Source organism: Bacillus sp. JK106 (genome assembly GCF_053663355.1).
In genome coordinates, this window is record NZ_JBSJQC010000001.1 from 115,344 (window position 1) to 230,686 (window position 115,343).

At 46.2% G+C, this 115,343-nt stretch carries 112 protein-coding genes, 1 pseudogene and 3 riboswitches (1 of these 116 only partly in view); of the genes and pseudogenes, 76 read left to right on the top strand and 37 right to left on the bottom strand.

The genetic code is table 11. The features are described 5' to 3' along the window. Positions 1–432 precede the first annotated feature (432 nt). Positions 433–1,962 carry an alkyl hydroperoxide reductase subunit F gene (ahpF, locus tag ACWJJS_RS00600; RefSeq protein WP_326374927.1) on the bottom strand — a complete coding sequence of 510 codons (1,530 nt, stop codon included), beginning with the start codon at positions 1,960–1,962 and terminating at the stop codon, positions 433–435. Positions 1,963–1,975: 13 nt separating this feature from the next. Further along, positions 1,976–2,539 (bottom strand): alkyl hydroperoxide reductase subunit C, encoded by a 564-nt coding sequence (ahpC, locus tag ACWJJS_RS00605; protein WP_004393188.1) that lies wholly within the window; start codon positions 2,537–2,539, stop codon positions 1,976–1,978. A 298-nt stretch (positions 2,540–2,837) separates the two neighbouring features. Between ahpC and ACWJJS_RS00610 the strand changes: the two genes are divergently transcribed. Next, the gene (locus ACWJJS_RS00610) at positions 2,838–3,524 is read left to right on the top strand and encodes a VOC family protein (RefSeq protein ID WP_454023225.1); all 687 of its coding nucleotides are present in this window, start codon (positions 2,838–2,840) and stop codon (positions 3,522–3,524) included. Positions 3,525–3,559: 35 nt separating this feature from the next. Here the strand turns inward: ACWJJS_RS00610 and ACWJJS_RS00615 are convergent, their stop codons facing one another. The 3 genes from ACWJJS_RS00615 to ACWJJS_RS00625 form a co-directional block, all read right to left on the bottom strand. After that, on the bottom strand, positions 3,560–4,015 hold the full coding sequence (locus tag ACWJJS_RS00615) for an RDD family protein (RefSeq protein ID WP_032858716.1): 456 nt from the start codon (positions 4,013–4,015) through the stop codon (positions 3,560–3,562). Between the two features lie 69 nt (positions 4,016–4,084). After that, positions 4,085–5,251 carry an MFS transporter gene (locus ACWJJS_RS00620; RefSeq protein ID WP_077723077.1) on the bottom strand — a complete coding sequence of 389 codons (1,167 nt, stop codon included), beginning with the start codon at positions 5,249–5,251 and terminating at the stop codon, positions 4,085–4,087. Positions 5,252–5,329: 78 nt separating this feature from the next. Next, the gene (locus ACWJJS_RS00625) at positions 5,330–5,641 is read right to left on the bottom strand and encodes an ArsR/SmtB family transcription factor (RefSeq protein ID WP_015240918.1); all 312 of its coding nucleotides are present in this window, start codon (positions 5,639–5,641) and stop codon (positions 5,330–5,332) included. A 142-nt stretch (positions 5,642–5,783) separates the two neighbouring features. On the opposite strand from ACWJJS_RS00625, the gene ACWJJS_RS00630 reads away from it, so the two are divergent. Then, a complete protein-coding gene (locus ACWJJS_RS00630; RefSeq protein ID WP_454023226.1) occupies positions 5,784–6,203 on the top strand; it encodes a DUF5391 family protein in 420 nt (139 codons plus the stop codon). A gap of 130 nt (positions 6,204–6,333) precedes the next feature. Next, positions 6,334–7,554: an outer membrane protein assembly factor BamB family protein gene (locus ACWJJS_RS00635; RefSeq protein WP_088005523.1), complete on the top strand. Its 1,221-nt coding sequence runs from the start codon at positions 6,334–6,336 to the stop codon at positions 7,552–7,554. Between the two features lie 31 nt (positions 7,555–7,585). Here the strand turns inward: ACWJJS_RS00635 and ACWJJS_RS00640 are convergent, their stop codons facing one another. After that, the gene (locus ACWJJS_RS00640) at positions 7,586–8,923 is read right to left on the bottom strand and encodes an aldehyde dehydrogenase family protein (RefSeq protein ID WP_070082630.1); all 1,338 of its coding nucleotides are present in this window, start codon (positions 8,921–8,923) and stop codon (positions 7,586–7,588) included. Between the two features lie 141 nt (positions 8,924–9,064). Here ACWJJS_RS00640 and ACWJJS_RS00645 point away from each other — a divergent pair, with 141 nt between their 5' ends. Next, positions 9,065–10,222 carry a TetR/AcrR family transcriptional regulator gene (locus ACWJJS_RS00645; RefSeq protein WP_070082629.1) on the top strand — a complete coding sequence of 386 codons (1,158 nt, stop codon included), beginning with the start codon at positions 9,065–9,067 and terminating at the stop codon, positions 10,220–10,222. 346 nt (positions 10,223–10,568) lie between these two features. Here the strand turns inward: ACWJJS_RS00645 and ACWJJS_RS00650 are convergent, their stop codons facing one another. From ACWJJS_RS00650 to ACWJJS_RS00660, 3 genes are read right to left on the bottom strand one after another with little or no spacing between them, the layout of a single operon-like run. Then, complete coding sequence (locus tag ACWJJS_RS00650; protein WP_070082628.1) at positions 10,569–11,321, bottom strand: ABC transporter permease; 753 nt, start codon at positions 11,319–11,321, stop codon at positions 10,569–10,571. Further along, positions 11,318–12,259: an ABC transporter ATP-binding protein gene (locus ACWJJS_RS00655; protein WP_070082627.1), complete on the bottom strand. Its 942-nt coding sequence runs from the start codon at positions 12,257–12,259 to the stop codon at positions 11,318–11,320. Before ACWJJS_RS00655 ends, ACWJJS_RS00650 begins: the two co-directional genes overlap by 4 nt. A 20-nt stretch (positions 12,260–12,279) precedes the next feature. Then, the gene (locus ACWJJS_RS00660) at positions 12,280–12,537 is read right to left on the bottom strand and encodes a winged helix-turn-helix domain-containing protein (RefSeq protein ID WP_236823035.1); all 258 of its coding nucleotides are present in this window, start codon (positions 12,535–12,537) and stop codon (positions 12,280–12,282) included. A 275-nt stretch (positions 12,538–12,812) separates the two neighbouring features. Between ACWJJS_RS00660 and ACWJJS_RS00665 the strand changes: the two genes are divergently transcribed. The 13 genes from ACWJJS_RS00665 (at position 12,813) to ACWJJS_RS00725 (ending at position 23,179) form a co-directional block, all read left to right on the top strand. Continuing rightward, positions 12,813–14,123, top strand: coding sequence for a YcaO-like family protein (locus tag ACWJJS_RS00665; RefSeq protein WP_070082626.1), 1,311 nt, complete (start codon positions 12,813–12,815; stop codon positions 14,121–14,123). Positions 14,124–14,147: 24 nt separating this feature from the next. Further along, the gene (locus tag ACWJJS_RS00670; RefSeq protein WP_079898235.1) at positions 14,148–14,804 is read left to right on the top strand and encodes a TOMM precursor leader peptide-binding protein; all 657 of its coding nucleotides are present in this window, start codon (positions 14,148–14,150) and stop codon (positions 14,802–14,804) included. A 1-nt stretch (position 14,805) separates the two neighbouring features. Beyond that, positions 14,806–16,518 carry a nitroreductase family protein gene (locus ACWJJS_RS00675; protein ID WP_109955216.1) on the top strand — a complete coding sequence of 571 codons (1,713 nt, stop codon included), beginning with the start codon at positions 14,806–14,808 and terminating at the stop codon, positions 16,516–16,518. After that, positions 16,512–17,240, top strand: coding sequence for a nitroreductase family protein (locus tag ACWJJS_RS00680; protein WP_236823012.1), 729 nt, complete (start codon positions 16,512–16,514; stop codon positions 17,238–17,240). The genes ACWJJS_RS00675 and ACWJJS_RS00680 overlap by 7 nt, the downstream gene beginning before the upstream one ends. Positions 17,241–17,283: 43 nt before the next feature. Continuing rightward, positions 17,284–17,454, top strand: a complete 171-nt coding sequence (locus ACWJJS_RS00685) for a thiocillin family RiPP (protein ID WP_109955215.1) — start codon at positions 17,284–17,286, stop codon at positions 17,452–17,454. A 42-nt stretch (positions 17,455–17,496) separates the two neighbouring features. Further along, positions 17,497–17,655 (top strand): thiocillin family RiPP, encoded by a 159-nt coding sequence (locus ACWJJS_RS00690; protein WP_109955214.1) that lies wholly within the window; start codon positions 17,497–17,499, stop codon positions 17,653–17,655. Positions 17,656–17,783: 128 nt separating this feature from the next. Beyond that, a complete protein-coding gene (locus ACWJJS_RS00695) occupies positions 17,784–17,942 on the top strand; it encodes a thiocillin family RiPP (RefSeq protein WP_454023227.1) in 159 nt (52 codons plus the stop codon). A gap of 19 nt (positions 17,943–17,961) precedes the next feature. Continuing rightward, entirely contained in the window at positions 17,962–18,120 is a 159-nt protein-coding gene (locus ACWJJS_RS00700) for a thiocillin family RiPP (RefSeq protein WP_109955212.1), read from the top strand. Positions 18,121–18,139: 19 nt separating this feature from the next. Continuing rightward, positions 18,140–18,307: a thiocillin family RiPP gene (locus tag ACWJJS_RS00705; protein WP_109955211.1), complete on the top strand. Its 168-nt coding sequence runs from the start codon at positions 18,140–18,142 to the stop codon at positions 18,305–18,307. 55 nt (positions 18,308–18,362) lie between these two features. Continuing rightward, on the top strand, positions 18,363–18,536 hold the full coding sequence (locus ACWJJS_RS00710) for a thiocillin family RiPP (protein WP_109955210.1): 174 nt from the start codon (positions 18,363–18,365) through the stop codon (positions 18,534–18,536). A 97-nt stretch (positions 18,537–18,633) separates the two neighbouring features. After that, positions 18,634–19,758, top strand: a complete 1,125-nt coding sequence (locus ACWJJS_RS00715) for a M50 family metallopeptidase (RefSeq protein ID WP_070082625.1) — start codon at positions 18,634–18,636, stop codon at positions 19,756–19,758. 2 nt (positions 19,759–19,760) lie between these two features. Further along, positions 19,761–22,301, top strand: a complete 2,541-nt coding sequence (locus tag ACWJJS_RS00720) for a lantibiotic dehydratase (RefSeq protein WP_070082624.1) — start codon at positions 19,761–19,763, stop codon at positions 22,299–22,301. Beyond that, positions 22,298–23,179 carry a thiopeptide-type bacteriocin biosynthesis protein gene (locus tag ACWJJS_RS00725; protein WP_070082623.1) on the top strand — a complete coding sequence of 294 codons (882 nt, stop codon included), beginning with the start codon at positions 22,298–22,300 and terminating at the stop codon, positions 23,177–23,179. Before ACWJJS_RS00720 ends, ACWJJS_RS00725 begins: the two co-directional genes overlap by 4 nt. 37 nt (positions 23,180–23,216) lie before the next feature. On the opposite strand, the gene ACWJJS_RS00730 is transcribed toward ACWJJS_RS00725, so the two are convergent. The 3 genes from ACWJJS_RS00730 to ACWJJS_RS00740 are packed head-to-tail and all read right to left on the bottom strand — an operon-like array spanning position 23,217 to position 24,682. Further along, on the bottom strand, positions 23,217–23,843 hold the full coding sequence (locus ACWJJS_RS00730; RefSeq protein WP_070082622.1) for a hypothetical protein: 627 nt from the start codon (positions 23,841–23,843) through the stop codon (positions 23,217–23,219). Between the two features lie 6 nt (positions 23,844–23,849). Next, a complete protein-coding gene (locus tag ACWJJS_RS00735) occupies positions 23,850–24,140 on the bottom strand; it encodes a hypothetical protein (RefSeq protein WP_070082621.1) in 291 nt (96 codons plus the stop codon). Beyond that, positions 24,137–24,682, bottom strand: coding sequence for an RNA polymerase sigma factor (locus ACWJJS_RS00740; protein WP_070082620.1), 546 nt, complete (start codon positions 24,680–24,682; stop codon positions 24,137–24,139). Before ACWJJS_RS00740 ends, ACWJJS_RS00735 begins: the two co-directional genes overlap by 4 nt. A gap of 917 nt (positions 24,683–25,599) precedes the next feature. On the opposite strand from ACWJJS_RS00740, the gene ACWJJS_RS00745 reads away from it, so the two are divergent. The 3 genes from ACWJJS_RS00745 (at position 25,600) to ACWJJS_RS00755 (ending at position 28,500) form a co-directional block, all read left to right on the top strand. Next, positions 25,600–26,649 carry a fatty acid desaturase gene (locus tag ACWJJS_RS00745; RefSeq protein WP_015418577.1) on the top strand — a complete coding sequence of 350 codons (1,050 nt, stop codon included), beginning with the start codon at positions 25,600–25,602 and terminating at the stop codon, positions 26,647–26,649. A gap of 118 nt (positions 26,650–26,767) precedes the next feature. Continuing rightward, positions 26,768–27,904 (top strand): sensor histidine kinase, encoded by a 1,137-nt coding sequence (locus ACWJJS_RS00750; protein ID WP_014306135.1) that lies wholly within the window; start codon positions 26,768–26,770, stop codon positions 27,902–27,904. Continuing rightward, positions 27,901–28,500 carry a response regulator transcription factor gene (locus ACWJJS_RS00755; protein ID WP_007407848.1) on the top strand — a complete coding sequence of 200 codons (600 nt, stop codon included), beginning with the start codon at positions 27,901–27,903 and terminating at the stop codon, positions 28,498–28,500. The genes ACWJJS_RS00750 and ACWJJS_RS00755 overlap by 4 nt, the downstream gene beginning before the upstream one ends. A 59-nt stretch (positions 28,501–28,559) precedes the next feature. Here the strand turns inward: ACWJJS_RS00755 and ACWJJS_RS00760 are convergent, their stop codons facing one another. Next, positions 28,560–29,381 (bottom strand): SDR family oxidoreductase, encoded by an 822-nt coding sequence (locus ACWJJS_RS00760; RefSeq protein ID WP_166705945.1) that lies wholly within the window; start codon positions 29,379–29,381, stop codon positions 28,560–28,562. A 128-nt stretch (positions 29,382–29,509) separates the two neighbouring features. Between ACWJJS_RS00760 and ACWJJS_RS00765 the strand changes: the two genes are divergently transcribed. Then, positions 29,510–29,758 carry a hypothetical protein gene (locus ACWJJS_RS00765; RefSeq protein WP_046560159.1) on the top strand — a complete coding sequence of 83 codons (249 nt, stop codon included), beginning with the start codon at positions 29,510–29,512 and terminating at the stop codon, positions 29,756–29,758. Positions 29,759–29,929: 171 nt separating this feature from the next. Next, a complete protein-coding gene (gene htpG, locus ACWJJS_RS00770) occupies positions 29,930–31,810 on the top strand; it encodes a molecular chaperone HtpG (RefSeq protein ID WP_007614881.1) in 1,881 nt (626 codons plus the stop codon). Between the two features lie 42 nt (positions 31,811–31,852). On the opposite strand, the gene ACWJJS_RS00775 is transcribed toward htpG, so the two are convergent. The 3 genes from ACWJJS_RS00775 to ACWJJS_RS00785 form a co-directional block, all read right to left on the bottom strand. Beyond that, positions 31,853–33,241 carry a sugar porter family MFS transporter gene (locus ACWJJS_RS00775; protein ID WP_004393218.1) on the bottom strand — a complete coding sequence of 463 codons (1,389 nt, stop codon included), beginning with the start codon at positions 33,239–33,241 and terminating at the stop codon, positions 31,853–31,855. 118 nt (positions 33,242–33,359) lie between these two features. After that, a complete protein-coding gene (locus tag ACWJJS_RS00780; RefSeq protein ID WP_077723075.1) occupies positions 33,360–34,292 on the bottom strand; it encodes an aldo/keto reductase in 933 nt (310 codons plus the stop codon). A gap of 77 nt (positions 34,293–34,369) precedes the next feature. Further along, positions 34,370–35,125 carry a DeoR/GlpR family DNA-binding transcription regulator gene (locus ACWJJS_RS00785; RefSeq protein WP_004393223.1) on the bottom strand — a complete coding sequence of 252 codons (756 nt, stop codon included), beginning with the start codon at positions 35,123–35,125 and terminating at the stop codon, positions 34,370–34,372. A gap of 443 nt (positions 35,126–35,568) precedes the next feature. On the opposite strand from ACWJJS_RS00785, the gene iolA reads away from it, so the two are divergent. The 15 genes from iolA to ACWJJS_RS00860 all read left to right on the top strand — a co-directional run bounded on the left by iolA (position 35,569) and on the right by ACWJJS_RS00860 (position 51,738). After that, positions 35,569–37,032, top strand: coding sequence for a methylmalonate-semialdehyde dehydrogenase (gene iolA / locus ACWJJS_RS00790; RefSeq protein WP_014306132.1), 1,464 nt, complete (start codon positions 35,569–35,571; stop codon positions 37,030–37,032). A 73-nt stretch (positions 37,033–37,105) separates the two neighbouring features. Further along, entirely contained in the window at positions 37,106–37,921 is an 816-nt protein-coding gene (gene iolB / locus ACWJJS_RS00795) for a 5-deoxy-glucuronate isomerase (protein ID WP_015387476.1), read from the top strand. Positions 37,922–37,944: 23 nt separating this feature from the next. Continuing rightward, positions 37,945–38,937 carry a 5-dehydro-2-deoxygluconokinase gene (gene iolC / locus ACWJJS_RS00800; protein WP_070082615.1) on the top strand — a complete coding sequence of 331 codons (993 nt, stop codon included), beginning with the start codon at positions 37,945–37,947 and terminating at the stop codon, positions 38,935–38,937. A gap of 24 nt (positions 38,938–38,961) precedes the next feature. After that, the gene (gene iolD / locus ACWJJS_RS00805) at positions 38,962–40,875 is read left to right on the top strand and encodes a 3D-(3,5/4)-trihydroxycyclohexane-1,2-dione acylhydrolase (decyclizing) (protein ID WP_454023228.1); all 1,914 of its coding nucleotides are present in this window, start codon (positions 38,962–38,964) and stop codon (positions 40,873–40,875) included. A 15-nt stretch (positions 40,876–40,890) separates the two neighbouring features. Then, positions 40,891–41,787, top strand: a complete 897-nt coding sequence (gene iolE / locus ACWJJS_RS00810; RefSeq protein ID WP_017418541.1) for a myo-inosose-2 dehydratase — start codon at positions 40,891–40,893, stop codon at positions 41,785–41,787. Positions 41,788–41,799: 12 nt separating this feature from the next. Continuing rightward, positions 41,800–43,095 carry an MFS transporter gene (locus ACWJJS_RS00815; protein ID WP_094247355.1) on the top strand — a complete coding sequence of 432 codons (1,296 nt, stop codon included), beginning with the start codon at positions 41,800–41,802 and terminating at the stop codon, positions 43,093–43,095. A 22-nt stretch (positions 43,096–43,117) separates the two neighbouring features. Beyond that, entirely contained in the window at positions 43,118–44,152 is a 1,035-nt protein-coding gene (locus ACWJJS_RS00820; RefSeq protein WP_167860556.1) for a Gfo/Idh/MocA family protein, read from the top strand. A gap of 18 nt (positions 44,153–44,170) precedes the next feature. Continuing rightward, on the top strand, positions 44,171–45,040 hold the full coding sequence (locus tag ACWJJS_RS00825; protein WP_015387482.1) for a sugar phosphate isomerase/epimerase family protein: 870 nt from the start codon (positions 44,171–44,173) through the stop codon (positions 45,038–45,040). Between the two features lie 87 nt (positions 45,041–45,127). Beyond that, positions 45,128–45,970, top strand: a complete 843-nt coding sequence (gene iolI, locus ACWJJS_RS00830; protein ID WP_007614866.1) for a 2-keto-myo-inositol isomerase — start codon at positions 45,128–45,130, stop codon at positions 45,968–45,970. Between the two features lie 2 nt (positions 45,971–45,972). After that, entirely contained in the window at positions 45,973–46,845 is an 873-nt protein-coding gene (gene fba, locus ACWJJS_RS00835; RefSeq protein ID WP_454023229.1) for a class II fructose-1,6-bisphosphate aldolase, read from the top strand. A 107-nt stretch (positions 46,846–46,952) separates the two neighbouring features. Further along, complete coding sequence (gene yxdJ, locus ACWJJS_RS00840) at positions 46,953–47,642, top strand: two-component system response regulator YxdJ (protein ID WP_454023230.1); 690 nt, start codon at positions 46,953–46,955, stop codon at positions 47,640–47,642. Further along, the gene (yxdK, locus tag ACWJJS_RS00845; protein ID WP_326243694.1) at positions 47,639–48,616 is read left to right on the top strand and encodes a two-component system sensor histidine kinase YxdK; all 978 of its coding nucleotides are present in this window, start codon (positions 47,639–47,641) and stop codon (positions 48,614–48,616) included. Before yxdJ ends, yxdK begins: the two co-directional genes overlap by 4 nt. Positions 48,617–48,760: 144 nt before the next feature. Next, positions 48,761–49,534, top strand: a complete 774-nt coding sequence (gene yxdL, locus ACWJJS_RS00850; protein WP_326243693.1) for an ABC transporter ATP-binding protein YxdL — start codon at positions 48,761–48,763, stop codon at positions 49,532–49,534. Next, entirely contained in the window at positions 49,509–51,377 is a 1,869-nt protein-coding gene (gene yxdM / locus ACWJJS_RS00855) for an ABC transporter permease YxdM (protein WP_454023231.1), read from the top strand. Before yxdL ends, yxdM begins: the two co-directional genes overlap by 26 nt. 13 nt (positions 51,378–51,390) lie before the next feature. Then, positions 51,391–51,738, top strand: a complete 348-nt coding sequence (locus tag ACWJJS_RS00860) for a YxeA family protein (RefSeq protein WP_004393256.1) — start codon at positions 51,391–51,393, stop codon at positions 51,736–51,738. Positions 51,739–51,778: 40 nt separating this feature from the next. Here the strand turns inward: ACWJJS_RS00860 and ACWJJS_RS00865 are convergent, their stop codons facing one another. Further along, complete coding sequence (locus ACWJJS_RS00865; RefSeq protein ID WP_004393259.1) at positions 51,779–52,741, bottom strand: iron-hydroxamate ABC transporter substrate-binding protein; 963 nt, start codon at positions 52,739–52,741, stop codon at positions 51,779–51,781. 129 nt (positions 52,742–52,870) lie between these two features. Between ACWJJS_RS00865 and ACWJJS_RS00870 the strand changes: the two genes are divergently transcribed. Beyond that, positions 52,871–53,263, top strand: coding sequence for a hypothetical protein (locus tag ACWJJS_RS00870; protein WP_004393261.1), 393 nt, complete (start codon positions 52,871–52,873; stop codon positions 53,261–53,263). A 50-nt stretch (positions 53,264–53,313) separates the two neighbouring features. Here the strand turns inward: ACWJJS_RS00870 and ACWJJS_RS00875 are convergent, their stop codons facing one another. Beyond that, positions 53,314–53,676 (bottom strand): hypothetical protein, encoded by a 363-nt coding sequence (locus ACWJJS_RS00875; protein ID WP_007407823.1) that lies wholly within the window; start codon positions 53,674–53,676, stop codon positions 53,314–53,316. Between the two features lie 160 nt (positions 53,677–53,836). Beyond that, positions 53,837–54,223, bottom strand: coding sequence for a hypothetical protein (locus tag ACWJJS_RS00880; RefSeq protein ID WP_004393267.1), 387 nt, complete (start codon positions 54,221–54,223; stop codon positions 53,837–53,839). Positions 54,224–54,334: 111 nt separating this feature from the next. Here ACWJJS_RS00880 and ACWJJS_RS00885 point away from each other — a divergent pair, with 111 nt between their 5' ends. From ACWJJS_RS00885 to ACWJJS_RS00915, 7 genes are all read left to right on the top strand, one after another. Then, positions 54,335–54,754, top strand: a complete 420-nt coding sequence (locus ACWJJS_RS00885; protein WP_060673806.1) for a lipocalin family protein — start codon at positions 54,335–54,337, stop codon at positions 54,752–54,754. Then, positions 54,744–55,268, top strand: coding sequence for a hypothetical protein (locus tag ACWJJS_RS00890; protein ID WP_014306122.1), 525 nt, complete (start codon positions 54,744–54,746; stop codon positions 55,266–55,268). The genes ACWJJS_RS00885 and ACWJJS_RS00890 overlap by 11 nt, the downstream gene beginning before the upstream one ends. Positions 55,269–55,336: 68 nt before the next feature. Then, the gene (yidA, locus tag ACWJJS_RS00895) at positions 55,337–56,149 is read left to right on the top strand and encodes a sugar-phosphatase (RefSeq protein WP_071392479.1); all 813 of its coding nucleotides are present in this window, start codon (positions 55,337–55,339) and stop codon (positions 56,147–56,149) included. Positions 56,150–56,219: 70 nt separating this feature from the next. Next, positions 56,220–57,161, top strand: a complete 942-nt coding sequence (locus ACWJJS_RS00900; RefSeq protein ID WP_004393275.1) for a sugar-binding transcriptional regulator — start codon at positions 56,220–56,222, stop codon at positions 57,159–57,161. A 90-nt stretch (positions 57,162–57,251) separates the two neighbouring features. Continuing rightward, complete coding sequence (gene deoC, locus ACWJJS_RS00905) at positions 57,252–57,920, top strand: deoxyribose-phosphate aldolase (protein ID WP_004393277.1); 669 nt, start codon at positions 57,252–57,254, stop codon at positions 57,918–57,920. A gap of 92 nt (positions 57,921–58,012) precedes the next feature. Beyond that, positions 58,013–59,194 (top strand): NupC/NupG family nucleoside CNT transporter, encoded by a 1,182-nt coding sequence (locus ACWJJS_RS00910; protein WP_004393280.1) that lies wholly within the window; start codon positions 58,013–58,015, stop codon positions 59,192–59,194. A 27-nt stretch (positions 59,195–59,221) separates the two neighbouring features. Next, positions 59,222–60,523 (top strand): pyrimidine-nucleoside phosphorylase, encoded by a 1,302-nt coding sequence (locus ACWJJS_RS00915; RefSeq protein ID WP_278071444.1) that lies wholly within the window; start codon positions 59,222–59,224, stop codon positions 60,521–60,523. Between the two features lie 41 nt (positions 60,524–60,564). Here ACWJJS_RS00915 and ACWJJS_RS00920 read toward each other — a convergent pair whose 3' ends face one another. The 6 genes from ACWJJS_RS00920 to hutP all read right to left on the bottom strand — a co-directional run bounded on the left by ACWJJS_RS00920 (position 60,565) and on the right by hutP (position 68,022). Further along, complete coding sequence (locus ACWJJS_RS00920) at positions 60,565–61,983, bottom strand: amino acid permease (protein WP_004393284.1); 1,419 nt, start codon at positions 61,981–61,983, stop codon at positions 60,565–60,567. 70 nt (positions 61,984–62,053) lie between these two features. Continuing rightward, entirely contained in the window at positions 62,054–63,004 is a 951-nt protein-coding gene (gene hutG, locus ACWJJS_RS00925; RefSeq protein ID WP_454023232.1) for a formimidoylglutamase, read from the bottom strand. Next, entirely contained in the window at positions 62,997–64,262 is a 1,266-nt protein-coding gene (gene hutI / locus ACWJJS_RS00930; protein ID WP_454023233.1) for an imidazolonepropionase, read from the bottom strand. Before hutI ends, hutG begins: the two co-directional genes overlap by 8 nt. Before the next feature lies 1 nt (position 64,263). Next, on the bottom strand, positions 64,264–65,928 hold the full coding sequence (gene hutU, locus ACWJJS_RS00935) for a urocanate hydratase (RefSeq protein WP_454023234.1): 1,665 nt from the start codon (positions 65,926–65,928) through the stop codon (positions 64,264–64,266). Next, the gene (gene hutH / locus ACWJJS_RS00940; protein WP_454023235.1) at positions 65,925–67,463 is read right to left on the bottom strand and encodes a histidine ammonia-lyase; all 1,539 of its coding nucleotides are present in this window, start codon (positions 67,461–67,463) and stop codon (positions 65,925–65,927) included. The genes hutU and hutH overlap by 4 nt, the downstream gene beginning before the upstream one ends. Before the next feature lie 112 nt (positions 67,464–67,575). Beyond that, positions 67,576–68,022 carry a hut operon transcriptional regulator HutP gene (gene hutP, locus ACWJJS_RS00945; RefSeq protein WP_004393292.1) on the bottom strand — a complete coding sequence of 149 codons (447 nt, stop codon included), beginning with the start codon at positions 68,020–68,022 and terminating at the stop codon, positions 67,576–67,578. Positions 68,023–68,263: 241 nt separating this feature from the next. On the opposite strand from hutP, the gene ACWJJS_RS00950 reads away from it, so the two are divergent. Together ACWJJS_RS00950 and ACWJJS_RS00955 are read left to right on the top strand one after the other, a co-directional pair. After that, on the top strand, positions 68,264–69,670 hold the full coding sequence (locus ACWJJS_RS00950) for a glycoside hydrolase family 43 protein (protein WP_454023236.1): 1,407 nt from the start codon (positions 68,264–68,266) through the stop codon (positions 69,668–69,670). 184 nt (positions 69,671–69,854) lie between these two features. Continuing rightward, complete coding sequence (locus ACWJJS_RS00955; protein ID WP_172615091.1) at positions 69,855–70,244, top strand: (deoxy)nucleoside triphosphate pyrophosphohydrolase; 390 nt, start codon at positions 69,855–69,857, stop codon at positions 70,242–70,244. On the opposite strand, the gene ACWJJS_RS00960 is transcribed toward ACWJJS_RS00955, so the two are convergent. Further along, a complete protein-coding gene (locus ACWJJS_RS00960; protein WP_454023237.1) occupies positions 70,233–73,364 on the bottom strand; it encodes a DUF3427 domain-containing protein in 3,132 nt (1,043 codons plus the stop codon). The two genes, ACWJJS_RS00955 and ACWJJS_RS00960, sit on opposite strands and share 12 nt — an antisense overlap. A 251-nt stretch (positions 73,365–73,615) precedes the next feature. On the opposite strand from ACWJJS_RS00960, the gene ACWJJS_RS00965 reads away from it, so the two are divergent. The 12 genes and pseudogenes from ACWJJS_RS00965 (at position 73,616) to ACWJJS_RS01020 (ending at position 81,977) form a co-directional block, all read left to right on the top strand. Further along, positions 73,616–74,062, top strand: a complete 447-nt coding sequence (locus tag ACWJJS_RS00965) for a universal stress protein (RefSeq protein ID WP_154303003.1) — start codon at positions 73,616–73,618, stop codon at positions 74,060–74,062. Between the two features lie 148 nt (positions 74,063–74,210). Further along, positions 74,211–75,122, top strand: a complete 912-nt coding sequence (locus ACWJJS_RS00970) for a DMT family transporter (protein ID WP_070082594.1) — start codon at positions 74,211–74,213, stop codon at positions 75,120–75,122. 141 nt (positions 75,123–75,263) lie between these two features. Then, entirely contained in the window at positions 75,264–76,328 is a 1,065-nt protein-coding gene (locus tag ACWJJS_RS00975) for a polysaccharide lyase family 1 protein (RefSeq protein ID WP_102422086.1), read from the top strand. Positions 76,329–77,005: 677 nt separating this feature from the next. Further along, positions 77,006–77,367 (top strand): annotated as a pseudogene (locus ACWJJS_RS00980) (hypothetical protein). Beyond that, the gene (locus ACWJJS_RS00985) at positions 77,348–77,755 is read left to right on the top strand and encodes a YxiG family protein (protein ID WP_015387499.1); all 408 of its coding nucleotides are present in this window, start codon (positions 77,348–77,350) and stop codon (positions 77,753–77,755) included. The pseudogene ACWJJS_RS00980 and the gene ACWJJS_RS00985 overlap by 20 nt, the downstream one beginning before the upstream one ends. Positions 77,756–77,879: 124 nt before the next feature. After that, a complete protein-coding gene (locus tag ACWJJS_RS00990) occupies positions 77,880–78,302 on the top strand; it encodes a hypothetical protein (protein ID WP_454023238.1) in 423 nt (140 codons plus the stop codon). Positions 78,303–78,344: 42 nt separating this feature from the next. After that, positions 78,345–79,172 (top strand): hypothetical protein, encoded by an 828-nt coding sequence (locus ACWJJS_RS00995; protein ID WP_454023239.1) that lies wholly within the window; start codon positions 78,345–78,347, stop codon positions 79,170–79,172. A 102-nt stretch (positions 79,173–79,274) separates the two neighbouring features. Then, positions 79,275–79,436: a hypothetical protein gene (locus tag ACWJJS_RS01000; RefSeq protein WP_167860543.1), complete on the top strand. Its 162-nt coding sequence runs from the start codon at positions 79,275–79,277 to the stop codon at positions 79,434–79,436. After that, complete coding sequence (locus ACWJJS_RS01005) at positions 79,430–79,795, top strand: YxiJ family protein (protein ID WP_146275841.1); 366 nt, start codon at positions 79,430–79,432, stop codon at positions 79,793–79,795. Before ACWJJS_RS01000 ends, ACWJJS_RS01005 begins: the two co-directional genes overlap by 7 nt. Positions 79,796–79,811: 16 nt before the next feature. Then, positions 79,812–80,072 carry a DNA-binding protein gene (locus ACWJJS_RS01010; RefSeq protein ID WP_326361887.1) on the top strand — a complete coding sequence of 87 codons (261 nt, stop codon included), beginning with the start codon at positions 79,812–79,814 and terminating at the stop codon, positions 80,070–80,072. 36 nt (positions 80,073–80,108) lie between these two features. Further along, on the top strand, positions 80,109–80,483 hold the full coding sequence (locus ACWJJS_RS01015; RefSeq protein ID WP_025853663.1) for a hypothetical protein: 375 nt from the start codon (positions 80,109–80,111) through the stop codon (positions 80,481–80,483). Between the two features lie 54 nt (positions 80,484–80,537). Continuing rightward, positions 80,538–81,977, top strand: a complete 1,440-nt coding sequence (locus ACWJJS_RS01020; protein ID WP_015418533.1) for a DEAD/DEAH box helicase — start codon at positions 80,538–80,540, stop codon at positions 81,975–81,977. A gap of 31 nt (positions 81,978–82,008) precedes the next feature. Here the strand turns inward: ACWJJS_RS01020 and ACWJJS_RS01025 are convergent, their stop codons facing one another. Beyond that, complete coding sequence (locus ACWJJS_RS01025; protein WP_106080301.1) at positions 82,009–83,259, bottom strand: MFS transporter; 1,251 nt, start codon at positions 83,257–83,259, stop codon at positions 82,009–82,011. Positions 83,260–83,430: 171 nt separating this feature from the next. On the opposite strand from ACWJJS_RS01025, the gene licT reads away from it, so the two are divergent. Both licT and bglS read left to right on the top strand, forming a co-directional pair. Beyond that, complete coding sequence (gene licT / locus ACWJJS_RS01030) at positions 83,431–84,264, top strand: BglG family transcription antiterminator LicT (protein ID WP_070082586.1); 834 nt, start codon at positions 83,431–83,433, stop codon at positions 84,262–84,264. A gap of 249 nt (positions 84,265–84,513) precedes the next feature. Next, complete coding sequence (gene bglS / locus ACWJJS_RS01035; protein WP_003150769.1) at positions 84,514–85,245, top strand: beta-glucanase; 732 nt, start codon at positions 84,514–84,516, stop codon at positions 85,243–85,245. Positions 85,246–85,286: 41 nt separating this feature from the next. On the opposite strand, the gene citH is transcribed toward bglS, so the two are convergent. Continuing rightward, positions 85,287–86,567 (bottom strand): citrate transporter CitH, encoded by a 1,281-nt coding sequence (citH, locus tag ACWJJS_RS01040; protein ID WP_454023240.1) that lies wholly within the window; start codon positions 86,565–86,567, stop codon positions 85,287–85,289. Positions 86,568–86,767: 200 nt separating this feature from the next. Between citH and ACWJJS_RS01045 the strand changes: the two genes are divergently transcribed. The 3 genes from ACWJJS_RS01045 to ACWJJS_RS01055 all read left to right on the top strand — a co-directional run bounded on the left by ACWJJS_RS01045 (position 86,768) and on the right by ACWJJS_RS01055 (position 90,188). Continuing rightward, on the top strand, positions 86,768–88,819 hold the full coding sequence (locus ACWJJS_RS01045) for a catalase (RefSeq protein WP_103526494.1): 2,052 nt from the start codon (positions 86,768–86,770) through the stop codon (positions 88,817–88,819). Between the two features lie 306 nt (positions 88,820–89,125). Beyond that, positions 89,126–89,374 (top strand): KH domain-containing protein, encoded by a 249-nt coding sequence (locus tag ACWJJS_RS01050; RefSeq protein ID WP_103527219.1) that lies wholly within the window; start codon positions 89,126–89,128, stop codon positions 89,372–89,374. 139 nt (positions 89,375–89,513) lie between these two features. After that, positions 89,514–90,188 (top strand): DUF3298 and DUF4163 domain-containing protein, encoded by a 675-nt coding sequence (locus ACWJJS_RS01055; protein ID WP_060562354.1) that lies wholly within the window; start codon positions 89,514–89,516, stop codon positions 90,186–90,188. A gap of 47 nt (positions 90,189–90,235) precedes the next feature. On the opposite strand, the gene ACWJJS_RS01060 is transcribed toward ACWJJS_RS01055, so the two are convergent. Then, entirely contained in the window at positions 90,236–91,429 is a 1,194-nt protein-coding gene (locus ACWJJS_RS01060; RefSeq protein ID WP_003150774.1) for a NupC/NupG family nucleoside CNT transporter, read from the bottom strand. A 139-nt stretch (positions 91,430–91,568) separates the two neighbouring features. Next, positions 91,569–91,669, bottom strand: a riboswitch (purine riboswitch). Between the two features lie 363 nt (positions 91,670–92,032). Between ACWJJS_RS01060 and ACWJJS_RS01065 the strand changes: the two genes are divergently transcribed. Beyond that, on the top strand, positions 92,033–92,914 hold the full coding sequence (locus ACWJJS_RS01065) for a methyltransferase domain-containing protein (protein WP_454023241.1): 882 nt from the start codon (positions 92,033–92,035) through the stop codon (positions 92,912–92,914). Between the two features lie 33 nt (positions 92,915–92,947). On the opposite strand, the gene ACWJJS_RS01070 is transcribed toward ACWJJS_RS01065, so the two are convergent. The 4 genes from ACWJJS_RS01070 to pepT form a co-directional block, all read right to left on the bottom strand. After that, entirely contained in the window at positions 92,948–94,084 is a 1,137-nt protein-coding gene (locus ACWJJS_RS01070; protein ID WP_454023242.1) for a 5-methyltetrahydropteroyltriglutamate--homocysteine S-methyltransferase, read from the bottom strand. A gap of 78 nt (positions 94,085–94,162) precedes the next feature. Next, positions 94,163–94,249, bottom strand: a riboswitch (SAM riboswitch). Between the two features lie 83 nt (positions 94,250–94,332). Then, positions 94,333–94,809, bottom strand: coding sequence for an LURP-one-related/scramblase family protein (locus ACWJJS_RS01075; RefSeq protein ID WP_032875642.1), 477 nt, complete (start codon positions 94,807–94,809; stop codon positions 94,333–94,335). A gap of 102 nt (positions 94,810–94,911) precedes the next feature. Continuing rightward, complete coding sequence (locus ACWJJS_RS01080; RefSeq protein ID WP_003150808.1) at positions 94,912–95,079, bottom strand: hypothetical protein; 168 nt, start codon at positions 95,077–95,079, stop codon at positions 94,912–94,914. Positions 95,080–95,655: 576 nt separating this feature from the next. Continuing rightward, entirely contained in the window at positions 95,656–96,888 is a 1,233-nt protein-coding gene (gene pepT, locus ACWJJS_RS01085; RefSeq protein WP_454023243.1) for a peptidase T, read from the bottom strand. Between the two features lie 210 nt (positions 96,889–97,098). On the opposite strand from pepT, the gene galE reads away from it, so the two are divergent. After that, complete coding sequence (gene galE, locus ACWJJS_RS01090; protein ID WP_454023244.1) at positions 97,099–98,115, top strand: UDP-glucose 4-epimerase GalE; 1,017 nt, start codon at positions 97,099–97,101, stop codon at positions 98,113–98,115. A 46-nt stretch (positions 98,116–98,161) separates the two neighbouring features. Here the strand turns inward: galE and ACWJJS_RS01095 are convergent, their stop codons facing one another. Next, positions 98,162–98,701 (bottom strand): DUF4352 domain-containing protein, encoded by a 540-nt coding sequence (locus ACWJJS_RS01095; protein WP_146277428.1) that lies wholly within the window; start codon positions 98,699–98,701, stop codon positions 98,162–98,164. A 346-nt stretch (positions 98,702–99,047) separates the two neighbouring features. Then, positions 99,048–99,148: riboswitch (guanidine-I (ykkC/yxkD leader) on the top strand. A 65-nt stretch (positions 99,149–99,213) separates the two neighbouring features. On the opposite strand from ACWJJS_RS01095, the gene ACWJJS_RS01100 reads away from it, so the two are divergent. From ACWJJS_RS01100 to ACWJJS_RS01115, 4 genes are all read left to right on the top strand, one after another. Next, positions 99,214–100,050 (top strand): YitT family protein, encoded by an 837-nt coding sequence (locus ACWJJS_RS01100; RefSeq protein ID WP_025650051.1) that lies wholly within the window; start codon positions 99,214–99,216, stop codon positions 100,048–100,050. Between the two features lie 166 nt (positions 100,051–100,216). Next, a complete protein-coding gene (locus tag ACWJJS_RS01105; RefSeq protein ID WP_454023245.1) occupies positions 100,217–101,110 on the top strand; it encodes a PucR family transcriptional regulator in 894 nt (297 codons plus the stop codon). A 117-nt stretch (positions 101,111–101,227) separates the two neighbouring features. Next, positions 101,228–102,328, top strand: coding sequence for an ABC transporter ATP-binding protein (locus tag ACWJJS_RS01110; RefSeq protein WP_014306096.1), 1,101 nt, complete (start codon positions 101,228–101,230; stop codon positions 102,326–102,328). A 99-nt stretch (positions 102,329–102,427) separates the two neighbouring features. Next, positions 102,428–103,270 (top strand): polysaccharide deacetylase family protein, encoded by an 843-nt coding sequence (locus ACWJJS_RS01115; protein WP_102422076.1) that lies wholly within the window; start codon positions 102,428–102,430, stop codon positions 103,268–103,270. Positions 103,271–103,305: 35 nt separating this feature from the next. Here ACWJJS_RS01115 and ACWJJS_RS01120 read toward each other — a convergent pair whose 3' ends face one another. Further along, complete coding sequence (locus tag ACWJJS_RS01120; protein WP_317461560.1) at positions 103,306–104,649, bottom strand: 2-hydroxycarboxylate transporter family protein; 1,344 nt, start codon at positions 104,647–104,649, stop codon at positions 103,306–103,308. Between the two features lie 501 nt (positions 104,650–105,150). On the opposite strand from ACWJJS_RS01120, the gene ACWJJS_RS01125 reads away from it, so the two are divergent. From ACWJJS_RS01125 to ACWJJS_RS01145, 5 genes are all read left to right on the top strand, one after another. Next, a complete protein-coding gene (locus ACWJJS_RS01125) occupies positions 105,151–106,557 on the top strand; it encodes a cytochrome ubiquinol oxidase subunit I (protein ID WP_014306093.1) in 1,407 nt (468 codons plus the stop codon). Beyond that, on the top strand, positions 106,541–107,557 hold the full coding sequence (gene cydB / locus ACWJJS_RS01130; protein ID WP_003150830.1) for a cytochrome d ubiquinol oxidase subunit II: 1,017 nt from the start codon (positions 106,541–106,543) through the stop codon (positions 107,555–107,557). The genes ACWJJS_RS01125 and cydB overlap by 17 nt, the downstream gene beginning before the upstream one ends. Further along, a complete protein-coding gene (cydD, locus tag ACWJJS_RS01135; RefSeq protein ID WP_070082577.1) occupies positions 107,557–109,260 on the top strand; it encodes a thiol reductant ABC exporter subunit CydD in 1,704 nt (567 codons plus the stop codon). Before cydB ends, cydD begins: the two co-directional genes overlap by 1 nt. After that, entirely contained in the window at positions 109,257–110,987 is a 1,731-nt protein-coding gene (gene cydC, locus ACWJJS_RS01140) for a thiol reductant ABC exporter subunit CydC (RefSeq protein WP_070082576.1), read from the top strand. Before cydD ends, cydC begins: the two co-directional genes overlap by 4 nt. A gap of 90 nt (positions 110,988–111,077) precedes the next feature. Beyond that, a complete protein-coding gene (locus ACWJJS_RS01145) occupies positions 111,078–111,908 on the top strand; it encodes an NAD(P)H-hydrate dehydratase (protein ID WP_353575346.1) in 831 nt (276 codons plus the stop codon). Between the two features lie 13 nt (positions 111,909–111,921). Here ACWJJS_RS01145 and ACWJJS_RS01150 read toward each other — a convergent pair whose 3' ends face one another. After that, entirely contained in the window at positions 111,922–113,280 is a 1,359-nt protein-coding gene (locus ACWJJS_RS01150; RefSeq protein WP_014306090.1) for a purine-cytosine permease family protein, read from the bottom strand. Between the two features lie 316 nt (positions 113,281–113,596). Between ACWJJS_RS01150 and ACWJJS_RS01155 the strand changes: the two genes are divergently transcribed. Beyond that, the gene (locus ACWJJS_RS01155) at positions 113,597–114,583 is read left to right on the top strand and encodes a choloylglycine hydrolase family protein (RefSeq protein WP_025853653.1); all 987 of its coding nucleotides are present in this window, start codon (positions 113,597–113,599) and stop codon (positions 114,581–114,583) included. 38 nt (positions 114,584–114,621) lie between these two features. Here the strand turns inward: ACWJJS_RS01155 and katX are convergent, their stop codons facing one another. Next, on the bottom strand, positions 114,622–115,343 hold the 3' end of the coding sequence (katX, locus tag ACWJJS_RS01160; protein ID WP_077723034.1) for a catalase KatX. The gene runs 892 nt beyond the window's last position; 722 of the gene's 1,614 nt are visible here — the last part of the coding sequence; its start codon lies off the right edge, out of view; its stop codon occupies positions 114,622–114,624.

Below are 115,343 nucleotides of genomic sequence, written 5' to 3' on the forward strand. Positions count from 1 at the left end.
TCAGAGAAGGCGATTGACGATCTGACTGAGAAGATGGTCGAATAGTAATCAAATGAGTATGCGCAAGCATTATTCAAAACTCATTGAGTCCATAAAAGTCCAATCATTAAAAAACCGGTGTACTGTCATTCAGTACACCGGTTTTATCTTTACATCTAGTTGATGGTAGAATCATTTTTTAACATATGAATAAGAAACGTCTGGCTCTCAACCGACCATACAGTATATTTGTATTGCGAAAAACAAACCGCAGCGACTGAGGGAATGCATGCTGATAATAAAGGGGATGTTTTTACACCAATCTGGAAGGGAAAGAAATCGGCTGTTGACAGTTTCATCAAATGTTTGTCGTCCATGATGCGAGGTTTTATTTATATGAGCTATTATAAAAAAGCGCTATCCTGCCGTGTAAGCAGGGTAGCGCTTTTTACATTAATTCCGGATCAAATAATCAAATGCGCCTAAAGCGGCAGTTGCACCTGATCCCATGGAGATAATGATTTGGTTGTACGGGCCGTCTGTGCAGTCCCCTGCGGCAAATAGGCCGGGAACGCTTGTCGCGCCGCTCTTATCGACGATGATTTCGCCGATGCGGTTGCGTTCGACGGTTTCGTCTAACCATTCTGTATTAGGCACGAGACCGATTTGGACGAATACACCTTGGAGTTCAACGTGTTTTTCTTCGCCTGTTTCACGGTCAACGAACGTAATGCCGTTTACGTTTTGGTCGCCTGTGATTTCTTTCGTTTGTGCATTTTTGTGCACAGTGACGTTTGGCAGGCTGTAAAGACGTTTTTGCAGGACTTCGTCTGCTTTCAGTTCAGGCGCGAACTCCAGCACAGTCACGTGATTGACGATACCTGCAAGGTCAATCGCCGCTTCGATTCCGGAGTTTCCGCCGCCGATAACGGCTACGTCTTTGCCTTCAAACAATGGTCCGTCACAGTGCGGGCAGTATGCAACACCTTTGTTTTTGAACTCTTGCTCACCAGGTACGTTGACATTGCGCCAGCGGGCACCTGTTGAAAGGATCACTGTTTTACTTTTCAGTACAGCGCCGTTTTCAAGTTCAAGTTCGAAGAGGTCTTTTTTCTCAAGGCGTTTCGCGCGCTGAAGGTTCATGACGTCAATATCATAATCTTTCACGTGCTCTTCAAGGCTTGCAGCGAGCTTCGGTCCTTCAGTCGCTTTGACGCTGATGAAGTTTTCGATGCTCATGGTGTCGAGTACCTGGCCGCCGAAGCGTTCAGCGACGACACCGGTGCGGATGCCTTTACGCGCCGTGTAGATCGCCGCGCTTGCGCCGGCAGGTCCGCCGCCGACAACAAGAACGTCAAACGGATCTTTGTCGGCAAACTCAGACGCATCTGCGCCGCTGCCCATTTTCGCGAGAATCTCTTCGATGGTCATACGGCCGCTGCCGAAAGATTCACCGTTTAAGAAAACAGTCGGAACAGCCATGATGTTTTTGCTTTCTACTTCTTCTTTGAATGCCGCGCCGTCAATCATTGTATGTGTGATATTCGGGTTGAGCACGCTCATCATGTTTAATGCTTGGACGACATCAGGGCAGTTGTGGCACGTCAGGCTGATATAAGATTCAAAGCGGTATTCTCCGCTGATGTTCTTAATCTGGTCAATGACCTTTTGATCAGCCTTAGGCGCTCTGCCGCTGACTTGAAGCAATGCCAGCACTAATGATGTAAATTCGTGGCCGAGAGGAACACCGGCGAATGTAACGCCTGTGTCTTCTCCGGTACGATTAACGCTGAAGCTCGGTGTTCTGTTTAATTCAGTTTTTTCAACTGAAATTTTAGATGACATGGAAGCCAGTTCGTCAACGAGAGCCAGCATGTCCTTAGAAATGTCATCGTCACCGGCGCTTACTTTGAGAACAATGTCGTTCTCAATTAGCTGCATGTATTGATTTAATTGTGCTTTGATATTTGCATCAAGTACCAATGGAATGCACTCCTTAGATTTTACCTACCAAATCAAGGCTAGGTGTAAGTGTTTCGCCGCCTTCTTCCCATTTAGCCGGGCAGACTTCACCTGGGTTTTGACGAACGTATTGAGCTGCTTTTACTTTGTTTACTAGGTTGCTTGCGTCACGGCCGATACCGCCTGCATTGATTTCAACTGTTTGGATAACGCCATCAGGATCGATGATGAATGTTCCGCGGTCAGCAAGACCAGTTTCTTCGTCAAGAACGTCGAAGTTGCGGGAGATCGTTTGAGATGGGTCACCGATCATTGCGTAAGTGATTTTGCCGATTTTTTCAGAGCTGTCATGCCAGCCTTTGTGTACGAAGTGAGTATCTGTAGAAACAGAGTATACTTCAACACCTAATTCTTTCAGTGCAGCGTATTGTCCTTGAAGATCTTCAAGTTCAGTCGGGCAAACGAAAGAGAAATCCGCTGGGTAGAAGCAGAAAACGCTCCATTGACCTTTCAAATCTTCGTTTGTTACATCGATGAATTCACCGTTTTTGAAAGCTTTTGCTTCGAATGGCAGTACTTCTTTTCCGATTAAAGACATAATATCTTCCTCCTGAAATGTGATTTGAAATATATTAAAAAGACAAAGCATTCACTTTATCTTTCAATAATAATTCTAATTATATATAGATTATTAAATAACATTTATTTTTTGTCAAGCTATATGGGGTATTATTTTCTGCTTTTTTTGCTTTAGACATTTAAAAACGCCTGGTATAAGCGGTTTGTCGCTGTTTGTCATGTGTAGCGCCGGGCGAAAGGGGGATTCTCAATTGGTGAATCGAAACAGTAGGAATCACCCCCTCTATATGGCAGTATAAACCAAAGGGGGTATGATCATGCAAATAAATCACATTACTTTGTACAGTTGTGCGTTGGAGGAGACGAAACACTTCTATGAACGGGTGTTAGGTTTTCCTTTAATTGATGAGTCCGGTGATTCGTTTACCATCAAGGCGGGAGAAAGTGAGTTGGAATTCAGGCGCGCCGATTCTCACTCTCATCCGACGTATCATTTCGCGTTTAATATTCCGAATAATCGTTTTGATGAGGCGAAGGCGTGGATAAAGGATAAAGTCGTTTTTCAAACGGAAGATGGGGAGGATGAGGTGTATTTCACTCATATTCAGGCGCGTTCCTTTTATTTCAAAGATCCGTCCAACAACCTGGCGGAATTCATCGCGAGAGACACATCGCCGGAAAGCGCGGAACGTTTTTCGATTGGGTCCGTCCTGAATATCGGCGAGGTGAATCTGACGGCTGCCGAGGTGGTATCGACGGGGAAGGAGCTGCAGCGTTTCGGTATACCGGTGAGAGACGGCGCGCCTCTTAAGGAAAACGGGTTTCATTTTATGGGTGATTACAATGATGGGGCGTTTTTGCTTTTAGGGCCGAGCGGCCGCCGCTGGATTTTTTCTGATCAGCATGCGGAGTTCCATCGGCTGTCTGTCATTGTGAACGGGACGATCCGCATTGAGGCTGACGGAGAAGGCGGCATTGACATCAGGCGGGCACAGCCGTCATAAAAAAGCCCGGGCTCAAAGGCCCGGACTTGGGGACATTATTTATAAACAACCCGGGTGCTGCACATGATGTCGTGCAGCGTTTTTTTCTCTCCGAAGGCACCCATGATGAATCCGATATAAAGAATGAGCTTAGATATGATATATGCGAAAGCGCGTCCGAAGGCCTGGCCGATGGAAATGCGTCCGCCATCTTCATTGACGACCTTAAGGCCGAGCAATGCTTTTCCCAGGGTCCCCTGCATCTTTGAGGCTGTGAGCAGGCTGAAATATAAGATGCTGATCACAATAGAGCTCACAAGAATCGGAATGACGCCGAACACCAGAAAAGAGATGTTAAACTGGTTTTCGGTCATGAAGGGGTCAGCCGCCGCAACGCCTGCCGCAAATAAAAAAGAGACCATAAATTGAATGATAAAAATCGGAATTCCTATGATGATTTGATCAATGACGTAAGCCAGAAACCGAATCCAAAATCCTGCCGGTCTTTCCATGTATCTTTTTCTCTCCCTTGCTTTAATCTGGAATATTATACGTAATCATTCCGGATTTTGCAACGGAGCTTAGGCTTCTGCGAGCAGCCTCTTTCCCCATGCCAAGCGTCCCATGATCAGCCCGAAAGCCAGAAGGGCAAACATGATGCCGCACCACATCAGCTGATGGATTCCCAAATGTGAAATAAACCAGCCGCCCGCCGCCGTTCCGATGGTGATGCCGAGGTTGGAAAAAGAGACAAACAGGCTGTTGCCGAATTCAGGCGCCTCCTTTGCTTCCGCAGTAAGCCATGTCTGGCTGACAATGAGACCGCCGGAATGAACGGCGCCCCATACGAAGACGAGGACAGCCATCGGCGCGAAAGACGTCCCAAACCCGTATATGAGCAAGTAGGCGGCTGTATAAAGAAGCGGAAACAGGATGACGGTCTTTTTCATATTTTTATATAACAAAGCACCGAAGACGAAATTCCCGGCTATCATAATCACCCCGAAACTCATCAGCATGAAGCTGACCCATGTGCCGTTCATATGGGACACCCGCCCGAGGTACTCCGCAAAATAGCTGTAGACAGAAAACATGGCCGCAAAGAGACAGGTGACGGCAGCGATATTGAGCCACAAAGCCGGTTTGCGAAGAATGCCGAGCTGGCTACTGAAAGACATTTTTTCTGTGACCGGCATGGATGGCAAAAAGAGAAGAATGCCCGTGAACGCGATGAGACTGATGATAGCGCCGAATAAGAAGGCGGATTCAAGGGAGAGACGCTCCGCCAGATAGGACGTGAAAGGCACGCCGAACGCAAAGCCGGCGGTGATGCCTGAAAAGACTTTCGTTACGGCTTTTCCGGATTGGCCGGCGGGGACAAGCCGGGCCGCGGCCGCAAGCGCTACAGAAAAGAACACCGGGTGGCATAAAGCCGGAATGATCCGAAACGCCAGCATGACACTGAAATGCGCCGTATACGCGTAGACCGCATTTGAAACGGCAAACATCAGCACCGCTAAAAGCAGAATGTATTTCCGGTTTATACCTGAAGCAAGCAAGGTCAAAAACGGTCCCGACACAGCGACGATGAACGCGAAAATACTGACAAGCCATCCCGCTTTTGAAGCAGAAATATGAAATCTGTCCGCCACTTGCGGAAGAACCCCGATGATGCCCATCTCGGTCGTAATAATCCCGAAAACCCCTAGTGCCAAAAATAGAATGAAGATGGAACTGCTTTTTTTCATTGTTATGTATGCCTCCTTTTATAACTACATATATAGAAAAATAGATATGTTAGAACAAAAAAAGCCCTCCTTTCATGGTTATAGCTGGTGCTGGACATAGTCAGCAAAGGCTTTAATTTGTTTTTCATTTCTTCTGTAATAGGTCCATTTTCCGATTCGTTCGGATTCCAGCAGGCCGGCTTTTTGCATGGTCAGCAGGTAGCTGGAGATGACGGACTGCGCAAGCCCCGACTTTGCCTGAATATCACCGACGCAAATTCCGGTGCGGAAACTGAGTCCCTGCTCAAGATAAGGCCTTTCATCAAAATGGTCTTCCGGGTGTTTAAGCCACGTCATAATATCACTTCGTGTTTTGTTAGATAACGCTTTATGAATCAATATCGGTTCCATAACGTTTATTATATCTATTTTTCTGGATTTGTAAATTCGTTTTTAACAAAACATTCTCAAAATAACTAAATATCGTGCTAAAATATAACATATTATCAGATTACCGGTAAAAAAGCCGGGTTATTGTCAGGAGGATATTCACATGAATCAAAAGAAAAAAGGTGCGGTTGCGGTGACCTTGCTTTCCGCTCTGATGTTTTGTTTATTGCCGGTCCTCGTATCGCTTTCTCCGCTTGCAGAAACGGGGCCGAACGCGAATCGTTTTAATTCCGCGGGCATGTGGGCCGCCATCGGTCAGATCCTTGTTATATATGCGGTCCCGCTCATTATGTATATTCTCGGTGTTCGTGGCATGAAAATCATCATGGCCGTTTTTTGCGGAATCGGGCTTATCATTTGCGCGGCTGTCTTGTTGGTGGCGTTATTGACCGCAATTTCCTTAGGGCAGGAGCTGTCTCTTTATTACGGCCTTTTCGTTTGGTCAGGCGCGGCTTTCATCGTCAATGTGGTGTGGTATATTGCCGCGTTTCGATCCTCCCCGAAGCATCAGCAGGCTATGTGACATTTGTTCTATAAATCTACCGAAAATACAAATATTTCATAGGATGATTATGGTATGATGAAAGCGGTATAGCAGTTTTTAATAGAAACGGGAGGAACTGACATTGAAAAAAAAGACAGCTTCATTGCGAATGAAAACATTGGCGGCCGGCGCTGCGGTTGCTGCGGCTTTATCTGTGGGGGCGGTTTCTGATCTGCCGGGGGCAAAATGGCTGCATCCGGCCGCTGCTCAAGCCGCGGAAACGGTATTTAAACAAAATCATGCGGCATCCGGTTTCTTGGCGGGACGGTATGACGCGCAGGCGATGTCTCCGACGATGTTCAACTGGTCAAGGGAAAGCCGGTTTACAAGCACTGCCGATGGCGCGTTAAAATGGGAAAAGAATGTTCCGGCCACCCCTCAAAACGGCGCGGGAGCCGCGGTTGACGGGGACGGCACCGTATTTATTCAATCAAAGGACGGGAAGCTGACGGCGTATCATCCGGACGGTACTGTGAAATGGGTGACGGAAAACCTCGGGACGACCTATACGCTGACTCCGGTGCTCGGAACAAACGGTGTCATTTATCTTCCTTCTCACGATAAAAAACTGTATTTCATCGACAAAGAAACCGGAAATATTTTAACATCGGTTCCGCTGAGCGGAGCGCCGAGTTCCGATGCGGCTATCGGCTCTGACGGCACGCTGTATGTGTCGACGCTGGATAACTATATCTATGCGATTAAACCGACGTCGCCTTCGACATGGACGCAGAAGTGGAAGTTTAAAACAAACGGCGTGGTCGGCTCCGCTCCCGTGTTAGCATCAAACGGCACTCTGTATACGGCAACGTATAATAATATCTTTTACGCGATCAATTCCGGAACGGGCCAAGTGAAATGGTCAAAAACGACGTCCAACGGGTTTAAAGGTTATCCGGTTATTGATAGAGACGGCACCGTTTACGCCGGAAACCAGGACGGCAACTTATACGCCTATACATCAACGGGTGCTGTAAAGTGGACGTTCCCGTTAAACGGTTTCTCCAGCTCTTCATTAGCGATCGACCATAACGGCAATGTGTATATCGGTTCGGGAAGCGGCGAGCTGTTTTCCATCAGCAAAACCGGTAATATGAACTGGTCTTTCTATACGGACGGGCCTGTGAGAACGGCGCCGCTGATTGATGCGGACGGCAATGTGTACTTCGGTTCTGACGATAAAAACGTCTATGCGGTTGACGCTGACGGTAATGAAAAATGGCGCTATCAAACAGACAGCAATGTCATTTCCTCCCCGGTTCTGGCTGAAGACGGCACGCTTTATGTCGGCACTTATACGAAACTGCTCGCATTCGGGGCAAAAAAATAATAAAAAAGAATCCGCGCACGCGGATTCTTTTTTATTTAGAGGCTTGAATGAATACGCCTTTTTCATGAGAGAATTCTTTAAAGCCGTACACACCGTGATATGAACCGATCCCGCTCGTATTGACACCGCCGAACGGAAGGTTGACGTCAGTGAAATGGACGACGACATCATTGACAGAAGCATTGCCGGACGTCGTATGCTGCAGAACATAATCGATCAGCTCCTGATTATGGCTGAATACATACAAGGCAAGCGGCTTGTCCCGTTCAGTGATGTAATCAATGGCTTCACTGATATCTTCGTAATTCATAATCGGCAGAATCGGTGCGAAGATTTCTTCCTGCATGATCTTCATATCAGGCGTGACGTTTGTCAGCACGGTCGGAGAAATCGTGCGGTCATGCGCATCAAATACACCGCCGAACGCCGTTTTCGCCCCTTTTTCAATGGCATCATCATACAGAGCTTTGACACGGTTAAAGTTGCGGTCGTTGACAATCTGCGTGAATTTGTTGCGGTCAACCGTATGATCATCCTCCATAAAACCTGCATTGACAATGGTCTGGAGAAGATCTGTAAAGGTGTCCTGTACATCTTCCTTCATAAGAAGATAGTCAGGAGCGATACATGTTTGCCCTGCATTGACAAATTTGCCGACGGCGATTTTTTTCGCCGCGTCCATCAAATCATAGCCGCTGTCGATGATCGTCGGGCTCTTTCCGCCAAGCTCAAGCGTGACGGACGACAAATGCTTCGCCGCTGCCGTCATGACGATTTTACCGACATTCGTGCTTCCGGTGAAGAAAATGTGGTCAAACGGCTGGTCGAGCAGTTCTGTCGCGACATCGACCTCACCTTCAAAAATGGCGACTTCTTCTTCGTGAAATGCCTCGCGAATAACTGTCGCGGCGATATGGCTCGTCTCCATCGTAAAATCGGACAGCTTCACAATCGCGCTGTTGCCGGCCGCAATGGCAGCCGCAAGCGGAGCCATCGTCAGCATAAACGGATAATTCCATGGGCCGAGAATTAAGGTAAGGCCTTTTGGCTCGTACATTAATACGCCGTCAGCGCCGGGGCTGACGGATGAGCCGACGCGTTTCGGCGCCATCCAGGTGTCGAGATTGTTCATATTATCTTTAATCGCCTTGATCGTTCCCTGCGTTTCCGCTCTTTTCACCTCATGATAAGGCTTGCGGACGTCCCGTCTGATCGCCTCGATGATTTCTTCTTCATGTGCGGTGACGGCATCTAAAAAGCGCTGAAGCTTTTCTCTGCGCTGCCCGGCTGTTGAAGCACGCAGCGTTTTTTGATTTTTTTTCTGAAGCGCAAAGACGCGTTTGATGTCTGCTTTTATATGCTGATCCATCGGTCTTCCTCCTCTGGTTGCTTTTTTGTTTCTTCAGGGCCTATTATAATGTGATGTGATTTTGCGGCAAAGACAGCGTAAACGCATCTATACGTTACCGTACAAATTGCCGTGATCTGTCTAATGAAAGGAGTGTCTCTTATGCCGGATTCTGTGACAAATGACATCAAACAAGCGCTTTTGGCCATGCTTGGAGAGCGGGATATCCGCCGTGTGACCATGAAGGACATCGCCGGACGGGCGCACGTGAGCCGGGGGACACTGTACCTTTATTACGAAGATAAATATGCGATTTTAGAGGATATAGAGGAAGAAATGAAAGACGGGCTGAGCGAAGCGCTGTATGATTCGCTGAAGAATAAAGATGTGCTTCATTTACAGGGCGGATGGCAAAAAGTGCATCCGACACTGTCTTTTGTTGACCGGCATCGGGTGTTTTTTCAAACGATGATGGACCGTCATAAAATGCCGTATTTTCACTTTCATGCTTTTTTAAAAGATGTGTTCCGGCATGATGTGCTGCTGTCACCGGTCAATGCGGATTTCTCACCGACTGAACAGGATATGTACATTCATTACCGCGCGTTATACACGTATGCCATTGTGTTGTACTGGCTGAATGAGGAGCCCGGGGCATCCCCGGAAGAAATCAGCGGACAGGTGTGGGATTTGATTTCTCAAAAACGGTTTTACTGGCTGTTTGGCCGCCGGGTGCCGGAACAAGAAGAAAAAAAGCCCGCCGACCGCCGGGTGATCCGAACGAGGCAGGCCTTGCAAGAAGCCATGATCGGCTTAATGGCGGAAAAAAAAGAGTACGCGGCGATTACGATTTCCGATATTGCCCGTCAAAGCAACCTCCGCCGTGCCACTTTTTATGACCATTACGCCAACAAAGAAGCATTGCTGAAAACGATCATCCATCAATCATGCCGGGATCTGATCGGATTATTGACGGTAAAAGGAGACCCTGCCGACTGCTCCGTGGAAGAAGCGGAAGCCGCGCTCGTCCGTCTCTTTTCGGCACTGTCGGACGGCCTTCCGCTCGTTCATTTTCTGAGAGAGGGTTCCGAAGTGCCTGACGTCATCCCGGAAATGTTCAGAGCGCTGCAATCGTTTTATCTTCATCAGCCTCTGCACATTCAGGCGGGCAAAAAGCTCTATGCATACTATGTCGCGTCCATGCTCGTCGGCCTGATTCAATATCGTCTTCATGAAGGAAAAGACCACGCGCCGGATATGCTGGCCCGGGAGTTTCTGCAGTTTTTGGATGTGAAGAAGTATCGGGTGATTTTGCTGTGAGGGAGCTTGGAATATAGTCTAATCAATTTTTTGTAAGTGACAATACTGTAAAATTCACTTGCGAGATTGTCATATCATTCGCTTTCTGGTTATTCTTATTGTTAATACAATGGATATACAGAAAGAAATGAAGAGAGTGAAGGTTGATTGAAAGAAAGTGAATAATTTATGTGCGTTAACACCGAAGGACTAAGTGGAAAGTTCAATTTGTCTGTATTCGATAGTTAGCTATGAGCTAATAAGATATGGTAACTATCAAATGAACATTCTTCAATATTACAAAAGACGACTTAGTTTAAAACGAGTCGTCTTTTTGTATAGTTATAGTATTAATAGTACAAGTTATTCAAGCACGAGTATGGTCCCACCTAAACAAACGAACAGCTACAGATGCAAGCAGTAAAGTGGAGCAAACCAGAATGAGATAACTTGTCATCACACCAATAGAAGGGGGATCACCGTTCAAGTAAAATCTAAGCAATTCGCCAAAGTACGTTAGTGGAATAAATTTCGAAATCATTGAAAGCCAAGAAGGTAACATGCTCATCGGTATAATTAATCCACTAACGATAAGTAATGGAGCCAGCATCCCGCCTGACAAACCATTTACTGCTTCAATAGTAAGCGGCAAGCTGCCAATAGTATAGCCAAGTGCAAAAAGCATGAGAAGGCCGATCAGAGAAACTAAGATTATCTGAGGAATATTTTTTGCAAGAAGCATCCCGTTAAAATAAGCGGCACTAAGCAAACAGAGTAATTGAAAAGCGGCTATCAAAAAACGAGCGCTAATTTGAGATAGCACAAATGTTAGCTTTGATGTTTCCGTTAGACCAATCAAACGTAATGTACCTTGATCCCTCATCTGGATAATAGGGGTGGACGTACCGTTGATCGCTAGGGTAAAGAATGCCATTACAATGATACCTGGAACAATAAATTCAAATAGATCAATACCTGTTCCAGTAGCACTGGATATAACCCAAAACATGACCAAAAATAGAAAGGGAAAAGCTAGAACCATAAAGAAAGTAAGAGGGTTTCTCACTAATTCCTTAATATTCATCGATAATAATGCCAAAAAAGCTTTTTTGTTTATCAAATCAAAACCCCCTCTCGTATATTCTTACCCGTTAGTTTCAAAAATACATCTTCGAGCGTTCCTTGTTCAATCCGAATATTTGACCATTCAGCATCAATTTGGGTCATTACAGAAGAAATGACTTTCTTTGTAATGGGTTCTGCTACAATTTCAAGCTCGTAGCCGGAGGGTAATGTTTGAATGTTAGATTTTTTAATATCAGGTATATTTTTAAGCTGGGCTACAACTTTTTCTCCGGCGTATTTTAAAAATAGACGCTGTTGAGGGCAATATGTCTGAATCAATTCTATAGGCGAGCCAATTGCCGCAAACTGACCATTATTTAATATGGCGATACGGTCGCATTGTGTGTAGGCTTCTTCCATAGAATGTGTTGTCAAAAAAACACTTTTTCCTTCATTCTTGAGAGACTGAATAATATCCCAGATTTGTCGTCGTGAATAGGGGTCCAGTGAGGAAGTAGGTTCATCTAAGAATAAGATTTCCGGATCAGAAATGAGAGAAATACTGATCAGCAGCCGTTTCTTTTGCCCTCCGGATAATTTTCGGATTGGCTTACTTATCATGTCATCTAGACCCACAAGCTTTAGGATTTCCTCAGGCGGTCTGGCTTTCTGGTATAAGGAAGAAAATAGTTTCAATGTTTCACCTGTTTTTAAATAAGGAAACAAGCTTGTTTCCTGAGGCTGGACACCTATAATAGAGTTAATTTTCTCTGGATGTTTTAGAGGATTATATCCCATAACTGAAACTTCACCGTGGGTTGGCTTTCTTAAACCAATAATCGACTCTAAAATTGTGGTTTTACCAGCGCCATTTGGGCCAAGGAGCCCAAAAACTTCTCCTTTTTTCAGTTTAAATGAAACACCTTTTATCACACTATGAGTATCATAAGATTTATGCAAATTATCTACGATAATGGGCTCGCTTTGTTTCATGTATCGCCACACTCCTTTGTTTAATGTGGATACAGAATATATCCTTTTTTTCTCAAACATAAAATATGTTTGGGCCTCTTTGTGTCCCGCTCCACTAGTTTCCTAATTTGATTAATATACACATACAAATTGTTTTTTGAGGCGAAATGCTCTTCACCCCAAGCATATTTGATAAGGGTGGCTTTGGAAACAGGTTTGTTGCTATGAAGAGCTAAATAATACAATAATCGAAATTGAATTCTGGAAAGCGGCCTGGTGGATGTCTCGCTTACCAGCATTTCCCGATCAGAGTCTAACCACCAATCACCCACAAGTAGCAATTTTTGCTGCTTAATGATCAAAATCCCTCCTTTTTTGAATTAAATAAGTCCATAACCTTATACGATTCCACATATGGAATAGTTCAAATAAAAGGAATTTTTTATAAAATAGTTAAATATACACAGGAATCTTAATGGATATTAAGTTTTTCGACATAGATCATAGTGGGAATTTTTACTATAATGTACTCACAAACTGTTTTTCTACATTTTTTTGAAATGGAGGTTAGTTTATGGATCAATTAATGGAATCATTAGTACAGCCTTTAGGAGGGTTTATAAGCAGAGTATCAGCTCTCCCGACCTATCATGGCGAACCAGATTTCCCGATTCAAGTGGCTTCAACAGGAGATATTTCTCAGGCACTTCCACATATAAAACGGCTAAACAAAGGAAGGTCAATATCAGGCGATATGGATGGGGCAGGAGGCTCACTTGACGAAAAAGAAAGTCGAATAAAAGCAATCGCTGAAGGCCTGGAGCGATATTCCAGTTGTGTTTATAGTGAAGATCAGTTTATTTGGTCAACTGCTAAAGAGTTGGGGGCAAGCGCTTTAGATCTCAAATCCGTTCCTGTTTGCTCGGAATCTGAACTTTCACATCCGCGTTGCCCGGTACATAAACCACTAGCTGATTCCCCTCTAAGATGGGTAAAAGGATTGTCTCTTCATACTCAAAAAGAAATGTGGATTCCAGCTATTATGACATATCTGCACCTACCGGCCATGAGCCAAGGCGAACGTTTCTGGCTTCCCATCTCAACGGGGTGCGCCGCTCATACCTCATATGAGAAAGCACTGGTCAACGCAATATGTGAAGTTATTGAAAGAGATGCTATTTCTATAACATGGTATCAACAATTACCCTTACCTCATATTGTATTTGATCAATCACCAGATCAGGAGATGGACGAATTTTTAAACCGCACAAACAAAAACGGAAATATTATACAATATATTTTTAATGGTACAACCGACCTTGGTATCCCGACTATTTATTCTTTACAGTTGTCTCCACACAACAAGAAACTTGCGGCTTTAATTATGTGCGCAACTCATTTGAACCCTCACACCGCTATTAAAAAAGTCATGAGAGAGGCTGCTTCTTCAAGAATTGCTATGATGGCAGAACGTCAGCAACCAAGTAAAATCGACGATTTCTTTAGTGTCTTTCATGGCGCAACCTATATGGGGAAACAAGAACGATTGTCTGCATACGACTTTTTAGTTAATTCTCCTAATCAAGTGAATCTTTCGGAAATGCGTAATCTTGAACAAGAACGTGATGAAGATAATTTACTATTTCTTTTAAAACGTCTTGAAGAGAAAGGTTTAGAAGCTTTCGCGGTTGATTTAACAACTGATGAAGCGCTTCGCTCCGGAATGCGAGTTGTTCGAGTTATCATTCCAGGACTTCAGCCGCTGTCTTTTAGCTATCGCTGTCGTTTTTTAGGGCATCCGCGATTATATGAGGGAACAAAGGCAATGGGCTATCATGTAAAGCCTGAGAATGAGATAAATTCATGGCCCCAACCATTTGCCTAATAAAGGAAGGAGTGGCATTCAACATTGAAACCTATTCATTTGATTACTACTGGAAGTTTTGGAGAAGAAATTTCTAAACAATTTATCAAGAGACATCAAGATACAAAGGTAACAGCATTAAATGAAAATTTTCATATTTTGCCTTCGGATCAATTCCCATCAGCGCGTTTACATGTCTTTGCTGCGTGGAGACCTTCTGCGTGCATTTCAAAGCAATTGGACCGACTATTCTTTCAATGGAAAGAACCATGGCTTCCAATTATAATGGAACATCCTTACCTCAGAATTGGCCCGCTTATTATTCCGGGTAAAGGTCCATGTTTTCACTGTTTTCATGCCCGGTTATTACAACACTCACCTGTCCCTGAGTATTTGAAAAAGATAGATGATCATTATGCTAAGCATCCGGAGGCTGGACCTAAAGGTTACTTAAGAAGTTTTGCAGGCTGGTCGGCAGCCTTTGTCTCTATAGTTTTAAAGTCAATGGAGGATGGTGAATCTTTAGCAGGCTCCATGTGGCAGACCAATGTGCTGACAAGAGACTCTTTTCGATCAAATACTATTGGCGTTCATGGATGTCCGCGGTGTGGCTTAAAGCGCTCAGAGAAAAGCAGAAGTGTAGATAAGCTTTTCGAAAGCCTTCAACCTTTGTTAGGTGAACGAAGAGAGGGGCGTTTATAAAATGAATAATCCTTCTATGATGTCGGCACAGCATGTCGGACATGCTGCCTATTCTGATCCGAATTTCAATTTACCGAAGAGGCCTCGTATAATTGGGAGCCTGGAAATTATTCCAAATGAGGATTCTCTTCTTTTTCACGGTGCTGAAAGCTTACAAGTTCTTAAAGGAAGTGCAGTATCTCAATTTTTGCCGGCATTGCTGCCATTTTTAAACGGTTCATATTCTGTTGAAGATATACTGAATGAATTTGATCAATATTCTCCGCGGGATGTTATTAATATCCTTTCGTTACTTCTTATGCGCGGCCTTCTTGATGATGCGGAGGGTGACACGGGTGTTGACCTTAGTTGTTTTGACTCAGAAATACTTCAATTCTTTCAGCGCAGCACAGACTCAACAAGAGTAAACAGAAGCGCAGCTGAAGGATTGAATAGATTGAGAAATGCCGATATTTTGCTGCTTACTGATTCGGAATATGGAAGCATACTGCAAGATGAACTTTTTTTTATGGGCGCAACGCAAGTAAGGTTAGAGCAGCTTTCTTATGATTGGAAAATTGACCAAGCAACAAATGTGATTGTTTTTTGTTCAAAACCACTGGATCATACCTGCCTGCTTGATTTAGATCAAAAATGCAGCGAGCAGCAAATACCATGGATTTTAACACAGGTAAGAAAAAGCTGTGGTGTGTTGGGACCCTATTTCGAAAAAAATGAAACAGCTTCCTATCAAGACTATAAAAAGACGGTACAACATGATCAATCTGCCGGCGTACCGAGCAGAGAACATATTGAAATGTGGGAGTACTACAGTGCTGTTGAAATTGCTTATTTTATTACCAGACTTGCTCCTTCCGCCACAGGAAGTGAGTATGTCACATTTAAGTTTGATGATTGGTCCTGTATTAGTAAGAAAGTTTATTCAAGTTCCGAGAATTGTACAATAAATGATTGCCAAGGCGAACTTCATCCTGCATTGAAATTTGATCAAAGCATAGCCTTTCCATCAAAGCATCTCATTAATCCAAAAAGTCACCAAGTTCACTATAGCCCCAAGAATCTTTTTTTAACCAATGAGTCCAAAAGCTATCCGTCATCAGAGCTAACAGCACTCCCGCAAAAAGATTGTCTTCCAAAGCCTAAAGGAAGTTTTTTGAATAATAATATAGAAAGGATTTGCTTAAAAGAACTAAATATACAAGCAATTACACAATTACTGTTAATGAGTGGGGGATTAAGAGAATCTTCTGAACATCCTGGAAAAGTGCAGAGATGGGCACCATCTGGAGGCAACCTAGGATCATGCCAGATTTATATTTTAGCCTTATCGGTAAAAGGACTCACTCCGAATTGCTACTTCTATCAATACCCAGATAATTCATTGGTGAAAATTGGACCGGACATGACTGAGAAAGATATCAAGCAACAGATAACTCATATAACAGGTCTGCCAGAAGAATTGCTTCCAAAGGCTCTTGTTATTTTTACGGGGGCTTATGAAAGGGTTGCCAGTAAATACAATGGTTTTGCTTATAAAGTCATTCACTTAGATGCCGGCGCTGCTTTGTCACAAATGAAAGCTGTTTCAAATGGGCTTGGGTTAAACATTAAAGTCTTTGATCGATGGGATGAGCAACGGCTCATTGATTATCTAGGTACGGATACAAAAAAAGAACCGGTTACTATGTTAGCCGGAATTGATAATGGATGGTGATTGCAGTGCCTTCTTTTGAACCTTTTCAACTAATAGACCAATTAATAGATGAAACAAATCAATTGCGGTTTGATAGTTACAGCAACCAATCATACCGAGAGATAAGGACCGAAGCAAACACGAAAGACTCTATGTTACCTCTACCTAAACCGAATAAGGAAGAAAAGATAGGTCTTTATAATGTATTACAAAACAGAACGGCAACTCGTGATTATAACGGCGCTGCTATAGCTTTAGAAGATCTCGGTACTATTTTATCTGCATCCAAACAAGAAGATGAGATGAATTGGTTCCGAAATATTAATGAAGGAATTGATATTACTTTATCTGTTATGGCTTGGCGAGTTCAGGGTCTTGATTGTCCGTGTTTTTATGATTACTGTGCTGCTAATCATTCTTTATATCCTACAGGCACTATTCCAGAACAAAATAATGCGGAAAATTGGTTTCTGCAAAGGGAATTTATGTATGCTCCAGTAATAGTAATTGTTAATGGGACGATGAGCCGTTCTTTGGAACAATATGGAAGTCATGGATATCGGCATCTTTTGGTGCGCGGAGGGGCGGCGGCTCATAATGCTTGGCTTGCAGCACTCACTTTGGGACTTTCAGGGACTATTTTTGCTGGTGCACTTCCCCGGCCTTTAAAAGAGAACACTCCCATTGACGGTATCCGGCGTAGCCAACTGTGTGCCTTTTCATTTGGGAAGCCGATAACTTAGGAGGTCAGTAATAACATTTTTTAATTGAAAGGAGGTGATATATATGGAGGAGAAAAAAGCAGAGTTAGAATTATTTGCAGAAGAGCTTGAAAACAAAATGGACTTTTCATTCGGACCGTTATCTACATGGGGTTGCGCGACCACTGTTGGAAGTGCTTCATGTCCTGGAAGTACAGCAGGCACAGCAGGTACAGCATCGTCGCTTTCAGGTTAAAATTCGTAATTTATTATCAATAAATCAGGGAGGGAATGGAGAATGGAGCAACAAAAAGAATTAGAGCTTGAGCTTTATGCAGAGGAATTAACAGAAATTCAATCTTTGGCTGGATTTACAACCACTGCTACATTTGGCACAGCCGGATGTGCCATTTCATCGGTTTCTTCGGGGGGCACCATCTCGTCTTATGGCGGATAAAGAGAGAAGACAAGATCGAACTAGTATCAAATGACAGAACCAATTATTAGCACAGTAGATAGAACTTTATTTTCTAAAATAATTGAAATCACTATTTTTTATGTAGATAAATAAGGAGGAATATGAAAATGGAAATGATTAAAATTGATGAGCTTGAACTTTATGCAGAAGAGTTGCCGGAACAAGTGGATTTAGCAGTTGTCACACCTTCATTCAGCACCCTTGGTACAGCAGCTACGGCTTCTTGCCCTGCATCAGTTGGTACTGTCTCGTCCATCAGCGGATGATGAAAAAGGAGGGAAAATTATGAAGAATGATACAATCAATGAGCTTGAGCTCTTTGCAGAAGAGTTGCCGGAACAAGTGGATTTAGCAGTTGTCACACCTTCATTCAGCACCCTTGGTACAGCAGCTACGGCTTCTTGCCCTGCATCAGTTGGTACTGTCTCGTCCATCAGCGGATGATGAAAAAGGAGGGAAAATTATGAAGAATGATACAATCAATGAGCTTGAGCTCTTTGCAGAAGAGCTGCCGGAGCAAGTAGACTTAGCGGTAGTTGCGGCTTCATTCAGCAGCACTTCTTCAGTCAGTACAGCGTCATGTCCGGGATCATCAGCTGCATCGGCTACATCAGTTAGTACCTACGGATAAATTAATATGTTTCAATATTGAGAGTATTTCTAAAATAAAATGAAAGGGTGTTAACATGACACAAAAAGATACGACAATTCAAACTTTAGACTTGTATGCAGAAGAGCTGCCGGAGCAAGTAGACTTAGTAGTAGCGGCCTCAACATACAGCACGGCTTCTAGCTTTACCACAGCGTCATGTCCGGCAACGTCAGCGTCAACGGCTGCATCAGCAAGCAGTTACGGATGATCAGCCATTAGGGACGGGCGCCTGTTAGGAGCAGGCGCAAGTCCTTACTTATCTTATTCATTATACCGTAAATGTATCCTAATTAAAGGAGTTAAATATGGATAACAGCCAGGTTAAAGTTCAATGCTGTTGTGATGAAGAGCTTTTGGTTAATCCGCTTTACTTAAATGAAGATATTGAATTGATTATAGGAGCAAATGAAGAACCTATGCTTTATGACCGGCAGTATGGAAAGTACATACGGCTATCTAAAGTCAGCTTAGAAATTTTAGACTTAATGGACGGATATAATACGGGACAAGATATTATTAATAAATTAGATGATAAGTATTCAATGTACGCGAATTTTCCAGAGATTGTTTACATGTTTTTTTCCTCCTTAAGAACAGCAAATGTGTTGAATATAAAAGCGCTTCCTGAGCATCTAATAAAGCGGAAAGTACGTCGTATTGCCAATAAACCAATGCTGCGGCTTCCTTTGGCTAAATCTTTGAATAATCAGACGGATACGGCGCTTCAAATCTATAAAACTATTCCGAAAAAAATTCAATCTATCTTGATTTACCTACTCTTATTAAGCGCAATTACCTCTGTTATTTTTCTTCAAATAACAGAGGGTATACAGCTTAATTGGACAACAGTTCAATGGGGATGGGTGGCCATAATTATGATCCTCCATCTCGCTCTGCATGAAATAGCTCATGCCATTGTAACAAAGGCATACGGGATAACGATCAGGGAAGCTGGAATAGCGCTTTTATATTATTTTATCCCTGTTGCATATGTTGATCGGACAGATACATATCGGTTAAAAAGTAAAAAAGGCCGAATCCATATTGCGATAGCCGGTCCTTATTACGATATACTTGCAAGCGGCATGTGGGCAGCCGTTGCTATGTTGGACCCACAAGGTCCAATAAGCGACACAGCCCACTCTATTTCCACCATTCAATTATGCTTAGTTTTTAGCAATTTGAACTTATTGCTGCCTACAGACGGATATCATGCAGTGGAGGCTGGAGTAGGGGAAATATCACTAAGAAAAAGAGCATTTCTGTATTTTCTCCATGTTATAACGTTTAGAAAATTACCTGCTTATTTATACAATATCACTATAAAGCGAAAATTAGTTTACATTATATATTCCTGTGTTTCCCTGTTGTATGTAACATGTTTATTTGGATTTTTATTATTCTTAATAATTAGATATACGGGGGGCTAGTCATGACGAACAATATAGCGCCATTTGTTTTGGTGCGAGCGGCCGGAGGCAGTATTAAAAGCTTACAATGTACGGATACTGAGAGTTCAGCAAAATATATTGAGAATATTATCAGTTTAGATAGAACAATCGAAAATATAAAAGAACCATTAAACGATATTCTCTACAAATTAATATCTCGTATCAAAGATGATGAGACAAATTTCCTTCGGTTTCTTCTAAAGTTAAAACGAGATATTTATAATATGCGTGCTGTTAACATTTCTGCTGAACATCAAGTAATGCTGAAAAATAGACTTTCTTACGCTGATTATAACTTATTGATGCACTGGTATACCTCAACTTGCGATAGAAGTAAAACTATGGAATTGGCGAAACGTGCTTTTGAAGAAGAAATAAAAGAAGCTAGTAAGCAACTGGCAAAAGAGATGGAGGATAAAGAATGGCAAAAAGGAATGGCATTGGCCAATCCAAAATATTTAGCCTCGTATAACAAATATAAAATCAAGCTATGGCGGCCGCATAAACAGTACGCTCGTTCAAGTATGGCTTATTTAGGAAGAATCACCGTTAAAACAAGCCCATTTAGTACTTTCACGAAGCTTGGACTATCATCATTTTCTTCAGAAGAAATGTCTGTACCTAGTAGTCAGAAAACTTCCTTTTGCAGCATTTCTAAATCAATTTGCACTGAGCTTATCTTTGAAATGGCTCTCCATCCAGAGTTGTCCCAATTTTTGACCTATGAAAAAAATATATCTCTCAGAGTAATAGATCAGGAGCACATTCAGTTGATAAAAAGCTCTTATGTCATACTGAATGGATTTGCCTGGAGAAACGATCAATTGATTTGTGAATCTGTAACTACTAAACAAATTAATATAGTTAAATCAATCGAATCGGGAAGTTATAGTAAAATAAAAGAACTTATTAGTAATACTCCTTTCAAATTCAATGATCTAATAGTTGCCCAGTGGATTAAACCTGTTATCCCGTTTTCAAGAAAGTCAGAACAGCCATTATTAGATTTATATGAGATGTTAAAGAGTATTGAGGTGAAAAAAGCAAGGCGATTAGCGCGTATTGTTAAATGGATGCAAAGTTGTCTTGACACATTATCACTAAGTGAGGCCAAAGAAAGACTGCGGTATCACCAAATGATTATCCAGCTCGCTAAAAAAGCATTTCAAGAAATAACTAACAATAAACCTAAAAGTCTTCAAAATGAAAAATTGGTTTACGAAAACGTAAAACTTTCTGAAATCCATCCACCTTTAGGCGAATATGTAAAGTGTGATTTAGAAAAAATTTCTAATAAGCTGAGAAATTATCAATTTCGTACGCACCTGTACGACCTATTATGCGAACATTTCGTTTCATCTTACGGTAAAGGCGGAGTGTGTGATAACATTCAAGAGTTTTTATTTCAGTTTGAACAGAGAAAAGACAGACCTCGATTAATAAAAAACGCATTACGGAAAGATAAGAGAACCGCTGAAAGACTTGAAGAATCAAGGGTGTTTGCCCCGTACAGTGCCAGTTCCGCTCCGCCAATCGCAACTGTGTTTTACCAATTGGCGTCCAATCACGGCAGTGAAGAAGACATTTCAGCAGGGGATTACCGACTCATCATCAATCAAATTAACTCAGGACTTGGCCTATTGCTGAGGTTTCAGTCTATGTTTAAAGAAGAACAGAGTAATTTAGGCGAATTGATGAGAAATTGGACTCATTCATTGAATTCTGAAGCGAAGATAGTCCATTTTCCAATGATAGCAGACTTCAGTAATTTGCAAACGGATCCGGGTATCTTATCAACATCCTTAAGATGGCCAGGTGAAAACCCTATGATTGATAGCAATGATCTGCAGCTGAATGAATTGTGCCTGATCCATGAAGAACCAGGAATACTGACATTTGTAGATAAAGAAGGATGTCCGATCGCACCGATGTATTTCGGTGCCGTCCCCCAACATATGGTGCAGGGACCGATGTCACACTTGTTTACGATTATGATGCCGTGGATTAATGCCTTCAAAGGTAATTGGGTCTCATCACCGTTATTTTCAGCGTCCCCTCCCCCTGAAGAAGTGGAGTTTCATGATCGAATCCAAGAAGGGAGAATTGTTTATCGAAGGGCTAGGTGGAGAATCCCTGCCTTTTTATTCCCTCATAAAGAAAAAAGCGAAAGTGAATATGCCTATTATTTACGATTGAAAACATTTCAAAAAAGATATGGTCTTCCGGATGAAGGCTTCCTGTTAGGAGAAAGAGTGGGTATTTCACTAAACTCAAAACAAAGAAAGCCAATTTACATGAATTTCAATAGTTATCATTCTATAGAAGCGGCCATATCAACAGCTGCCGCCGAGCATGATCTTTTATCTGTAACGTTTACAGAGGCTCTACCTAACAGATACCAGCACTGGTTAAAGAATGAAGAGGGTCAAGTGATTGCGTCAGAATACATGTCGCTATTTAAGTGGCCGAACACAAATAGCAAGGATATTATTTTAGAGAATCAGAAAGGAGTCTTAAAATGAAGAAATGGGTGTTTTACAGTATTTATATCTCTAAGACCGACTACCTAGAGAGTATTATTACAAACATTGTGACTCCAGCCATTCAAAAGCTAAGGAACAATGTTCAAGTTCATAAGTGGTTTTTTATACGTTATGTAGATTTGCAAGGCCCACATATTCGATTGCGCTGTCTTGTGAATGACAAAGATGTAGCAGAAGCAGAAGGTATAATTGAAGGTTTGATCCAAGGCAAACTCTCGAAAATAGCAGATCAACCGCTTCCGAAGATGAAACGTTTGCTTCCTGTTAAGATGGACTCATCTGAATTTGAAACGTGTTTTCAGCAGGAAGATTATGAGCCTGAGTATGAAAAATATGGCGGCCATTTAGGAGTAGAAATTGCAGAGACAATCTTTGAATCTTCAAGTGAACTTGCTATATCGTTTTTCGATCATGCATATTTTTCTGATAATGACCGCTTTGATCTTGCTCTTTTATTAATGAAAATTACAGCCGAGCAAGCAAGCCTTTCAGATACAGAGAAGATGGTGCTCTGGGAAAAAATGCTTCATTATTGGAGCGGTGCAGATTATTCAGAAGACAATTCTTACAAAATAAACTTGAAGACTGCTGCGAAAAAAAGAGTTGATGTGATCTCTCGTGTAGTAACAAAAACTTCATCGGATTCCCTAGTCAAAAATTTAATAGAAGGTTATCGAAGCACGCTTGATCTTGCTTTTAGGAACATAAAAACAACCAAAAAAATAAAACTTTCTTCTTCTCACCTTGCCTTCCACTATATTCACATGATGAATAATCGTTTAGGAGTATGGCCAATTGAGGAAGCTTATCTCGGTGCTTTGCTTGAACAAGCACCTTTGACAGAATTTAAAGCTTAAAAATAAAAGAACTTCAGCCGAACGGGCTGGAGTTCTTTTATTGATGTTTTTTTCTATACAACGTATTAAAAATCACCATAAACACTAGGTAACAAGCCGTCAGGATTAAGAAAAATATTGGGAGTTTGAGAAGTGAAAGGCCCCCCCCAATAAAAATAACGGTTGCTACAGCTACTACAATCCAATACCTGGTTTTTTTTCCCTCAACGTCTTTTTTAGACTGATGGGAAATGTGCATTTTTTCTTCCTGTCGAAGACCATATTGGTAGATGTGCATCAATTGGATAAATCTACCTATCATTAATATAGATGATATTGTAATCCAACTGAGTGCATTTACTAAGAAAGCGAGTTGAAGAATATCTTGAAATGGCATCTCGCTCCTTTCAAATCTCATGACGGCCAAAACGGCTGCTCCGGCAAGAAATAGCATTCCTATACAAAAGACAGACAGATTATAACTGTCATAACGGCTCCATTTTCCCAAAAAACCGCAATGTTTTGCTATAAGGGTATATTTGGTTTTTGGATCTTTTGGAAATGAATCTGCTTTAATGCTATCTAGAATACGTTTGTTAAACGCTGAACCAATGATACCGCCCGTTAAACCCACAACAAGGGCAACACTTCCATTAATCAGTCCGAGAATTGTACCGATTGTCACTTCTCATCACCTTCCTATTAATAAGAAAAAAAGAATTTGTGCTGCCACACTTCCAAGAACAACAGGAAAAGCAACGAATATTTGAGAAAACGAACGTAAAGAAAGTAAGTCAGGCAGCTGCCAGCTTGGATAGGTGAGCCAATGGCTGAGTCGGTCAAACCAGGTGACCGGCGGCTTAGGCGGTTTGACTGCGTTTTCCGGAAGCTCAATTGACTGGCGTAACAATGCATCCAGCTCCGGCATTTGGTGGTGCATGTTGTTTATCATTCTTTGTATTTCATCTTCGTGATCCTTCATTCATCACTCAACTCCTTTTTCAGCTGTTTGTTTAATTTTTTTAGTGAATAATGAAGTTTAGATTTAACCGTTCCTTCTGGGATGTTAAGAATCTCGGATATTTCTCTGCCTGTAAACCCTTGATAATAAGCCAGGATAAGTATAGAACGTTCTTTATCCTGCAGCTGTCCCAAATACTGCTGAAGAAGTAATTTATCCTGTATCCTATTTTCCTCTGATCCGCATGCAGCCTCCCAATATTCATGTGGCATTTTCTGCCACTTTTCCTTAGAGTGCTTCCGGTAATAATCAATGCATAATCGATGTGCGATTTGATGAAGCCATGTCCGGAAGCTTGATTTTGCCCTATTGTAACTGCAGCTTTTTACATGAACTCGGATAAAGGTTTCTTGCAGAATGTCTTCAGCCGCCTGCTTTTGGCGAATATAGAGAAAAATAAACCGATATGTCTTGTGAGCGTGGCGGGTATAAAGCTGATTGTAAGCTTCAATATTCTTTTGCTTCACTTTTTCCATCAATTCTTCATCAGAAAGAATATTCATGCTTCACCTCAAAACTTGGTTTCAGTATTATATACGAAGGCTAATTGTTAAGGGTTCAAATAAATAATGATTTAGTTTTCGATTGAGTATTTGCTCAAAAGCAATGCCTATATGCGGAGGGCTTAGTAGTTATTCTTTTAACTTAGCCAAAAAGGATTCTGAATCAAAAACAGAAGTCAAGTAGGACTGCAGAGAATAATTAACAAAATATTTAAAAAATATGAATAATGCTAATAAGACAGTCCGTTTCGTTGCTCAACAGAAACGCTGGTCTTGTTCTTGAACAAAGGATTATTGTTTAAAGTTTAATAGCTGAAGAAGGATATTCTATATATTATAAAAGAAATTCAGAGTACGTAATTTTAAAAGGAAATTTTTATCTATGTCTATATTATTTATTTTAAAAGCAGATAGGGAAAGTGTTGAAATCAATCAGCAGTGAAAGGTTTAGCCATTAAAAACTATGGTTGTGATAAAAGGCACATTGTCAGTAATGTAATCTTTAACTTTTGGTTAGCCTTTCTGCAATATAAGGAGATGTTTAATTGTCGAAGTACAGGATATAACTAGTAGAAAAATTGTATTTTCTTTAATAAGAGGAACTCGTTATTCTTACAATAAAGTTATTGTTATTTAATTTCTCAAATGAATTAAATGGTATTTTAGATGATTAATACTTATTGATGTTAATTTTGTGCTTGAATAAAAAGAGAGTGAAAAAATCACTGGGACATACGCCTCTTTTCGGTCTTTTTTTCTTACAGTGCAAAAAAGATACCTTCCATATGGCGCCTGATCAGCATTCTGCCCCCAAACATGACAAATGTCATATTCGGGGCATGATGGCTGCTACTACAACCGCGTCGGGCGCCCCGTTATACTTGAGATCATAATGAAAAAGAAGGGACATGACATTCATGATCAATCACGCCGCAACTCAAAAACAAGCGTCTTTAAAAAAGCAGGTTGCCGCATTTTCCGGCGCCGATACAAAGCATAGTATCATTCAGCTTTTCAACACGTTTGTGCCGTTTTTTGCCCTTTGGTTTCTTGCTTACTTCAGCCTCAATATCTCCTATCTTCTGACCCTCGCCTGTACTGTTATAGCAGCGGGATTTTTGACAAGAATCTTTATTATTTTCCACGACTGCTGCCATCAATCCTTTTTCAAACAAAAGAAGCTGAACCGGCTGTTCGGGTTTATTTCAGGTGTTCTGACACTGTTTCCGTTCCTTCAATGGCAGCGAAGCCACTCCATTCATCATGCGACAAGCAGCAACTTAGATAAACGGGGCACCGGCGATATTTGGATGATGACCGTCAAGGAATACAACGAAGCGTCAGCCTGGACAAAAATACGCTACAGACTTTATCGCAATCCGTTTATTATGTTTATTCTCGGTCCGATTTACGTATTTCTGATTAAAAACCGTTTCAATGTAAAAGGCGCCCGCCGCAAGGAGCGCTGGAACACCTATTTCACGAACGCGGCGATTGTCTTATTGGCTGCTGCGACGTGCCTGCTTGTCGGCTGGGAAAACTTTTTGCTTGTTCAGGGTCCGATTTTCCTTATTTCGGGGTCAATCGGCGTCTGGCTCTTTTATGTTCAGCACACGTTTGAGGATTCTTATTTTGAAGCCGATGAGCATTGGGATTATGTGCAGGCCGCGGTAGAAGGAAGCTCCTTTTACAAGCTGCCGAAGCTTTTGCAATGGCTGACGGGCAATATCGGCTACCATCATGTCCACCACTTAAGCCCGAAAGTGCCGAACTACAAGCTGGAAGCGGCTCATGAGGGACACGAGCCTTTAAAAAACGTACCGACCATTACGCTTAAAACAAGTCTTGAATCCATGAAATTCCGTCTGTGGGATGAGGACGAAAAGCAGTTTGTCACCTTTCGGGAGGCGCGGAAAACACCGGCGCCCCATCCGGTGCCGAAAGAACCTTTAAAGAAAAATGCCTGATACGGCGCACGGCTCTTTCTCTTATCAGAAAGAGCCTTCTCTTCATGCGTGAGGGTGCAATGAAGGCGGTGTTTTGATAAAGTGATGGTAGACACAAGCAGCAGAAGGTGGAACAAAGATGAAGAAGTATTTTAAATTTCAAAAACTGAACGGGATTTCTCCTTATATATGGACGATTTTTTTCATCCTGCCTTTTTATTTTATTTTTAAAAGCTCTTCTACCTTTGTCATCGTGGCTGGCATCATTTTCACGCTCGTTTTCTTTGGGGCATACCGCTTTGCATTTGTTGCAAAAGGCTGGCCGCTTTACTTATGGGCGCTTCTTCTGATCGGCATATCGACCGGCTCAGCCATGCTGTTCAGTTATATTTATTTCGCCTTCTTTATCGCCTACTTCATCGGCCATATCCGAGACAAAGTTCCATTTTACATCTTATATTACATTCATATCATCAGTGCGGCGGTTGCCGTCAACTTCAGCCTTGTTCTGAAAAAAGAATGGTTTTTGACACAAATTCCGTTTATCGTCATTACATTGATCAGTGCCATCCTGCTTCCGCTCAGCATTCGAAGCAGAAAGGCACGGGAGCGCCTTGAGGAGAAATTAGAATATGCAAATGAGCGAATTGCCGATCTTGTGAAGCTGGAAGAAAGGCAGCGTATCGCCCGGGACCTTCACGATACACTTGGACAAAAGCTCTCCTTAATCGGACTGAAAAGCGACCTCGCCCGAAAGCTGATATATAAGGACCCTGAACAGGCCCGCACTGAGCTGAAAAGCGTGCAGCAGACGGCCCGCACCTCCTTAAATGAGGTCAGACAAATCGTCTCATCGATGAAAGGCATCCGATTGAAGGATGAGCTCGGCAATGTTCGGCAAATTCTTGAAGCGGCAGGAATTGAATTTGTGTATGAAGAAAAAGAAGCGCCCAAACATATCTCTTTGCTGAACGAAAACATCGTCAGCATGTGCATTAAAGAAGCCGTCACCAATGTCGTGAAACACAGCGGCGCCAAAGTATGCCGCATCACCATTCAGCAGCTTTGGAAAGAGGTTGTCATTACGGTAGAAGATGACGGCAGCTTTCAATGCAGAGAAGACCGCTTTTTTTCAAAGGGGCACGGCCTGCTTGGAATGAGGGAACGTCTTGAATTCGCAAACGGCAGTTTAGCCATCGATACAGCCGCCGGAACAAAGTTGACCATGAGAATCCCGAATGATTCAAAATCAAAAGAAAAGGATGGTAGCAGATGATCAACATCTTCATTGCCGAGGATCAGCAAATGCTGCTCGGCGCACTCGGTTCGCTGTTGAATTTAGAAGAGGATATGACGGTTGTCGGCAAAGGCACAAGCGGCCAGGATGCCATCGATTTCGTGGAAAAACATGCGCCCGACATCTGTCTGATGGATATCGAAATGCCCGGGAAATCAGGTCTTGAAGCGGCAGAAGAACTCAAGGACAGCGGTGTGAAAATCATCATTTTGACGACCTTTGCCCGCTCCGGCTATTTTCAGCGGGCGCTAAAAGCAGGCGTCAGCGGGTACATGCTCAAGGACAGCCCGAGCGATGAGCTCGTCAGCGCCATCCGCAGCGTCATGAAAGGAAGACGCGTCTACGCACCTGAATTAATGGAGGACATCTATAGTGAAGAAAACCCGCTGACCGAACGGGAAAAAGAGGTGCTCGAGCTTGTCGCAGACGGAAAAAACACGAAAGAAATCGCAAACGCCCTCAGCATCAAAAGCGGCACAGTCCGCAATTACGTTTCGATGATTCTGGATAAACTAGAAGTGAAAAATCGAATTGAAGCCATTACCCGATCAAAGGAAAAGGGCTGGTTTAAGTAACCCGCCCTCAGCTTGTTCAGCCAGTGTTTTTTTACACTGGCTTTTTTTATTATCTATCGTCACTCCGTCTCTTCCTTCCACTTCTTATCAATCAGCATTTTTCCCGGCCAAGTGTATGCCATGATGCCGCCGTCTGCGGTGATGTCTTCTCCCGTGACGTAAGAGCTGTCGTCTGAAGCGAGGAAGAGCGCGACAGCCGCCATTTCTTCCGGTTTTCCGAGCCGGCCGAGCGGCGTGATCCATTTGTTGGCTTCACGGAACGCCTCGCCCATTTCGTCTTCTTTCGTGCCTGCCAATTTATCAATGAGCGGCGTTTCAATTGTGCCCGGCGATAAGGAATTGACGCGGATTCCGCTTCTGGCGTAATCAATGGCCATCGCTCTCGTCAGGTTCGTGATTCCGCCTTTTGCGGCGTTGTAGCCGGAGCGGTCAAGGTCTGCGGCCCGGCCGGACATGGAGGAGGTGTTGATGATGGAGCCTCCTTTTTCGAGCATGAGCGGAATCAGGTATTTGCTGCACAAAAATGTGCCGCGCAGATCGACGGCGATGATCCGGTCAAAAAGCTCGACCGGGTATTCATGGACTTTGCCGCCCTCTTGGTCAACACCGGCATTGTTAAACAGAATATCAATTGTTCCGTACCTTTGCTGAATGCCGTCCGCAAAAGACTTTACGTTTTCTTCGTCTGATACATCAAGGTGAAAGGCTTCTGCTTCTCCGCCGTTTTTTCTGATGGCGCTGACGGTTTCATTCAGTTCGCTTTCATTGATGTCACCGCAGATCACGCGGGCGCCTTCATCGGCGAAAACCTGTGCCGTCGCTTGGCCGATGCCTGTCGCGGCCCCTGTGATGATTGCGGTTTTGTCTGTTAATCTTCCCATATTGCGATGCCTCCTTTTTTTATAACTGTTCCCGCTGAATAGGGGGATAAACATATGGAGGTTTGTTTCTAAATACCTAATAAATATGTTAATATTATGTATATACATCATTGGGAGGTTTACATATTTTGAAGATACAGCATAAGAAGGAGATAGCGTTTTATTGTTATGCCATTGTTCCTATGGGATTTGCGATTTACACCGTTATCTCTATTCTGTTTCAGGACATCACGTTTCCTCTCACTGTAAGAAATGTTCTGCATGAGTCTTTGCGAAACTTAGGATCTCTTATCTTATTTAGTTTGTTTTTCTACCCGTCATACATATGGATGAAGAAGGAATTCGGCCGCCGGAAAGAAGCAGAGAGGAGAGGATGATCAACATTCTCTCTTTTTTATTGATAAAATGGGTGAAATGAATCCATTAACATGTTAAATTTACAATATATGCATCTGCTAATCCTAGTTGACAATTGTCACTGTATATGATAAATAGATGCTGAAAAGATTTTACATAACATCAAAGCATAATTAAAGGAGAGATCTGAAGTGCGGAAAAAAAAGTTTAAAGCAGAATCCAAGCGATTGCTGGACATGATGATTAACTCCATTTACACGCAGAAGGAAATTTTTCTCCGCGAGTTAATTTCCAACGCGAGCGATGCGATTGACAAAATCTATTACAAGGCGTTAACCGATGATTCATTAACGTTTGATCAAGACAATTACTATATAAAAGTGACGGCGGACAAAGAAGCGAGAACGCTCACCGTCACAGATACCGGTATCGGGATGACAAAAGACGAGCTTGAACAGCATCTCGGCACGATTGCGAAAAGCGGTTCACTCGCTTTCAAGCAAGAAAATGACTCGAAAGACGGCCATGACATTATCGGCCAGTTCGGCGTCGGATTTTATGCGGCGTTTATGGTGGCTGATAAAGTCACGGTGAAAAGTAAGGCGCTCGGCAGTGACGAGGCGTATGTATGGGAGTCGGAAGGGGCCGCCGGCTACACGATCGCGCCGTGTGACAAGGAAACCGTCGGTACGGAAATCACCCTGAAAATAAAAGAAAACACAGAAGATGAAAGCTATGATGAGTTTTTAGAAAACTACCGCATCAAAGCGATCGTGAAAAAGTACTCTGATTTTATCCGCTACCCGATCAAAATGGAAGAGACGGTCAACAAGCCGAAAGAGGGCAGCGAGAACGAATTTGAAGAAGTTCAGGAAGAACAGACGGTCAACAGCATGGTGCCGATCTGGAGAAAAAACAAAAGCGAGCTGACGGATGAGGATTACGAGGCTTTTTACGCTGAAAAGCATTATGGCTTCGATAAACCGCTGACCCACGTGCACATCAGCGTCGATGGAGCGGTGCGCTACAATTCGATTTTGTTTATTCCGGAAAACATGCCGTTTGACTATTATACGAAGGAATTCGAAAAAGGATTGGAGCTGTATTCCAACGGCGTGCTGATCATGAACAAATGCGCCGACCTGCTTCCGGATCATTTCAGCTTTGTAAAAGGCATGGTGGACTCTGAGGATCTGTCGCTGAACATTTCCAGAGAGATGCTGCAGCACGACCGCCAGCTGAAGCTGATTGCGAAAAACATCAATAAAAAAATCAAAGCCGAGCTGAAGAGCCTGCTGAAGAACAAAAGAGAAAAATACGAATCTTTCTATGAATCTTTTGGCAGACAGCTGAAATTCGGCGTCTATAATGATTTCGGCGCGAATAAAGACGTCTTAAAAGATCTGCTTCTCTTCTATTCATCTAAGGAGAAAAAGCTCGTCACTCTGGACGAATATGTGTCCAGAATGCCTGAGGATCAAAAATATATCTATTACGCGTCCGGCGATTCATATGAGCGGATTGAAAAGCTGCCGCAAACTGAAATGGTGGCGGACAAAGGCTACGAGATTTTATATTTCACGGAAGATATTGATGAATTCGCGATCAAAATGCTGACAAGCTACGAGGAAAAAGAGTTCAAATCCGTCTCAAGCGCCGACTTAGGCATCGACAGTGACGAAGATGAAAAGCAGACTGAAGCCGAAGAAAACGAATATAAAGACCTGTTCGAAAGCATGAAAGAGATTCTTGCGGATAAAGTCAAGAACGTCAGAGCATCGAAACGCTTAAAATCCCATCCGGTCTGCTTTGCGACAGACGGCGAAGTGACGATCGAAATGGAGAAAGTATTAAACGCCATGCCTGACAGCCAGCAGGTCAAAGCGGAAAAAGTGCTGGAAATCAACCCGAACCACGAAGTGTTTGAGACGTTAAAGAACGCGCACGGGCAAGATCGGGAAAAGCTTGCTTTATACACAAACCTGCTGTACAATCAGGCGCTTCTGATTGAAGGACTGCCGATCCATGATCCAGTCGAGTTTACGAATGACATCTGCAAAGTTATGGTATGACGCCAAAAAGGAATCGCCCAGCGGGGGCGATTCCTTTTTTGATTACAGTGTGCGCTGTTTAAGAATTTGATTTTGTTTGCTGCGCTTCTTTAAGGAGAACCGTTTTTTCAAGTGCGTTTCGATTTCTTCTAAACTTTTGCCCTTCGTTTCAGGAACGATGTAAGCGGCGAAGAAGAAGGATGTGAGGCAGATGACTGAGAATATTCCGAATACCCAGCCGATGCCCATGGCGCTCAGCATAAGCGGGAATACCAGCGAAACGATCAGGTTGGTTGCCGACAGAATCAATGTCGTAAATCCGGTTGCGGCTCCGCGTGCGTTTGACGGGAACAGCTCCGGCATCAGGACCCATACGACGGGACCCCATGTCGCCTGATAAAAGACGATATAGATTCCGAGAAACAGCACGGTCAGCCAAGCTGTTGAAGCTGACAGGCCGGCCAGAAGGAGAATGGCTGATAGTGACGCCAGGCTCAAGGTAATGCCGACACTTCCCCACATCAGCAGTTTTTTCCGGCCGATCCGGTCAATTAAGATCATGGCGGTGATACACATGATGACGTTTAAGACACCGATGCCCATCGTGCCGAGAACGGACGCCGAAGTGCCGAGTCCGGCCTTTGTAAAGATGGTCGGCGCATAGTAAATTACCGTGTTGATCCCGACCGCCTGCTGGAAGATGGCGAGGCCGATCCCGATCAGCAGCATAGGGCGGATCCATTTTGCTTTCAGCAAGCCGAGTGTAGATTCTTTTTTCTCAGCTTCTCCTTGTTTCATTTCCGCCAATTCAACGGCGATATCCTCTTTGTCGTGAGTCATTTCCATGACTTGTCTGGCTTCCTGCTCACGGCCGCGTTTGACGAGCCATCTCGGAGATTCCGGCATAAACGCGATTCCGATTAATAAAAGCGCCGCCGGTACTGCCGCGAGACCGACCATCCAGCGCCAAGCTTCAAACGGGGTGAATATGTAATTCACAATATATGCGAGTAAAATTCCGGTCACAATCATTAAGTTATTCAATGTGCCGAGCGTTCCGCGTATTTTTGTCGGCGCCATCTCAGATAGATAAACGGGAACCAGCGCCGTTGAGCCTCCGACGGCTAACCCGAGAATGACACGGGAGATAATCAGCATAGTGACGGTTTGCGAAGCCGCACAGGCAAGCGCGCCGATAATAAAAATGAGTGAAAGGACGAAAACCACTTTTCTCCGGCCCCATCGGTCAGAGCATGTCCCGCTTAAGGCGGACCCGAAAATCGCACCGAGCAGCAGCATGCTGACGACCAATCCCTCGGTCAGCGTGTTTAAAGGAATATCATTGTTAATAAATAACAAAGCCCCTGAAATCACACCGGTGTCATAGCCGTAAAGCAGCCCGCCCAATGCTCCGAAAAAGTAAATCAGGTATTTTTTGGTGTTTTTCTTCACAGATGATCCTCCTCATCTTTTGGAACGCATAATAGTTTATTTAGATAACTATTTCATTCCCCGAAGAGAAAAATATAAACATAAAAAACACGCCCTTTCAAAAAGGCGTGTTTTTTTCTTATGAAAACAGCTTATCAATAAACGCGATTTCTTCAGCAGATAGCGTAATGGAGGCTGCTTTCACGTTGTCTTTTAATTGATCCGCGCGTTTGGCGCCCGGAATCAGGATATCGATTTCAGGTCTCGCCAAGTACCAGGCAAGCACGATATGCGCCGTATCGGCATTGTGCTTTTCGGCAATCGGTTTGAGCTGGTTGACTTTTTTGATGTTTTCTTTAAACTGCTCCCCTTGGAAATGCGCCTGATCATTGCGCAGGTCGCCTTCCGGGAAGGTTGTGTTCTCGTCGTATTTGCCGGCCAGCAGTCCGGATACGAGCGGGAAGTACGGAATGAATGAGATGCCGTGTTCTGTCGTATAAGGGAAGAAAGTCTTTTCCGCCTCACGGTTCAGCAGGTTGTATTCTCCTTGAACCACGTCGACTAAGCCGTCTTTATTGGCTTCTTTCAGCTGCTCCAAAGAGAAATTGGATACGCCGATGGAACGGATTTTTCCTTCTTTTTTCAGCTCATTCAATGCTTGAACGGCTTCGTCCTTCGGCGTGTGCTCATCCGGGAAATGGATGTAGAATAAATCGATGTAATCCGTCTGCAGGCGTTTCAGACTGTCTTCGACCGATTGTTTCAAAAAGGCCGGTGAGTTGTCGAAAACAAAGTCATCGCCTTCTTTTCTGTGAGCGGCTTTTGTGGCGATGAAGACATCCTCGCGGTTATATTCTTTCAGCACCTCGCCGATCAATTCTTCAGAACGGCCCACACCGTAAATATAGGCAGTATCTAACATGGTAACGCCGCTTTTAATCGCTTCCCGGACCAATTCTTTTCCCGTTTCTTCATTCAGATTCGGATAGAGATTGTGTCCGCCGACCGCATTTGTTCCCAAACCGATCGGAAATACCTTTAGGTCAGTTTTGCCGATTGTTACTTTGCTCATGTTTTCGCCCCCTGAAAAAATTGGATATCATAGCGCCTGCCGGAAAAATACGGCAGCGTTCTCTATTAACTATAACGCTATGCCAAGTGAATGTCGATTTGGTGCTCTTGGCAATACTTCGTATATTCCTCATCGAGCTGCTGAGAAGTGACGATGCTGTGAAGCCGGTCAAAAGGCGCGTATGTCAAAAGCGTGGATTTGCCGAATTTGGAATGATCCGCAAGCAGATACACTTCGTTCGCCTTTTCGGAAATTTTCTTTTTCACCTCGTATTCCAGTAAGTCGGAATTCGTCAGGCCGTGGGTGATCGTTGTCCCGGTAGCGGACATGAACGCCTTGTTAATGTTGTATTTATTGAGGGTGCTCGGATCATCAATGCCGACAAACGACCTTGTCTTCCGTTTGTAGTTATTGCCGATGATGATCAGGTCGATATTTTTCATGGATGAAGCGGCGTTAATAATATCAAGGCTGTTCGTCAACACCGTTACATTCTTATCCGGGTCAAGCGTCTCCAGCATCGATTTGGTCGTCGTGCCGGAATCAATAAATACAAGATCGTGATCCTCGATAAATCGCGACGCATAGCGGGCGATTTTGATTTTTTCATCCTGATGTTGAATGGTGCGGTTCTCAAAAGGGACGAGCACAGATTTTTCTGCTGACGTCACGCCGCCGTACACCTTTTTGATCACCCCTTTTTCCGCAAGCTTATTAATATCGCGTCTGACCGTGTTTTTAGAGACGTTGAATACCTCGCACAGCTCATCCAGCGAAGTGGCTCCGTGTTTGAGAATGTATTCTTCCATCTCCTGAATCCGCATCAGTTTCATAAAAAAACTCCTTCTAGAATTCTTAAAGTAATTAAAATATATAATAAACACCAAGAGTTAATCAATAGTTACTTAACAAATGATAAAAAAGAGGGTTCCCACCGTACGATTCGACACGGTTCTCCAAGTTCCTGTTTTCCCGCTCAAAAAAAGTACGATAAAAATAATGAAAAAATTTTGATTTTTTAGATTGACTTGAAGGTGTGTTGGGCTTACAATGTAACCAAGAAATGACCAAAATATAACCTGTAAAATCAAAAGTGAAAGATGTAACCGTTTGCTTTATCCGGCACATGACCAACTTTTACATGAAAAGATTGGGAGTCACCATCATTTTAGCATTTGTAAGCGTTTAATTCATGTCTTTTATATGAAAAAGGTGAATATATTCATCCGTTATTATCCAGCTGACAGGATGTTTACTATTTAAGGAGGCAATGAGAATGGCAGAGATCAGAAAACTGAAAAACTACATCAATGGTGAATGGGTTGAAAGTAAGACAGATCAATATGAAGACGTTGTCAATCCGGCGACAAAAGAAGTGATGTGCCAGGTTCCGATTTCTACACGGGAGGATGTGGAATACGCCGTCCGCTCAGCGTCAGAAGCGTTTAAAACATGGTCGAAGACGGCGGTGCCGCGCCGTGCGAGAATTCTATTTAACTATCAGCAGCTTCTCCAGCAGAACAAAGAAGAGCTTGCCCGTCTGATCACTTTGGAAAACGGTAAAAACACGACAGAAGCACTCGGTGAAGTGGGACGCGGAATTGAAAACGTCGAATTCGCAGCGGGAGCGCCGTCACTCATGATGGGCGATTCACTTGCCTCTATCGCGACGGATGTAGAGGCGGCGAATTACCGCTATCCGATCGGGGTGGTCGGCGGTATCGCACCGTTCAACTTCCCGATGATGGTCCCGTGCTGGATGTTTCCGATGGCGATTTCGTTAGGAAACACTTTCATTCTGAAGCCTTCTGAGCGCACGCCGCTGTTAACGGAAAAACTGGCAGAGCTGTTTGAACAGGCCGGTCTGCCGAAGGGTGTCTTCAATGTCGTGCACGGCGCGCATGACGTCGTAAACGGCATTCTTGAGCATCCGGAGATTAAAGCCATCTCATTCGTCGGTTCAAAACCTGTCGGCGAGTATGTTTTCAAAAAAGGCAGCGAACATTTGAAACGCGTGCAGGCGTTAACGGGCGCAAAAAACCATACGATCGTGTTAAATGACGCCCACCTTGAAGATACGGTCACAAACATTATCGGCGCGGCATTCGGTTCGGCAGGAGAGCGCTGCATGGCATGCGCGGTCGTGACGGTTGAAGAGGGAATCGCCGATGAGTTTATGGCGAAATTACAGGAAAAAGCAGCGGACATCAAGATCGGAAACGGACTGGATGACGGCGTATTTTTGGGACCGGTCATCCGCGAGGACAACAAAAACCGCACGCACAGCTATATTGAAAAAGGCATCGAAGAAGGAGCGAAACTGCTTTGTGACGGCCGTGAACATGTAACGGAAGACGGCTATTTCGTCGGACCGACGATTTTTGACAACGTGACGACGGATATGACGATCTGGAAAGATGAGATCTTTGCGCCCGTTCTGTCGGTCATGCGTGTGAAAAATTTAAAAGAAGCGGTTGACATCGCCAACCAGTCTGAATTTGCGAACGGCGCCTGCCTGTTCACGTCAAATGCGAACGCGATCCGCTACTTCCGTGAGAATATTGACGCGGGAATGCTCGGCATCAACCTTGGCGTCCCGGCGCCGATGGCATTCTTCCCGTTCTCGGGCTGGAAGTCTTCTTTCTTCGGCACATTGCACGCAAACGGAAAAGACAGCGTCGACTTCTATACACGTAAAAAAGTCGTGACGGCACGATACCCGTCTCCTGACTTCAATTGATCAGACAGCCGGCCCGGACGGCTTTGTGATTCCGTCCGGGTTTTCTTTTACCATCCATTAAGGAGGAATAAACATGAGTCATTTGCTGCGCAAACCGCAGGCCGATGAGATTTCTCAAGGTGTGACCATCATACATGACGTCACTTCAGCCAATTCAGACCTCAAATATGTCGGATTTAAAGTCGTTGATCTCGCTCCCGGCTCAACATATACAGAAGATTTGAAAAAGACGGAGTGCTGCATCGTTGCGGTAACGGGAAAAGTTACCGTCACTGATTATGATCAGACATTTGAAAGCATCGGCACCCGTGAAAGCGTATTTGATAGAAAACCGACGGACAGCGTTTATGTGTCCAATGACCGCTCTTTTGGAATCACAGCCGTCAGCGGGGCGAGGGTCGCGCTGTGCTACTCTCCGTCCGAACACCAGCTTCCGACAAAGCTGATTAAAGCGGAAGACAACGGTGTGGAACATCGCGGCAAGCTGGCAAACAAACGAACCGTTCATAACATTCTCCCCGATTCAGATCCATCGGCAAACAGCCTTCTCGTTGTTGAAGTTTACACGGACAGCGGCAACTGGTCGAGCTACCCGCCTCATAAACATGACCAAGACAATCTGCCGGCTGAATCCTTTTTAGAAGAAACCTATTACCATGAAACGGACCCGCCGCAGGGATTTGTCTTCCAGCGTGTGTACACGGACGACCGCTCGATTGACGAGACGATGACCGCAGAAAATGAAAACGTTGTCATCGTGCCGGCGGGCTATCACCCGGTTGGTGTTCCGGACGGGTATACCTCTTACTACCTGAATGTAATGGCGGGACCGACACGAAAATGGAAGTTTCATAATGATCCGGCCCATGAATGGATTCTGGAACGCTGACAAGTGAGGAGTGGCAGATAACGATGAAATATACGTTTAATGAAGAAAAAGAGTTTGATATTGTCGCGATCGGACGCGCGTGTATTGATTTGAACGCGGCGGAATACAACCGGCCGATGGAAGAAACGATGACGTTTTCTAAATATGTCGGCGGCTCCCCGGCAAATATTGCGATCGGCAGCGCCAAGCTCGGATTAAAAGCCGGTTTTATCGGCAAAATCCCGGATGACCAGCACGGCAGATTTATCGTTTCTTATATGCAGGAAAAGGGCGTTGATACGTCACAAATGACCGTTGACAGAGAAGGGCGCAAAGCGGGGCTCGCTTTTACGGAAATTCTCAGTCCCGAAGAGTGCAGCATTCTGATGTACCGGGATGACGTGGCGGATTTGTATCTAGAGCCGTCCGAAGTCAATGAAGGCTACATCGCAAACGCGAAAATGCTGCTCGTATCAGGTACGGCGCTTGCGAAAAGTCCGTCGCGCGAAGCCATCTTAAAAGCGGTGCAAATCGCAAAAAAACATGGCGTAAAAGTCGTGTTTGAGCTCGACTACCGTCCGTATACATGGCAATCGGCAGAAGAAACAGCCGTGTACTACACGCTGGTGGCGGAACAATCCGATATCGTCATCGGTACGCGTGACGAATTTGACGTAATGGAAAACCGCAGCGGCGGAAATAACGATGAAACCGTCCGCCATTTGTTTGCGCACTCCGCCGACCTTGTCGTCATTAAGCACGGCGTTGACGGATCATACGCATACAGCAGATCGGGGGAAGTTTTCCGGGCGCACGCCTATAAAACAAAGGTGCTGAAGACCTTCGGAGCGGGTGATTCCTATGCGTCCGCCTTCATCTACGGACTGGTCAGCGGCCGGGATATTGAAACGGCTTTAAAATACGGGAGCGCTTCCGCTTCCATCGTCGTCAGCAAACACAGCTCCTCAGAAGCAATGCCGGCTGCCGGTGAAATCATCGAACTGATTGAAGCGCAGCACAGTCTTAACGGTAAATAGAACGTATAAAAGGTGGGATCGTTTGTGGGTAAGACCATTCGCTTAACGACAGCACAAGCGCTGATTCAATTCTTGAACCGGCAGTACATTCATGTTGACGGAAAAGAAGAGCCGTTCGTTGAGGGCGTCTTCACGATTTTCGGCCATGGAAATGTGTTGGGGATCGGGCAGGCGCTCGAGCAGGACGCCGGGCACCTGAAAGTCTATCAAGGCAAAAACGAACAAGGCATGGCGCATGCCGCGATGGCATACAGCAAGCAGATGCTGAGAAGAAAAATTTACGCGGTATCGACATCGGTCGGTCCGGGTGCCGCTAACTTGACAGCTGCCGCGGGTACGGCGCTGGCCAATCATATTCCGGTGCTGCTGCTTCCGGCCGATACCTTTGCAACGAGGCAGCCTGACCCGGTGCTTCAGCAGGTGGAGCAGGAATACAGCGCCGCCGTCACAACAAACGATGCGTTAAAGCCCGTGTCCCGCTATTGGGACCGCATCACCCGCCCCGAGCAGCTGATGAGCAGCTTAATCCGGGCATTTGAAGTGATGACAGATCCGGCAAAAGCGGGCCCGGCGACCATCTGCATTTCTCAGGATGTAGAGGGAGAAGCATTTGATTTTGATGAAAGCTTCTTTGAAAAACGTGTTCATTACATTGATCGGATGCAGCCGAGCGAGCGTGAACTGAAAGGCGCCGCGGAGAGAATTAAGGAGAGCAGCCGTCCCGTCATTTTGGTGGGCGGCGGCGCGAAGTACTCCGGCGCGCGTGAGGAATTAATCGCGCTTTCTGAAACATACGGCATTCCGCTTGTCGAAACGCAGGCCGGCAAGTCAACGGTTGAAGCTGATTTCGCCAACAATCTGGGCGGCATGGGCATCACGGGCACACTCGCCGCAAACAAAGCCGCCCGCCAGGCTGATCTGATCATCGGTGTCGGCACACGGTACACGGACTTTGCGACATCCTCGAAAACAGCGTTTGATTTTGACAAAGCAAAATTTTTGAATATCAACGTCAGCCGCATGCAGGCATACAAGCTTGACGCGTTTCAGATCGTAGCCGATGCGAAAGTGACGCTCGGCAGGCTGCACGGCTTATTAGACGGATATAAAAGTGCATTCGGCACGGCGATTAAAGATTGGAAAGATGAATGGCTGGCTGAACGGGACCGGCTCGGCAAGATCACTTTTACACGTGACGCGTTCAAGCCGGAAATTAAAAACCATTTCTCACAGGACGTGTTAAACGAGTATGCCGACGCGCTCGAGACTGAGCTGCCGCAAACAACGGCGCTGTTGACCATCAATGACACGATTCCTGAAGACAGCGTCGTCATCAGTTCGGCGGGATCTCTTCCGGGGGATCTGCAGCGGCTGTGGCATTCCAATGTCCCGAATACGTACCATCTGGAGTATGGCTATTCCTGCATGGGATATGAAGTATCGGGCACGCTCGGCCTCAAGCTGGCTCATCCCGACAAAGAAGTCTATTCACTCGTCGGCGACGGAAGCTTTCTGATGCTGCACTCAGAGCTGATTACCGCGCTTCAATATAATAAAAAAATCAATGTCCTGCTCTTTGACAACTCCGGGTTCGGCTGTATCAACAACCTGCAGATGGATCACGGGAGCGGCAGTTATTTCTGCGAGTTCCGCACAGAGGACAATCAGATTTTAAACGTTGATTACGCGAAGGTGGCAGAGGGCTACGGCGCTAAAACTTACAGAGCCAATACGGTTGAAGAACTGAAAGCGGCGCTTGAAGATGCGAAAACGCAAGATGTATCCACTTTAATTGAAATGAAGGTTCTGCCGAAAACGATGACGGACGGCTATGACAGCTGGTGGCATGTCGGCGTGGCGGAAGTGTCGGAGCAGGAAAGCGTTCAGCGGGCATACGAAGCGAAAGAGATGAAGCTGAAGTCTGCGAAGCAGTACTAGAGGGGAGGCATCACGATGGGCAAACAAAATATTTTGTGGGGCATCGCTCCCATTGGGTGGCGAAATGACGATATGCCGGAAATCGGAGCCGGGAATACGCTGCAACATTTGTTAAGCGATATTGTTGTCGCCGGTTTTCAAGGTACGGAAGTGGGAGGGTTTTTCCCTGAACCCTCCGTCCTCAATAAGGAGCTGGCTCTCCGGAACTTGCGGATTGCGGGGAAATGGTTCAGCAGCTTTATCATTCAAGACGGTATTGAAAAAACGGCTGAACAATTTACAGAACACTGTGATTATTTGCAGAAAGTCGGAGCGGATGCCGCCATCGTTTCTGAACAGACGTACAGTGTCCAAGGCTTGGACATTGATGTATTTAAGAAAAAACCGCACTTCTCAGATGAAGAATGGGATACACTGTGCCAAGGCTTGAACCGTCTCGGGAAAATCGCTGACGAATACGGGCTGGATCTCACGTTTCATCATCATCTCGGCACAGGCGTCCAGACGGCGGAAGAAGTTGACCGGCTGATGGATGGAACGGACCCGCGGTATGTCCATTTACTTTATGATACCGGCCATGCCTATATCTCGGACGGAGACTATATGACGATTCTCAACAAGCATATGGGTCGGATCAGACACGTTCATTTCAAGGACGCGCGGTTTGACATTATGGAGCGGTGCAGACAGGAAGGCAAGTCATTCAGGCAGTCGTTTTTACAGGGCATTTTCACGGTTCCCGGAGACGGATGCATCGATTTTACAGAAGTGTACCAAACGCTCGTCCGTCATGATTATTCAGGCTGGATCGTCATTGAAGCCGAACAAGACCCGGCAGTCGCCAATCCGCTTGAGTACGCGCTGATTGCGAGAAAGTACATCGACAGTGAACTGCTTGATCCTGCAAATTAGAGGGGGACTTATATGAATCGTGCCAAGGCGGAATCAGCTTTCAGCAAACGGACCATCGCCGCAGCATTAGCAAATTACATTGATGCAGGTTCCATCGTGGCAGGATCAGCGGGTTTATCTATGTGGGTCAGCTACTTGAAGCTGTCCGACAGTCAGATCGGATTGCTCGGCGCCTTCAGCGCAAACGCGATATCAGCGGCCGTCGGAGCGCTGCTCGGCGGGTATTTGGCTGATAAGGTCGGCCGAAAAGCTGTATATACAAACAGTATGCTCGTCTACGCTTTAGGAATTTGTTTGGTTTTGTTTGGATTCAACTTTCCCATGCTGTTATGCGGATACATGATTATCGGGATTTCTGTAGGCGCGGATATTACGGCTTCATGGACCATTATCGCGGAAAACGCCCCTGAGAAAAACCGGGCGAGGCATTGCGGAGTGGCGCAGGTGGCGTGGGCCGCCGGAGCCGTTGTGGTTCTGCTGTTATCCGTTGTGGTCGGTGACCTCGGGCTTTTAGGAAATAAAATTGTCTTTGCGCATCTATTGGTGATCGCCCTGATCACATATGTGATAAGAAAGCGTTTACCTGAGTCGGATGCCTGGAAAAACAGTGAAGAGCGCCCTGCCGCCGTGAAAAAAACATCTTATTTTGACTTGCTTCAGCCGAAATTTTTCAAGAACATTTTGTTTTTAATGGGTGTGTTTCTCGTATGGAATCTCGCCGCGGGCGTCATGGGATTCTTTATGCCGTACATCTACCAGCAGGTCGGCGGCGTATCCGCAAATACGGCCAACATTCTGCAGATGGCCCTGTTTATCTTCACCGGTCTCGGCGTCGCCTGTATCTTCATGCCTTTTGCAGATCAATATCGGAAAACGGTGTTCGGAATCTGCGCCTTTATGGCTGTTGTCGGCTGGTCGCTGTTTTTGCTGCCGTTTCAGGGGCTCCCGATGCTGCTTTTGTTTGTTTTAGCGATCGGCATCAATAACGGAGCCGGCCAGCAGGCGAACTACCAGCTGTGGGCAAGCGAGCTGTTCCCGACAGAACACAGAGCGTCAGCACAAGGGCTCATGTTCTTTCTCGTCCGTATTTCAATCGGCATTTGGAGTTTATTTGTGCCGGTCATCATGTCACAATTCGGCATCGGTTTTATGGCCGGTATTCTGCTCATATGTGTGACGGCCAGTATGATCATCGGGCTTGTTTTCGCACCGAATACGTCCGGCAAGTCGCTTGAACAGATACAGGAGGAACTGTACGGTGCTCCTCAGGACGGCAGCGGGAAAAAAAAGACGAGAACCATTATTTGATTATCAGAAGGAGTGGCGATCAATGAATTTACGTATAGGTGTTATCGGAACCGGTGCTATCGGAAAAGAGCACATCAACCGCATCACAAATAAGCTGTCCGGAGCGGAAATTACCGCTGTCACAGATGTGAATGAGGAGGCCGCGCAGCAGACCGTTCAGCATTTCAATTTGAACGCCTCCGTTTATCCTGATGACGACAGCCTCCTCGCTGCTGAAAATGTGGATGCTGTCTTAGTGACAAGCTGGGGCCCGGCTCACGAGTCCAGCGTGTTGAAAGCGATTCAGCACGGCAAGCACGTGTTTTGTGAAAAGCCGCTTGCGACAACGGCAGAAGGCTGTATGCGCATTGTCGAGGAAGAAATGAAGACGGGAAAACGATTGGTGCAGGTAGGTTTCATGCGCAGATATGACAGCGGTTACGTTCAGCTGAAAGAAGCGATCGACAACCGTGCGGTCGGCGAGCCGCTGATGATTCACTGTGCGCACCGCAACCCGACAGTCGCATCGAATTATTCAACGGACATGGCCGTCGTCGATACGCTCGTTCATGAAATTGATGTTCTCCACTGGCTCGTCAATGACGACTATGAATTCGTACAGGTCATCTATCCGAAGAAATCAAAAAATGCGCTGCCGCATCTGAAAGATCCGCAGATGGTCATCATCGAAACAAAAGGCGGCATTGTCATCAATGCCGAAATCTACGTGAACTGTAAATACGGCTATGACATTCAATGTGAAATCGTCGGGGAAGACGGCGTTATCAAGCTTCCGGAACCGTCAAGCATCAGCTTGAGAAAAGAAGGGAAATTCAGCACCGATATTCTGATGGACTGGCAGCGCCGATTTGTGGCTGCGTATGATGTGGAAATTCAGGACTTCATTGATTCGATCCGGAAAAAAGGCGAAGTCAGCGGTCCGACGGCATGGGACGGTTATATTGCCGCGGTGACAACAGACGCGTGCGTAAAAGCTCAGGAATCCGGACAGAAAGAGCCAGTGGCGCTTCAAGAGAAACCGGCATTCTATCAATCATTTACGACTGTGAACAAATAATAGATCGGGAGTGAAAAAATGAAACTGGCCTTAGATCCATCCATGTACCGCGATGATTTAACATTAGAGGAAATGGTCTATAAAACGGCGGAGCTCGGATACGAATATATCGAACTGTCCCCGCGCGAGGATTTTTGTCCTTTCTATAAATATCCGAAAGTCGATTCAGCAAAAATCAAACAATTGAAGCGCCTTTTAAAGGATACAGGTGTGAAGCTGTCCTCTCTTCTTCCGCTTTACCACTGGGCGGGTCCTGATGAAGACCGCCGACAGGCCGCCGTGCGCAACTGGAAACGGGCGATCGAAATTGCGGTTGAACTTGAAGTGGATTTGATGAACAGTGAATTCAGCGGTTCAAAGTATGATCCGTTGACAAGTGAAGAAAAATTCATCAAATCCATGGATGAGCTGCTGCCCGTCTTTGAAAAAGAAGGCGTTAAACTCAATCTTCAAGCCCATCCATACGATTTTATCGAAACGCACAAAGGTGCGATGGATATGATCCGCGCGCTCGATAAGGATTGGATCAACCTTGTCTACTCAACTGCGCATACGTTCTTCTATGATGACGGCAAAGGCGATATCGAAACCATGTTTGATGAAGCCGGCGACCGCCTCACGCATGTTTTATTTGCAGATACTTTTAATCATAAAGCGGCGCACGGCCTGCGTTACATCGTCAATCCGCCTGACGCGAAAGTAACGGTTCACCAGCATTTGGACATCGGGCAAGGCGAGGTCGATTTTGAGACGATTTTCAGAAAGATGAGAGAGATGAAATTCGACGGAATTGCGACGAACGCCGTGTTTGCTTGGGTCGGCGAAAGAGCGGATGAATCAAGCCGGACCACGCTTAAGAAATTAAAAGAAGAACTGGGTATGGCATAAGCTGAGTATGGAGTTCGGCGGAACGGGGCAAAAAAGCCCTTCAGCCGGACTCCCTTCATATCGAAAACGCGGATGGGAGAGGCTGACATGAAACTTTGCTTTAATGAAGCGACTACGCTGGAGAATTCAAACCTGAAACAGGATTTAGAACTGTGCGAAAAGCACGGCTATGATTATATTGAAATCCGCACAATGGATAAGCTGCCGGAATACTTAAAAGACCATTCACTGGCCGATCTGGCGGAATATTTTCAAACCCATCACATTAAACCGCTTGCCCTGAACGCCCTGGTTTTCTTCAACAACCGTGATGAGAAGGGCTATAGGGAGATCATTTCGGAATTCAAAAGCATGATGGAAACCTGCAGGACGCTCGGCGTGAAATATGTGGTGGCCGTGCCGCTTGTGACAGAGCGGAAAATCTTGAAAGAAGAAATCAAAAAGAGCAGCGCAGAGGTGCTGACTGAGCTTTCGGACATCGCGGAGCCGTACGGCGTAAACATTGCCCTTGAATTTGTCGGCCACCCGCAATGCACGGTCAATACATTTGAACAGGCGTATGACATCGTGAACGCTGTCGGCCGCGATAATGTCGGACTGGTGTTTGACAGCTTCCATTTCCACGCGATGGGCTCCAATATTGAGAGCTTGAAGCAGGCGGACGGAAAGAAAATTTTCATCTATCATATCGACGATACAGAAGACTTTCCGATCGGCTTTTTAACGGATGAAGACCGCGTCTGGCCTGGGCAGGGTGCGATTGACTTAGACGCCCATCTGTCAGCGTTAAAAGAAATCGGATTCAATGATGTTGTCTCCGTAGAGCTGTTCAGACCTGAATATTATAAGCTGACTGCGGAGGAAACGATCAAAACGGCAAAGGAAACAACGGAAGCCGTCGTATCAAAATACTTCATGAAGGAGGCGTGAACATGGCTTTTGTCACCATGAAACATCTTCTTGCAGAAGCGAAACGGGAGCATTATGCAGTCGGCCAGTTTAATATCAACGGCCTCCAATGGACGAAGGCGATTCTGCAAGCGGCGCAAAAAGAGCAATCGCCGGTCATCGCCGCGGCTTCCGATCGTCTGGTCGACTATTTAGGCGGGTTTAAAACGATTGCCGCCATGGTCGGCGCGTTAATGGAAGAAATGTCGATTACCGTTCCCGTCGTGCTCCATCTTGATCACGGAAGCAGTGTTGAACGCTGCAGACAGGCCATTGACGCCGGATTCAGCTCAGTGATGATTGACGGCTCTCATCATCCGATTGATGAGAACATCGCGATGACAAAAGAAGTCGCCGATTATGCCGCAAAGCACGGCGTCTCAGTAGAAGCAGAAGTCGGCACGGTCGGCGGCATGGAAGACGGGCTGGTCGGCGGGGTCCGCTATGCCGATATCGCCGAATGTGAGCGGATCGTGAAAGAAACCAATATCGATGCGCTGGCCGCCGCCCTCGGCTCCGTCCACGGCAAATATCAGGGCGAGCCCAATCTCGGATTTAAAGAAATGGCGGCTATCTCCCGCATGACTGATATTCCCCTCGTTCTCCACGGAGCATCCGGGATTCCGCAGGATCAGATCAAAAAAGCCATCACGCTCGGCCACGCGAAAATCAATATCAACACGGAATGTATGGTAGCCTGGACAGACGAAACACGACGCATGTTTCAGGAAAACGGCGATCTGTACGAACCGCGCGGCTACATGACACCCGGCATTGAAGCCGTGGAAGAGACGGTGCGAAGCAAAATGAGAGAGTTCGGATCAGTCGGTAAAGCCGTAAAACAGCAGGTCGGCTGATGAAAACGGAAACCGCCAAGATGGCGGTTTTTTTGTGCGGTGTTGCGTCCGTACGCCCGAAACGATTATGATGATGGCAGCAGCGTAAGAAACGGGAGTGGTTCAGTTTGAATAAAATCATGATTGTGGAAGATAGTGAAGACATTCGCGGACTATTGCAGAATTACCTTGAAAAATACGGATATCAAACCGTGGCCGCCGCGGATTTCACGGCTGTTCTTGATGTCTTTTTGCGGGAAAAGCCTGATGTGGTGCTGCTTGATATCAACCTGCCGTCTTATGACGGCTATTATTGGTGCCGCCAGATCCGCCAGCATTCTACAAGCCCGATCATTTTCATCTCAGCCAGAAGCGGGGAAATGGATCAGGTGATGGCGATTGAAAACGGCGGAGATGATTATATCGAAAAACCGTTTTCTTATGATATTGTGCTGGCGAAAATCAAAAGCCAGATCCGCAGGGCATACGGAGAGTACGCCGCCAAGCAGGGAGAGAAAGTGGTTGAATATGCCGGTGTGCAGCTCTTTATGGAACGGTTTGAACTGCGCTTTCAGGACGAAAAAAGCGAGCTTTCTAAAAAAGAAAGCAAGCTTTTGGAAGTGCTGCTGGAGCGGGGAGAAAAGGTGACGGGTCGGGACCGGCTCATGGAAAAAACGTGGGACACCGACATTTTCGTCGATGATAATACGCTTAACGTGTATATCACGCGGCTCAGAAAAAAACTGCGGGAGCTGAATGCGCCTGTTTCCATTGAATCGGTGCGGGGCGAAGGCTACCAGCTGAGGGCGCTGTCATGAAGCTGTTTTTCCGGTCTCATGCCGTGCTGATTCTGCTTTTTCTCCTTCAAGGGCTGTTTGTCTTCTTTTATTACTGGTTTGCGGGTCTTCATTCTTTTTCCCACCTGTTTTACATATTGGGCGTGCAGCTTCTTATTTTGGCGGGGTATCTCGCCTATCGCTGGTACAAAGACCGCGGTGTGTATCATTGGCTCAGCTCGGAGCAGGAAGGGACGGACATCCCGTATCTCGGTTCTTCAGTGTTCTGTTCAGAGCTGTATGAGAAGCAGATGGAGCTGACCCGGCTGCAGCACCAGAAGCTCCATGAAACCGAAGCCAAACTCGACGCGCGGGTGACGTATATGAATCAATGGGTGCACCAAGTAAAAACGCCGCTGTCGGTCATTAATTTAATCATTCAGGAAGAGGATGAGCCCGTCTTTGAACAAATCAAAAAAGAGGTCCGGCAGATTGAATTCGGGCTGGAGACGCTTCTTTATTCATCAAGGCTTGACCTGTTTGAGCGGGATTTTAAAGTCGAAGCGGTTTCCTTATCAGAGCTTCTCCAATCGGTCATTCAAAGCTATAAACGATTTTTTATTCAGTACCGCGTCTATCCGAAAATGGATATTCGCGATGATCATCAGATTTACACCGATGCCAAATGGCTCAAATTTGCGATCGGCCAAGTCGTCACAAATGCGGTCAAATATTCGGCAGGCAAGAGTGACAGACTGGAGCTGAATGTCTTCCGCGATGAAGACAGGACGGTGCTTGAAGTCAAAGATTACGGTGTCGGCATTCCCTCGCAAGATATCAAGCGGGTGTTTGACCCTTATTACACCGGCGAAAACGGGCGGCGTTTCCAAGAATCTACGGGAATCGGCCTCCATCTCGTCAAAGAAATTACGGGCAAGCTCAATCATACGGTGGACATCAGCTCGTCCCCCGGTGAAGGGACATCGGTCCGATTTTCATTTCTTACAAAAATGTAAGACTGCGTTAAGAAAACAACATAGCTCATTCTGTTTCCCCTTGATAACATGGATTTACGTCAAGGGGATTTTTTATGCTGAATGCCCCGGCACTACATGAAAGCAGCCCAGATCAACAAGAATAAAACCATAAGGAGGATTCTCATGGCGAATATGCTTGAAGTCAAACATATAAATAAAACCTATAAAGGACAAGTATCCTATCAAGCTTTAAAACAAATTTCATTTTCAATAGAAGAAGGCGGGTTCACGGCGGTGATGGGACCGTCCGGCTCCGGAAAAACAACACTTTTGAATATCATTTCAACGATCGACCGGCCGGATTCAGGCGATATCCTGATTCACGGAGAAAACCCGCACCGGCTGAAGCGGACAAAGCTCGCTCATTTCCGCCGCAAGCAGCTCGGATTTGTGTTTCAGGATTTCAACCTTCTGGACACGCTGACAATCGGTGAAAATATCATGCTGCCGTTAACGCTTGAAAAAGAAGCGCCGTCTGTCATGGAAGAAAAACTGCACGACATCGCGAAAAAGCTCGGAATCGAAGACCTGCTCAATAAACGGACGTTTGAAGTATCCGGCGGACAGCGCCAGCGGGCCGCCATCGCAAGAGCGGTCATTCATAAGCCGTCACTTATTCTGGCTGATGAACCGACGGGAAACCTTGATTCCAAAGCGTCAAAAGATGTCATGGAAACGATGCAGAGCCTGAATCAGGATGATCATGTCACGGCTTTGATGGTGACCCACGATCCGGTTGCGGCAAGCTACTGCCGCCGCGTCATCTTTATAAAAGACGGCGAACTGTTTAATGAGATTTACCGCGGGGAAAACCGCCAAGTCTTTTATGAGCAGATTCTTGATGTGCTGTCTATGCTGGGGGGAAACGCAAATGACCTTTCTTCAGTTCGCTTATAAAAACGTCACGAGAAACAAAAGGGCCTATCTTGCATTCTTCTTGAGCAGCGCCTTTTCCGTTTTGATTTTCTTTACCTTTGCGATGTTCCTGTTTCATCCGGCACTAAAGGAAGGCTACCTGAATAACATCGCCAAAAAAGGCTTAACCGCCGCGGAATGGATGATCTTTGTTTTTTCTTTCTTATTTGTTCTGTATTCGGTTAACGCATTTTTGAAATCGAGAAATAAAGAATTCGGTATTCTGCTGATGCAGGGTATTACGCCGGTGCAGCTGAGAAAGCTCATTACGGCGGAAAACATGATCATCGGCGTCATGTCGATCGCAGCGGGGATTATCGGAGGCTTCATTTTTTCGAAAACGTTCTTTACGGTCGGCGCTTATATTTTAGAAATGGACGCGCTGCCTCTGTACATGCCTTGGAAAGCGCTCGGCATTACGGCCGGCGGATTTCTGCTCTTATTTTTCCTTTTATCGCAGTTCACGATCCTTTTTGTCAGATCAAATACGGTGATCAAATTAATAAAGGGCACTGACAAGATCAAGCCGGAGCCGAAGCCGTCCGTGCTTCTGTCCTTATTCGGCATCGCCTGCCTGTGCGGCGGGTACGGCATGGTTCTGAAAGGCAATGTCCACGGGACCGAGCCGTTCATCATTTTACTGCTTACCGTCATCGGCACGTATTTCTTTTTCAGCCAAAGCAGCATCTGGATTCTGCGCGCGCTGAAGAAGTGGAAAACCTTTTATCTGCGCGGGAAAAACGTCATTTGGGTTTCTGATCTTGTTTATCGTTTAAAAGACAACGCCCGCCTGTTCTTTATCGTCAGCATTATTTCCGCAGTTGCCTTTACGGCGACGGGCGTGCTCGCGATGTACAAATCGACCGTCGGGGCGGAAGAGTCCGCCTATGAGATGGAGTATTTATCTTTCAGCAATAACCCGAAAGAACAGACTCATTTGAAAGATATTGATCATGAACTGAAAACACACGGCTTTACGTATAAGAAAGACAAAATAAATGTTTCCTATGTCCGCTATCAGGAAGGAGGTACTGTTCCGCCTGTTTACATGATCAGCGAATCGGATGTGTCAACATACTTCCATGTCAAGCTGAACGGGCTGAAACATGGTGAGGCTGTCTATTTCCCGGGCACGTATGACCGCAATTTCAAAAACGAAGCGCCGGATCAGCTGAAGCTGCTGAACCAAAAAGGCAAGCCGTCTGACCAAAAACTGACGGTAAAAGAAGTCAAAAAACCGCTGATTTCACTGAATGCCATCATCGCGGTGAACGATCAAACCTTTGATCAGCTGAAATCACTCGGTGAGAAAGCGTCATTATACGGCTACAGCTATGATCATTGGAAAGACAGTCTTGGGATCAGCCAATCCTTGAAAAATGAGATTTACGGCAACTATATCGACGTGCATTCTGATTTTATGGCAAAAGCCGGGACGTACTATGATACGGTGCAGCTGCCGAGCCTGAGTTTATTCATCGGCCTGTTTATCGCGATCATCTTCTTTGTCGCGGCAGCGAGTTTCTTATATTTCAGGCTGTTCACCGATTTAGATGAGGACCGGGAGCGCTACCGTTCATTGGCCAAAATCGGTCTGAGTGAGCGTGAAATGGCACAAAGCGTGACGATACAATTGGCGATTCTCTTTTTCTTTCCTTTCGTCATTGCCGTCATGCATACGCTGTTTGCTTTGAGAACATTGGCGGTGGAAGGCTATTCCGATGTAGCGGGGCCGCTCAGTCTGACCATCGGAGGGTTTTTCATCTTTCAGCTTCTGTTCTTCCTCGCGGTGCGGACAAGCTATTTGAAAAAAATGAACAAGTAAGGGGAGTGCACAGATGAAAAAAGCATTGGCAATCCTGGCCGTCTTGGCGGCCGCTGCCGTCATATACGGACTTCTCTTTTTTCATAATGATGTTACAGACAGATTTAATCCGTTTATTCACCAGCAAGATGTTTATGTACAGATTGATCGAGATGGCAAACATCTTAGCCCGGGCGGTACTGAGTATACATTAGACGGATATAACGCATCCGGGAAAAAAGAAGAAGTGACCTTTTTCGCCGGGAAAGACCTTCGGAAGAACGCGTATTTGAAGGTGAAGGCGAAAGGAAAGTATGTCGAGACCTGGGAAGAAGTCAGATTTGAAGATATGCCGGGCTCCGTACAGTCAAAATTAAAGTGAACATGAAAAGCGGCACAGTGTCATGACTGTGCCGCTTTTTTTATTTTTTATTTTCTTCAGCCCGTTTGATCAGCATGTCGGTGATGATATCCATCTGTTTGCTGACGGCAATCGGGTCATACGGATAGAAGGTGTTGAAATCGTTGATAAAGACACGATTGTTTTTTACGGCATCGAGATTTTTCCAAACGGATGACTCTTTCAGACGCTCAAATGTTTTGCTTTCTCCATTCGGATTGTAATCGGTAATGAACATATAATCAGCCGCATATTGGGGAATGACCTCTTGGGAAACCTGTTTCATGGCGCCCGTTTTCATGATGTCTTTTTCGATTTTGGCCGGCGCTTTCAATCCGAGCGCGTTATAAACGGCTTGGCCGCCGCGGCCGGAATTGTCATTGAAAATCCAGATTTCGCCTTTATCTGTCGTTTCATAAAGGCCGACTGTCTCGTCTTTGCCGATCACGTTTTTGAGGCGCTTTTGATCGGCTTCGGCCTTTTTGTTGAAGTCTGCCATAAAGCTTTTGGCTTTATCCTTCGCCCCGGCAATGTCGCCGAATAGGCTGACCGTATCTTTCGTATTCTTTGCGGTGTTAAAAGGAATGACAATCGTCGGTGCGATTTTCGATAGTTTCTCGTATTGGTCATCCTTCATCAGCACGATTAAATCAGGCTTCAGCTGCATCACTTTCTCCACATTGACGGGATTGCCGATGTCCGTGGTGTTTTTCAGCTGTTTTTTGATAAACGGATTTTTGAAAGCCCATGAGCCCGCCCCGACGACATTTGCGTCAACGGACAGCAGCTCACCTGCATAAAAGTCAGTGACGATCCGTTTCGGATGTGCGGGTATGTCAATATTTCCTTTTGTTGATTCATATGTACGCATGTCTGTCTTTCCTTTGCCTGATGCCGATCCGTTGTTTTCCTTCGCGCCGCTGCAAGCGCTTAATGCGAAAACAAGCAGAAGTGCCAGGCCGATCAGCCATGATTGTTTCTTCATAATGATCCCCCTATTTCAGTGATAATGATTATCATTATTAATATAGCAGGAAGACGTCATTCCGTCTATGTTTTTTATAGAAAACCTTCCTTGATTATCCATGTTATAGTAGTAAAGGAGGAGGAATGAATGTTGATTACGAAAAGAGGGACTTGGTGGGAAGTGCTGCACAGCTGGTGGCTGCTGCTGACTTTCGCGCCGTTTGGGCTGACCGCTTTCTTGGCCTTTTTCTATATCGGCTACCGGGCCAAGAACAAAAAATGGCTGAAATACGGACTTATCTATTTTATTATTTTAGCAATTGCTTTTGTGCTGCCGAGCACGCCGGGCGTGTATATCGTGCTGCCTTTATGGGTCATCTCCATCATCCACGGGCTGAAAGTGCGGGCGGCTTATTTAATACAGCTTGATGTGTTTAAACAAAACGTCGAAGCAAGAGCGTTTGAAGCGGTAAGGCATGAGGCGGAGGAAAAATTCGGCGGAAAACCCGCTCAACGCATTGATCTGACAAAACAGAGATAAAAACAAATGACAAAGCCGGTATCTCGCGCTTTGTCATCTGCATGACCGGCCTATTGCTGGTATGAATGCTGCTGAAACGGTGTGTGATGCTGTGTTTGCGGGAATGAAGAAACATTAGCGTTTGCCATCGGTGCAGGCATGTGTCCGCTTACTTCCTGCTGAAGCTGATTGCACACATTCACGATTTGCTGGCATTTCTGAATGGCCGCTTCATGCCCCTGCAGCGCTTGCTGAATGGTATGAACGGCATGCTGTTCATGGTTAAGCATCTGCTGAAGCATTTGAATGTTTTGCTGTTCCTGCTGGAGCATTTGCTTGTACTGCTGACTGCTTTGCTGTGTCTGCTGAATAAGCTGCTGTGCTGTTTGGCGGCATTGCTGCAGCTGATTTCCGCTGTATTGGTTTTGATACATCATGAAGACCTCCTGAAGTGATTGATTTTACACATTTATCATGTGAAAGAATAGGAGAGGCATTCATGCAAGAAAAGGATTCAAATATTTACCTGTTATGTACAGAGCGGAATACAAGGCTCGGGATGGCCTGTCGAGCTTTGTATTCCGGCCCTTTTTCTCAGAAGCCGCCTTCTGTAGCGTGAAAAGGAATATTGAGTCTGTTTTCGACTGCGCGCAGGCGCTGATTCAAACGGTTTAAGCGGCGGGTATGGATTTCAATGGACTGGCTCAGCCGTCTGATCTGCTCATTCATACGCGTGATTTCCCGGTTTTGGCGCTGGTCTTCTTGTGAGAGGCGGGTGAGCTCTCTCGTTTGCTGGGCGTTTTGTCTTTCAAGCTGGGCGACTCTCCGTTCTAAAGCCGTCGGCTGCCGCTCTTCAGACTGAGGGGGCGCATAATAATAGCTTTCCTGCTGCTGATACGGCTCATACTCAACGGGGCTCACTTCGTATTCCTGCTGCTGAGGGAAATAGGCAGATGGGGTGTAGTACTGATATGGGTTCATTCATCATTCTCCTTATCTAGTGAAGTCTTTATACACTATGTAGTCAATTGCACAGTGCCACGGCATCCGCCTAACTTACAGGCGTAAAAAAAGCTTCAAAAGAAGGTGATCATGTTGCGGAACATACGGATTTTCATCATGACGGTTCTTGTTATTGGATGCGTCATGATAACAGGCTGCTCGCAAAAGAAAGCAGACGAACCCCCTTTTTATTACGGGACATGGGATGCGGGGCTGAAACCGGGCCCGATGGACGGGGTCAGATCTGAAACCGTTACGTTTACGAAAGACAGCGTGCTGACAAAGCAGGTCATTAAAGGCCGCGGCGAGGTTCCCATGCCCTCAGATGTTTACAAGGTGATCTCACAAAACACGGACGGAACGATCGAGATTGAATACCTCGGACATCCGCACCCCGTCAAAAGCACGTTGAAAAGAGGAAAAAACGATACGCTCATTTGGAAGATATACGGAGAAACAAAAACAATGACAAGAATAAAAACCGGCGGGGAGGATGCACATGAGAAATAAGGCTGCCGACAGACTCGTTTTGACGGGTGTCATCGTACATATCATTCAATGGTTTTCACTGTTATGGTTATTTTTTATGCTTTTTGATCAGTTCGGGCGTTTTACCATTTATAATCCCAATGTCGTCAACGGCAGCATGCAGTCTTTTTCATTCTTTGATATGATGCGCGCTCTTCTGTTTTCCGGCACGCTGCGGAATACGCTCCTGCTGTTTCTGTTTGCGGCGATGCTCATTTACTTATGGGTGAACGCTCTGTTTATCCTGCTGGAAATCGTTTCTTATATCATGATCAGGCGGAACAGCCGTTCATTATGGGCATACTTTCCCGCAGCGATGGGAATAAAGCTTGCCCTTCTGGACATAGCGGCCGTCCCTTTCTTTGCGGCGGGGCTGATGCTCTTGAAGCAGAAAACAGATGACGGCGGCGAACAAGCTGACAAGGGGAAAAGACGGCCCCGCATCCGGAGGCAGGCCCGGTATACGAAGAGAAGGCGGAGAAACTTGTCCGTTTGATTTTTCATTGAAACGAAAAAACGATATGATGAAAGCATAAGCAGAAAAGGATACAAAGGAGATGCAGGATGTACAAGTTAATCGCAATAGATATGGACGGAACACTATTAAACGATCATCATGAAGTGACGGCTGAAGTCCGCGGGGCGCTTGATGCCGCCAAAGCGGAAGGGGTCAATATCGTCCTGTGCACGGGACGGCCGATCGGCGGCGTGCGTCGGTATTTGGAAGAGCTGAATTTACAGGAAGAAGGCGACTTTGTGATTGCCTATAACGGCGCACTCGTCCAAAATACGTATACAAACGGTGTCGTGGCCGAGCAGTCATTAGGCTTTGAAGATTTGGAGTCGCTTTACGAGCTGAGCTTACAGCTGGATACCCCGATGCATTACTTTGACACAGCCAATCTGTACACGCCGAACCGGGATATCAGTGAATACACGGTATACGAATCATACATTACGAAAGTGCCGCTTCATTTCCGCACGATCGATGAAGTGCCGAAGGATATTCTGATTCCGAAAGTCATGTTCATTGATGATCCGGACAAGCTGGAGAAAGCGATCGCTTCCATTCCGGAATCATTCAGGGAAACATACACAATGGTCAAAAGCGCGCCATTCTTCCATGAGATTCTTCATCCGAAAGTCAGTAAAGGAAACGCGGTCAAGCTGCTGGCCGAAAAACTCGGCATTGAACAGAAAGACGTCATGGCAATCGGCGATAACGGCAACGACATGTCCATGATTCAGTGGGCCGGCTGCGGTGTGGCAATGGCCAATGCCATCCCGGAAGTAAGGGAGATTGCTGATTTTGAAACGAAATCAAATAACGAACACGGCGTGGCGCATGCGATTCAGGAGCTTGTGCTGAAAAAATAGGCACCCCATCAGAGGGTGCTTTTTTACCGCGTGTTTTGGTGATATGATAAGCGGAGAGGGGAGGCGCGACATGGATCGTGAAAAACAGCAGCTCAGCATAGAAGCGGCAAAACTATATTATCAATCAGATTACAGCCAGCAGCAGATCGCCGAACGGCTTAATCTGTCACGCCCCACCGTTTCAAGGCTGCTTCAGTACGCAAAGGAAAAAGGGTATGTGCAAATTCGCGTCATGGATCCGTTTGAGGATCTGGACGAACTCGGCGCAAAGCTGGAAGAAAAATACGGGCTGCTTGAGGCGCACGTCGTCTTTTCTCCAAGCGACGATTACCAGGCCATTACACATTACTTAAGCCGCTATGGCGCAGACTATATGCATAAAACCGTAAAGGACGGCGATATACTCGGCGTAAGCTGGGGGACGACAATGTATCAGATCGCAAGCCGCATGGAGCCGAAGCAGGTAAAGAGCGTTGAAGTCGTGCAGCTGAAAGGCGGCATCAGTCATTCCAATGTCAATACGTATTCGTCAGAAACGATTCAGCTGTTCGCCGAAGCATTTCAGACCATGCCGAGGTATTTGCCGCTGCCGGTTATATTTGACAGCGCTGATGTGAAGCAGATGGTCGAGCGGGACAGGCATATTAAGCGGATCATTGAAATGGGCAGACAAGCCAATATCGCCCTGTTTACGGTCGGAACCGTCCGGGATGAGGCGCTGCTTTTCAGACTCGGCTATTTCCGGGAAGAAGAGAAACAATTGCTGAAAGCACGCGGAGTCGGCGATATTTGTTCGCGCTTTTTTGACGAGGAAGGCAGGATTTGCAGCAGCAGCATTAACGGCAGGACGATCGGAGTCGAGCTCAGCGACTTGAAAATGAAAGAGCGTTCGATTCTGGTGGCGGGCGGCAGCAGAAAATGCAAGGCCATTCACGGTGCCCTGAAAGGAAAGTACGCCAACGTTTTGATTACCGATCAGCATACGGCCAAAAAACTCATTCAAGAATTGTGACAATTCATGAACATAATTTCAATTACCAATTTACATATGTTCAAAATTCGGTTATTCTAAACGTATCCTAGGAAAAAGGAAGTGCATACAATGTCAATTGCAAGTCAAATAGACCATACTGCTTTGAAACCGCATACACAAAAAGCGGATATTTTACAACTGATAAAAGAAGCAAAAGAATATAAATTCGCTTCCGTTTGTGTGAACCCGACTTGGGTCAAACTCGCAGCGGAGGAACTGAAGGGCACCGGAGTTGACGTTTGCACCGTTATCGGATTTCCTCTCGGCGCAACGACATCGGAAACAAAAGCATTTGAAACGAAGGATGCCATCTCAAAAGGAGCCACTGAGGTGGACATGGTCATCAATATCGGCGCATTAAAAGACGGCGATGATGAAGCGGTTGAAGCTGATATCCGCGCGGTAGTTGAAGCAGCTGATAAAAAAGCGCTCGTCAAAGTGATCATCGAAACATGCCTTTTGACAGATGAAGAAAAAGAGCGCGCGTGCCGCTTGGCGGTATCCGCAGGCGCCGATTTCGTCAAAACGTCTACCGGTTTTTCTACAGGCGGGGCAACGGCTGAAGATATCGCTCTCATGAGAAAAACAGTCGGACCGGACATCGGGGTCAAAGCATCAGGCGGCATCAGAACAAAAGCTGATGTTGACAGCATGATCGCTGCGGGCGCGAGCCGGATCGGCGCAAGTGCGGGCGTCTCTATCGTGAGCGGCGGAGACAGCGGCAGCAGCGACTATTAATCAGCAGTGCGGAAGCCGAAAGCTTCCGCCATCCTCTTTCTTTGTTGATGCATAAAAAATTGTAAGCGAATACAAATAAAAGGAGAACACATATGAAGTATCTCATCGGAATTATCGGAATCATTGTGTTTTTAGGTCTTGCCTGGCTTGCCAGCAACGGCAAAAAAAGAATCAGAATCCGGCCGATCGCCGTCATGCTCGTGCTGCAGCTGATTCTCGGTTATATTCTCCTCAACACCGGTATCGGGAATTTTCTTGTCGGCGGTTTTGCAAAAGGATTTAACTACTTGCTGGAATATGCATCAGAAGGGATTAACTTTGTATTCGGCGGGCTTGTGAATGCGAAACAGACGACGTTCTTCATGAGCGTGCTTCTGCCGATCGTCTTTATATCCGCTTTAATCGGAATTCTGCAGCATTGGAAGGTCCTCCCCTTTATCACGAAGTATATCGGACTTGCGTTAAGCAAGGTGAACGGAATGGGGAAAATCGAATCTTACAACGCTGTCGCATCCGCGATTTTAGGGCAATCAGAAGTCTTTATCAGTTTGAAAAAACAGCTCGGTTATCTTACTGAACAGCGCTTATACACGCTTTGCGCGTCCGCAATGTCGACGGTCTCAATGTCGATCGTCGGTTCTTACATGATGATGCTGAAGCCTGAATACGTCGTGACGGCGCTTGTGCTGAACTTATTCGGCGGATTTATCATCGCTTCTATCATCAACCCGTACACCGTCAGCAAAGAAGAGGATTTGATCGTCGTTCCTGAAGAAGAAAAGCAATCCTTTTTTGAAGTGCTCGGTGAGTATATAATGGATGGATTCAGAGTCGCCGTTGTCGTAGCGGCGATGCTGATCGGATTTGTCGCACTCATTGCCCTGGTCAACGGCGTTTTTAACGCGGTCTTCGGCATTACATTCCAGGCGCTGCTCGGATATGTATTCGCGCCGTTTGCGTTTTTAACCGGTATTCCGTGGAATGAAGCGGTGAGCGCCGGAAGCATTATGGCGACGAAAATGGTATCGAATGAATTTGTGGCGATGCAGACGCTCTCATCCGGCGATTTCCATTTCAGCGCGCATACACAGGCAGTGGTATCTGTATTCCTTGTCTCATTCGCGAATTTCTCCTCTATCGGAATCATTACCGGTGCGGTGAAAGGGCTGCATGAAAAACAAGGAAACGTCGTCGCGCGGTTCGGGCTGAAGCTGCTGTACGGCGCAACGCTCGTCAGCTTCCTGACAGCAGCGATCGTCGGATTGATTCACTGAACATAAATGAAGGACAGGTGATAGATCATGAGAATGGTAGATCTTATTGTAAAAAAACAAAATGGAAAAGAACTGACAACAGAAGAAATTCAATTTTTCGTAAAAGGATATACGGACGGAAGCATCCCTGATTACCAGGCAAGCGCCCTTGCTATGGCGATTTACTTTCAGGATATGACGGATCAGGAGCGCGCCGATCTGACAATGGCGATGGTCAATTCAGGGGAAACGATTGATCTCTCCGCCATTGAAGGCATTAAGGTCGACAAACACTCTACGGGCGGGGTCGGCGACACGACAACTCTCGTACTCGCTCCGCTCGTCGCGGCGCTCGGCGTTCCCGTCGCTAAAATGTCCGGCCGGGGCCTTGGCCATACGGGGGGAACCATTGATAAGCTGGAAGCGATCGAAGGCTTCCACGTGGAATTGTCAAAAGATGAATTCATCAAGCTTGTGAACCGCGACAAGGTAGCCGTCATCGGACAAAGCGGGAACTTGACGCCTGCTGATAAAAAGCTGTATGCGTTGCGTGATGTAACGGGTACGGTGAATTCCATCCCGCTGATCGCAAGCTCAATTATGAGTAAAAAAATCGCCGCCGGAGCAGATGCCATCGTGCTTGACGTCAAAACGGGAGCCGGCGCGTTTATGAAAACGGATGAAGACGCCGTGAACCTCGCCAAAGCAATGGTCCGCATCGGAAACAACGTCGGCCGCCAGACGATGGCCGTGATTTCTGACATGTCGCAGCCGCTCGGTTTTGCGATCGGGAATGCCCTGGAAGTACAAGAAGCCATTGATACATTAAGAGGGGAAGGCCCTGAAGACTTAAACGAACTCGTCCTCACGCTCGGCAGCCAAATGGTCGTATTGGCGAAAAAAGCTGAGACATTGGAAGAAGCGAGAACGAAGCTTCAGGAAGTCATGAAAAACGGCAAAGCGCTTGAAAAGTTCAAAGAGTTCCTGAGCAATCAGGGAGGAGACGCTTCCGTCGTTGACGAACCGTCCAAACTTCCGCAGGCGGCGTACAAAATTGACGTTCCGGCAAAAGAAGCGGGTGTCGTTTCAGAAATCGTCGCTGACGAAATCGGTGTCGCAGCGATGCTGTTAGGCGCGGGACGTGCGACAAAAGAGGACGAAATCGACCTTGCCGTCGGTATTATGCTCCGCAAAAAAGTCGGTGACAACGTCGAAAAAGGCGAGCCGCTCGTCACCCTTTACGCCAACCGCGAAAACGTTGACGACGTGACCGCCAAAGTCTATGACAACATCCGTATCTCAAAAAAAGCGGCAGCGCCGAAACTGATTCATACGCTGATTACGGAATAACAGAAGAAAGGCACATACCTCATCAGTATGCGCCTTTTTTTTTATGGCATGGTTTTATCCAAATGAATGTCACGGACGGATTGTTTCGGCTGTTTCTTTCTCAAAAAACGAATGAGATAGCACAGGATCATACAAGGAATTCCGCAGAAGAGGGCGATTCTTTGATTGGGATCAAATGCAAGGCCTACGCATGAAGCGAAACATAAGATCACAGCGGCGATCGGAACGAGAGGGTATAACGGTGTGCGGAAGGTCAGATCCGCGACGCGTCCGCCGTTTTTTACATAATGTTTTCGAAATAACAGCTGAGACAGGGCGATGCTCATCCACACCACGACGCCGGCAAATCCGGCTATTGCCACGAGCACTACGTAGACCGTGCCCGGGGCGGCGATGCTTGAGATCAAGGATATGCAGGAAACGGCCATGCTGGCGAGCAGAGCATTCAGCGGAATGCCTTTCGGCGTGACTTTTTTGAACCGGGCGCTGATCATGTTTTCATTCGCAAGAGACCACAGCATCCGGGTGGAAGCATACAGTCCGGAGTTGGCGACCGAAAGCAAAGCCGTTAAAATCACGAAGTTCATGATATCTGCGGCGTATGGGATACCGATCTGGGAAAAGACCGCGACAAACGGACTTTCAATCACACCGGCTTCCTTCCAGGAGATCAGTCCGGACAGCACAAAAATGGCGCCGATAAAAAAGATGACCGTTCTCCAGGCGACATTTCGGATCGAACGCGGAATATCTTTTGCCGGATTGGCGGTTTCACCCGCTGTAATTCCGATCAGCTCCGTCCCTGAAAAGGCAAAGCTTACGGAAATCATTGCGATGAAAACCGCAAGAAAGCCGTTCGGAAACAGTCCGCCGTGTGAGGTGAAATTCGACAGCATCGGAGCTTCACCCGAACCGTGCAATGAAATCAAACCGAACATCGCGGCGCCGCCTAAGATGATAAATAAAAGGATGGTGACGATTTTGACGCTGGAAAACCAAAACTCTGTTTCTGCAAACAATTTAACGGAGAATGCATTGGCGGCAAAAAGGAGAGCCGCGAAAATCGCGCTCCACATCCAGACGCTGCTGTGGGGAAACCAGCGCTGCATGAGGATACCGGAAGCTGTAAACTCCGATCCTACCGTCACCACCCAATTCACCCAATACATGATACCGACCATAAAACCCGTGGACGGCCCGATAAACGTTGTCGCATACGTTTGAAATGAACCGGTCACAGGCATGGCTACTGACAATTCTCCGAGACACTGCATGACAAGATACATCATCAAGCCGCCGATCAGGTAAGCGGCGATCGTCCCGCCCGGCCCGGCCTGGCTCAATGTATACCCTGTGCTCAAAAACAGCCCCGTGCCGATGACCCCTCCCAATGAAATCATAAATAAGTGCCTGCTTTTCATCGTGCGCTTTAGTTGATTGCCGCCTTGATCAACATCCATCGTGATCTCCCCCTTTTTGCGTGGCATGAGAATCTTCCGGCAGCCGAGAGCACGCGTGCCGGATTTGACTTTAACGTGACAATTTAAATCCCTTCAATGCATGTAAAATGACGTGTGCGGCTGCCCTGCTTGTCATATCGCGAAAATCAAGTGTCGGATCAACCTCAACGATCTCAATACCCGAGATGTCAGCCTCCTGGGCTAAATACCTGACCGCCTGAAGCAGTTCCTCGGTATACAGGCCTCCGGGGCCGATCGCAGGACAGCCGGGCGCATGAGCTTGATCCAGCACATCCATATCAACCGAAATAAAAATGGCGTCGGCTCTTTTTTGAACGGCCGGCAAAGTGTCTTGTATCGTTCGGAGAAGCCCTTTCTCCCGGATCATCTCCATTGTATGCACGTCTGCCTGACGCTCTTTTACATATTGTTCATATGCCAAGCTGTTGCTGAACTCCCTGATTCCAAGCTGAATCAGATTTTGTCCGCTTATGATATTTTCATCTAACAGACGGCGGAACGGCGTGCCGTTTGTCGGCCCTCCGTCTTCTGTGTTGCGGACGTCGTGGTGGGCGTCGAATTGAAAGACGGCCGTTGTTCCTTTCGTTTCCGCAATGGCTTTAATGGTGGAATAACTGATGGAGTTGTCGCCGCCGAAAATGACGGGCACCCAGTCAGGCTGGTCCGTCAGAATATCATAAATGGTCCGATAAATGTGTTCGTGAGATTTGACGACATCCGTGACGTGAATCTGAATATCGCCGATATCGTACAGATGGTCAATGACATGCTCCCGCAGCTCCGCGGAATATGCGGAAATGCCGCCGAGCGCCCGGCGGATCGCACCGGGTGCAAAGCAGGCGCCGGAATGGCTGATTGACGACTTAGAAAGCGGAACGCCGATCAAAGCCGGCCCTTTGATCGTTTGTCCCGCCCACGCTTCCGTCACATCGCCGATCCTTGTCACATAGCGGTCGTTGAAGAGGGAGCCGGCTTTTTGCAGAAACGGATACTTAGCCAAGAGCGGCTCCCTCCCTTGAAACGACCGTCTTTCCGTTCTTGATGACACGGCGGACATGATTGACGCCGTAATGATACGGGATATACATGTAATTCGGCGCTTCCCAAATGACAATGTCAGCCGCCCGTCCGGCTTTGATTTGTCCGGCCTCTTCGCCTTTTCCGATCGCATACGCTGCGTTAACGGTGACAGCGTGCCAGATTTCTTCTGCGGTCATTTTTAAATGAAGCGCGGCAATTGACATAATGAGCTGGAGATTTTCCGTCGGTGAGCTGCCCGGGTTGAAGTCAGTCGCCAAACTGACCCGTACGCCCGCATCAATCATCTCCCGGGCTCTCGCATAAGTGTGTTTGCCGAGATAGAAAGTCGTGCCCGGCAGCAGGACGGCGATCGTTCCGGACTCCGCAAGCTTTTCGATGCCTTCGTCAGATGCCCCCACCAAATGATCGGCAGAAACAGCATGCAGCTCTGCCGCCAATTCCGCGCCGCCGAGCGGGTCAATCTCATCAGCATGGATTTTCAGGCCGAAACCAGCTTCAGCCGCCTTTTTCAGGTAGTCCCGTGACTGGCTGACGGTAAAGACGCCTGTTTCTGTGAAAATATCGGCAAATTGCGCAAGGCCTTTTTCTTTTATGTCAGGCAAAAGCTGCAGCATGCGATTCAGAAATTCGTCAGGGCTGTTCCGGTACTCAGGCGGAATGGCGTGTGCTCCCATAAAGGTCGTGACAAGGTCGACCGGCTGGCGCTCACCCAGTTTTTTCGCCGCGATCAGCTGTTTCAGCTCCGTGTCTTTGTCGAGTCCGTACCCGCTTTTTACTTCCGCGGTCGTGATGCCGTATGACAGCATGCGTCCGAGGTGAAAAAGCCCTTTTTCAATCAGTTCTTCTTCGGAGGCGGCTTTCGTGTCTCTGACCGTTGACAAAATACCGCCGCCTTGCGCCAGAATATCCAAATAAGACATGCCCTGAATTTTTAAATTCAGTTCTTTTTCGCGGGACCCTCCGAATACAAGATGGGTATGGGGATCGACGAGGCCGGGGGTGACGAGCCGTCCCCCGCAGTCGATAATGTCTCTTGCCTCGTATCCTTTCTCCGCTCCTTGATGTCCGGCAAAAACAATGCGCCCGTCGTGAACGCCGATGACGGCATTTTCCGTGACATGAAGATCCTGCATGCTCCCGCCGGATCGGGGGCCGCCGGATTCCATCGTCAGCAGCTGGCCGATGTTGGTGAGTATGGTATCTATTTGTTTCGGCATGTTACCGCTCCTTTTTCATCGGTATCATAATGTCTTGTTCCTCGGCGACTTGAACCGCTTTTTCATAACCTGCGTCCGCATGGCGGATGATGCCCATTCCCGGATCGCTTGTCAGAACGCGGGAAAGCCGTTGTTCCGCAAGGATGCTGCCGTCAGCGACCGCGACCATTCCCGCGTGAAGGGAATACCCCATGCCGACGCCCCCGCCGTGGTGAAAAGAAACCCAGCTTGCGCCTGAGGCCGTGTTGATCAGCGCGTTCAGCACCGCCCAATCGCCGACCGCGTCGCTTCCGTCTTTCATCGCTTCTGTTTCCCGATTCGGAGAGGCGACAGATCCGCAGTCTAAATGGTCTCTTCCGATGACGATCGGGGCTTTCAGCTCGCCGTTTCTGACCAATTCATTGATGGCGAGCCCCATCTTTTCCCGTTCACCGTAGCCGAGCCAGCAAATACGGGACGGCAGGCCTTGGAACGTGACTTTTTTCTGCGTCATGTCAATCCAGCGGTGGAGGGCTTGATTTTCTGGAAACAGCTCTTTTAATAAAGCGTCCGTGCGGTATATATCTTCAGGGTCACCGGACAGCGCGGCCCAGCGGAACGGCCCTTTTCCTTCACAAAATAAAGGCCGGATGTAGGCAGGAACGAATCCCGGAAAATCAAAAGCATCGGCGAGCCCCTCATCTTTGGCAGCCTGGCGGATGTTGTTGCCGTAATCAAAGACGATAGCCCCTTTTTTCTTGAAGGCGAGCATGGCTTCCACATGCTTTTTCATACTCTGCTTGGAAAGCCTTACGTATAATTCAGGCTGATCCCGGCGCAGGCGGTCGGCCTCTTCAAGTGAGTATCCTGCCGGAATATAGCCGATCAGCGGGTCGTGAGCGGAAGTCTGATCGGTCACGATGTCAATATGGACGCCGCGGTTCAAAAGCTCATGATGCACCTCTGCCGCATTGCCGAGAAGGCCGATCGATAAAGGTTCTCCGGCTTGTCTGGCTGTTTCGGCCCAGCGCAGCGCTTCGTCAATTGATGCGGTTTTCCGGTCGCAATAGTTTGTTTCCATCCGTTTATCAATCCGTGTTTCATCCGCTTCAACGGCGATGACGACGCCATCATTCATCGTGACGGACAGCGGCTGGGAGCCTCCCATTCCGCCAAGTCCGGCCGTCAGCGTAAGGGTTCCTTTCAGACTGCCGCCGAAATGCTGTCTCGCAAGCTCCGCAAAGGTTTCATAGGTGCCTTGCAAAATACCTTGTGAACCGATATAAATCCAGCTGCCGGCGGTCATTTGCCCGTACATCATCAGTCCTTTTTTCTCGAGGTCATGGAAATGCTCCCAATCCGCCCATTTCGGCACGAGAACCGAATTAGCCAGCAGGACGCGGGGCGCGCGGCTGTGCGTGCGGAACAGTCCGACCGGTTTTCCGGATTGGATCAGCAGTGTTTCATCATCTTTTAACGTTTTGAGGGAGCGCTCAATCGCGTGAAAAGCATCCCAGTTTCGCGCGGCCTTGCCTATGCCGCCGTATACGATCAGATCCTCCGGCTTTTCGGCAACCTCCGGGTCAAGGTTGTTTCGGAGCATGCGGAGCACGGCTTCCTGCTCCCATCCTAAGCATTCAAGTTCGGTGCCGCGGCCGGCGCGGATTGATTTCTTTACATCAGTCATCTTGTAAGTCCCCCTTCATTGGTCATCAGTTTTTGGTGGTGCTCATTCGGCAGAAAAGACTCCTTTTTCAGCCAGTCACTCAGATGTTCGATGTCATAAGAAAACACGCGGTCTTCTTGTATGGACGGCACGATGTTTCTCATTTCGAGATAGAGCTGTTTTGTGTACGAGGCGCAATGTTCCGCACCCCGGTATTCCACAGCCTGCAGCGCGCAAATGGCTTCAACGGCAAGCACCCGTCTCGTATTCGCGATGATCTGGTAGGCGTGCCTTGAGGCGATGGTTCCCATGCTGACGTGATCCTCCTGGTTTGCCGATGAAGGAATGGAATCGACACTGGCGGGATGGGCCAGGGTTTTATTTTCTGACACGAGGGAGGCCGCCGCATATTGCATGATCATCGCTCCGGATTGTAAGCCGGGCTGAGGGCTCAGAAAGGGCGGCAGGTCATTCAGCTGCGGATTCACAAGCCGTTCAATACGGCGTTCAGAAATATTCGCAAGCTCGGCCGCCGCTACTTTGAGAAAATCCATGGCAAAGGCGATCGGCTGTCCGTGAAAGTTTCCGCCTGAGATGATTTTGGCGCCGTCTTCGAAAATGAGCGGGTTATCTGTCGCGGCATTCATCTCAATTTCTAATTTTTCTTTTACATACGCTAATGTCTGCCATGATGCGCCGTGGACCTGAGGGATACAGCGGATCGAATAGGCGTCCTGGACACGCAGCTCCCCTTGGATGGTCGTCAGCTTGCTGTCTGACAAGTAATAGCGGATTCGCTCTGCGACATCCATCTGTTCCTGATATCCGCGGGCGGCATGAATGTCCTCGTCGAACGCATCGATAATGCCCTGAAGGCCTTCGATCGTTAAGCTCGCGATCCGTTCCGACTGATAGGCCAGCTTTTCGGCCTCGAGATAAGCGATCAGCCCCATCGCGGTCATGGCCTGCGTTCCGTTGATCAGCGCGAGCCCTTCTTTAGAGGTCAGGACGGCCGGCTGAAGGTTTGTCTTTTCTAAAGCATGAGCTGCCGGCATCCGGGCCCCTTCGTAAAAGACTTCGCCTTGCCCGATAAGCGCCAGTGCAAGATGAGAAAGCGGCGCCAAATCTCCGCTCGCCCCCAGTGACCCTTGCTGCGGGATGACCGGGTGAATGCGATGATTGAGATACGCGAGCAGTTGATCAATCAGCTCAGTCCGCACGCCGGAAAAGCCTTTCAGCAGGGCATTGGCGCGCAAAAGCAGCATGGCCCGCGATACAGATTCCGGAAACGGATCACCGACGCCGCACGCGTGAGAAAGAATCAGATTCAGCTGCAGATCCGCGGCGTCTTCTTTTTGAATCAGCACATCGCTGAACTTGCCGAACCCCGTCGTAATCCCGTAAATGGTCTTCTCTTCTTGAACGATCCGTTCAACCGCCGCCCTGCTTTTTTTCACACGTTCCATGCTTTCGGCAGATGCCTGAACCTCTTCAAAATCAAACAGCACACGCTGGGCATCTGCGGTTGTCAGTGAGGAACCGTCTAACGTTACCATCATTTCAACCCCTTTTTCTTTACTTTGGTAAAGCGCCCATACAAAAAGGAGCTATGCCATGAAAATGATGTTTCATGCATAGCCCCCTATCATCTGAAATCTATGGGCTGATTCATATGTGATTAATTCCGACTCCGAATGTTTCGTGCTCAAGCCCCTTAATCGGAGCTCCGATCGTACCGTAAAGGGAAACGGCGATCCAATCGCCTTCCGCCTCGCTTTCATACGGATTTCCCCGCAAGACGGCAAACTTCAGGCCCACGGTACGAAGCAGCGAGCCAAGCAGCATTTCGCCCCGCGTCACTCCGTGCAAAGCTTCCATTGTGGCATGATACAGCGCATGTGATTCGCGATAACCCTCAGATTGAATGACGCCGCTCTTTTTGGAAGCGGTTTCAATTGCAGCTACCACCTTATGCGCATCCATTGAACCCACCCTGCCGAGACAGACTTTCCAGCCGTCCCGTTCCAGCCGGCTGATCTGCTGGTTTTCTTCAGTCTCATGAAGCAGAAGAAGGACGGACAATCGCCCGATGCGGCGGTCTTTGTGTAAGGTCATATATGCTTCACTCAATTCTTAAATATTCTGATAACTAGTAACTGTTTTTTATATTAAGTGTTTGCGAATCAGAAGTCAAAACTTTTTTTCCAGTCTTTCACAAATCAGATTGCTATTGTATTAAAGCGGTACATCGGGAAGCCGGCGCTGTTGATCACATATTTCCGCCATCCGCGTCATAAAATGGAGCGTTGTCTTGAAAGCGTTTTAAGAAAAGAAGAGAGCGAGGAGATTTCAGAAAATGAAAACCAGTTTCTTTCGTGTGTGTCTGGTCTCAGCAGCGGTTATCGGGTTCACTCTGCCGCAGGCAAAAGCCCGGCATCCCGTTTTTTCAGAGGTCAGCGTGCATGATCCGTCCGTCATCAAAACAGGCGATACATATTATGTATTCGGCTCGCATTTGGCTTCCGCCAAGTCGAAAAACCTGATGCAGTGGCAGCAACTGTCTTCAAGCGTCAATCCCAATAATCCCCTGATCCCGAACGTCTACTCCGAATTAAAAGAGACATTCGACTGGGCCCAGTCTGATACGCTGTGGGCGCCGGATGTGGCTCAGCTGGCTGACGGGAAATATTACATGTACTATAACGCCTGTAAAGGAGACTCGCCGCGATCCGCTCTCGGTGTCGCCGTGAGTGACAAAATCGAAGGACCCTACAAAAACAAAGGCATCTTTTTGAAATCGGGCATGGAAGGAAAAAGCGAAGACGGCACGACGTATCATGCAAACGTTCACCCGAACGTCGTAGATCCGCAAACGTTTTTTGACCATAAAGGCAAGCTCTGGATGGTGTACGGCTCTTACTCCGGGGGGATTTTCATACTGGAAATGAATCCGAAAACCGGTTTCCCGCTCCCGAACCAAGGCTACGGAAAAAAACTGCTCGGCGGAAATCACAGCAGAATCGAAGGCCCGTACATCAGCTACAATCCGGAAACGAAATATTACTATCTGTATCTGTCATTCGGCGGACTTGACACAGCCGGCGGTTACAATATGCGTGTGGCGCGTTCCCAAAATCCGGACGGTCCGTACTATGACGCCGCAGGCCATAACATGCTTGACGCCAAAGGAAAAGACGGCAGTTTCTTCGATGACAAAGCAATTGAACCGTACGGGGTCAAACTCATGGGCGGCTACAGCTTCGCCTCACAATCTGAAAAAGGCACGGGCTACGTTTCACCGGGACACAACTCCGTGTTTTACGACGGGAAAACGAAACGATCATACCTCATTTTCCACACCCGTTTCCCGAACAGAGGCGAAGAGCACGAAGTCAGAGTGCATCGGCTGTACATGAACAAAGACGGATGGCCCGTTGCAGCGCCGTACCGCTACGCAGGAGAACCGGATACACACATATCGGCAGCCGCCGCATCCGGAGCCTACAAACTCATCCAGCACGGAAAAGACATTACAGCTACGATCAAAACCCCAAAAACCATCCGGCTTAACAACGACGGCACCATTTCCGGGGAAATGACCGGAACCTGGACAATAACCGACAGCAGCAAAGCCCGAATCAACCTGAACGGCACACATTATGACGGTGTCTTCCTGAAAGAATGGGACTCAGCGAGAGAGAAAGAAGTTGTAACGTTTAGTGTGCTGAGCGGTGATGGGGAGGCTGTTTGGGGAGTGAAGTGAAAAAGCACCTACTCCAGTTTGGAGGGTGCTTTTTTCTTGCTAATTAGGAGAATGACCTTCTGTTGCTTTTAATAAACCATTTGAATTATGATGGACTCAACCTCTATCGTTTACAGTGAACAGTATAAAATTGATAATAAAAATATGAATACATACCTAAGAAAAAACGAAAGGAAGTTTAATTTTGAAAAAAACAATAAAAGTAGCCGCCGCAGTTATACAAAATGAAAACAATGAAATTCTATGTGCTCTACGTTCTCCAAAAATGTCTCTTCCTAATCTGTGGGAGTTTCCTGGTGGAAAGCTTGAAGAAGGGGAGAATGCTCGGGAAGCACTTGTAAGAGAAATTGAAGAGGAACTTGATTGTAAAATTGTTACGGGCGATTTGATAGCTGATATTCATCATGAATATGAGAAGGTCATCGTCAATTTAATTTCAATAAAAGCGAAGATTGTATCAGGGAAGCCGGTAGCAAAAGAGCATGCGGAATTCAGATGGGTGCCTATTCGTGAGCTAGAATCACTAGAGTGGGCACCCGCTGATCTTCCGACCGTATCTGCTTTAATTCGTTAAATCCACATACAAGTTTTCTGGGACAGGCTGATGGAGCTTCCATTTGACATTCATTGGCTTGTCTCCGTGGCTTGATACGTAATCCGCTTCTCCTAAATAAATAAATGGTAAAGTGATGTTGTGCATTTCAGTGAATTTCCTCACAAATAAATGAATATGATATCCTTTTTCCTTATGGTGAATAAAGTTTTGCCCTACGCTTGATGTATGTGAGGTTTGGTTTTGACTTTGCCAGTGAAAATGGCTAGGATCAATAAAATAATCTTTATATAGCAAATGATCGTCTACTTTTTCTGACTTATTCAAATTGATAAAGATTAAATAGTGATTTTTAACTCTACGTACACCCTCTCGCCAAGTCCCTTCCTGATCAGTTGACTGAAAAAGATAAATGAGCTCATTTCTTGTATAGGTCTGATACAATGTTAGCTTAATCTCTTTTGAAGCAAGGGCTTCTATATTGTTCATACGTCTAAATTCAATCAGTCCATAGTGGAGGCGCTCCTTAATATACGGTCCGAATAATGGATCGTTTAATATCAAGCTCACTTCTGCATCTAACTTGAATGTATCACCTTGTAATGTACCAAAGCGCCAATTCTGTTTTTGATCTGATTTCGTTAAACGCTCCATTGCTCGCTGAATGAGGTCATCATGTGTATCTGTTGTGATTTGAATATGAAACTGTTTTTCTAACGATTCTTTTACATCTTCTATTGTGATGATATTTTTGTGAAAACCGCTCTGTAAAATTAACCATTCATAAGGCCATTTAATAGGTAATTGCTGTTCTAATTTTGCTACTATCCCTACAACCAAGGGGTTATTGAGAATTCCTTCATCTGTAACATTCAAATCGCCCATTTTCTTTTTGGTCTGTACCCACGATTTGTATTTCTTTATAAAAAAGGTAAGCCCAGGTGCCTGTTCAGAGTATAGAAAATCAATTAATTCTGGAGAGCGCCCTAGCTCTTGTTTAAATTGCTTATATAACGTTTTCAGCATGGCATCTGAATTTAGTTTAACATGATCGATCTTATTTAAAATTTCTTTCTTCGTTACGGCTGAAAGGTCAACATAAGATCCTCCAGGTAAATCTGAAAACTCATGCGTCACGGCCACTCGGAGGGAATCTTTATCAAAAGATTTTTGGCTTGTTTGTCCAGATAGTGCGAGTGGAATAACGAATGACTTTTGATAGTTTCCGATAAAATCCAGTATTGTTACAAACTCTTTGTCGTCAGTTTTTCTAAGTCCCCGTCCTAATTGCTGAATGAAAATCGTCGGTGATTCTGTTGGTCTAAGGAACAATAGTAGATTGAGCTTTGGAATATCTATTCCTTCGTTGAAAATATCTACTGTAAATATAAGTTCTAAACTGTGGTGCGGATCCTCCAATTGACGAATGACCTCTTGTCTTTTTGCAGGAGAATCATTTCCTGTTAAGTAAGTTGTATAAAAGCCCAATTTATTAAATTCATCACTCATGTATATTGCGTGTTCGACGTTTGTACAGAAACCTAGGCCAACCATTTTCTCGCCGTGGAATCCATACATGTTGATCATCTTGATGATATATTCTACTCGTTTATGCGTTTTTAAATGATCGACTAGCGATTTCTCTTCGTACAGTCCATTTTTCACTTTTACTTTTTCGTAATCTACAGTATGATCTGAAATTCCAAAATAGTGAAAGGGCGCAAGTAGCTCTGCCTTTAGGGCATCGCGGAGTCTGATTTCATAAACAACATTATGATCACAAATCTGAAGCACATCTTTACCGTCAAGACGCTCTGGTGTTGCAGTTAAACCTAATAAAAACTTTGGTGTAAAGTAGTTTAATACAGCTTGATAGGTAGATGCTTCTGCATGATGGAATTCATCAATCACAATGTAGTCAAACTCATCTGTTGAAAAAGATTCCAAAGTATCTTTTTTATGTAACGTTTGTACAGTGCTAAATAAAAAACGCTTATCTCTTTCTTTTTTCGTGCCAGTCAATAAGCCAAAATCTTCATGATTATTTGTGACTTTCTTGAATGTTTCGATTGCTTTTGAAAGTAACTCTTCCCGGTGGGCAAGAAAAAGATATTTATTTGGTTTAAATTGCTCAAAATCAAATGCTGCTAAAAATGTTTTTCCGGTTCCAGTGGCGGCGATGATGACTGCTTTTGTCTCCCCTTCGTTTCTTGTTTTTTTAAGGTTTCGTAATGCTTCCTTTTGCATGGAATTCGGGGACATTTTCGTTTTGTAAAGAGAGTTTTGAGCAGCAAAGGAAGCACTTACCTTTTGGCTTCCAGCTTGGAATTCCTCATAGTCTTGTAAAAATTGTTCGTCAACAGGCTGTGTCTTTTCATTCCAAACAGTGTCAAACAAATCTTTTGTTTGTTGATAAACGGGGAGATATCTGGTTTCAGGTAGTCTCACATTTAACTCATACCCGGTCGTAAGGGCAGCTTGTGATAGATTTGAAGATCCTACAATGACACTATGCTGTCCAGAACAGCGTTCAAATAAGTATACTTTCGTATGGAAAGATTTTTTATATTCATTTACAATTCTCAACTCTACATTTTCAAATTGAAGAAGATGTCTTAACGCCTTCGGTTCTGTAATACCCATATAGGTAGATGTAATGATGCGTACAGGAACATGTCTTTTAGCAAGCTCCTGAAGCGGAGGGATCAAAAGCTGAACACCAGACCACCTTGTGAAACTAACCATAAAGTCTACCCGATCCGCCGTTAACATTTCGTGTTTTAATGCTTTGAAAAAGTTCTCATGAGTTTGATGATTTCCTAGCAGTTTCAGACGATGTAGAGAAAATTCCTCTGAAATAGGAAGTTCCATTTCATTTAAACTATAAAGCACTGTGGAAAGTGGCAATGAAAAATTCGTATGTTTTCCAAGCTGAGAGGCAACCTTCTCGCTCAGCTGAATCGCTTGTTCATACTGATCTTGATCTACAAGTGTTTGAAATGTCTCGCTCAGTTGTTTTGCCGTATGTAAAGTCAAAACCTCTGCATATTCTTTTGGGCTGACCGGTTGAATGCGATGTGATGTTGGATAAAGTTTTTGTTGTTGCTGAATTTCCTCATGGAAGCCTCTATGATTTCTCATCATAATCTCCTTTTTTATATCAATAATTCCATTTTATCACTACTTTTACCAATAGGTAATACTGAAAAAGAAGAGAATAAAGTCCTATTTATTAAGCGCTTAAAAAATAACGCTGAGGTAGTTTGGTTTGGTATAAAGACGTCATCGCCACAAACGGAGAAAGTCTGTAAGCGCAATGTTCCGGAGAAAGCCGGCAAAATTGACATTCAGCAAAGAGAGGAGGACAATAAAAGCAGAAAGGCGGGATTCATATGTTTAAAAAAATTCTTGCAGCAGTAGACGGTTCAGACATGAGCAGCAAAGCTTTGAACGCAGCGATCCATCTGGCGAAAGAACAGCAGGCTGAACTCACCATTCTCTATGCAGGACGTGAAGCCGTTGTCTCCACATCAGCCTTAACAGGGATTGTCTATGTTCCGGAAAACTTCATTGAAGACATCAAACATGAAGTCGAGCAAAAAGGAGCGGCCATTCTGGAAGATGCCAAGCAGAAAGCGGCTGAAAGCGGGGTAAACGCGGAAAGCCTATACGTCCAAGGCGAACCTGCGCATCAAATTTTAAACATAGCGAAAGAACAGCATTTCAATCTGATTGTCGTCGGAAGCCGCGGAATCAGCGGATTTAAAGAAATGATGCTCGGAAGCGTGAGCCATAAGGTCTCACAATTGTCTCCTTGTCCTGTACTGATCGTTCATTAAACAGAAGACCCTGCTGATGCGGGGCTTTTTTTAATGAGAAAAGACCGCCGTCTTTCGAAAAATAGGATGAAATCTTCCTCTGAATCAAGTAAAATGGCTGTTAGTATTTGTCTGAATAAACAGTCAATGATATGGGGGAAGCGAATCAATGCAAGCTGAACAAACATCAAATGCCGTCATCAAAATGGTCATTTCCATGGTCATTTTCGGATCAATCGGCTTTTTCTCGGAACATACGAATGTGCCTTCAATTGAACTGGTCTTTGTGAGATGTCTGTGCGCCTCATTGTTTCTGGGCGTTTGCTGGTTTGGTTCCGGACGGTACCGCACCGAACAATGGAACCGGCGTGAGGTGCTGCAGACACTGGCCTGCGGATTTTTTCTCGTGCTGAACTGGGTGTTTTTATTTAAATCATTTGAGGAGACATCAGTGACGATAGCGATTTCCGTTTATCATCTGGCTCCGGTTCTCGTCCTTCTTCTAGGGAGCCTTATATACCGGGAGAAACTGCATATTGTGTCCGTCACTTCCATCGTGATTTGTTTTCTGGGCACCGCCCTGATTTCCGGCATCAACGGAAGTACATCATTTTCTCAGCTGATGGGATCGGGTATTATTTGGGCCGTGCTGGCCGCCCTTTTTTACGCCTTTACGACACTGGCCGGGAAAGGCATCAACAGTCTCAGTCCATATGCGGTCACCTGTTTGCAGACCGGGTTGGGCGTTATCATTCTTCTCCCGTTCGTCCGTTTCGGCGCTTTTTCTGATTTGTCGCATGTGAACTGGATCATGATTGTGTCAACCGGTATCATTCATACGGGAATTGTGTATTTGCTCTTTTTTGACAGCTTGCGGTTTTTATCCACCCGGTTTATTTCAATCATCGTATTTCTTGATCCGGCGGTGGCGATTGTGCTTGACACCGTATTTACGGGATTTCGCCCCGACCTTTATCAATCTTTGGGGATTGTGATGATTTTTGCGGGGATGGCGCTGTCCTTGATTCGAAAGCAAAAAGCCGTGCCGGCGGAAACTCAGGCAGACAGCACCCGTATATAGGCGGCCGTATCGGCTGCTTTTTTTGTTTTGGGGCTTTTCAGCCATAACGAAAAAGCAGACAAACAGATCATGGAAAAAGAGGATAGTAATTGTATAATACTTCATGTGTTTACAATTTAAGAGATTAAAGGAGTGAAGGGCATGAAAAAGAAGACGCGTCATCTCGCTTTCTTGGCTGCACTCGGCTTTGCGCTTTGTCTGGCCATCGTATGTTCCGCATCCAAGCAGACAGAAGCGGCAGCGGCTTATCCGGATGTGATGCAGGGACTTACCGGATTCGCTGGCAATGCGAAGGATCATAACGGAAAAGCAAAATCCGCCGTATCGGGAGGCCAGGGCGGCCCCGTCGTCTACGTCAGCAATCTCAATGATCTGAAAAACAATGCGGGCGGAACGGACCGCAAAACCATCGTCATCACAAGTGATATTTCTTCCCCGGGTAAAGCCGTTGTGACAGTCGGCGCCAATAAAACCATCGTCGGCTCTTATACCAGCCACAGGCTGACCAACATCTATCTGACCACCGGCTCCGGCTCAAACAATGTGATTTTCAAAAATCTCATTATCAGCCATAATGCCGCCATTACAGGCAACAACGACATTCCGATGTACATAGCGAACGGGCAGAATTACTGGATTGACCACGTGTGGTTTGAAGGACACAGCTACAATCCGAACAGCCACAGCGATTTGGGAAAGCTTCTGTATGTCGGCGCCAAAGCGGATTTTGTGACGCTGTCTAACTCTAAATTCACAGACCATCTGTACGGCCTGATTCTCGGTTATCCGAATGATGATAACGAAGGACGCAATTATATCGGCTATCCGCATATGACGATCACCAATAACTATTTTAATAACGTCTATGTGCGTTCACCGGGCCTGATGAGATACGGCTATTTTCACGCGAAAAACAACTATGTGACCAATTTCAATTTAGGATTCACCATTCATACGAACGCGACTGTCTTCTCAGAAGCCAACTATTTCGGTAACGGAAATGAAAAAGGCGGAATGATAGACGACTACGGGACGGCCCAATTCACCGACATCGGTTCATTCCCGTCGCTCAAAGCCCCGAAATCACCGCGCACCGGCTGGAATCCGAGATCAAATTACAGCTACGGCACGCTTTCAGCCCAGGACGCCAAAAACTTCGCCCAATCCTACGCGGGAGCGCAAAATACAAATCTCCGCTATCCATAATACGAAAAACCGCCGGCAGCCGGCGGTTTTTTTATATGAATAAAAGGTTCAAAATTCCTATAATCCTTAAAATAACCTTAAATACCTAGGAAAATATTGATAAACAATTTCAATAATATTACTATTGTTAAAACTGTGTTGCACAAGAGCGGGACTTAAATCTCTCTAACTCATTGACTGGCTATGGAAAGAGGATGCGGCCAGAATACTGAGGAGTAACATGAATCAACCTGAATTCTATTACACAGAAAGAGATACTACAAATAGAAAAACAATTTGAACGAATCGCATTAAACAAAATAAGAATCAAGAAAAGTTTAGAAAAATGGGATTGAAAATTGAAGCTGCTTTTGGAAGAGTCGGGAGAATACCTATCATTCACTGATATTTTTTTTTGCAGCCTATTTGGGCGGCACCGGCTTTCACGATAATGAAGACGGCTATTGTGTAGATCATTTTGATATATGGGTTTGTGAAAAAAAGTTGTTTCCAGGTAAAGCGGGATATTTATCAGATCTAGAAAGTGATGAAGAAATCGCAGAAGAAATTCAAAACAGGATAAATGAATTGTACTTAGAAGCGGCAGAAATGATTGAAATGTTAAATGAATCCTAGTCTATTAATGTGAAGAGAGGTTCCCAGCCTCTCTCACTCAAAGGGAGGAGACAGCGACCAAAATCGGAGACAGCTGTCTGGAACTTGAAATAACACCAAGAAGGTATCAAGAGGCGGAGGATGATCCTTTTATCTCAACAATGTTTGAAATGTTGGAACATAATAAAGTAATCGCCCGCGATTACTCTGCCGTTTATTAGAAAGTGAATATAAAATGCTGACATCAGTGATCGAAGCGTTATTAGCAGGCAATCAAGACAGGATACGTTTAGAAACAATTGAACCATTTTTTATTTTGAGTATAGATAAAGAAAACGAATATTCGTAATGAAGAGAAGCTAGAACTTTTCGTGTAGACTCTAAAATCAGATCTCAAAGACTCCAAAACTTTAGGGAGATAAACGATGTACAAAACAATAAATGAATGGGTAGATTACATAGATGGGGGGTGCGCTGTCCTTCATTTTGATTTTCAAGTGTTTAAAAAAGAACTTTCACTTAAGATTCAGGTCGTTGAAAATAAAGCCGAATATACGCATAACATTCTTTTTCAAAATGTAGCATCTGTTTATTTTAGTGCAGATATTGGTGATATGAGATTAGAAAAAATAGATCCTGAAGAATACAATTGGCAAGTATTTGAGATGAGTTACCACCCGGAAGGAATCGGAAATCTATCAAATGCTGTAATTCCTGAGTATCAATCAAATGCTAATTTTCTCATTGACATGAACAGAATGCTGATTGCTATAGAAGCTGAAACAGTTCGCTTTGATGATCAATCATTTTATGCGTATCATTCGAAATCATAAATAAACAAATAAGAGAGGTTCCCAGCCTCTCTTTCCTTACATAACTAAATCGTTCGCGGAGGCAAACATGAGCAGTCCTTTAAATATACAAAAATAATCATTGAAGGCTATAGGGAATCTGGATGTGATTAATCCGCTGAAATACAACTCGATATATTCATGTGATCTAGTGAGTAAAGATACTTTTTCTCAATTAATGAATGACTTAGAATTCGAAACCGTTCTGATAGAAGTTATGGCAACACCTTCTTTTATTGAAGAATGGAAGAAGAAGGTTGAAAAGAAAATGATACATATGAATACTGTATCGAAAAAGTTCATTCATATTGAATGTGTCCTAACCAAAGAAGAATTGATGGCAGATTACTTATTAGATGAATTATATTTTTTAGCATCGTTCAATGACTTCGTTGTTATAATGGCATATCCTGCCAAAAATAAGTCCTACATGAACCTGAATACTCAAAAAGTTGATGTAACTACTGAAAATAATGAAAAAATCATTTGGTTTGAATACGATGCAGCAGATTTATATATCATTGATTAATTTAATATGAATTCCAGATTCCTAATCAACGGAGTGTTGCTGATGTTAGAACTTACTGCGGGGCGGGTTGGTTCATATGAAAGGGAAAATATTATTTATTTCAATGCGGGCAGGGATGATCAAGTGTTTATTGTGTCCGTGCACGATCACAAAGTAATATTGGAGGTTATGAAAGGCAGCTCTCTTTTAATCCAAAAAGAGTTATGCGGATTTTCTGAAGATGCCCATTTCTATCTGGTTGATTCGTATGATAACACAATCGTGATCGTTTACCTGGAAAATCATACGTGTCAATTAGCCGTATACTGCATAAACAGTAATAAAATCAATCCGATTTGTTCTTTTCTATTAAGCGCCAATGTATTTCATCTGGGTGAGGATGGTTTATTATGGATCGGATTAACGGACGAGGGTATGTATGATGAGAGAAATCCTCAAGGAAAAGCGATATTTGCTTTTCATACAGAAGACAGAACGTTTTATTTTGAAGACGATTTTAAAGAAATGATGCATGAATGCTATGCCGTACAATCGATCAAATCTGATTTGTATGTATGTTTCGAGGGAGAGGATTGCTGTGTCATCGGTCATTATCAGATTGAACAGGACAGAATTCGTACTGTTTCAGAATATGTGCTGGACGGCGATCAATACTCCTATTGTGATCAGCTATCCGTTTCGAAAAAAAGGGTGCTTCTGATTCAGAGTCACGAGGATAACCTATTTGCATTTCATGAAGAGAACAAAGGCTTATCAGAGGCTGACGTCATGATAGACGGTATTGATAGAAAAGGAGAAACAACGTACAGAGCCGTCCAGGACCGCATTTTTATCTTTAGTGATAACGATTTATATCTGGTAAAGTATTGATCAATCCTATGCAGATGGCTTTTTTCAGCCATCTGCATATCATTTTACAGAGTGAACGATCGATATAAATAAAATACCATCCAAGACTCAAGGGGTAATTATATGAAAATAAAAATGAATAAGATAGTCGAAGAATCAGTAAAAGGATGTTTTTGTCATTTTGATAACTGCGGGCGTCTGTATCTCGGACGGCATCAGAATGGCGGGCTTTCGATTACGATCATCGATGAATCAGGTGATATTCGAGTGATTCTGAGATGTTAAAATCCAACAGATATTCTTTAAATGATGACGTCATCCGAAACCTGAAATTATACAAAAAAGAATTAGAGGGGCCGCTGCCTTCAGATGCAGGGAGATTCGAAGAAGACTTTGAGGGTGCTGCCTGCGCTGGGGATTTTTATGAATACTTCGCACTTGTCTGCGGCAGCTTAGATTTTGTGTTGGCGAATAAACAAATCCCTGCGCGGCAGCGTAAAGCCTTATATAAATCCTTTTTTGAGCTGTATCCGCAATATGCGCAGCTGAAAAACGCTTTAACGGATTATCCGGAGCTCAGCCGGGAAATCGGGCGGCATGAACGGGCCAGGAGGCTGTTAGTCAGCATTTTAAACAAGAAATGAAAGGCAGGCTTCTGACGTGAAAGAACCAACAATAGCAGAATGTCTGAAGAAGGCTGGTCTGATCCTGAACGGTCAAGCGGCGAGGGAAGAAGTGTCGGATTGGGCGTCTGAGTATGTGAGTGCAGATGATCCGGCGGTTGAGGACGAAACCGTTTGGGAGATGCTCGTATATTTGAGCGGGTTTGATCTGAAAGATTCGCCTGATGCGTATCTGCATACGTTAGAAGAATTAAGAGATTGGGTGCAGGAATATAAAGAAGTTCATGGGGCTTTGTAAGACATGTCAATTCAGGTGAAAAAAAGGAGGCGCAAAATGGAATGGCACAAACATGAGAAAGCAGTTCTGCCGGGGCCGGATTCGCCGGGTTGTTTTGAATTGACGGAGTTTACGTTCTATACCGGGTATAACGAGTATTATGATAAAATCCCGGTGTTTGAGCTGAAGCTGACTGACGGACAGTATGATGCCGTGCTGCGGTTTGAGGATGTGAGGTCTGCCCGGCTGGATGATCTTGAAAGCATCACCGACATCCATCTGGATATCAGCCCGGTCGACGGCGGCTGGGAATCGATCCGCTACTATGTCAATGACGGGGAAGGAAGCATGAGCTTTTATTGCGCCAAATGGGTCGTGCTCGACATGAAGAAAAAGCAGTCCCCCGAACGGCCCGGCAAAACGTCAGGGTAAAGCGGCGGCATTTCGCGTATAATGAGGGGAGCCGGACAGAGAAGGAGTTTAGTCATGAATGAGTTTAATGAATATGCGATCAGCCCCGAGATCCGACGGGCGCTGAATGGCTTGCAATACACCGAGCCGACTGAAGTGCAGCGGCGCGTCATCCCCGCCGCGCTGCAAAAAAAAGACCTCGTCGTCAAATCGCAGACGGGCAGCGGCAAAACCGCGGCTTTCGGCATTCCGATCTGCGAACTTGCGGAGTGGGAGGAAAACAAACCGCAGGCCCTGATTTTAACGCCGACCCGCGAGCTTGCGGCGCAGATTAAAGAAGATATCACGAATATCGGCCGTTTCAAACGGATAAAAGCCACGGCGGTTTTCGGAAAAGCTTCTTTTGACAAACAGAAAACCGAACTGAAGCAAAAAAGCCACGTCGTTGCCGGAACACCGGGGCGTGTGCTTGATCATATAGAAAAAGGGACGCTGCCGCTTGAGCGGCTGGCGTATGTGGTGATTGACGAAGCGGATGAAATGCTGAATATGGGATTTATTGAACAGGTGGAAGCCATCATTCAGCATCTGCCGAAAAACAGAGTCACCATGCTGTTTTCAGCGACGCTGCCGGATGACGTCGAGAAGCTGAGCCGCACATATATGAAAGACCCTGAATTGATTGAAGTAAAAGCGGAAGGCCTGACGACAAAAGACATTGAGCATTTTGTCACCAGAACAGAAGAAGAGGACAAAACATCTTTGCTGCGTGATGTCCTGATCACCGAAAACCCGGACAGCTGCATCATATTCTGCCGGACAAAAGAAAGAGTCATACAGTTAACCGATGAGCTGGACAGGCTGGGCTACCCTTGCGATAAAATTCACGGCGGCATGGTGCAGGAAGACCGCTTTGACGTCATGAATGAATTCAAGCGCGGCGAGTTCCGCTATCTCATTGCGACCGACGTTGCCGCCAGAGGAATTGATATCGAAAACATCAGCCTCGTCATCAATTATGATATTCCGCTTGAAAAAGAAAGCTATGTGCACCGCACAGGCAGAACGGGCCGCGCCGGACACCGCGGACTGGCCGTTACGTTTGTGACGCCGTCTGAATCGCGGTTTCTGAATGACATTGAGACATATATCGGTTTCCGCATCCAAAAGCGGGAAGCGCCGTCGGAAAAAGAAACAGCGGAACGGAAAGCGGCATTTGCGGAAAAATTGAACGCCCGCCCCGATGTCAAAACAGACAAAAGCGAACAGTTAAACAAAGACATCATGAAACTGTATTTTAACGGCGGGAAAAAGAAAAAACTCAGAGCGGTCGATTTTGTAGGGACGATCGCGAAAATCGACGGCGTTTCAGCCGATGATATCGGGATTATCACGATTCTGGACAACGCATCGTACGTCGAAATTCTGAACGGCAAAGGCCCGCACGTTCTTGACATCATGAAAAATACGACGGTCAAAGGCAAAAAACTGAAAGTCCATAAAGCCAAGAAATAAAAAAAGAAAGCCTGCCGCGTGCAGGCTTTTTTTACGCCGTTTCCTCAGGCACAAACGCAAGGATGGCAATGCCGATCACAAATAACAAAATCAGGCTGAACACGGCGGCTGACGAATTTCCGGTCAGCTGGGCGGTGACGGCAATCAAAAGCGGGCCGATAATCGAAGCGAACTTGCCGAAGATATTATAAAAGCCGAAAAACTCATTGGCGTTCTGTTTGGGGACAAGCTTTGCAAAGTAAGAGCGGCTCAGCGCCTGAATACCGCCTTGGGAAGTGGCGACAAGCATAGCCAAAACCCAGAAATCAAAAGCGGAATCCATAAAATAAGCATACGTGCAGACAATCATATACACGCCGATGCCGGCATAAAGCATTGTTTTTCCCTTAAACCGTTCGGCCAGCCGTCCGTACAAAATTGAAAAAGGCGCGGCGACGACCTGAGTGACAAATAAAACAATCAGCAGATTTGCCGCGCTGATGCCGAGGTCAGCCCCGTATGACGTGGACATCGTAATGATGGTGCCGACCCCGTCGATGTAGAAGAAATAGGCGAGCAGAAACAAAAACAGCGCCCGGTGCTTCCTGATCTGCTTCAGCGTGCCGGCCAGCCGTATAAAACTGCTGATCACAAGCCGCGGCTCCCTCTCGATATAATAGCGCTGGCGGACGCGGAGAAGGAGCGGAATCGAAAACAGCCCCCACCATGCCGCCGTAATCAAAAAGGCAATGCGGCCGGCAGCCTGGGCGGACAGCGGAATCATCTCCGCTTGTGCTGACAGAATCACGGCAATGCTGAGGAGAAAAGGGATTGTACTGCCGATATAGCCCAGCCCAAACCCCCTGGCGGACACCATATTCATCCGCTCCTTTGCGGCCACATCAACGAGAAACGCATCATAAAACACATTAGATCCGGCAAAGCCGATCGTGGAAATCGTATAACAAATTAATAACAGCATCCAAGGTTCGCCGGGAATCAAAGCCAGCGCGGCGGTGCCCGCCACACCGATCAGAAAAAAGAAGGCAAAAAACCGTTTCTTGCATCCTTTGTAGTCGGCAATCGTTCCTAAGACGGGGCTGAGCATCGCCAAAATAAAAGTCGCGGCGGCAATCGTATAGCCCAAATAAGCGGTGGAATCAGCCGCGCTGACGCCGTTTTCCGCCGCCGCCGCTTTAAAAAACAAGGGAAACACCGCCGTCATAATAATGACCGAATAAGCTGAATTGGCCCAATCATACAGCATCCAGCTGCTTTCTTCTTTCGAAAACCGTTTCATCACACATGCTCCTTCCCAAAAACCGGTTCTCTGCATTATATGCGCCGCTGCCTCATCGTTGGACAATGATTTCTGAACGGCGTTTTCTGATTGACCTGGAGATATTGACCTAGTACAAAAAGGATGTACAATCAAGGTGTAGCAGGTAAATGGTCAGGCTGGAGGGAGACGGAATTGAAGATTGCGAAAGTCATTAATAATAATGTCGTCAGTGTGCTCAAAGAAGGCAATCAGGAATTGGTCATCATGGGCCGGGGCATTGCTTTTCAAAAGAAAACGGGAGATCCGGTAGATGAAGCCCGCATTGAGAAAGTGTTCACCCTCGATAACAAAGATGTATCAGAAAAGTTCAAAACCCTTTTGTATGATATTCCGATCGAGTGTATGGAAGTATCCGAGGAGATTATCAGCTATGCGAAATTACAGCTCGGCAAAAAGCTCAACGACAGCATCTATGTGTCGCTGACCGATCATATTAACTTTGCGATCCAGCGCAATAAGAAAGGGCTGGATATCAAAAACGCCTTGCTGTGGGAAACGAAACGGCTGTACAAAGACGAATTTGCAATCGGCAAACAAGCGTTGGCCATGGTGAAAAACAAGACTGGCGTGTCTCTGCCGGAGGATGAAGCAGGCTTTATTGCGCTGCATATTGTAAATGCCGAGCTGAATGAAGAGATGCCCAATATCATCAACATTACAAAAGTCATGCAAGAGATTTTGAGGATCGTAAAATACCATTTTAAGATTGAATTCAACGAAGAATCGCTTCACTATTATCGATTTGTCACCCACTTAAAGTTTTTCGCGCAGCGTCTTTTTAACGGCACACATATGGAAAGCCAGGACGACTTTTTGCTGGAGACAGTGAAAGAAAAATACCATCGGGCGTATGAATGCACGAAGAAAATCCAAACATGCATTGAGAGGGCGTATGAGCACAAGCTCACCAGTGACGAGCTGCTGTATTTAACGATTCACATAGAAAGGGTAGTCAAACAAGCATAATGAAAGCGTTTGTATTTTTGTTTTCTTGTATTCATTTTTTCTTACATTCACATATGATCTTGTTAGGATTGTTACTCATAAGCAGGCAAAACCTAAATTACAATGAGTGCGGATCATCTCTTACTGTGCTGATGGTAATTTAGGTTTTTTTAAAATTCGTTATTATCATTATTCTGACCGATGTTCCCTTTTAACAGAATCATGTATGATCGATAAAGAAATCGCTTTCAAAGAAAGGGGAATGCCGACATGTTTTATCGTATGAAACGAGTGCTGCTCATTCTTGTCACTGGATTGTTTTTGAGTTTGTGTGCGATCACTTCTGCTGCATCAGCTCAAACAGGCGGATCGTTTTTTGAACCGTTTAACAGCTATAACTCCGGTTTCTGGCAAAAAGCAAATGGTTACTCCAATGGAGATATGTTCAACTGCACTTGGCGTGCAAATAATGTATCCGTGACGTCATCAGGTGAAATGCGTTTGGCGCTGACAAGCCCGTCTTATAACAAGTTTGACTGCGGGGAGAACCGCTCCGCTCAAACCTATGGCTATGGACTTTATGAAGTCAGAATGAAACCGGCTAAAAACACGGGGATTGTTTCATCGTTCTTCACTTATACAGGTCCAACGGATGGTACCCCTTGGGATGAGATTGATATCGAATTTTTAGGAAAAGACACGACAAAGGTTCAATTTAATTATTATACAAATGGCGCGGGAAACCATGAGAAGGTTGCGGATCTCGGATTTGACGCGGCCAATGCCTATCATACGTATGCGTTCGATTGGCAGCCGAACTCTATTAAATGGTATGTCGATGGGCAATTAAAACATACTGCGACAAGCCAAATCCCGACAACACCGGGAAAGATCATGATGAACTTGTGGAATGGGATAGGTGTCGATGACTGGCTCGGTTCCTACAATGGTGTAAATCCGCTATACGCTCATTATGACTGGGTGCGCTATACAAAAAAATAATGTACAGAAAAGGATTTCCGCTAGCGGAAATCCTTTTTTAATTAAAACGAAATAATCCCAATCAAAAGCGCCGCAATCGTCATCACAATCGTTGTTCCCACGGCCCATTTGATGGTGAATTTTTGATGGTCGCCAAAGTTGACGCCTGCCATTCCGACCAATAGATAGGTGGATGGCACAAGCGGGCTGAGCAGATGCACCGGCTGGCCCAGCAAGGAGGCTCTTCCGATTTCAGCGGCGTCTATTCCGTAAGCGGAAGCGGCTTCGGCGATGATGGGAAGAACACCGAAGTAAAAGGCGTCATTCGACATGAAAAAGGTGAAAGGCATGCTGGCAATCGCCGTGATCAACGGCAGATGCGGGCCCATGGTATCAGGGATGAGGGAAACGAGAGAATGCGCCATCGCATCGACCATTTTTGTGCCTGAGAGAATGCCTGTAAATATGCCTGCCGCAAACACCATTGAGACAACGTTTAACGCATTACCCGCATGCGCCGAAATCCGTTTCTGCTGCTCTTTGACATTTGGATAGTTAATCATCAAGGCGATGGCGAACGCGATCATAAAAAGAACAGGGATGGGAAGCAGGCTGGTGATCAGCGCGGCCATCAGAGCGACAGTCAGCAGCAGGTTAAACCACTGGAGAGCGGGACGCTTCAGCGGCGCCGCCTCCGGATCAGAAGACGGCGCGTGTTCAATCGAAATGATGCCGAGACGCTTCCGTTCTTTTTTTCCAAGGAGATAAGCAACGGCGATCACCCAGAGAACGCCGGCGATCATAGCGGGAATCAGCGGTGTAAAAACTTCTGACGTGTCCAATTTCAAGGAAGCCAAAACCCTCGCCGTCGGCCCGCCCCACGGAATAATATTCATGACGCCCGAACCGAGCATCGCAATCCCCGCCAGCACCAAACGGTTCATGCCGAGCCGTTTGTAAAGGGGCAGCATTGCCGCAATCGTAATCATATACGTTGTTGTCCCATCTCCGTCCAGCGAAATGGTCATCGTCAGAACCGCTGTGCCGATGGCGATTTTTAACGGATCTCCTTTGACAAGCGATAGGATTTTGGCAATGAGGGGATCAAACAAACCTGAGTCAATCATAATGCCGAAATAAAGGATGGCGAATAACAGCATGATCCCGGTAGGAGCGAGGTCTGTAACGCCCTGAATCATCATCCCGCCGAGATCTTTGCCAAATCCGCTGATCAGGGCAAACACAACAGGAACGACAATCAAAGCAATAAGAGCGGAAAGCCGGTTAGACATAATAAGATACATAAAGACAATCATCATCACAAAACCGAGTATGCCAAGCACGATATGACCTCCCCTGTTCAACAGCTGTTTTGGTAAGCGTTTTCACATTTTGTTTCTGTGAAAAGGGCTTATTTCAAAATGTGTATGACCGCATATGTAAATACAGACCTAAAATCCTAATGAGCGGATCAGCAGTTTATTTGAAGAACGCCGCGGGTAAATGTGCTGTAGAATGTTTCGTTTCAGAAGGGGGAACTGACATGAGTGATGATCAAAACAAACGAGTAAATGAACACTCAAAGGACGAACAGTTGGAGCAGTACCGATCTGATAACAGCGGCAAAAAAATGACGACCAATCAGGGGCTTCGCGTGTCTGAGGATGAGCATTCCTTAAAAGCGGGCGTCCGCGGCCCCACGCTGATGGAGGATTTTCATTTTCGTGAAAAAATGACGCACTTTGACCACGAGCGGATTCCGGAACGGGTCGTTCATGCGCGCGGGTACGGCGTTCATGGGCATTTTCAGGTGTACGAACCGATGACGGAATATACACGGGCGAAATTTTTGCAGGACCCGTCCGTCAAAACGCCTGTTTTCGTCCGTTTCTCAACAGTGGCGGGCTCCAAGGGGTCAGCCGACACCGTCCGTGACGCCAGGGGATTTGCGACGAAGTTTTATACTGAAGAAGGGAACTATGACCTCGTCGGAAACAATATTCCGGTGTTCTTTATTCAGGACGCGATCAAATTCCCGGATCTCGTTCACGCCATAAAACCGGAACCGCACAATGAAATGCCGCAGGCTGCGACGGCTCATGATACGTTCTGGGATTTTGTCGCAAACAATCCTGAATCCGCGCACATGGTCATGTGGACGATGTCTGACCGCGGCATCCCGCGAAGCTATCGGATGATGGAGGGCTTCGGCGTGCATACGTTCCGTTTCGTCAACGAGAAAGGAAAAGCGCGCTTTGTCAAATTCCACTGGAAACCCGTGCTCGGCGTTCATTCCCTCGTATGGGATGAAGCGCAGAAAATTGCCGGGAAAGATCCCGATTTCAACCGCCGCGACCTATGGGAAACGATTGAAAACGGCGGCAAAGTCGAGTATGAGCTCGGTGTTCAGATGATTGACGAAGAAGATGAATTTAAATTTGATTTCGATATCCTTGATCCGACGAAGCTGTGGCCGGAGGAGTTGGTTCCCGTCAAGCTGATCGGAAAAATGACCCTCGACCGCAATCAGGACAATGTCTTTGCGGAAACGGAACAGGTCGCCTTTCATCCGGGAAATGTCGTGCCGGGCATTGATTTCACCAATGATCCGCTCCTGCAGGGACGGCTTTTCTCTTATACAGATACACAGCTCATCCGTCTTGGCGGGCCGAATTTTCACGAGATTCCGATCAACCGGCCGGTCTGCCCGTTCCATAACAACCAATACGACGGCTACCACCGGATGACGATTAATAAGGGCCCTGTCGCCTATCATAAAAATTCTCTGCAGAACAATGATCCGTCGCCGGCCTCAGAAGAAGAAGGCGGATACGTTCATTACCAGGAAAAAGTAGAAGGCAGAAAAATCCGCCAGCGCAGTGAGAGCTTCAATGACTATTTTTCTCAGGCCAAGATGTTCTGGAACAGCATGTCTCCCGCCGAAAAAGAACATATCATCTCCGCGTTCTGTTTTGAGGTCGGAAAAGTGAACAGCAAGGATGTGCAGCAGCAGGTGGTTGATGTCTTCAGTCATGTCGACGCCGGGCTTGCCGAGCGTGTTGCGAAAGGAATCGGCGTGAACCCGCCGCCGAAGGACCGTGAATCTGATGAAACGTTCACTTCCCCTGCCTTAAGCCAGGAAAACACGGTGAAGACGGCAGCGACAAGGCAGGTTGCGGTTTTAACCGACCACGGGTTTTCTGATGAGAAAGTCAAACAAGTGCTTGACGCATGCAAACAGGCGGGAGTCAGAGCCGATATCATCAGCCCCGCGCTGGGAACCGTCAAGGGAGAAAACGGTACGGAGCTCGAAGCGTCAGCCACTTTCCTGACAGTGGATTCCGTCCTGTACGACGCTGTTTTCATTCCGGGCGGAAAACAAAGCACAGACAGCCTCAAAGCCCAAAAATCGGCCAGAGACTTCGTCAACGAAGCTTTCAGCCATTACAAAGCGATCGGCGCCTCCGGTGAAGGAAAAGAACTTCTCGCCCTCGCCGCCGGAACCGAAAGCGGCCCCGGTCTTGTTCCGGACGGAAACCATGAACAATTTCTGAAAGCCGTGGCTGAGCATCGGCATTGGGACAGAAACGTATAAGAATGAAAAAGCGCCTTTGATGAGAGGGGCGCTTTTTTCTTGTGAAAGAATATTGGGAGAAAACGAAAATTGCTTCCGTGCGAATCCGTACCTTCCGCTGTCCGGGACATTCAGACAACAGGTTTAGAGAGTCAGGGCATGCGCTATTTAAAGCAGGCGGGTTGAGGAAATAATATGTTTCACCCTCTTTGGTTTACTTCCGCCCTGTGTTTGTGTATCTTAGGGGTAGATTTTCTGGAGGAGCGATTGATAGTGAAGCCGTTTACCGAAAAACAACTCGAAGAATATTACCGGCGTGACGAAAACATGATGATTTTGGTGTTTGCCCAATGGTGCGTCAATCATGACCTTGATCCGATGGCCATTTACAGCAAAGCTTACCCCGGACAGTCTTTAAACGAAGAGCTGCGAAAAACGGCTGAAGAGCTGGTCGTGCCGAAGGAGGAATCAGAACCGATTCCTGATCAAACCGTCATCGGCGTTTTGGAGATGTTCGGCAACTCCGATTTGGCTGAAGCCGTTTATGAAGCCATTGCGCAAAGACCTTCACGGTAAAAGAGGCGTGGATTATCCATGTCTCTTTTTTCATGGAGAAAATGTGAAAGAAGGCCCAGAAACAATTTGCTGATCTGCGCTGTCTATAGAGTGTAATCCGTTTTCAAAAAGGGAACGGTAATGAAAAGGAGGAGTTGTGATGAAAAAGGCATTCAAAATGATGGCGGCCGTGCTATTAACAGTGCTGACAGCCGCGCCGTTCGGAGGTTTCGCGCCTTCAGCCGAGGCCGCGCAAACCGCAATGCCCGTTGTTAAAAGCCATACGTATAAGCATGTAAAGCAGCTGACATACCCCGAGGTCACGAATACGGGAAACGCATCTTTTGAAAAGAAAATCAATCAGGACTTCAAACGCTATATTGAAAACTCGTACAAAGAATATGTAAAAAACAAAAAAGACGGTGAAAAACAAGGCTATAAAGCGGAATACCAGGCAGATTTCAAGGTGAAGTATAATCAAGACGGCAAGCTCAGCATTCAGACGGAAAACTACAGTTACACAGGCGGCGCACACGGGCTGACAGCCGTTCAGACCTTTAATTACGACCTGGCCGCAAAAAAACGGGTCACACTCAATGATGTGCTCAATACAAAAACGAAAGCCAACAAAACGAGAGACTATCTTTACGGCTACATCAAGAAACATGACGATCTGTTTGACCAGGACGTCAAAAAACAAGAGATCATCCTGAATAACGAAAGACCTTTCTTCTTTACGAAAAACGGCATTGCCGTTGTGTTTGGACAATATGATCTCGGACCATACGCGGCAGGAATCCGGGACGTTTTCGTGCCTGCATCCGTCTATCAATAAAAAAAAGCGATATCACTCTAAAACGGAGCGGTATCGCTTTTTTTATTTTACCAGACAAACAATCCGACAATCGCCGCGCTCAATAAGGAAACGGCAATTCCGCTGACAAGCAGCTTCCAGACGTTTTTTCCGATGATGGCTGACTTTTCACCATCAAGCAGAGATTGATAAGATCCGTAGATCATACCGATGGTGCTGAAGTTTGCGAATGATGTCAGGAATGTCGTAGCCACGGCAATCGTGTGCGGCGGAAGTGATTTCAGCTGCCCTTTCAGATCGGCCATTGCCACAAATTCATTTGTCGCGAGCTTGATGCCCATCAGCTGTGCGACATACATCGCGTCATGTACGCCTAATCCGAGAAGGAAGGCAAACGGACTGAAGATGTATGAGAAAATCTTTTGAATGGTCAAACCGTGCATGAACAGTCCGAGTACGCCGTTTAACGCAGCCGTTAACGCCACATAGCCGATTACCATCGCTAAAATGACAATGACCATGTTCATGCCGACAAGCATACTGTTAGAAATCGTGGAGAAGAAGTCTTTTTTCTCCGCTTTTGAAGGAACGTAAATAATATCATCCTCTTTAGAAACGTCCACGGGATTCAGCATATTGGCGATTAAAAGCGCATTTAAGCAATTCAGCGGGATGGCTGTAAACACATAAGTGGACGGAACCATCGTCAAGTATGATCCGATGATCGAGCCGCTGATGCTGCTCATGCTCATCAGCCCGAATGTCAGAAGCCGATTGTTGCTGACGGCGGCAAGCTGCTGGCGGATGACGGCTAAAGCTTCCGTATTTCCTAAAAACATCATCTGGATAGAGAAAAAGCTCTCCAGCTTCGGCAGACGGGATATTTTAGAAATCAGCCAGCCGATTTTATCAATGAGCCACGGCAGAATACCGAAATACGACAGCATATCAAAGAAGGTCACGACGAAGATAATCGGCAGCAATGCGCTGAAGAAAAAATCAACCGTCGGGTTCGCCATGACAGACGGAAAAGCGAACGCAATTCCTTGACTGGCGCAGGAAATCAGCCATGTAAAGAACGCGCCGATCTTCCCGATGACAAAGCCGCCGACTTTTGTCCCTAACATAAACCAAGTAATCAGAAACTCAAAGACGAGGAGCATGACAATCGGACGCCATTTAATCTTCTTCTTGTTGGGAGAGCATAAGAAAACAACAGCCATGACAACAATGAGACCGACAATGTTCAATAAAAAGTACATGTGAGCAACTCCTATAAGGGTATTATGGAAATAAAAAAAGCTCTTATTCGTCACAAATTCCTGAAAGCCAGAAAGTGTGATAAATAAGAGCCAAAAGAAAAGAATAGACTGACAGCATCATATGCTTTTCACTCGTTCAAATTTATGCAAACTTTCTTGTAGTCTAGTCTTTTACGGCACTAGGTAGAAACAATCAGACCATATTACTGATCATATACAAGAATAACGATATTACATGAGATAGCAGTATTTTATCGTTTCAATTTTTGAAAATCAACCTTTTTAGATATTTTCAAAATAATAAATTTATATTATAAATAAAGAAAATAAAGGATGTTCACAAGTAATTGGATAATAAAGGTATAAAAAGCGCCCGAAAAACAGTTCCGGTTCATTGTAAAGACGGGATGCAGCTGATAAAATGGATCTGAGGGCACCGCCTTCAAAAGACGGCAGAAAAGGGGTCATTTTCATGATCATTCAGTTCATTCGTTACAGATAATGAGAGGTATAGATAAATAGGTTAAACTTCCAATTTTGCGAGGTTTATTTGTCTATGCCTTTTTCATTTCATCGGAATAACGAATGAATGAGGTGTTTTTATTGACGTCTATAAAAAGAAAACGCGCGGAATTACTGCAATCATGCCAGTCCGTATTCAGGTGTCCGCTATGCAGTTCGGCCATGGCGGTCTCACAATACAAAAGCTTGATGTGCGGACACGGGCATACATTTGATATATCAAAGCAAGGATATGTGAATTTCCTCAATAAATCGGTCAAAACCCGCTATGACAGGCAGCTGTTCGAAGCGAGACGCGCTCTTTTTGACAGCCGGGAATTTTTTGGGCCGGTTCAAAAGGAGATCGCCGCCATCATCAGCCGCATTCAATCTCCGCAAACAACGGCGGCGATATTGGATGCGGGATGCGGAGAAGGCACTCATTTAGCCGCCGTATGCAAATGGCTTCAGCCCGCTTTTTCCGTGACGGGAATCGGCATTGATCTCTCGAAAGAAGGTGTGCTGCATGCCGCAAAGGCCTTCGGGGATCATTTTGTTTTTGCCGTCGCTGATGTGGCGGATGCGCCGTTTGCCGACAGCTGTTTTGATATCGTGATGTCTGTTTTATCACCTTGGAATTACAAGGAATGCAGCAGGCTTTTACGAAAGGGCGGCACAGTCATTAAAGCGGTGCCGCGGCGTGATTATTTGAAGGAAGTAAGGGAATTCTTCTTCGGAGACAGTCCTCGGCGGAATGACACCGCCGATTCTGCGGCCGGACGATTCCAAGCGGGCTTTCAAACCTTTGAGCGCAAACGGCTGTGTTACACGAAGACCTTATTGCAGCCTGACCTTGAGCGGCTTGTGAAAATGACGCCCTTAACATGGAAATGTACTGATGAAAGCATCCGGCGGTTTATCAGCCGGAAAGCGGCGGATATTACGATAGATATCGATATTTTAATCGGAACCGGTCCTCTGTAAACAGAAAAGACACGCTGATCGCGTGTCTTTTTTTTATTTCCAGACTTCACCGGCAATGTTGACGACATGACGAAGTTTCGCCCATTGCTGTTCTTCTGTGATCAGGTTTCCTTCCTCAGTGGAGGCGAATCCGCATTGCGGGCTGAGGCAAAGCTGATCCAGGTTGACATATTGTGAAGCTTCTTCAATCCGGCGTTTAATCGCGTCCTTGTCTTCAAGTTCGCCATGTTTTGATGTAATCAATCCAAGCACAAGCTGAAGATCAGAGCGTTTGACATAGCGGAGCGGTTCAAAGCCGCCGGAGCGGGAATCATCATATTCCAGGAACAATCCGTCAAGGTCAAGCCCGTCAAAAATCGTTTCAGCCGCTGCATCATAGCCGCCTTCAGCCGTCCATGTGGATTGGAAGTTGCCGCGGCAGATATGCATCGTAACCTTCAGATCGTCAGGGCGGTCCTTGATCGCGTCATTAATGGAAGCGGCAAACAGCTTGCGCAGCTCATCCGGCGTTGTGCCGAAATCTTCAATCTGACGAAGCCCCGCTTCCGATAAGAAAACGGCCCATGCGGTGTCATCAAGCTGAAGGTAGCGGCACCCGGCGTCATAGAAAGCTTGAATCGCTTTTTTATACGCTTTTGACACATCGTGCTGAAATTGTTTGTAATCATTCTGATACGCCGCTTTTTCCAATTTTCCGCGGAAAAACAGCATATTCGGGCTTGGAATCGTCATTTTTGGAACAGCATCGCCGGCAATGCTGTGCAGGAATTTATAATCTTCGAGCATCGGATGCTGAGAAAAATCAATATCTCCCGTTACTTTAATGCCGCGCGCTTTCGTCTGTACGTTGTGAAACTGAATGCCGCTTTCAGGCGTAAATGCCTCAACCCCGTCTAAATTTTCGAGAAAATCAAAATGCCACCAGGCACGGCGGAATTCGCCGTCAGTCACGACATTGAGGCCGGTTTCTTTCTGCTTTTCCACGCTGCGGATGATTTCTCTGTTTTCGATTTCGCGCAGCTGTTCTGCTGAAATCTCACCTGCCGCTCTTTGCAGGCGGGCTTGCTTCACAGCCGCCGGCCGCAGCAGGCTTCCGACCTGATCTGCGCGAAACGGCGGGTTTTTTCTTAGAAGAGTATGCAATGGTTGTTCTGTGTTTTGCTGTGACATGAACGATTCCTTCTTTCCTGATGAAATATAAAAAAACTCTTCCCTCGGATAGGGAAGAGCTTGCGTCCGCAAATCTCAACCTTATCTTCAGGATTTAGCACCATTCTGCTGAACAGCGGTTGCCGGGTATCATAGGGCCAGTCCCTCCACCTCTCTTGATAAGGAAATATGCTATTTTTCAGAATAAACTGTAATACTCTAATCTTAGTATGTTTTCTCATATTGTCAATATATTTCGATAAATATTTTTATTTGTCACCCTCAAATAGAATCATATCTATCACGATGGCGATCGCAAGACAAAGAGCAATATCCTCTTCCTTTTCAATCTGCAAATGATAGGAATCGCCCCAGCTCATCCATGATTTGGTGACGGTCATCCGGTTTGATTTTCCGTCTGTCACTTGAAAATTCCGCCCCCACACATCGCCGGTAAGGTCCCAGCCGACCCCGGAAATTTCAAATTTCGGTTTGAAAAACGTGACTTTCTTGATGACTTGGCAGACGGGTTTGCCGCTGACGGAAATCTCGTAACGGGGAACGAGCGACATCAGTTTCTGATTGACGCTGGCGAGCGTGCGGCCGTCCAAATCAGTCAGCTTCAGTTCATCACCGAATGAAAACAGCTTTCCTTCAACATTGTAGACTTCTTTTCCGCTTTCAAGAAACACTTGAAAACGATTCTTAAACGTAAACATTCGCTCTTTGATGTAAAAATGGTACATAAAAAAACTCCTTTTTTATGTTGTACGAAAAAAGGAGGCGGAAGGTTTCATATCGGCCGGGTGCATAAAAAAAGGCTGCCGATTTTGCGGCAGCTGTCGTTTTTATGATAGCGGCATCCGGCGTTTTTGACGGATCGCATTTAAATCAATGATGTTATTCGTGTCGGCAGCTGTCACCAGCGGGCTTGTCTTTGGCGTTTTCCGGCGGTTGTCCTTACTGAAAGAGAAAACAAGATACCCTGTCAAAGCAGCGAAAATAAGTAGCATCATTTTACATACCTCCCAAAAAAAGTTTTGGTATTATTATTGTACGAAAAAACAAACGAAAAGTATTCAAACAATTGTCACTTTTTTAAAAAATAACGTCATTTTCCGTAAAAATGACTATGGGTTGAAGAAATTTTGCTCTTGTTGTGGTTCTATAGATTGTATCGGCTGATGGATGATCATCGTTTATATAACTTTTTCACTATTTTTTGTAAGTGTCTAATTAACTACTTCAGTGTTTTCGTTTGCCTTGTGTTATTCAGTACCCTAAAAAACCTTATGATATGCAAAATAACTGCTTCTAACAGATGACTGCGAGTTGACAGCGCTTTCTTTATTTTTTTAAAGAAAACGAGATGTTATCTTAAAAAAATCGTTTGAACATTTTCCGCAGTTTTTTAAAAGGGTTTGATTTTGTCTCCAGTACACGCGGGTCTTTTAAGGTTTTTTTCAATTCTTTCGCTACAGTCCCTCTTGCCATAGTCTTCACTCCTTCTTTCCATTTCATACCTTATATACGGAAAGAAAGAAGGAAAGGTTTCATGTGAAAGAAAAAAACCAAAGCAGGGGGCTTTGGTTTTAAGCGCGCTCTTCAAAGAGCCTGGCGATTTCAACAATGACGTTTACCGCCTTTTCCATATGATCGACGGAAATGTATTCATATTTTCCGTGGAAGTTTTGGCCGCCCGTGAAAACGTTCGGTGTCGGCAGTCCCATGTAAGAGAGCTGTGAGCCGTCGGTTCCGCCCCGGATCGGTTCGATAATCGGTTCGATGTCGAGGTTTTTCATGGCTTGATACGCGACATCGACTATCTCTTTGACCGGTTCGATTTTTTCTCTCATGTTGTAATATTGATCACGCAGTTCAAGCTTGATGCTTTCCTTGCCGTATTTGGCCGCTAGCGCATCGGCGGTTTTCTGCATATATTCTTTTCGTTCTGCAAAGCGGTCTCTGTCAAAGTCTCTGATGATGTACGACAGGGCGGCTTCAGAAACGTCTCCGTCCATGGAAAGTAAATGATAGAAGCCTTCATACCCTTCCGTATATTCCGGCGCTTCTTCTTTCGGCAGCGCGTGATGAAATTCCATCGCGATTTTTGAAGCGTTGACCATTTTGTTTTTCGCCGTTCCCGGGTGGACGCTTTTTCCGTAACAAGTAAGCTTTGCGGCGGCTGCGTTAAAGCTTTCATATTGCAGTTCGCCGAGGGGGCCTCCGTCTATCGTGTAGGCGAATGCGGCGTTGAAGCGGCCGACATCGAATTTGTGAGGGCCTCTGCCGATTTCTTCATCGGGCGTGAACGCGACCCGGATCGTTCCGTGTTTGATGTCCGGATGTTTGATCAAGTACGCCATTGCCGTCATGATTTCGGCAATGCCCGCTTTGTTGTCGGCTCCGAGCAGCGTCGTGCCGTCTGTTGTAATCAGCGTCTGGCCTTTATAGCGGGAAAGCTCCGGGAATTGCTCAGGCGACAGGACGACATTGAGTTTGTCATTCAGAACGATATCATGGCCGTCGTAGCTTTCAATAATCTGAGGATTCACATTTTTCCCGGTAAAATCGGTCGCGGTGTCCACGTGAGCCAGAAAACCGACAGTCGGCACGTCTTTCTCCGTATTCGCCGGCAGAGTCGCCATGACGTACCCATTGTCATCGACTGTGATTTCTGTCATGCCGATCGACTTTAATTCATCTGCCAGCATGTTGGCCAATGTCAGCTGGCCGGGGGTTGAAGGGCAGTTTTCATTGTTTTCGTCAGACTGTGTATCGACTTTTACGTAAGAGGTAAAGCGTTCAATGATTTCATTTTTCATACCGTCATCTCCTTTGTCTTATCTTACCATGCGCGGGGGAGGGATTTCTATTTCACAACCCGTTTGAATCGAGGGCTCTGTTTTTTACGCGAATGAAAATAAATTATGAAGAAACGATGACTAAACGATTAAACTTTTTGGAAATGGATGATTGAGGAAGAAAAAACCGATATAATATGGTCAATTCATTCAATAGGGGAGGCTTTCTTCATGGCGATTTTAGTGACAGGCGGAGCGGGTTATATCGGCAGCCACACATGTGTCGAGCTGTTAAACGGCGGCTATGACATCGTGGTTCTGGATAATCTGTCAAACAGTTCACCGGAAGCATTGGAGCGTGTGAAAGACATTACCGGAAAAGGGCTTGTGTTTTATGAAGCGGATCTCCTTGACCGTGACGCCGTTCACCATGTGTTTGCTGAAAATGAGATTGAAGCCGTCATTCATTTTGCGGGATTAAAAGCCGTCGGTGAGTCTGTGGCTGTTCCGCTCCGTTATTATCATAATAATCTGACGGGAACGTTTATTTTATGTGAAGCCATGCAGGCACACGGTGTGAAAAAAATCGTCTTCAGTTCTTCAGCGACGGTTTACGGCGTTCCGGAAACAACGCCGATCACTGAGGATTTTCCTTTAAGCGCCACCAATCCTTACGGGCAGACAAAGCTGATGCTGGAACAGATTTTACGCGATCTGCATAATGCGGACTCTGAATGGAGCATTGCGCTGCTCCGCTACTTTAATCCGTTCGGCGCGCACCCGAGCGGCCGGATCGGAGAAGACCCGAACGGCATCCCGAATAATTTAATGCCGTACGTCGCACAAGTCGCTGTCGGCAAGCTTGAGCGATTACAGGTGTTCGGCAATGATTATCCGACAAAGGATGGCACCGGCGTGCGGGATTACATCCATGTCGTTGACCTTGCCGAGGGCCATGTCAGAGCGCTCGAAAAGGTGCTGAACACAACGGGCGCCGACGCCTATAATCTCGGCACGGGAAGAGGCTACAGCGTTCTGGAGATGGTCAAGGCGTTTGAAAAAGTATCGGGAAAAGAAGTGCCGTACCGTTTTGCAGACCGGCGCCCGGGAGACATCGCCGCATGCTTCGCAGACCCGGCAAAAGCGAAGGCTGAATTAGGCTGGGAAGCAAAGCGCGGGCTTGAAGAAATGTGCGCCGACTCTTGGAAGTGGCAGTCCTCCAATGTGAACGGGTACCAAAAGGCGTAAAAAGAAAGAGACCTTCAAATGATGAAGGTCTCTTTTGTTATGATGATTATTTAATTTTCACTTCAACATCGTTGCTGAACTTTAATTTCCAAGTGCCTTTAGAGTATGCGTCTTTATCAACTTCAAAAGCTTTTACGTCAGTCACTTTAATGTTCGGGTTCAAGTCACTTAAAATTTTACTGTTGTCTACTTTTGTTTCTGTTGCATAGCTTGAAGAAGCATCAATATCTGAATCATAAGATGTTCCTTTAGAATCTACTAATTTCGCTCTTGGAATGGAGAAAGAGCTTAACGGCTTGTTTGAAACATTTTTAACCGTGTATTGAACAGCTACGATAACGCCGCCGTCAGACGCTTTTTTCTCGACAAATTGAGAGCCTACTGAATCCCTTTTTTCCACTTTGGTAACAGTAACTTCAGTTTTCTCAGTCTTAACAGTGTCACCGATGTTATACAGTTTTTCTTTAGATTCCGCAGCTTTTGAAGACGCGGTTTTAGATGATGAAGAATCGCCTCCGCCGCCGATGTTTACGAGAATGATAATAACCACTACTGCCAGAAGCAGTGTGATGATTTTATGTCTCATAAAAAAGTTTCTCTGATCTTTACCGCAGTTTGGGCATTTTTTAACGCCTTTAGCGATTTCTTTGCCGCATGCCTTACAAGACACCAGGTTGCCTGCCATAATATTTCCTCCTATGTAAACTATTTCTTAAAAACTACATACTATAATGCCTGTAAAATAACCTATAGTCAATAATATTTTGAGAAAAAAAGTATTTTAATGATTTTTTAGTCATGTATTTTAAGGTCCTTTTTAGTATCGGCAGATCGTTCGCATTTTCCATAGGTTTATTGAAAAAAGAGTGGTTGAACATGTTCGTGATTTCCCGTATAATCTTGAAAGATAATATAAAAACTGAACATAAAAAACAGTGGTTTTCTAGGGTTCCGCAATCTGAATTGGTCTGGACCGAGAGAAAACACACAGCAGGTTCCTGCTGTGACACGTTGGGATAAAAGCCCGGGAGTTTCTGCTCTTTTAATGAAGAGTGCTCTCCCGGGCTTTTTTGATTTTATAAAAAGGGAGTGTCTGGGATGAAAAAGAGATTGCTGGATGTGCTGATGCTGATTATTGGAGCTTTTATCTTTGCTTTGGCCGTTAATTTATTCGCCATTCCGAATGATCTTGGAGAGGGCGGGGTAACTGGAATCACCCTGATCTTGTACTATGTGTTTGAATGGTCGCCCGGGGTGACGAATATCATTTTGAACGGGATTTTATTGATGATCGGATATAAATTTTTAGACGGAAAAACAACGCTTTATACGATCATTACCGTTGTCGCCAACTCACTGTTTCTGCATCTGACGCATGATTGGCACTCGCCTTCACATGAACTCATTATTAATACTATTTTTGCGGGTGTGTTTGCCGGTGTCGGAATCGGGATCATTATTCGAGTCGGAGGCACGACTGCGGGTTCTGCCATTTTGGCGAGGATTGCGAACAAATATCTCGATTGGAATATCAGCTATGCGCTTTTGTTCTTTGATCTGATTGTCGTCTTCAGTTCTTATTTCATCATCGGTACGGAAAAAATGATGTTTACCATTGTTATGCTGTACATCGGAACGAAGGTGATGGACTTTATCATTGAAGGCCTGAATACGAAAAAAGCGGTGACGATTATATCTGAGCATAAGCACGAAATCGCCGAACAGGTCAACACGCTGATGGACAGAGGGGTTACGCTGCTGTCGGGTAAAGGAAATTACACGGGGCAGTCGAAGGAAATTTTATATATCGTCATCCAGAAACAAGAGCTTTCCATGCTCAAAAAAATCATTAAAAGCTGTGATACAAAAGCGTTTGTCATTGTTCATGATGTGCGTGACGTCTTTGGTGAAGGCTTCGTCGATATCTCTAAATAAAAAGGATCCCTCTGCCGGCGCGGAGGGTTTTTTTCTTATGCCGGCAGAAGCGGTTATGATTCGTTTCCCGGGAAATAGCCTGAAAGCTGTTTCTTAAAACGAAGTGGATACAATCGGCCGGACGTTTTATACTGAAAATATGATAGAGCGATAGAAAGGAGCGCATATGAACCCGTTATTGGCAATTTACCCGAGGGCTGTGTTGTCTGATACGTGCTGTACGGCGGAGGATGTCTTTTGCTTTTATGATGAGAAAAGGCGGGTCTATGTCGCCATTCCGAAGGAGGATATTGCCCCGAAGGAGAAACTGCTTCTGGAATCATTTTTGACGCCCGCTGAAGAAAAAGGCGTTTTTTTTCCGGAGACGGCGGCAGCAAAGAGGTGGCGGCGTTTTCTGCTGGAAGAAGGTCCGGTGCCTGATGTCAAGGAGCCGCGTGTCCGTTTTATCCATTATGACTTATTGGGAGAACGGGACTGGGGGGCATATACGGAAGCGCTGCGCCATTTCTGGCCGGTTTCATATACAGTTGTCCGGACGGGGAGGGATCATGGCGTGATTGTGGAGGAAGAAAAGCTGGAAGCGCCAGATTCGGATGACATCGCATCTTTTGTGAAGATTCTCGAAGGCGATTTTTATTTCAGTGTCCGTTTTTTCATCGGAAGGTATTACTGCAAGGGGGAACGTCTGCGCCTTCATTATCAGAGAGAACAGCAATATTGTCAGATCGGCCGGCGTCATCTCCCGCAGCTGAGCACGCTGACCGCGGAAAGGGTATTTCCGGCCATGCTCACGGAGGAAAGCAGAGAAAAGCTCTCAGCCTTGCTTCACGAAGAAGCGGCGCTGCTGTTTCAGAAAGAACCGGAGCTGAAGCATACGATTCAGACTTTTATTGAACATAACTCGAACATGTCGCTCACATCGAAAAAACTGCATTTGCACCGCAACAGTCTTCAATATCGGATTGATAAATTTGCGGAACGCTCAGGTATTGATATTAAGACATATCGGGGCGCCCTGCTGGCTTATTTCATTTGTCTGCAGTATGAAAAATCACATTAAATGGGAAATGTGCACGAAGGCAGCGGACTTTTTTTATGAACATTGCCTATATCCGCCGCCGTCTGACGCTGTTACAATCCTATTTAAGAAAGCGTTTACAAATAAAGGGGGATATACATGGCGGAACTTCGGCTCGAGCATATTTATAAGTATTACGATCAAAAAGAAGCGGCTGTCGATGATTTTAACCTTCATATTAAAGATAAAGAGTTTATCGTGTTTGTCGGTCCGTCGGGGTGCGGCAAGTCGACAACTTTGCGGATGGTAGCCGGGCTGGAAGACATTACGAAGGGCGATTTCTATATCGGTGATACGAGAGTGAATGACATCGCTCCTAAAGACAGGGATATCGCCATGGTGTTTCAAAACTATGCGTTATATCCGCACATGACGGTCTATGATAATATCGCTTTCGGTCTGAAGCTGAGGAAAATGCCGAAACCGGAGATTAAAAAACGGGTCGAAGAAGCGGCGAAAATGCTGGGGCTCACAGAGTATCTGCACCGCAAACCGAAGGCGCTCTCCGGCGGGCAGCGGCAGCGGGTTGCATTAGGGCGGGCGATTGTCAGGGACGCCAAAGTGTTTTTAATGGATGAGCCGCTGTCAAATCTGGACGCAAAGCTTCGGGTGCAGATGCGGGCAGAAATTATTAAGCTCCACCAAAGGCTGCAAACAACCACAATCTATGTGACGCACGACCAAACAGAAGCACTGACGATGGCGACACGCATCGTAGTCATGAAGGACGGAAAAATTCAGCAGATCGGCACCCCGAAAGAAGTGTATGAACATCCCGAAAACGTATTTGTCGGCGGGTTCATCGGCTCCCCGGCGATGAACTTTTTCAAAGGAAAGCTGACGGACGGCGCCATTCAGATCGGTTCAGCCGCTCTCAGCGTGCCGGAAGGGAAAATGAAAATGCTCCGGGAAAAAGGGTATGCCGGCAAAGATATCATCTTCGGCATCCGCCCGGAAGACATACATGACGAGCTGATTGTAGTAGAATCCTATAAGAATTCATCCATCACAGCTAAAATCAATGTCGCGGAATTGCTCGGGTCAGAAATTATGGTTTATTCCCGGATCGGGGATCAGGATTTTATCGCCCGGATTGACGCCCGCCATGACATTCGTGCCGGTGAGGAATTGACCGTCGCTTTCGACATGAATAAGGCTCACTTTTTTGACAGTGAAACAGAAATCAGAATCCGCTCATAACGTAAAGCCGGACAGCTGGATGTCCGGCTTTTTTGATGTAACAATTTATAACGCATAACCGATATAAAAAGTAAATAGAAGACAGAAAGCAGGAAAACGATGAAACGCATGATCATGTGCATGTGCCTTTTGGCTGCCGTGTTTACGCTTGCCGCCTGCTCGGGCCATGAGGCAAGCGCCGAACAAAGCATTCCGAAGGCAGAAGCGCACAGCGAAAAAAAGTCCGTAAAGCGGCAAATCAAAAAAGAGCCGGATACGTCCGCCTGGGTTCAAACGAAAGGGACGGCGAGACTGCCGATTCTGATGTATCACAGCATTTCAGAGGGAAACAGCCTGCGTGTGCCGAAGGAAGAATTCCGGCAGCATATGAAGTGGCTTCATGATCACGGCTATTATACGATGACTCCTGAAGAAGCCTATCTGATGCTGACGGAGGATAAGGAGCCGCGTGAAAAATGTGTTCTGATCACATTTGATGACGGCTATACAGACAATGTGAAAGCAGCCTATCCCATTTTAAAGAAATACAAGATGAAAGCGACAATCTTTATGATCGGAAACTTTATCGGGCATAAGAATCATCTGACTGAGAAGCAGATGAAGGAGATGGCCGCCCACGGCATTTCCATTCAGAGCCATACGATGAACCATCTCGAATTGAACGGGCTCACACCGCAGCAGCAGCGACGTGAAATGAAGGACTCTAAGCGTTTATTTGATCAAATGTTCGGGCAGCGGACGACTATGATCAGCTACCCTGTCGGACGATATAATAAAGAAATATTAAAAGCCGCCGCCTCGTCAGGCTACCGTATGGCGGTCACGACAGAGCCGGGAGCGGCGTCTAGAGATCAGGGGCTTTACGGGCTTCACCGCGTCCGTGTGTCGCCGGGCATGTCCGGCGCGGCATTCGGCTCTTATATTCAAAATGTGATGAAATAACAAAGCCTCCGCATATGCGGAGGCTTTTTTTCAGTTTAATAGAATTGATGAAGCAGCAGAAGGGTGACGCTCACGGTAATCGCTCCGCCGATTCTGGTCGACACTTGGGCGAACGGCATAAGCTCAAGCCGTTCAGCGGCGCTCAAGATCGCGACGTCGCCGGTGCCGCCCTGGCCGGAATGGCAGGCATTAATAACCGCCGTCTCAATCGGGTACAGATTCAGCCATTTTCCGGTCAGAAAACCGACGGCCATCATCGTGACGACGATTGATAAAATGGTAATGATGTTGCTGATCGTAAACGCCGCAATCAGCTTGTCCCACGGTGTCATTGAAACGCCGATCGCAAATAAGAGCGGATAGGTCACGGCTGTCGAGAAAAAGCGCGAGACGCCGAAGGCTCCGTTTTCAATCGAAGCCGGCGCCAGCCTGAACAGCTTAATGAGAACGGCAAGGACGAGCATCACGACAGGAGCCGGAAGCTGAAAGAAATCATGCGCCAGCATGCCGACCAAATAGAGGGAAACCGCTAAAATACCGCCTGAAGCGAAAAAGGACAAATCAAACGTTTTATCATCGGCCGGCTGTTCCAATGCGGGAGCGGAATGATCAGACTTATCAACCTTCCCGTTGCCCGTCCATTCCGGTTTGCGTTTCCCGATGACATTCAGCAAACCCGATAACATAATGGCGCACAGGCTGCCTAGCATGATGGACGGCAGCACAAGCGCAAAGGCGTCTCCCTGGGACATCGGCATAATATCGGAGTAGCCGATGGATAAAGGAATCGCGCCTTCACCGACACCCCCCGCCATAATCGGAACGACGATATAAAGCAGCGTGTGCTGAAAGCCGAGCCCGAGCAGCGTCCCGACGCATAAGCCGACGATGGCGGCCGCGATAGAGCCGGCGATCAGCGGAATAAAAATCTTAACGAAAGCTTTGACGAGCGTCTCTCTTTTCATCCCGAGAATACTGCCGACGACGATACCGGCAATAAATAGATAGAGAAAGTTGGAGCTTTCCGTGAATTCTGTTGTTGAAGTAATAATGTCTTTCGGAAGCAGGTGGTAGTAGACGACAGCGGATGGAATAAAGGTTGCGAGAATCGCAGGGCCGCCGATGGACCGCACGATCGGAATGGATTTTCCGATCTGGCCGAAGGTAAATCCGAAAAAACTCATGACGGCAATTGATGTCAGAATGTCGCTTTTTACATCACGGCTCATGACAAACACCGTAATAAGCAAGAAAAGCAGGATATAGATAGGAAGAGGAATAATGCCGATTCTTATATTCATTGCTCTGGCAAACCAGTTATCAGTCCGTTCCTGTTTTTGGATTGAATCCGCTTGCAATTTTGGTTGAAGTTCTCCCATGCTTGTTCCCCCAGTCGTTATGTAGTGAAAAAATATCCCCATTTAAAGTATACTAAAAAATTTAAATTGTTCATATATTATGAATTTACTAGAGGGCATGCTTTCTTCACATTTTCTTTCTCAAAATGGCGATTTGGCGGGCTTTTTCACCGAGAAAAGCATTTTGTTCGCCACACGAATAAAAAAGAGATACGATATCAAAGGGACAAATATCCTAGGTGCTGACATAAAATCTCTACAAATCCGACAATAATCAGTCACAATTTCATCCTGATTTTAGGTATATTGATCTTTTTTTTTAGGCTGAATCGTTGTAAAGTAATGATATTGAATCATTTCTATGACAGCCGCTGTCCCCCAGGGTGTACAGGCTGATATTTCAATAGTTTTGACGAATTTGTGAAACATTGAGCAAATATATCATTTTTGTGAAATACCGAGCAATGATTTCACTATGTTTGTGAAATGTTGAGCAATTTACCAGATTGGAGGAAAAACATCATGAGTGAGTTGGTATTAGCCCGCATTCAATTTGCATCTACAACATTGTTTCACTTCTTGTTTGTGCCTATGTCTATCGGGCTTGTGTTTATGGTTGCTTTGATGGAGACGCTTTACGTTGTCAAAAAACAAGAGACCTATCTCAAAATGGCTAAATTTTGGGGGCATCTCTTTTTAATTAACTTTGCTGTCGGCGTCGTCACAGGGATTCTTCAGGAATTCCAGTTCGGATTGAACTGGTCTGATTATTCCCGTTTTGTCGGGGACGTATTTGGGGCTCCGCTTGCGATTGAAGCGCTTTTGGCGTTTTTTATGGAGTCTATTTTTATCGGATTATGGATTTTCGGCTGGGACCGTTTATCTAAAAAAGTGCATTTGCTTTGCATTTGGCTTGTATCCTTCGGAACGATTATGTCATCTTTCTGGATTTTGACGGCAAACTCATTCATGCAGGAGCCGGTCGGCTTTACGATTAAAAACGGCCGCGCGGAAATGAATGACTTCGGAGCGCTTTTGACAAACCCTCAGCTTTGGGTTGAATTCCCTCACGTCATTTTCGGAGCGCTTGCGACGGGTGCTTTCTTTATCGCCGGTGTCAGCGCATTTAAATTATTGAAGAAAAAAGAAGTGCCTTTCTTCCATAAATCTTTCAAGCTTTCGATGATTGTCGGTCTGATCGCCGGTATCGGTGTTGCGTTCAGCGGACACATGCAGGCTGAACATTTAATGGAATCACAGCCGATGAAAATGGCGGCCAGTGAAGCGCTTTGGGATGACAGCGGTGATCCTGCCGCGTGGACGGCTTTTGCGAATATTGATACGAATAAAGAAAAAAACACATCAGAAATTTCAATTCCTTACGCACTGAGCTACTTGGCTTACCAGAAGTTCAGCGGCAGTGTGAAAGGGATGAAAACACTTCAAAAAGAATATGAAAAAACGTACGGAAAAGGCGACTATATCCCGCCTGTCAAAACGACGTTCTGGAGTTTCCGCATTATGGCGGGAGCGGGCGCGCTTATGATTTTTGCCGCGATTGCAGGCTTTATTCTGAACCGCCGCAAAAAGCTTCATACGAGCAAGTGGTATTTACGGGGCATGATCGCACTGATCGCATTCCCGTTCATTGCGAACTCTGCCGGTTGGATTATGACTGAAATCGGCCGCCAGCCGTGGACGGTTATGGGGCAAATGACAACCGCACAATCCGTTTCGCCTAACGTAACGACGGGATCTCTGCTGTTTTCAATTATCGGTTTCGGCGTCATGTACTTGATTTTAGGCGCGCTGCTTGTCTTCCTATTCGTTCGTGAAATTAAAAAAGGTGCGGACCATGATGATCACAAGGATGTTCCTGTATCAACGGATCCGTTCAGTCAGGAGGTCTACCATGGGGTCACTTCATGATCTTTGGTTTGTACTCGTTTCAGTTTTGTTTGTCGGATTTTTCTTTTTAGAAGGTTTTGATTTCGGTGTCGGCATTTCGACCCGATTTCTTGGCCATAATGAATTAGAACGCAGAGTGCTGATTAACACCATCGGCCCGTTCTGGGATGCGAATGAGGTATGGCTGCTGACAGGTACGGGAGCGATCTTCGCGGCATTCCCGAACTGGTATGCGACGATGCTGAGCGGATATTATATTCCGTTTATCATCATCCTTCTTGCTTTAATGGGCCGCGGGGTGGCGTTTGAATTCCGCGGAAAAGTGAATCATTTAAAATGGGTCAAAACATGGGACTGGGTGATTTTCTTCGGCAGCCTTATCCCGCCGTTTGTATTCGGCCTTATCTTCACAAGCTTGTTCCGCGGCATGCCGATTGACGGCCATATGAATATGCATGCGGGTTTCTCAGATATTGTGAACGTGTATTCCGTCCTTGGCGGAGCAGCCGTCACCCTTCTTTCATTCCTGCACGGTTTAATGTTTGTCACACTGCGCACGATCGGTGATTTACAAGAGCGTGCGAGAAAAATGGCAAAACGCGTAATCGGTGTTATCTTTCTTGTTGTACTTGCTTTCTTTGCGATGTCTGCATACGATACGGATATGTTTACACGCCGGGCAAACATCACGATTCCGGTATTCGTGCTGATTGTCATCTGCAACGTTCTTGCTGTTGTGTTCATGAGCAAGAAAAAAGACGGCTGGGCATTCGGTATGACCGGCGCGGGTCTTGCTTTGACAGTTGCGATGATTTTTATCTCTCTGTTCCCGCGCGTCATGGTCAGCTCGCTGAAAAGCGCGTATGACTTAACAGTAGCTAACGCGTCATCCGGTGATTATTCACTTAAAGTCATGACAATTGCCGCACTGACTCTGCTGCCGTTTGTCATCGGCAGTCAGATCTGGAGCTATTATGTCTTCCGGAAACGCGTCAGCCATAAGGAGCCTATGACTTATTAATGGGAAAAGACCTGTTTCTTTATAAAGGAATGAAGCGGATTCTTGCGATCATTACGGGATTAACGATTATACAAACGGCCGCCATCATCTTGCAGGCGGAATGGCTGAGCCAGGCGGTAACCGGATTATTTAACGGGAAGCGGATTGCTTCTCTTTATCCGGTTATCGGCTTTTTCCTGCTTGCGTTTTTGGTCCGGCATGCGGTAACAGCGGTCCGGCAGAAAATCGTATACCAATATGCCGCGCAAACCGGCGCAGACTTAAGAAAAAGATTTCTTGAGCAATTGTTCCGTCTCGGCCCCCGCTTTGCGAAAAAAGAGGGGACAGGCCGGATGGTGACGCTGGCGATGGAAGGCATCAGCCAGTTCCGCCGTTATTTAGAGCTGTTTCTGCCGAAAATGGTCAGCATGGCGATTGTGCCGGCGGCCGTTGTTATTTACGTGTTTTTTCAGGATAAAACATCGGCTTTGATTCTGATTCTTGCGCTTCCGATTTTGATTGTATTTATGATTCTGCTCGGACTTGTCGCACAGAAAAAAGCCGATCGCCAATGGAAGTCCTATCAGACGCTTTCCAATCATTTCGTGGATTCGCTCCGCGGACTGGAGACATTGCGGTTTTTAGGATTAAGCAGATCACACAGTAAAAACATCTTTCATGTCAGTGAGAGATACCGCAAGGCGACGATGAGCACGCTCCGGGTCGCGTTTTTATCATCATTCGCCCTGGATTTCTTTACGATGCTGTCGGTGGCGACAGTGGCGGTGTTTCTCGGCCTGCGGCTGATAGACGGACAAATTCTGCTCGGTCCGGCATTGACAGCGCTGATTCTCGCGCCTGAATATTTTCTCCCGGTCCGCGAAGTGGGAAATGATTACCACGCGACGTTAAACGGGCAGGAGGCGGGGAAAACCATTCAAGCGATTTTGGCGCAGCCCGGTTTTAAAGAAGAAAAGCCGCTCGAACTTGATACGTGGACTGACGGGGATGAATTACAGCTTGCGCGTTTGTCCGTCCGAGAATCGATGTCTGAATTTCATCTGTCCTTTAAAGGGAAGAAGAAAATCGGGATTATCGGGGAAAGCGGTGCGGGAAAATCGACACTCATTGATGTGCTGGGCGGCTTTTTAGAGCCTGCGTCCGGTGAGATCAAGGTAAACGGTGAATCCCGCTCGCATCTTCAGTCGGACGGCTGGCAGAAGCAGCTGCTTTATATTCCGCAGCATCCGTACATTTTTGATGACACGCTTATGAATAATATCCGGTTTTATCATCCTGATGCTTCCCGTGAGGAAACGGCGCGCGCTGCTGATTCAGCGGGTCTTTCCGGACTGATCCGCGATCTGCCCGGCGGCCTTGACGGCCGGATCGGCGAGGGCGGACGGGCGCTCAGCGGAGGGCAGGCTCAGCGTGTCGCGCTGGCCAGAGCCTTTTTAGGAAACCGGCCGATTCTCCTTTTGGATGAGCCGACCGCTCACCTTGATATTGAAACAGAATATGAAATAAAAGAAACGATGAAAGACCTGTTTGAAAACAAACTTGTCTTTCTGGCCACTCACCGTCTTCACTGGATGCTTGAGATGGACGAAATTATCGTGCTTGATGACGGCGCGGTGGCGGAAATCGGCACCCACGACGAATTGATGGCGAAACAAGGCGTATACGCCAAACTTGTAAAGGCGCAACTGGGGGAAAGAACATGAGAAAAGAAGAATGGATTCTGCCGTATATAAAGCAAAATGCCCGTTTGTTTGTTCTTGTGATTTTTTTAGGCGCGGTGACGATTTTTTCGGCGGCCTTTCTCATGTTCACTTCCGGTTTTTTGATCTCTAAGTCGGCGACAAGGCCTGAGAATATCCTGCTGGTGTACGTTCCGATTGTGGCCGTGCGCACCTTCGGGATTGCCCGTTCAGTCTCACGGTACGCCGAGCGCCTGACGGGGCACCATATCATTTTGAAAATCGTGTCCGATATGAGGGTGCGGCTTTACAATATGCTGGAGCCGGCCTCGCTCATGCTTTCATCCCGTTTTCGGACGGGCGACATGCTCGGCATTTTGGCTGAGGATATTGAGCATTTGCAGGATGCGTTTTTAAAAACGATTTTCCCGGCGGTTTCCGCTTTGCTGCTGTATGCGGCATCCGTTATCGGACTCGGCTTTTTTTCCTGGCCGTTTGCCGCTTTTGCGGCGATTTACCTGTTTATATTGGTTGTATTGTTTCCGGTTGTGTCGCTTCTTGTGACGAGAGCGAAAAACATGAGGCTGAAAAGCGGCCGGAATACGCTCTACAGCCGGCTGACAGATGCCGTGCTCGGCGTGAGCGACTGGATGTTCTCGGGACGACAGGCGGCCTTTATTTCCTCTTATGAAGAGAAAGAGAAGGCATGGTTTGACCTTGAAAGCAAACGTCAGCGGTTTACGAGATGGCGTGATCTCGCCGCGCAATGCCTCGTCGGCGGCTTCATATTGATCATGCTGTTCTGGACGGCGGGTCAGTATGCGGACGGCAGCATCGCCAACACGATGATCGCGGCCTTTGTGCTTGTCGTATTTCCATTGACGGAGGCGTTTCTGCCCCTTTCGGATGCGCTGACGGAAGTGCCTTCTTATCAGAATTCCATCAAAAGAATGAGTAAGGCGGCTCCGGAGCTGCGAAGTCGTGAGGTGAAGCAGACCGATGAGAAACTGGATGTATCTGATGTGACACTTACATTTGATAACGTGACGTTTTCTTATGATCAGCACAGTCATGTGCTTGACCGTTTTTCCTTCACTCTCCGCCAGGGGGAAAAAATGGCGCTGCTCGGCAGGAGCGGCTCCGGTAAGTCGACCTCTCTCGCTTTAATTGAAGGCGCCTTAGTTCCCGATTCGGGCAAGGTGATGCTGAACGGGCTGGAAACTGCGGCCGTGCAGGAGCAGATTTCCTCAGCGGTGGCCGTTTTGAATCAGAAACCTCATCTCTTTAACACGAGCATTATGAATAATATCCGGCTCGGAAACGGCAAGGCGAGTGATGAAGATGTTAAGCGTGCGGCTCGGCAAGTGAAGCTGCATGATTATATTGAATCACTGCCTGACGGATATGAAACGTCCGTGCAGGAGACGGGGATTCGTTTCTCAGGCGGGGAACGGCAGCGGATCGCGCTTGCCCGTATTCTGCTCCAAGACACGCCGGTCATTATCCTAGATGAACCGACGGTCGGCCTTGATGCGGTCACTGAACGTGAATTGCTTGATACGATTTTTGATGTCTTTAAAGAGAAAACGATCCTCTGGATTACACACCATTTAGCGGGTGTGGAAACAGCTGATAAAATCGTCTTTTTAGAAAATGGAAAAGCAGAAATGGAAGGAACCCATCAAGAGCTGCTTGCAGAAAACGAAAGGTACCGGAAGCTTTACCGTCTTGATGTTCCGATCAGAACATAAACAGCCGCAAACGAGCGGCTGTTTTTTTGTGCGGTTTAAAATCTCTTCTTGTTTGGAATATAAATAGGAGACAGAAGAGGAGGTACAGAGATGAATATAATGGATTGGACGGAACAAGATGTGAAAGATACGCTGCCGAAACGGGAGGCAGACAGCCATAAAGGAACGTTCGGGACGGCGTTATTGCTGGCCGGGAGCGATGACATGCCGGGAGCCGCCCTTCTGGCCGGATTGGGCGCGATGAGAAGCGGTGTCGGCAAGCTCGTCATCGGTACATCGGCAGGCGTCATTCCGCTTATCGTCCCGGTGCTGCCGGAAGCCATGTACTGGCGGGACGGGTGGAAAAAAGCCGCGGCGGGCCAGCCCGGGGAAACCATCCGGGCCGCTGCCATCGGGCCGGGCCTTCCCCAAACAGACGAAGTGCAGCAGGCGGCTGATCAGCTGCTTTCTGGCGATTATCCCGTCATACTGGATGCGGGCGCCATTACGAAAAGAACCTATCCGAAGAGGAAAGCTCCCGTGATCTTGACGCCTCATCCCGGCGAATTTTCCAGAATGACAGGCCTTCCGATTCAAGAGATTCAGCAGAACAGAGCGGAATATGCCGCGGAATGGGCGGAGCGGCTTCATGTCACGATTGTCCTGAAAGGAAACGAAACCATTATCGCTTTTCCCGACGGGGAATGCCGCAGGAATACAACCGGAAACGGCGCGCTTGCAAAAGGCGGGACCGGCGACACGCTGACGGGAATGATTCTCGGCATGCTGTGCTGTCATCAAGACCCGAAGCATGCCGTATTGAACGCCGTCCGCCTTCACGGCGAATGTGCGGAATTATGGACGAAAGAGCGCTCCGCCCATACCTTATTGGCGCACGAACTTTCTGAACTGCTGCCGCGTGTATGGAAGGAATATGAATAAAGAAAAGGCGTCTTCATAGGGAAGGCGCCTCTTTTTGTTTTAACCTTGATTTCATCAGGACATAATACAGCAGCGACGGAACGGCCAGGCCGATGACCCAGGCAATGTCGCCTCCGCCGAATATTTCAGCGAGCGGCCCGATGTAAAAGGAGGTATTGATGAACGGGATTTCTAATATAATCGACAAAACGAAGGCGGCCGCTGTAATCCAATTGACCCTGCCGTATTGCCCGTTGACGTCAAACATCGATTTGACGTGGTATTTTCCGCGGCGGATAAAATAGTAATCCACGAGGTTGATCGCCGTCCATGGAATTAAGAAATAACTGATGAAAAAGATGAAATTTAAAAACAGTTCCATGAAATTGCTTTGGCCCAAGAGACTTAATACAGTACCCGCTGCCGTCACACAAAGGATCATTACCACTCTCGTTTTCGGCGTCACCTTCAGTTTTAAAAACGGCTCCAAGGTAGTCGTGGTTGACATAAAGGCTCCGTATAAATTAAAGACGTTGATCGCCATTTGCCCGAACAGGACGATGATCAGCATAATAAAGGAAAACGGACCGAACAATCGGACAATCTCATTTCCCGCATTAGCGGTAAATTCCGGGAGCGCCGTCGTCAAAATGGCGCCGAGAAGCATCATCCAGATGGAACTGACTGACGTACCTGCATAGCTGTACCAAAAAGTATGCGATGCCGGTGTTTTGACCGGCAGATAACGGGAATAATCTGCGACATATGGCGCGTATGCCAGCTGCCATGTGGCCACCGCGCTGACCGCCACTAGAAAAACAGGCAGATCTAATGAGCCGGGTACCCAGCTTCCTGAAGGAATCGGCAGTTGAAAAATAAGAATTGTTGCAGCAAAAAAAACGGCAAAGGAGGTCCAAGAGAGGATTTTCTGCATTTTGTGAATCAGATCATGACCGTAGATCGTGAGTAAAAAACAGATGGCGCTTAAGCCGATAATACACCATGAAGCCGGAATCGGGACAAAGCTGCTCAGTGTACCGGCTGCGAGAATCGTACTGCTCGCAAAGAAGCCCAGGTAGATAAACATGACCAAAAAGAGGGGCAGAATCGCTCCGATCACGCCGAATTGCGCGCGGCTTTGAATCATTTGCGGAATTCCGAGCTGAGGTCCTTGTGCGGAATGAGACGCCATAAAGATTGCGCCGATAAAGGTTCCGATTATAATGGCGGCGATACTCCAAAAGAGATCGAGTCCCATTGTAACGGGCAGTGTGCCTGTGACTAACGTCGTAATATGCATATTAGCCCCGAACCAGACGGGGAATAAATCTTTAGCCTTTCCGTGTCTTTCGTCATGCGGAATATGTTCAATCGTTCGCCTTTCTACTTTCAATAGATAATCTCCTCCGTATGTTCTTCTTTAACATAAAGACATAGCTTAACAGATTGACCTGCCGTTTACAAATTCCAGCATGCAGGAAAAACATTGTAAAGCCTCGCTGACAGCCGTTCAAAGTTTTTTTTGAAAAACGGTACAAACACTGCCGCCAAAACGATTTGCCAGGGTTTAAAAGGCATGGATACGCTTACTGACTAATATGTATGAAGGAGAAATGTGTCAATCTTTTGACGAATGGAACCATTATTCGTTAAGCTGAAAGAATAGTTTACTTTGTGTAAATTTCATTAATGAAAAGGGGATTGATGATATGTGTACAAGTCTTACATTGAAAACGACAGACGGTAATCACCTATTGGCGCGAACGATGGATTTTGCATTTCAGCTCGGTACGGACGTCGTGCTTTACCCTCGTCAGTACAGCTGGAAAAGCGAAGCTGACGGCAGGATGCATAAGACGAAATACGCATTTATCGGCATGGGGAGAAATCTCGGCAATGTTCTGTTTGCCGACGGCGTAAATGAAAAAGGGCTGTCGTGTGCGACGCTGTATTTTCCGGGCTTTGCGGGATACGAGAAAGCGGAACGGGAGGGCACCTGTCACATCGCTCCTCATGAGTTTGTCACCTGGGCCTTATCAAACTGTGACTCTCTTGAAGACATAAAGGAAAAGCTCTCAATGCTGACGATTGTAGAGAAGAAGTTAATGTTATTGGATACGGTGCTGCCTCTTCATTGGATTTTATCAGACCGCACGGGCAGCTGCATTGTCATCGAGCCGACACCGGAGGGAATGAAAGTATATGACAACAAACCCGGAGTGATGACCAACAGTCCGGAATTTCCTTGGCATGTGACCAATCTGCGCCATTATATCGGAATCAGGCCGCAGCAGTCAGAAAGCAAAACATTGGGCGGAATGACATTAACCGCTTTCGGCCAAGGATCTGGAACGATCGGGCTTCCCGGTGATTACACGCCGCCATCCCGGTTCATCAGAGCCGCTTATCTGAAAGAGCATTTAGAGCCTGCCGCCCATGAAACGGATGGCGTTACGGCCGCTTTTCACGTGCTGTCCAATGTGAATATTCCAAAAGGCGCGGTGATCACAGAGGAGAATGAAATTGATTATACGCAGTATACGTCGGTCATGTGCTGTGACACCGGAAACTACTACTTTCATCTGTACGACAACCGGCAGATTCACAAAGTAAGTTTATTCCATGAAGATCTTGACCGTCCGGAGCCGAAAGTATTTGCGGCCGCGGCGGAGCAGAATATACAGGAGCTGAATTAGCTCAAAAAAAACAGGACGCGATTGTCCTGTTTTTTTATTTAATACGGATCAGACGGATGGCTTTCCTGTTCAGCCTGTTTTGCGGCTTGTGCCGTATCAGTAGTGCCGATCGGCCCGCCGCTGCTGCTTTCGGAGGCTTTTTTCAGCCCTTCCGCAACACGTTTTCCGTAGTCCGGATCTGCTTTTGTGAAATTCTCAATCATTTGATCCTGAATGTCTTTCCGGCAGGAAGAAAGCGTATTGACCAGGTTTGTGATCAATTCGTTCCGTTCAAATTCCGAAAATCTGCGGTATGTTTCTCCGGCCTGGCCGAAGTTATTCGGCCGGTCGATCGCTTCCCGCTTCACATCGCCTTCGACATGAGGTGTATGGTCTTTCCCATCCTGCTTTGCTTCGGTGAGTCCTCCCATAATGGACGGCTCATAGTTGACGTGCGGGTTTTGTCCTTCTGCCCGATCGACACGATACTGCATTTGCCCGCCTTCCTGGTTGGTGGCGACATGCTTTTTCGGCGAGTTGATCGGAAGCTGCAGGTAATTTGCGCCGACGCGGTACCGCTGGGTATCTGAATAGGCGAATGTCCGCCCCTGAAGTAATTTGTCATCTGAAAAATCAAGGCCGTCCACAAGCACGCCCGTTCCGAATGATGCTTGTTCCACCTCGGCATGGTAGTTTTCCGGGTTTTTGTTCAGAACCAATTTACCGATCGGCTTCCAAGGGAAATCGTCTTTATACCACAGCTTGGTCGGATCAAGCGGAT

What these genes read in the sequence shown, in the direction of transcription:
- ahpC (WP_004393188.1), bottom strand. Translation starts at nt 2,539, where the DNA reads ATGTCTTTAATCGGAAAAGAAGTACTGCCATTCGAAGCAAAAGCTTTC.
- ACWJJS_RS00610 (WP_454023225.1), top strand. Translation starts at nt 2,838, where the DNA reads ATGCAAATAAATCACATTACTTTGTACAGTTGTGCGTTGGAGGAGACG.
- ACWJJS_RS00615 (WP_032858716.1), bottom strand. Translation starts at nt 4,015, where the DNA reads ATGGAAAGACCGGCAGGATTTTGGATTCGGTTTCTGGCTTACGTCATT.
- ACWJJS_RS00620 (WP_077723077.1), bottom strand. Translation starts at nt 5,251, where the DNA reads ATGAAAAAAAGCAGTTCCATCTTCATTCTATTTTTGGCACTAGGGGTT.
- ACWJJS_RS00625 (WP_015240918.1), bottom strand. Translation starts at nt 5,641, where the DNA reads ATGGAACCGATATTGATTCATAAAGCGTTATCTAACAAAACACGAAGT.
- ACWJJS_RS00630 (WP_454023226.1), top strand. Translation starts at nt 5,784, where the DNA reads ATGAATCAAAAGAAAAAAGGTGCGGTTGCGGTGACCTTGCTTTCCGCT.
- ACWJJS_RS00635 (WP_088005523.1), top strand. Translation starts at nt 6,334, where the DNA reads ATGAAAACATTGGCGGCCGGCGCTGCGGTTGCTGCGGCTTTATCTGTG.
- ACWJJS_RS00640 (WP_070082630.1), bottom strand. Translation starts at nt 8,923, where the DNA reads ATGGATCAGCATATAAAAGCAGACATCAAACGCGTCTTTGCGCTTCAG.
- ACWJJS_RS00645 (WP_070082629.1), top strand. Translation starts at nt 9,065, where the DNA reads ATGCCGGATTCTGTGACAAATGACATCAAACAAGCGCTTTTGGCCATG.
- ACWJJS_RS00655 (WP_070082627.1), bottom strand. Translation starts at nt 12,259, where the DNA reads ATGAAACAAAGCGAGCCCATTATCGTAGATAATTTGCATAAATCTTAT.
- ACWJJS_RS00660 (WP_236823035.1), bottom strand. Translation starts at nt 12,537, where the DNA reads ATGCTGGTAAGCGAGACATCCACCAGGCCGCTTTCCAGAATTCAATTT.
- ACWJJS_RS00665 (WP_070082626.1), top strand. Translation starts at nt 12,813, where the DNA reads ATGGATCAATTAATGGAATCATTAGTACAGCCTTTAGGAGGGTTTATA.
- ACWJJS_RS00675 (WP_109955216.1), top strand. Translation starts at nt 14,806, where the DNA reads ATGAATAATCCTTCTATGATGTCGGCACAGCATGTCGGACATGCTGCC.
- ACWJJS_RS00680 (WP_236823012.1), top strand. Translation starts at nt 16,512, where the DNA reads ATGGTGATTGCAGTGCCTTCTTTTGAACCTTTTCAACTAATAGACCAA.
- ACWJJS_RS00685 (WP_109955215.1), top strand. Translation starts at nt 17,284, where the DNA reads ATGGAGGAGAAAAAAGCAGAGTTAGAATTATTTGCAGAAGAGCTTGAA.
- ACWJJS_RS00690 (WP_109955214.1), top strand. Translation starts at nt 17,497, where the DNA reads ATGGAGCAACAAAAAGAATTAGAGCTTGAGCTTTATGCAGAGGAATTA.
- ACWJJS_RS00695 (WP_454023227.1), top strand. Translation starts at nt 17,784, where the DNA reads ATGGAAATGATTAAAATTGATGAGCTTGAACTTTATGCAGAAGAGTTG.
- ACWJJS_RS00700 (WP_109955212.1), top strand. Translation starts at nt 17,962, where the DNA reads ATGAAGAATGATACAATCAATGAGCTTGAGCTCTTTGCAGAAGAGTTG.
- ACWJJS_RS00705 (WP_109955211.1), top strand. Translation starts at nt 18,140, where the DNA reads ATGAAGAATGATACAATCAATGAGCTTGAGCTCTTTGCAGAAGAGCTG.
- ACWJJS_RS00710 (WP_109955210.1), top strand. Translation starts at nt 18,363, where the DNA reads ATGACACAAAAAGATACGACAATTCAAACTTTAGACTTGTATGCAGAA.
- ACWJJS_RS00715 (WP_070082625.1), top strand. Translation starts at nt 18,634, where the DNA reads ATGGATAACAGCCAGGTTAAAGTTCAATGCTGTTGTGATGAAGAGCTT.
- ACWJJS_RS00720 (WP_070082624.1), top strand. Translation starts at nt 19,761, where the DNA reads ATGACGAACAATATAGCGCCATTTGTTTTGGTGCGAGCGGCCGGAGGC.
- ACWJJS_RS00725 (WP_070082623.1), top strand. Translation starts at nt 22,298, where the DNA reads ATGAAGAAATGGGTGTTTTACAGTATTTATATCTCTAAGACCGACTAC.
- ACWJJS_RS00735 (WP_070082621.1), bottom strand. Translation starts at nt 24,140, where the DNA reads ATGAAGGATCACGAAGATGAAATACAAAGAATGATAAACAACATGCAC.
- ACWJJS_RS00740 (WP_070082620.1), bottom strand. Translation starts at nt 24,682, where the DNA reads ATGAATATTCTTTCTGATGAAGAATTGATGGAAAAAGTGAAGCAAAAG.
- ACWJJS_RS00745 (WP_015418577.1), top strand. Translation starts at nt 25,600, where the DNA reads ATGATCAATCACGCCGCAACTCAAAAACAAGCGTCTTTAAAAAAGCAG.
- ACWJJS_RS00750 (WP_014306135.1), top strand. Translation starts at nt 26,768, where the DNA reads ATGAAGAAGTATTTTAAATTTCAAAAACTGAACGGGATTTCTCCTTAT.
- ACWJJS_RS00755 (WP_007407848.1), top strand. Translation starts at nt 27,901, where the DNA reads ATGATCAACATCTTCATTGCCGAGGATCAGCAAATGCTGCTCGGCGCA.
- ACWJJS_RS00760 (WP_166705945.1), bottom strand. Translation starts at nt 29,381, where the DNA reads ATGGGAAGATTAACAGACAAAACCGCAATCATCACAGGGGCCGCGACA.
- ACWJJS_RS00780 (WP_077723075.1), bottom strand. Translation starts at nt 34,292, where the DNA reads ATGAGCAAAGTAACAATCGGCAAAACTGACCTAAAGGTATTTCCGATC.
- ACWJJS_RS00785 (WP_004393223.1), bottom strand. Translation starts at nt 35,125, where the DNA reads ATGAAACTGATGCGGATTCAGGAGATGGAAGAATACATTCTCAAACAC.
- iolA (WP_014306132.1), top strand. Translation starts at nt 35,569, where the DNA reads ATGGCAGAGATCAGAAAACTGAAAAACTACATCAATGGTGAATGGGTT.
- iolB (WP_015387476.1), top strand. Translation starts at nt 37,106, where the DNA reads ATGAGTCATTTGCTGCGCAAACCGCAGGCCGATGAGATTTCTCAAGGT.
- iolC (WP_070082615.1), top strand. Translation starts at nt 37,945, where the DNA reads ATGAAATATACGTTTAATGAAGAAAAAGAGTTTGATATTGTCGCGATC.
- iolE (WP_017418541.1), top strand. Translation starts at nt 40,891, where the DNA reads ATGGGCAAACAAAATATTTTGTGGGGCATCGCTCCCATTGGGTGGCGA.
- ACWJJS_RS00815 (WP_094247355.1), top strand. Translation starts at nt 41,800, where the DNA reads ATGAATCGTGCCAAGGCGGAATCAGCTTTCAGCAAACGGACCATCGCC.
- ACWJJS_RS00820 (WP_167860556.1), top strand. Translation starts at nt 43,118, where the DNA reads ATGAATTTACGTATAGGTGTTATCGGAACCGGTGCTATCGGAAAAGAG.
- ACWJJS_RS00825 (WP_015387482.1), top strand. Translation starts at nt 44,171, where the DNA reads ATGAAACTGGCCTTAGATCCATCCATGTACCGCGATGATTTAACATTA.
- iolI (WP_007614866.1), top strand. Translation starts at nt 45,128, where the DNA reads ATGAAACTTTGCTTTAATGAAGCGACTACGCTGGAGAATTCAAACCTG.
- fba (WP_454023229.1), top strand. Translation starts at nt 45,973, where the DNA reads ATGGCTTTTGTCACCATGAAACATCTTCTTGCAGAAGCGAAACGGGAG.
- yxdK (WP_326243694.1), top strand. Translation starts at nt 47,639, where the DNA reads ATGAAGCTGTTTTTCCGGTCTCATGCCGTGCTGATTCTGCTTTTTCTC.
- yxdL (WP_326243693.1), top strand. Translation starts at nt 48,761, where the DNA reads ATGGCGAATATGCTTGAAGTCAAACATATAAATAAAACCTATAAAGGA.
- yxdM (WP_454023231.1), top strand. Translation starts at nt 49,509, where the DNA reads ATGACCTTTCTTCAGTTCGCTTATAAAAACGTCACGAGAAACAAAAGG.
- ACWJJS_RS00860 (WP_004393256.1), top strand. Translation starts at nt 51,391, where the DNA reads ATGAAAAAAGCATTGGCAATCCTGGCCGTCTTGGCGGCCGCTGCCGTC.
- ACWJJS_RS00865 (WP_004393259.1), bottom strand. Translation starts at nt 52,741, where the DNA reads ATGAAGAAACAATCATGGCTGATCGGCCTGGCACTTCTGCTTGTTTTC.
- ACWJJS_RS00870 (WP_004393261.1), top strand. Translation starts at nt 52,871, where the DNA reads ATGTTGATTACGAAAAGAGGGACTTGGTGGGAAGTGCTGCACAGCTGG.
- ACWJJS_RS00875 (WP_007407823.1), bottom strand. Translation starts at nt 53,676, where the DNA reads ATGTATCAAAACCAATACAGCGGAAATCAGCTGCAGCAATGCCGCCAA.
- ACWJJS_RS00880 (WP_004393267.1), bottom strand. Translation starts at nt 54,223, where the DNA reads ATGAACCCATATCAGTACTACACCCCATCTGCCTATTTCCCTCAGCAG.
- ACWJJS_RS00885 (WP_060673806.1), top strand. Translation starts at nt 54,335, where the DNA reads ATGTTGCGGAACATACGGATTTTCATCATGACGGTTCTTGTTATTGGA.
- ACWJJS_RS00890 (WP_014306122.1), top strand. Translation starts at nt 54,744, where the DNA reads ATGAGAAATAAGGCTGCCGACAGACTCGTTTTGACGGGTGTCATCGTA.
- yidA (WP_071392479.1), top strand. Translation starts at nt 55,337, where the DNA reads ATGTACAAGTTAATCGCAATAGATATGGACGGAACACTATTAAACGAT.
- ACWJJS_RS00900 (WP_004393275.1), top strand. Translation starts at nt 56,220, where the DNA reads ATGGATCGTGAAAAACAGCAGCTCAGCATAGAAGCGGCAAAACTATAT.
- deoC (WP_004393277.1), top strand. Translation starts at nt 57,252, where the DNA reads ATGTCAATTGCAAGTCAAATAGACCATACTGCTTTGAAACCGCATACA.
- ACWJJS_RS00910 (WP_004393280.1), top strand. Translation starts at nt 58,013, where the DNA reads ATGAAGTATCTCATCGGAATTATCGGAATCATTGTGTTTTTAGGTCTT.
- ACWJJS_RS00915 (WP_278071444.1), top strand. Translation starts at nt 59,222, where the DNA reads ATGAGAATGGTAGATCTTATTGTAAAAAAACAAAATGGAAAAGAACTG.
- ACWJJS_RS00920 (WP_004393284.1), bottom strand. Translation starts at nt 61,983, where the DNA reads ATGGATGTTGATCAAGGCGGCAATCAACTAAAGCGCACGATGAAAAGC.
- hutI (WP_454023233.1), bottom strand. Translation starts at nt 64,262, where the DNA reads ATGCCGAAACAAATAGATACCATACTCACCAACATCGGCCAGCTGCTG.
- hutU (WP_454023234.1), bottom strand. Translation starts at nt 65,928, where the DNA reads ATGACTGATGTAAAGAAATCAATCCGCGCCGGCCGCGGCACCGAACTT.
- hutH (WP_454023235.1), bottom strand. Translation starts at nt 67,463, where the DNA reads ATGGTAACGTTAGACGGTTCCTCACTGACAACCGCAGATGCCCAGCGT.
- hutP (WP_004393292.1), bottom strand. Translation starts at nt 68,022, where the DNA reads ATGACCTTACACAAAGACCGCCGCATCGGGCGATTGTCCGTCCTTCTT.
- ACWJJS_RS00950 (WP_454023236.1), top strand. Translation starts at nt 68,264, where the DNA reads ATGAAAACCAGTTTCTTTCGTGTGTGTCTGGTCTCAGCAGCGGTTATC.
- ACWJJS_RS00960 (WP_454023237.1), bottom strand. Translation starts at nt 73,364, where the DNA reads ATGAGAAATCATAGAGGCTTCCATGAGGAAATTCAGCAACAACAAAAA.
- ACWJJS_RS00965 (WP_154303003.1), top strand. Translation starts at nt 73,616, where the DNA reads ATGTTTAAAAAAATTCTTGCAGCAGTAGACGGTTCAGACATGAGCAGC.
- ACWJJS_RS00970 (WP_070082594.1), top strand. Translation starts at nt 74,211, where the DNA reads ATGCAAGCTGAACAAACATCAAATGCCGTCATCAAAATGGTCATTTCC.
- ACWJJS_RS00975 (WP_102422086.1), top strand. Translation starts at nt 75,264, where the DNA reads ATGAAAAAGAAGACGCGTCATCTCGCTTTCTTGGCTGCACTCGGCTTT.
- ACWJJS_RS00985 (WP_015387499.1), top strand. Translation starts at nt 77,348, where the DNA reads ATGTACAAAACAATAAATGAATGGGTAGATTACATAGATGGGGGGTGC.
- ACWJJS_RS00995 (WP_454023239.1), top strand. Translation starts at nt 78,345, where the DNA reads ATGTTAGAACTTACTGCGGGGCGGGTTGGTTCATATGAAAGGGAAAAT.
- ACWJJS_RS01000 (WP_167860543.1), top strand. Translation starts at nt 79,275, where the DNA reads ATGAAAATAAAAATGAATAAGATAGTCGAAGAATCAGTAAAAGGATGT.
- ACWJJS_RS01005 (WP_146275841.1), top strand. Translation starts at nt 79,430, where the DNA reads ATGTTAAAATCCAACAGATATTCTTTAAATGATGACGTCATCCGAAAC.
- ACWJJS_RS01015 (WP_025853663.1), top strand. Translation starts at nt 80,109, where the DNA reads ATGGAATGGCACAAACATGAGAAAGCAGTTCTGCCGGGGCCGGATTCG.
- ACWJJS_RS01020 (WP_015418533.1), top strand. Translation starts at nt 80,538, where the DNA reads ATGAATGAGTTTAATGAATATGCGATCAGCCCCGAGATCCGACGGGCG.
- bglS (WP_003150769.1), top strand. Translation starts at nt 84,514, where the DNA reads ATGTTTTATCGTATGAAACGAGTGCTGCTCATTCTTGTCACTGGATTG.
- ACWJJS_RS01045 (WP_103526494.1), top strand. Translation starts at nt 86,768, where the DNA reads ATGAGTGATGATCAAAACAAACGAGTAAATGAACACTCAAAGGACGAA.
- ACWJJS_RS01050 (WP_103527219.1), top strand. Translation starts at nt 89,126, where the DNA reads ATGATGATTTTGGTGTTTGCCCAATGGTGCGTCAATCATGACCTTGAT.
- ACWJJS_RS01055 (WP_060562354.1), top strand. Translation starts at nt 89,514, where the DNA reads ATGAAAAAGGCATTCAAAATGATGGCGGCCGTGCTATTAACAGTGCTG.
- ACWJJS_RS01060 (WP_003150774.1), bottom strand. Translation starts at nt 91,429, where the DNA reads ATGTACTTTTTATTGAACATTGTCGGTCTCATTGTTGTCATGGCTGTT.
- ACWJJS_RS01070 (WP_454023242.1), bottom strand. Translation starts at nt 94,084, where the DNA reads ATGTCACAGCAAAACACAGAACAACCATTGCATACTCTTCTAAGAAAA.
- ACWJJS_RS01075 (WP_032875642.1), bottom strand. Translation starts at nt 94,809, where the DNA reads ATGTACCATTTTTACATCAAAGAGCGAATGTTTACGTTTAAGAATCGT.
- ACWJJS_RS01080 (WP_003150808.1), bottom strand. Translation starts at nt 95,079, where the DNA reads ATGATGCTACTTATTTTCGCTGCTTTGACAGGGTATCTTGTTTTCTCT.
- pepT (WP_454023243.1), bottom strand. Translation starts at nt 96,888, where the DNA reads ATGAAAAATGAAATCATTGAACGCTTTACCTCTTACGTAAAAGTCGAT.
- galE (WP_454023244.1), top strand. Translation starts at nt 97,099, where the DNA reads ATGGCGATTTTAGTGACAGGCGGAGCGGGTTATATCGGCAGCCACACA.
- ACWJJS_RS01095 (WP_146277428.1), bottom strand. Translation starts at nt 98,701, where the DNA reads ATGAGACATAAAATCATCACACTGCTTCTGGCAGTAGTGGTTATTATC.
- ACWJJS_RS01100 (WP_025650051.1), top strand. Translation starts at nt 99,214, where the DNA reads ATGAAAAAGAGATTGCTGGATGTGCTGATGCTGATTATTGGAGCTTTT.
- ACWJJS_RS01105 (WP_454023245.1), top strand. Translation starts at nt 100,217, where the DNA reads ATGAACCCGTTATTGGCAATTTACCCGAGGGCTGTGTTGTCTGATACG.
- ACWJJS_RS01110 (WP_014306096.1), top strand. Translation starts at nt 101,228, where the DNA reads ATGGCGGAACTTCGGCTCGAGCATATTTATAAGTATTACGATCAAAAA.
- ACWJJS_RS01115 (WP_102422076.1), top strand. Translation starts at nt 102,428, where the DNA reads ATGAAACGCATGATCATGTGCATGTGCCTTTTGGCTGCCGTGTTTACG.
- ACWJJS_RS01120 (WP_317461560.1), bottom strand. Translation starts at nt 104,649, where the DNA reads ATGGGAGAACTTCAACCAAAATTGCAAGCGGATTCAATCCAAAAACAG.
- ACWJJS_RS01125 (WP_014306093.1), top strand. Translation starts at nt 105,151, where the DNA reads ATGAGTGAGTTGGTATTAGCCCGCATTCAATTTGCATCTACAACATTG.
- cydB (WP_003150830.1), top strand. Translation starts at nt 106,541, where the DNA reads ATGGGGTCACTTCATGATCTTTGGTTTGTACTCGTTTCAGTTTTGTTT.
- cydD (WP_070082577.1), top strand. Translation starts at nt 107,557, where the DNA reads ATGGGAAAAGACCTGTTTCTTTATAAAGGAATGAAGCGGATTCTTGCG.
- cydC (WP_070082576.1), top strand. Translation starts at nt 109,257, where the DNA reads ATGAGAAAAGAAGAATGGATTCTGCCGTATATAAAGCAAAATGCCCGT.
- ACWJJS_RS01145 (WP_353575346.1), top strand. Translation starts at nt 111,078, where the DNA reads ATGAATATAATGGATTGGACGGAACAAGATGTGAAAGATACGCTGCCG.
- ACWJJS_RS01155 (WP_025853653.1), top strand. Translation starts at nt 113,597, where the DNA reads ATGTGTACAAGTCTTACATTGAAAACGACAGACGGTAATCACCTATTG.